At 72.5% G+C, this 111425-nt stretch carries 102 protein-coding genes, 6 pseudogenes and 1 riboswitch (1 of these 109 running past the window's edge); of the genes and pseudogenes, 62 read left to right on the plus strand and 46 right to left on the minus strand.

Annotation, left to right across the window (positions count from 1 at the left end):
* Nucleotides 1–429: 429 nt before the first annotated feature.
* The 4 genes and pseudogenes from ACIPXC_RS22345 to ACIPXC_RS22360 all read left to right on the plus strand — a co-directional run.
* A pseudogene (locus ACIPXC_RS22345) lies at nt 430–706 on the plus strand (hypothetical protein); the annotation flags it as partial.
* The gene (locus ACIPXC_RS22350) at nt 703–1179 is read left to right on the plus strand and encodes a GNAT family N-acetyltransferase (RefSeq protein WP_401620939.1); all 477 of its coding nucleotides are present in this window, start codon (nt 703–705) and stop codon (nt 1177–1179) included. The pseudogene ACIPXC_RS22345 and the gene ACIPXC_RS22350, both read left to right, overlap by 4 nt.
* Before the next feature lie 375 nt (nt 1180–1554).
* Nucleotides 1555–2229 (plus strand): pentapeptide repeat-containing protein, encoded by a 675-nt coding sequence (locus ACIPXC_RS22355; protein WP_401620942.1) that lies wholly within the window; start codon nt 1555–1557, stop codon nt 2227–2229.
* Between the two features lie 139 nt (nt 2230–2368).
* Nucleotides 2369–3358, plus strand: a pseudogene (locus tag ACIPXC_RS22360) (glycosyl hydrolase); the annotation flags it as partial.
* A gap of 63 nt (nt 3359–3421) precedes the next feature.
* Here ACIPXC_RS22360 and ACIPXC_RS22365 read toward each other — a convergent pair.
* Genes ACIPXC_RS22365 through ACIPXC_RS22375 form a run of 3 tightly spaced genes read right to left on the minus strand, consistent with a single transcriptional unit; the run spans nt 3422 to nt 5764 of the window.
* Nucleotides 3422–3925 (minus strand): hypothetical protein, encoded by a 504-nt coding sequence (locus ACIPXC_RS22365; RefSeq protein ID WP_401620945.1) that lies wholly within the window; start codon nt 3923–3925, stop codon nt 3422–3424.
* A 55-nt stretch (nt 3926–3980) separates the two neighbouring features.
* Nucleotides 3981–4604, minus strand: coding sequence for a response regulator (locus ACIPXC_RS22370; protein WP_401620947.1), 624 nt, complete (start codon nt 4602–4604; stop codon nt 3981–3983).
* On the minus strand, nt 4601–5764 hold the full coding sequence (locus ACIPXC_RS22375) for a sensor histidine kinase (protein WP_401620950.1): 1164 nt from the start codon (nt 5762–5764) through the stop codon (nt 4601–4603). Before ACIPXC_RS22375 ends, ACIPXC_RS22370 begins: the two co-directional genes overlap by 4 nt.
* A gap of 383 nt (nt 5765–6147) precedes the next feature.
* On the opposite strand from ACIPXC_RS22375, the gene ACIPXC_RS22380 reads away from it, so the two are divergent.
* Together ACIPXC_RS22380 and ACIPXC_RS22385 are read left to right on the plus strand one after the other, a co-directional pair.
* Nucleotides 6148–6708 (plus strand): heme-binding protein, encoded by a 561-nt coding sequence (locus tag ACIPXC_RS22380; protein WP_401620952.1) that lies wholly within the window; start codon nt 6148–6150, stop codon nt 6706–6708.
* A gap of 32 nt (nt 6709–6740) precedes the next feature.
* Complete coding sequence (locus tag ACIPXC_RS22385; RefSeq protein WP_401620955.1) at nt 6741–8153, plus strand: M1 family metallopeptidase; 1413 nt, start codon at nt 6741–6743, stop codon at nt 8151–8153.
* Between the two features lie 23 nt (nt 8154–8176).
* Here the strand turns inward: ACIPXC_RS22385 and ACIPXC_RS22390 are convergent, their stop codons facing one another.
* Both ACIPXC_RS22390 and ACIPXC_RS22395 read right to left on the minus strand, forming a co-directional pair.
* A complete protein-coding gene (locus ACIPXC_RS22390; protein WP_401620958.1) occupies nt 8177–8701 on the minus strand; it encodes a GNAT family N-acetyltransferase in 525 nt (174 codons plus the stop codon).
* A 94-nt stretch (nt 8702–8795) separates the two neighbouring features.
* Nucleotides 8796–9371 (minus strand): TerD family protein, encoded by a 576-nt coding sequence (locus tag ACIPXC_RS22395; protein ID WP_401620960.1) that lies wholly within the window; start codon nt 9369–9371, stop codon nt 8796–8798.
* A gap of 157 nt (nt 9372–9528) precedes the next feature.
* Here ACIPXC_RS22395 and arfB point away from each other — a divergent pair, with 157 nt between their 5' ends.
* Nucleotides 9529–9954, plus strand: coding sequence for an alternative ribosome rescue aminoacyl-tRNA hydrolase ArfB (arfB, locus tag ACIPXC_RS22400; protein WP_045323070.1), 426 nt, complete (start codon nt 9529–9531; stop codon nt 9952–9954).
* Between the two features lie 236 nt (nt 9955–10190).
* Here the strand turns inward: arfB and ACIPXC_RS22405 are convergent, their stop codons facing one another.
* Nucleotides 10191–10757 (minus strand): flavin reductase family protein, encoded by a 567-nt coding sequence (locus ACIPXC_RS22405; protein ID WP_401620964.1) that lies wholly within the window; start codon nt 10755–10757, stop codon nt 10191–10193.
* Nucleotides 10758–11058: 301 nt separating this feature from the next.
* Here ACIPXC_RS22405 and cdgB point away from each other — a divergent pair, with 301 nt between their 5' ends.
* Nucleotides 11059–12789, plus strand: a complete 1731-nt coding sequence (gene cdgB, locus ACIPXC_RS22410) for a diguanylate cyclase CdgB (RefSeq protein WP_401620967.1) — start codon at nt 11059–11061, stop codon at nt 12787–12789.
* A 68-nt stretch (nt 12790–12857) separates the two neighbouring features.
* Nucleotides 12858–13892: a CBM35 domain-containing protein gene (locus ACIPXC_RS22415; protein ID WP_401620970.1), complete on the plus strand. Its 1035-nt coding sequence runs from the start codon at nt 12858–12860 to the stop codon at nt 13890–13892.
* Between the two features lie 198 nt (nt 13893–14090).
* On the opposite strand, the gene ACIPXC_RS22420 is transcribed toward ACIPXC_RS22415, so the two are convergent.
* The 3 genes from ACIPXC_RS22420 to ACIPXC_RS22430 all read right to left on the minus strand — a co-directional run bounded on the left by ACIPXC_RS22420 (nt 14091) and on the right by ACIPXC_RS22430 (nt 17230).
* The gene (locus tag ACIPXC_RS22420; protein WP_401620973.1) at nt 14091–15011 is read right to left on the minus strand and encodes a 1-phosphofructokinase family hexose kinase; all 921 of its coding nucleotides are present in this window, start codon (nt 15009–15011) and stop codon (nt 14091–14093) included.
* Between the two features lie 123 nt (nt 15012–15134).
* A complete protein-coding gene (nagA, locus tag ACIPXC_RS22425) occupies nt 15135–16298 on the minus strand; it encodes an N-acetylglucosamine-6-phosphate deacetylase (protein ID WP_401620975.1) in 1164 nt (387 codons plus the stop codon).
* Complete coding sequence (locus ACIPXC_RS22430; protein ID WP_401621173.1) at nt 16298–17230, minus strand: ROK family protein; 933 nt, start codon at nt 17228–17230, stop codon at nt 16298–16300. The genes nagA and ACIPXC_RS22430 overlap by 1 nt, the downstream gene beginning before the upstream one ends.
* A 176-nt stretch (nt 17231–17406) precedes the next feature.
* Between ACIPXC_RS22430 and ACIPXC_RS22435 the strand changes: the two genes are divergently transcribed.
* From ACIPXC_RS22435 to otsB, 3 genes are all read left to right on the plus strand, one after another.
* A complete protein-coding gene (locus ACIPXC_RS22435) occupies nt 17407–18705 on the plus strand; it encodes an extracellular solute-binding protein (RefSeq protein WP_401620978.1) in 1299 nt (432 codons plus the stop codon).
* Nucleotides 18706–18802: 97 nt separating this feature from the next.
* Nucleotides 18803–19039, plus strand: coding sequence for a DUF3263 domain-containing protein (locus ACIPXC_RS22440; RefSeq protein ID WP_030031449.1), 237 nt, complete (start codon nt 18803–18805; stop codon nt 19037–19039).
* Between the two features lie 39 nt (nt 19040–19078).
* The gene (gene otsB, locus ACIPXC_RS22445; protein WP_401620981.1) at nt 19079–19945 is read left to right on the plus strand and encodes a trehalose-phosphatase; all 867 of its coding nucleotides are present in this window, start codon (nt 19079–19081) and stop codon (nt 19943–19945) included.
* A 118-nt stretch (nt 19946–20063) separates the two neighbouring features.
* Here the strand turns inward: otsB and ACIPXC_RS22450 are convergent, their stop codons facing one another.
* Together ACIPXC_RS22450 and ACIPXC_RS22455 are read right to left on the minus strand one after the other, a co-directional pair.
* A complete protein-coding gene (locus ACIPXC_RS22450) occupies nt 20064–21422 on the minus strand; it encodes a trehalose-6-phosphate synthase (protein ID WP_401620984.1) in 1359 nt (452 codons plus the stop codon).
* Between the two features lie 46 nt (nt 21423–21468).
* The gene (locus ACIPXC_RS22455; RefSeq protein WP_401621175.1) at nt 21469–22446 is read right to left on the minus strand and encodes a glucosyl-3-phosphoglycerate synthase; all 978 of its coding nucleotides are present in this window, start codon (nt 22444–22446) and stop codon (nt 21469–21471) included.
* A gap of 185 nt (nt 22447–22631) precedes the next feature.
* Nucleotides 22632–22789, plus strand: a riboswitch (SAM riboswitch).
* Here ACIPXC_RS22455 and thrC point away from each other — a divergent pair.
* The 4 genes from thrC to groL all read left to right on the plus strand — a co-directional run bounded on the left by thrC (nt 22783) and on the right by groL (nt 27044).
* On the plus strand, nt 22783–24081 hold the full coding sequence (thrC, locus tag ACIPXC_RS22460) for a threonine synthase (protein WP_183067933.1): 1299 nt from the start codon (nt 22783–22785) through the stop codon (nt 24079–24081). (Overlaps the previous riboswitch by 7 nt.)
* A gap of 36 nt (nt 24082–24117) precedes the next feature.
* Nucleotides 24118–24396, plus strand: coding sequence for a MoaD/ThiS family protein (locus tag ACIPXC_RS22465; RefSeq protein ID WP_030854668.1), 279 nt, complete (start codon nt 24118–24120; stop codon nt 24394–24396).
* Nucleotides 24397–24780: 384 nt separating this feature from the next.
* Nucleotides 24781–24987 (plus strand): cold-shock protein, encoded by a 207-nt coding sequence (locus ACIPXC_RS22470; protein WP_030009783.1) that lies wholly within the window; start codon nt 24781–24783, stop codon nt 24985–24987.
* Between the two features lie 437 nt (nt 24988–25424).
* Nucleotides 25425–27044 carry a chaperonin GroEL gene (gene groL / locus ACIPXC_RS22475; RefSeq protein WP_046778676.1) on the plus strand — a complete coding sequence of 540 codons (1620 nt, stop codon included), beginning with the start codon at nt 25425–25427 and terminating at the stop codon, nt 27042–27044.
* A gap of 98 nt (nt 27045–27142) precedes the next feature.
* On the opposite strand, the gene ACIPXC_RS22480 is transcribed toward groL, so the two are convergent.
* The gene (locus ACIPXC_RS22480; protein ID WP_401621178.1) at nt 27143–27715 is read right to left on the minus strand and encodes a Uma2 family endonuclease; all 573 of its coding nucleotides are present in this window, start codon (nt 27713–27715) and stop codon (nt 27143–27145) included.
* A 159-nt stretch (nt 27716–27874) separates the two neighbouring features.
* On the opposite strand from ACIPXC_RS22480, the gene ACIPXC_RS22485 reads away from it, so the two are divergent.
* From ACIPXC_RS22485 to ACIPXC_RS22495, 3 genes are read left to right on the plus strand one after another with little or no spacing between them, the layout of a single operon-like run.
* Complete coding sequence (locus tag ACIPXC_RS22485) at nt 27875–28267, plus strand: hypothetical protein (RefSeq protein ID WP_401620989.1); 393 nt, start codon at nt 27875–27877, stop codon at nt 28265–28267.
* Nucleotide 28268: 1 nt separating this feature from the next.
* Entirely contained in the window at nt 28269–28829 is a 561-nt protein-coding gene (locus ACIPXC_RS22490; RefSeq protein ID WP_401620991.1) for a hypothetical protein, read from the plus strand.
* 37 nt (nt 28830–28866) lie between these two features.
* A complete protein-coding gene (locus ACIPXC_RS22495; RefSeq protein ID WP_401620994.1) occupies nt 28867–29484 on the plus strand; it encodes a phosphoribosylanthranilate isomerase in 618 nt (205 codons plus the stop codon).
* Nucleotides 29485–29650: 166 nt separating this feature from the next.
* Here ACIPXC_RS22495 and ACIPXC_RS22500 read toward each other — a convergent pair whose 3' ends face one another.
* Both ACIPXC_RS22500 and ACIPXC_RS22505 read right to left on the minus strand, forming a co-directional pair.
* Nucleotides 29651–31351: a serine/threonine-protein kinase gene (locus tag ACIPXC_RS22500; protein WP_401620997.1), complete on the minus strand. Its 1701-nt coding sequence runs from the start codon at nt 31349–31351 to the stop codon at nt 29651–29653.
* A 135-nt stretch (nt 31352–31486) separates the two neighbouring features.
* Nucleotides 31487–31864, minus strand: coding sequence for a protease inhibitor I9 family protein (locus ACIPXC_RS22505; protein ID WP_401620999.1), 378 nt, complete (start codon nt 31862–31864; stop codon nt 31487–31489).
* Nucleotides 31865–32242: 378 nt separating this feature from the next.
* Between ACIPXC_RS22505 and ACIPXC_RS22510 the strand changes: the two genes are divergently transcribed.
* Entirely contained in the window at nt 32243–33427 is a 1185-nt protein-coding gene (locus ACIPXC_RS22510; protein ID WP_401621002.1) for a S8 family peptidase, read from the plus strand.
* A gap of 223 nt (nt 33428–33650) precedes the next feature.
* Here ACIPXC_RS22510 and ACIPXC_RS22515 read toward each other — a convergent pair whose 3' ends face one another.
* Entirely contained in the window at nt 33651–33905 is a 255-nt protein-coding gene (locus tag ACIPXC_RS22515; protein ID WP_401621181.1) for a DUF397 domain-containing protein, read from the minus strand.
* Nucleotides 33889–34673: pseudogene (locus tag ACIPXC_RS22520) on the minus strand (Scr1 family TA system antitoxin-like transcriptional regulator). The gene ACIPXC_RS22515 and the pseudogene ACIPXC_RS22520 overlap by 17 nt, the downstream one beginning before the upstream one ends.
* Nucleotides 34674–34757: 84 nt before the next feature.
* Between ACIPXC_RS22520 and ACIPXC_RS22525 the strand changes: the two are divergent.
* The 5 genes from ACIPXC_RS22525 to ACIPXC_RS22545 all read left to right on the plus strand — a co-directional run bounded on the left by ACIPXC_RS22525 (nt 34758) and on the right by ACIPXC_RS22545 (nt 37664).
* Nucleotides 34758–35246 carry a recombinase family protein gene (locus tag ACIPXC_RS22525; protein ID WP_401621005.1) on the plus strand — a complete coding sequence of 163 codons (489 nt, stop codon included), beginning with the start codon at nt 34758–34760 and terminating at the stop codon, nt 35244–35246.
* A 71-nt stretch (nt 35247–35317) separates the two neighbouring features.
* Nucleotides 35318–36739, plus strand: coding sequence for an IS607 family element RNA-guided endonuclease TnpB (gene tnpB / locus ACIPXC_RS22530; RefSeq protein WP_401621008.1), 1422 nt, complete (start codon nt 35318–35320; stop codon nt 36737–36739).
* A 202-nt stretch (nt 36740–36941) separates the two neighbouring features.
* On the plus strand, nt 36942–37160 hold the full coding sequence (locus ACIPXC_RS22535; RefSeq protein ID WP_401621011.1) for a hypothetical protein: 219 nt from the start codon (nt 36942–36944) through the stop codon (nt 37158–37160).
* A complete protein-coding gene (locus tag ACIPXC_RS22540; protein ID WP_401621013.1) occupies nt 37157–37450 on the plus strand; it encodes a hypothetical protein in 294 nt (97 codons plus the stop codon). Before ACIPXC_RS22535 ends, ACIPXC_RS22540 begins: the two co-directional genes overlap by 4 nt.
* Entirely contained in the window at nt 37437–37664 is a 228-nt protein-coding gene (locus tag ACIPXC_RS22545; RefSeq protein ID WP_401621016.1) for a type II toxin-antitoxin system VapB family antitoxin, read from the plus strand. The genes ACIPXC_RS22540 and ACIPXC_RS22545 overlap by 14 nt, the downstream gene beginning before the upstream one ends.
* 294 nt (nt 37665–37958) lie before the next feature.
* On the opposite strand, the gene ACIPXC_RS22550 is transcribed toward ACIPXC_RS22545, so the two are convergent.
* The 3 genes from ACIPXC_RS22550 to murQ are packed head-to-tail and all read right to left on the minus strand — an operon-like array spanning nt 37959 to nt 41541.
* Nucleotides 37959–38942 (minus strand): GNAT family N-acetyltransferase, encoded by a 984-nt coding sequence (locus tag ACIPXC_RS22550; protein WP_401621020.1) that lies wholly within the window; start codon nt 38940–38942, stop codon nt 37959–37961.
* A gap of 37 nt (nt 38943–38979) precedes the next feature.
* Nucleotides 38980–40581, minus strand: coding sequence for a PTS transporter subunit EIIC (locus ACIPXC_RS22555; RefSeq protein WP_401621023.1), 1602 nt, complete (start codon nt 40579–40581; stop codon nt 38980–38982).
* 30 nt (nt 40582–40611) lie between these two features.
* The gene (gene murQ, locus ACIPXC_RS22560) at nt 40612–41541 is read right to left on the minus strand and encodes an N-acetylmuramic acid 6-phosphate etherase (protein WP_401621026.1); all 930 of its coding nucleotides are present in this window, start codon (nt 41539–41541) and stop codon (nt 40612–40614) included.
* Nucleotides 41542–42543: 1002 nt separating this feature from the next.
* Here murQ and ACIPXC_RS22565 point away from each other — a divergent pair.
* Both ACIPXC_RS22565 and ACIPXC_RS22570 read left to right on the plus strand, forming a co-directional pair.
* Complete coding sequence (locus tag ACIPXC_RS22565) at nt 42544–42918, plus strand: hypothetical protein (RefSeq protein WP_386527986.1); 375 nt, start codon at nt 42544–42546, stop codon at nt 42916–42918.
* A 7-nt stretch (nt 42919–42925) separates the two neighbouring features.
* Nucleotides 42926–43195, plus strand: coding sequence for a DUF4031 domain-containing protein (locus tag ACIPXC_RS22570; RefSeq protein WP_030961872.1), 270 nt, complete (start codon nt 42926–42928; stop codon nt 43193–43195).
* Nucleotides 43196–43222: 27 nt separating this feature from the next.
* Here the strand turns inward: ACIPXC_RS22570 and ACIPXC_RS22575 are convergent, their stop codons facing one another.
* Nucleotides 43223–43966 carry a hypothetical protein gene (locus ACIPXC_RS22575; RefSeq protein ID WP_401621031.1) on the minus strand — a complete coding sequence of 248 codons (744 nt, stop codon included), beginning with the start codon at nt 43964–43966 and terminating at the stop codon, nt 43223–43225.
* A gap of 60 nt (nt 43967–44026) precedes the next feature.
* A complete protein-coding gene (locus tag ACIPXC_RS22580) occupies nt 44027–45298 on the minus strand; it encodes a serine hydrolase domain-containing protein (RefSeq protein WP_401621034.1) in 1272 nt (423 codons plus the stop codon).
* A 364-nt stretch (nt 45299–45662) separates the two neighbouring features.
* On the opposite strand from ACIPXC_RS22580, the gene ACIPXC_RS22585 reads away from it, so the two are divergent.
* On the plus strand, nt 45663–46556 hold the full coding sequence (locus tag ACIPXC_RS22585) for a helix-turn-helix domain-containing protein (protein ID WP_401621037.1): 894 nt from the start codon (nt 45663–45665) through the stop codon (nt 46554–46556).
* Between the two features lie 127 nt (nt 46557–46683).
* On the opposite strand, the gene ACIPXC_RS22590 is transcribed toward ACIPXC_RS22585, so the two are convergent.
* The gene (locus ACIPXC_RS22590) at nt 46684–47358 is read right to left on the minus strand and encodes a hypothetical protein (RefSeq protein WP_401621040.1); all 675 of its coding nucleotides are present in this window, start codon (nt 47356–47358) and stop codon (nt 46684–46686) included.
* Nucleotides 47359–47513: 155 nt separating this feature from the next.
* Between ACIPXC_RS22590 and ACIPXC_RS22595 the strand changes: the two genes are divergently transcribed.
* Nucleotides 47514–48200, plus strand: a complete 687-nt coding sequence (locus tag ACIPXC_RS22595) for a copper homeostasis protein CutC (RefSeq protein ID WP_401621042.1) — start codon at nt 47514–47516, stop codon at nt 48198–48200.
* Between the two features lie 328 nt (nt 48201–48528).
* On the opposite strand, the gene ACIPXC_RS22600 is transcribed toward ACIPXC_RS22595, so the two are convergent.
* Complete coding sequence (locus ACIPXC_RS22600) at nt 48529–50502, minus strand: HelD family protein (RefSeq protein WP_401621184.1); 1974 nt, start codon at nt 50500–50502, stop codon at nt 48529–48531.
* Nucleotides 50503–50931: 429 nt separating this feature from the next.
* Here ACIPXC_RS22600 and ACIPXC_RS22605 point away from each other — a divergent pair, with 429 nt between their 5' ends.
* On the plus strand, nt 50932–51117 hold the full coding sequence (locus ACIPXC_RS22605) for a hypothetical protein (protein ID WP_030961862.1): 186 nt from the start codon (nt 50932–50934) through the stop codon (nt 51115–51117).
* 164 nt (nt 51118–51281) lie between these two features.
* Here the strand turns inward: ACIPXC_RS22605 and ACIPXC_RS22610 are convergent, their stop codons facing one another.
* Nucleotides 51282–52511 (minus strand): serine hydrolase domain-containing protein, encoded by a 1230-nt coding sequence (locus ACIPXC_RS22610; RefSeq protein WP_401621045.1) that lies wholly within the window; start codon nt 52509–52511, stop codon nt 51282–51284.
* A 233-nt stretch (nt 52512–52744) separates the two neighbouring features.
* Between ACIPXC_RS22610 and ACIPXC_RS22615 the strand changes: the two genes are divergently transcribed.
* Entirely contained in the window at nt 52745–53521 is a 777-nt protein-coding gene (locus tag ACIPXC_RS22615; RefSeq protein WP_401621048.1) for a glycosyltransferase 87 family protein, read from the plus strand.
* Here the strand turns inward: ACIPXC_RS22615 and ACIPXC_RS22620 are convergent.
* Nucleotides 53487–55130, minus strand: coding sequence for a DNA repair helicase XPB (locus ACIPXC_RS22620; protein ID WP_183067899.1), 1644 nt, complete (start codon nt 55128–55130; stop codon nt 53487–53489). The two genes, ACIPXC_RS22615 and ACIPXC_RS22620, sit on opposite strands and share 35 nt — an antisense overlap.
* Before the next feature lie 162 nt (nt 55131–55292).
* Here ACIPXC_RS22620 and ACIPXC_RS22625 point away from each other — a divergent pair, with 162 nt between their 5' ends.
* Together ACIPXC_RS22625 and ACIPXC_RS22630 are read left to right on the plus strand one after the other, a co-directional pair.
* Complete coding sequence (locus tag ACIPXC_RS22625; protein ID WP_401621052.1) at nt 55293–55451, plus strand: hypothetical protein; 159 nt, start codon at nt 55293–55295, stop codon at nt 55449–55451.
* A gap of 135 nt (nt 55452–55586) precedes the next feature.
* Nucleotides 55587–56129: a DoxX family protein gene (locus tag ACIPXC_RS22630; protein ID WP_401621055.1), complete on the plus strand. Its 543-nt coding sequence runs from the start codon at nt 55587–55589 to the stop codon at nt 56127–56129.
* A 32-nt stretch (nt 56130–56161) separates the two neighbouring features.
* Here ACIPXC_RS22630 and ACIPXC_RS22635 read toward each other — a convergent pair whose 3' ends face one another.
* Both ACIPXC_RS22635 and ACIPXC_RS22640 read right to left on the minus strand, forming a co-directional pair.
* Nucleotides 56162–56761 carry a DUF4291 domain-containing protein gene (locus ACIPXC_RS22635; protein ID WP_401621058.1) on the minus strand — a complete coding sequence of 200 codons (600 nt, stop codon included), beginning with the start codon at nt 56759–56761 and terminating at the stop codon, nt 56162–56164.
* A 561-nt stretch (nt 56762–57322) separates the two neighbouring features.
* Nucleotides 57323–59758, minus strand: coding sequence for a helicase-associated domain-containing protein (locus tag ACIPXC_RS22640; protein WP_401621060.1), 2436 nt, complete (start codon nt 59756–59758; stop codon nt 57323–57325).
* A gap of 132 nt (nt 59759–59890) precedes the next feature.
* Here ACIPXC_RS22640 and ACIPXC_RS22645 point away from each other — a divergent pair, with 132 nt between their 5' ends.
* Together ACIPXC_RS22645 and ACIPXC_RS22650 are read left to right on the plus strand one after the other, a co-directional pair.
* Nucleotides 59891–60937, plus strand: a complete 1047-nt coding sequence (locus ACIPXC_RS22645) for a hypothetical protein (RefSeq protein WP_401621063.1) — start codon at nt 59891–59893, stop codon at nt 60935–60937.
* A gap of 301 nt (nt 60938–61238) precedes the next feature.
* Complete coding sequence (locus ACIPXC_RS22650; protein ID WP_401621066.1) at nt 61239–61901, plus strand: HAD family hydrolase; 663 nt, start codon at nt 61239–61241, stop codon at nt 61899–61901.
* Nucleotides 61902–61992: 91 nt separating this feature from the next.
* On the opposite strand, the gene ACIPXC_RS22655 is transcribed toward ACIPXC_RS22650, so the two are convergent.
* Complete coding sequence (locus ACIPXC_RS22655; RefSeq protein WP_386523223.1) at nt 61993–62247, minus strand: hypothetical protein; 255 nt, start codon at nt 62245–62247, stop codon at nt 61993–61995.
* Nucleotides 62248–62424: 177 nt separating this feature from the next.
* On the opposite strand from ACIPXC_RS22655, the gene ACIPXC_RS22660 reads away from it, so the two are divergent.
* The gene (locus tag ACIPXC_RS22660; protein WP_030961842.1) at nt 62425–62808 is read left to right on the plus strand and encodes a cold-shock protein; all 384 of its coding nucleotides are present in this window, start codon (nt 62425–62427) and stop codon (nt 62806–62808) included.
* Nucleotides 62809–62879: 71 nt separating this feature from the next.
* Here the strand turns inward: ACIPXC_RS22660 and ACIPXC_RS22665 are convergent, their stop codons facing one another.
* The 4 genes from ACIPXC_RS22665 to ACIPXC_RS22680 form a co-directional block, all read right to left on the minus strand.
* Nucleotides 62880–63743 (minus strand): 1,4-dihydroxy-6-naphthoate synthase, encoded by an 864-nt coding sequence (locus tag ACIPXC_RS22665; protein ID WP_401621070.1) that lies wholly within the window; start codon nt 63741–63743, stop codon nt 62880–62882.
* Entirely contained in the window at nt 63718–64488 is a 771-nt protein-coding gene (locus ACIPXC_RS22670; protein ID WP_401621072.1) for a futalosine hydrolase, read from the minus strand. Before ACIPXC_RS22670 ends, ACIPXC_RS22665 begins: the two co-directional genes overlap by 26 nt.
* Before the next feature lie 13 nt (nt 64489–64501).
* Nucleotides 64502–64990 (minus strand): hypothetical protein, encoded by a 489-nt coding sequence (locus ACIPXC_RS22675; RefSeq protein ID WP_030961838.1) that lies wholly within the window; start codon nt 64988–64990, stop codon nt 64502–64504.
* 647 nt (nt 64991–65637) lie between these two features.
* Entirely contained in the window at nt 65638–67014 is a 1377-nt protein-coding gene (locus tag ACIPXC_RS22680; protein ID WP_401621075.1) for an MFS transporter, read from the minus strand.
* Nucleotides 67015–67342: 328 nt separating this feature from the next.
* Between ACIPXC_RS22680 and ACIPXC_RS22685 the strand changes: the two genes are divergently transcribed.
* Complete coding sequence (locus ACIPXC_RS22685; protein ID WP_401621078.1) at nt 67343–68266, plus strand: DUF3027 domain-containing protein; 924 nt, start codon at nt 67343–67345, stop codon at nt 68264–68266.
* A gap of 591 nt (nt 68267–68857) precedes the next feature.
* Here ACIPXC_RS22685 and ACIPXC_RS22690 read toward each other — a convergent pair.
* Complete coding sequence (locus ACIPXC_RS22690; protein WP_401621081.1) at nt 68858–69877, minus strand: WD40 repeat domain-containing protein; 1020 nt, start codon at nt 69875–69877, stop codon at nt 68858–68860.
* 76 nt (nt 69878–69953) lie between these two features.
* Between ACIPXC_RS22690 and ACIPXC_RS22695 the strand changes: the two genes are divergently transcribed.
* Both ACIPXC_RS22695 and ACIPXC_RS22700 read left to right on the plus strand, forming a co-directional pair.
* A complete protein-coding gene (locus ACIPXC_RS22695) occupies nt 69954–70646 on the plus strand; it encodes a GDSL-type esterase/lipase family protein (RefSeq protein ID WP_401621084.1) in 693 nt (230 codons plus the stop codon).
* A 59-nt stretch (nt 70647–70705) separates the two neighbouring features.
* Nucleotides 70706–70858: pseudogene (locus tag ACIPXC_RS22700) on the plus strand (aldo/keto reductase); the annotation flags it as partial.
* Nucleotides 70859–70934: 76 nt separating this feature from the next.
* Here the strand turns inward: ACIPXC_RS22700 and ACIPXC_RS22705 are convergent.
* The gene (locus ACIPXC_RS22705; protein WP_401621087.1) at nt 70935–71924 is read right to left on the minus strand and encodes an aldo/keto reductase; all 990 of its coding nucleotides are present in this window, start codon (nt 71922–71924) and stop codon (nt 70935–70937) included.
* A gap of 183 nt (nt 71925–72107) precedes the next feature.
* Here ACIPXC_RS22705 and ACIPXC_RS22710 point away from each other — a divergent pair, with 183 nt between their 5' ends.
* The 6 genes and pseudogenes from ACIPXC_RS22710 to ACIPXC_RS22735 form a co-directional block, all read left to right on the plus strand.
* Nucleotides 72108–72299: a hypothetical protein gene (locus ACIPXC_RS22710; RefSeq protein ID WP_401621089.1), complete on the plus strand. Its 192-nt coding sequence runs from the start codon at nt 72108–72110 to the stop codon at nt 72297–72299.
* A complete protein-coding gene (locus ACIPXC_RS22715) occupies nt 72283–72807 on the plus strand; it encodes a DUF6879 family protein (protein WP_401621092.1) in 525 nt (174 codons plus the stop codon). The genes ACIPXC_RS22710 and ACIPXC_RS22715 overlap by 17 nt, the downstream gene beginning before the upstream one ends.
* The gene (locus ACIPXC_RS22720; protein WP_401621095.1) at nt 72804–73634 is read left to right on the plus strand and encodes a helix-turn-helix domain-containing protein; all 831 of its coding nucleotides are present in this window, start codon (nt 72804–72806) and stop codon (nt 73632–73634) included. The genes ACIPXC_RS22715 and ACIPXC_RS22720 overlap by 4 nt, the downstream gene beginning before the upstream one ends.
* A 263-nt stretch (nt 73635–73897) precedes the next feature.
* A complete protein-coding gene (locus ACIPXC_RS22725; protein WP_401621098.1) occupies nt 73898–74119 on the plus strand; it encodes a hypothetical protein in 222 nt (73 codons plus the stop codon).
* Nucleotides 74120–74232: 113 nt separating this feature from the next.
* On the plus strand, nt 74233–74694 hold the full coding sequence (locus ACIPXC_RS22730; protein WP_401621187.1) for a DUF2199 domain-containing protein: 462 nt from the start codon (nt 74233–74235) through the stop codon (nt 74692–74694).
* Nucleotides 74695–75118: 424 nt separating this feature from the next.
* A pseudogene (locus tag ACIPXC_RS22735) lies at nt 75119–75676 on the plus strand (aldo/keto reductase); the annotation flags it as partial.
* A gap of 200 nt (nt 75677–75876) precedes the next feature.
* Here ACIPXC_RS22735 and ACIPXC_RS22740 read toward each other — a convergent pair.
* A complete protein-coding gene (locus ACIPXC_RS22740; protein WP_157879769.1) occupies nt 75877–76020 on the minus strand; it encodes a hypothetical protein in 144 nt (47 codons plus the stop codon).
* 296 nt (nt 76021–76316) lie between these two features.
* On the minus strand, nt 76317–76583 hold the full coding sequence (locus tag ACIPXC_RS22745; RefSeq protein ID WP_401621101.1) for a hypothetical protein: 267 nt from the start codon (nt 76581–76583) through the stop codon (nt 76317–76319).
* A 176-nt stretch (nt 76584–76759) separates the two neighbouring features.
* Between ACIPXC_RS22745 and ACIPXC_RS22750 the strand changes: the two genes are divergently transcribed.
* The 4 genes from ACIPXC_RS22750 to ACIPXC_RS22765 all read left to right on the plus strand — a co-directional run bounded on the left by ACIPXC_RS22750 (nt 76760) and on the right by ACIPXC_RS22765 (nt 81544).
* Nucleotides 76760–77752 carry a helix-turn-helix domain-containing protein gene (locus ACIPXC_RS22750; protein WP_401621104.1) on the plus strand — a complete coding sequence of 331 codons (993 nt, stop codon included), beginning with the start codon at nt 76760–76762 and terminating at the stop codon, nt 77750–77752.
* 352 nt (nt 77753–78104) lie between these two features.
* Nucleotides 78105–78278, plus strand: a complete 174-nt coding sequence (locus ACIPXC_RS22755) for a hypothetical protein (RefSeq protein WP_401621106.1) — start codon at nt 78105–78107, stop codon at nt 78276–78278.
* A gap of 206 nt (nt 78279–78484) precedes the next feature.
* A complete protein-coding gene (locus ACIPXC_RS22760; RefSeq protein WP_401621108.1) occupies nt 78485–79918 on the plus strand; it encodes an FG-GAP-like repeat-containing protein in 1434 nt (477 codons plus the stop codon).
* Nucleotides 79919–80005: 87 nt separating this feature from the next.
* Nucleotides 80006–81544 (plus strand): peptidoglycan DD-metalloendopeptidase family protein, encoded by a 1539-nt coding sequence (locus ACIPXC_RS22765; RefSeq protein WP_401621111.1) that lies wholly within the window; start codon nt 80006–80008, stop codon nt 81542–81544.
* Nucleotides 81545–81622: 78 nt separating this feature from the next.
* On the opposite strand, the gene thpR is transcribed toward ACIPXC_RS22765, so the two are convergent.
* The 3 genes from thpR to ACIPXC_RS22780 form a co-directional block, all read right to left on the minus strand.
* On the minus strand, nt 81623–82249 hold the full coding sequence (thpR, locus tag ACIPXC_RS22770) for an RNA 2',3'-cyclic phosphodiesterase (protein WP_401621114.1): 627 nt from the start codon (nt 82247–82249) through the stop codon (nt 81623–81625).
* 134 nt (nt 82250–82383) lie between these two features.
* Complete coding sequence (locus tag ACIPXC_RS22775) at nt 82384–83742, minus strand: MFS transporter (protein ID WP_401621116.1); 1359 nt, start codon at nt 83740–83742, stop codon at nt 82384–82386.
* A gap of 26 nt (nt 83743–83768) precedes the next feature.
* Nucleotides 83769–84206 (minus strand): MarR family winged helix-turn-helix transcriptional regulator, encoded by a 438-nt coding sequence (locus ACIPXC_RS22780; protein ID WP_030662370.1) that lies wholly within the window; start codon nt 84204–84206, stop codon nt 83769–83771.
* A gap of 130 nt (nt 84207–84336) precedes the next feature.
* Here ACIPXC_RS22780 and ACIPXC_RS22785 point away from each other — a divergent pair, with 130 nt between their 5' ends.
* Nucleotides 84337–84519, plus strand: a complete 183-nt coding sequence (locus ACIPXC_RS22785) for a ribbon-helix-helix protein, CopG family (RefSeq protein WP_183067875.1) — start codon at nt 84337–84339, stop codon at nt 84517–84519.
* Nucleotides 84520–84537: 18 nt separating this feature from the next.
* On the opposite strand, the gene ACIPXC_RS22790 is transcribed toward ACIPXC_RS22785, so the two are convergent.
* Entirely contained in the window at nt 84538–85998 is a 1461-nt protein-coding gene (locus tag ACIPXC_RS22790) for an NCS2 family permease (RefSeq protein ID WP_401621119.1), read from the minus strand.
* Nucleotides 85999–86137: 139 nt separating this feature from the next.
* Between ACIPXC_RS22790 and ACIPXC_RS22795 the strand changes: the two genes are divergently transcribed.
* Together ACIPXC_RS22795 and ACIPXC_RS22800 are read left to right on the plus strand one after the other, a co-directional pair.
* The gene (locus ACIPXC_RS22795) at nt 86138–86419 is read left to right on the plus strand and encodes a DUF2530 domain-containing protein (RefSeq protein ID WP_401621122.1); all 282 of its coding nucleotides are present in this window, start codon (nt 86138–86140) and stop codon (nt 86417–86419) included.
* A gap of 530 nt (nt 86420–86949) precedes the next feature.
* Nucleotides 86950–89412 (plus strand): HAD-IC family P-type ATPase, encoded by a 2463-nt coding sequence (locus ACIPXC_RS22800; protein WP_401621125.1) that lies wholly within the window; start codon nt 86950–86952, stop codon nt 89410–89412.
* A gap of 20 nt (nt 89413–89432) precedes the next feature.
* On the opposite strand, the gene ACIPXC_RS22805 is transcribed toward ACIPXC_RS22800, so the two are convergent.
* Nucleotides 89433–89846: a nuclear transport factor 2 family protein gene (locus ACIPXC_RS22805; RefSeq protein WP_401621190.1), complete on the minus strand. Its 414-nt coding sequence runs from the start codon at nt 89844–89846 to the stop codon at nt 89433–89435.
* A 125-nt stretch (nt 89847–89971) separates the two neighbouring features.
* On the opposite strand from ACIPXC_RS22805, the gene ACIPXC_RS22810 reads away from it, so the two are divergent.
* Both ACIPXC_RS22810 and ACIPXC_RS22815 read left to right on the plus strand, forming a co-directional pair.
* Nucleotides 89972–90541: a PadR family transcriptional regulator gene (locus ACIPXC_RS22810; protein WP_401621128.1), complete on the plus strand. Its 570-nt coding sequence runs from the start codon at nt 89972–89974 to the stop codon at nt 90539–90541.
* On the plus strand, nt 90528–91322 hold the full coding sequence (locus ACIPXC_RS22815) for an SGNH/GDSL hydrolase family protein (protein ID WP_401621131.1): 795 nt from the start codon (nt 90528–90530) through the stop codon (nt 91320–91322). The genes ACIPXC_RS22810 and ACIPXC_RS22815 overlap by 14 nt, the downstream gene beginning before the upstream one ends.
* A 208-nt stretch (nt 91323–91530) precedes the next feature.
* Here ACIPXC_RS22815 and ACIPXC_RS22820 read toward each other — a convergent pair whose 3' ends face one another.
* The 4 genes from ACIPXC_RS22820 to serC all read right to left on the minus strand — a co-directional run bounded on the left by ACIPXC_RS22820 (nt 91531) and on the right by serC (nt 99111).
* Nucleotides 91531–94173, minus strand: coding sequence for a KGGVGR-motif variant AAA ATPase (locus ACIPXC_RS22820; protein ID WP_401621133.1), 2643 nt, complete (start codon nt 94171–94173; stop codon nt 91531–91533).
* Nucleotides 94170–94583, minus strand: coding sequence for a hypothetical protein (locus ACIPXC_RS22825; RefSeq protein WP_401621136.1), 414 nt, complete (start codon nt 94581–94583; stop codon nt 94170–94172). Before ACIPXC_RS22825 ends, ACIPXC_RS22820 begins: the two co-directional genes overlap by 4 nt.
* An 81-nt stretch (nt 94584–94664) precedes the next feature.
* The gene (locus ACIPXC_RS22830) at nt 94665–97793 is read right to left on the minus strand and encodes a sacsin N-terminal ATP-binding-like domain-containing protein (RefSeq protein WP_401621139.1); all 3129 of its coding nucleotides are present in this window, start codon (nt 97791–97793) and stop codon (nt 94665–94667) included.
* Between the two features lie 199 nt (nt 97794–97992).
* Nucleotides 97993–99111: a phosphoserine transaminase gene (gene serC / locus ACIPXC_RS22835; RefSeq protein WP_401621142.1), complete on the minus strand. Its 1119-nt coding sequence runs from the start codon at nt 99109–99111 to the stop codon at nt 97993–97995.
* Nucleotides 99112–99217: 106 nt separating this feature from the next.
* Between serC and ACIPXC_RS22840 the strand changes: the two genes are divergently transcribed.
* The 5 genes from ACIPXC_RS22840 (at nt 99218) to ACIPXC_RS22860 (ending at nt 105288) form a co-directional block, all read left to right on the plus strand.
* Nucleotides 99218–102100 carry an FAD-binding and (Fe-S)-binding domain-containing protein gene (locus ACIPXC_RS22840; RefSeq protein ID WP_401621145.1) on the plus strand — a complete coding sequence of 961 codons (2883 nt, stop codon included), beginning with the start codon at nt 99218–99220 and terminating at the stop codon, nt 102098–102100.
* Between the two features lie 114 nt (nt 102101–102214).
* Nucleotides 102215–103150 (plus strand): EamA family transporter, encoded by a 936-nt coding sequence (locus ACIPXC_RS22845; RefSeq protein WP_401621148.1) that lies wholly within the window; start codon nt 102215–102217, stop codon nt 103148–103150.
* Entirely contained in the window at nt 103150–103506 is a 357-nt protein-coding gene (locus ACIPXC_RS22850) for a DUF1801 domain-containing protein (RefSeq protein ID WP_401621150.1), read from the plus strand. Before ACIPXC_RS22845 ends, ACIPXC_RS22850 begins: the two co-directional genes overlap by 1 nt.
* 152 nt (nt 103507–103658) lie before the next feature.
* A complete protein-coding gene (locus tag ACIPXC_RS22855) occupies nt 103659–104192 on the plus strand; it encodes an NUDIX hydrolase (protein WP_401621153.1) in 534 nt (177 codons plus the stop codon).
* Between the two features lie 652 nt (nt 104193–104844).
* Complete coding sequence (locus tag ACIPXC_RS22860; protein WP_401621156.1) at nt 104845–105288, plus strand: GNAT family N-acetyltransferase; 444 nt, start codon at nt 104845–104847, stop codon at nt 105286–105288.
* 754 nt (nt 105289–106042) lie between these two features.
* Here ACIPXC_RS22860 and ACIPXC_RS22865 read toward each other — a convergent pair.
* The gene (locus ACIPXC_RS22865) at nt 106043–107674 is read right to left on the minus strand and encodes a CocE/NonD family hydrolase (protein WP_401621159.1); all 1632 of its coding nucleotides are present in this window, start codon (nt 107672–107674) and stop codon (nt 106043–106045) included.
* A 331-nt stretch (nt 107675–108005) separates the two neighbouring features.
* Between ACIPXC_RS22865 and ACIPXC_RS22870 the strand changes: the two are divergent.
* The 3 genes and pseudogenes from ACIPXC_RS22870 to ACIPXC_RS22880 form a co-directional block, all read left to right on the plus strand.
* Nucleotides 108006–108839 (plus strand): annotated as a pseudogene (locus ACIPXC_RS22870) (TIGR03084 family metal-binding protein); the annotation flags it as partial.
* 155 nt (nt 108840–108994) lie between these two features.
* A complete protein-coding gene (locus ACIPXC_RS22875; protein ID WP_401621161.1) occupies nt 108995–110779 on the plus strand; it encodes an acyclic terpene utilization AtuA family protein in 1785 nt (594 codons plus the stop codon).
* Nucleotides 110776–111425, plus strand: the start of a protein-coding gene (locus ACIPXC_RS22880; RefSeq protein WP_401621164.1) for an acyl-CoA carboxylase subunit beta. It continues 949 nt past the right edge of the window; 650 of the gene's 1599 nt are visible here — the first part of the coding sequence; it begins with the start codon at nt 110776–110778; its stop codon lies beyond the right edge, outside the window. The genes ACIPXC_RS22875 and ACIPXC_RS22880 overlap by 4 nt, the downstream gene beginning before the upstream one ends.

Below are 111425 nucleotides of genomic sequence, written 5' to 3' on the forward strand. Positions count from 1 at the left end.
GAGGCGCGACCTGGGCCGCCTGGCCGTGATGTGCAGTCCGCGCCGAGCCGAGGAGACCCTCCTGCGGGGCACCGCCCCACACCCACACACCCCCGCCCCGCGACACCACCGCTCAGGACACCGCCGAGTCCTGCGCAGCAACCCCGCAGGGGCGCCGCCGAGCAACGGCACACCTCCGCCCCGCGACACCGCTGCTCAGGGCATCGCCGAGTCCTGCGCAGCAACCCCGCAGGGGCGCCGCCGAGCAGCCGCACACCTCCGCCCCGCGACACCGCTGCTCAGGGCATCGCCGAGTCCTGCGCAGCAACCCCGCAGGGGCGCCGCCGAGCAACGGCACACCCCTGCCCCGCGACACCGCCGAGCAACCCCGCAGGGGCGTCGGCACCGGGTTCGGGCGAAGCCGGAGCTGGACCGCCGAGCAACCCCGCTGACGGCGGTACCCGCACCGGCCGGGTTGCGGGGGAGCCCGGGGACCGGTTGTGGCACTGGGACCTGCACTACGGGAACGTCCTGGCCGGCGACCCGGGGTTCGATCTGCTGACGGAGGCCGCCGGGCTGGACCGGGAGCGGGCGCGGGGCATGGACGCTGGGCCGGGTGCTGCAGAACTGCCTGTGGGACGTGGAGGACGGCGAAGAGCGGCTGGACGAGGAGCAGTTGGCGGTGGCGGATGTGCTGCTGGGGGTGCCCTCTAGGCTGCGGGGATGATCCGTAGGGCTGAAGTCACCGATGTTCCTGTCGTCTGCGAGATGATCCGCGAGCTCGCCGAGTACGAGAGGGTGCCGCACGAGGCGCGCGCCACCGAGGAGCAGTTGCGGGAGGCGCTGTTCGGGGAGCGGCCGGCGGTGTTCGCGCACGTCGCGGAGACGGAGGACGGGGAGGTCGTCGGATTCGCGGTGTGGTTCCTCTCCTTCTCGACGTGGCGCGGGGTGCACGGGATCCACCTGGAGGACCTGTACGTACGTCCGGGCGTGCGCGGTGGTGGTCATGGCAAGGCGCTGTTGCGGGAGTTGGCGCGTACGTGCGTCGAGCGCGGCTACGAGCGGCTGGAGTGGTCGGTCCTCGACTGGAATTCGCCTGCCATCGACTTCTACCGATCGGTCGGGGCCGTGTCGATGGACGAGTGGACCGTGAACCGTCTGACGGACGACGCGCTCCGTAAGCTGGCCGGGGCGGGGTAGTCGCCGGACGCCCGTCCGCGATCTTCAGGCAGGCGCCGAACGGTGTCCGGTCCGGGCGGCCCCGTGCCGCGTGGGTCTCGTACGGGATGGCGTGGCCCCACGTGGCGTCCCGGACCTGGCACGCGCGGGCCGCGTCGGGCATCCGTCGTCGCCGGAGTCGCCGTGCCCTTGCCGTTCCCCTCCTACCGGCGGACAGGTCCCGAGCAAAACGGAGCGAGGGCGGGCTCCCTGCCCGGCGTCCTGAACCGGTACGCGCCGACGAACGCCTGCTACGAGGCCCTGGGCGCCCGGCCGTGGGGGAGTGGTCGGCGTCGGTCAGGTCGGGGTCAAGGGCCGGACCGGGCTGGTGCCGGTGCTGTCGGCCACGATGGGGGCATGGTGCGAAACGGGCGGCAGCAGTCGGTGAAGGCGGCGCGCAGGCCGGAGCTCAGGCTCCCGGACCTGGCGCCCTGGGAAGGGCGGGAGCTGGAGGCGGACGGGGATTACGACGGGTTGGAGTTCGCGGACCTGGACCTGGCGGGGCAGGAGGGGGCCGGGGCCCGGTTCATGGACTGCGCGGTGCGGCGCTGCGCGCTGGACGAGGCCGGGCTGGCGAAGGCGCGGATCCTGGATTCGGTGCTGGAGGGGGTCCGTGGGGTGGGGACCGACCTGTCGGGGGCGTCACTGCGGGACGTGGAGCTGGTGGACGCCCGCCTGGGCGGGGTGCAGCTGCACGGGGCGGGGCTGGAGCGGGTGGTGGTCCGGGGCGGCAAGATCGATTACCTGAACCTGCGGAAGGCGCGGCTGCGGGACGTGGTCTTCGAGGGGTGCGTGCTGGTGGAGCCGGACTTCGGGGGTGCGGTGCTGGAGCGGGTGGAGTTCCGGGACTGCGCGCTGCGCGGGGTGGACTTCTCGGGGGTGCGGATGGCGGATGTGGACCTGCGGGAGGCCGCCTTGCTGGAGATCGCGCGGGGGGTGGATGCGCTGGCCGGGGCGGTGATCAGTCCGGCGCAGCTGTTCGATCTCGCTCCGGCGCTGGCCCTTCAGCTGGGGGTGCGGGTGGTTCCGTAGGGGGCCGGTGCGGCGCCGTTGCCTCCCGGGGCCGGAGTGTGTGCGGCGTGTGGCGAATGGCCGAGTCCGGGGGTGGTCGGGCGGGCGGGTGCTTAACGTGCTGGCAGACACACCGGTGCACGAGGCCTGTGGAGGTGTCATGTCCCATCGGGGTCGCCGGCTGTGGGGCGCCTGTGCCGGTGCGGTCGCCGTCGCCCTGCTCGTCATGGGGGGTGTTCTCGACACACGGCCGCCGCGGGCGGGGGCCGGGGGCGGTGCGGGGAGCGAGGCCGCGGGGACGGCCGTGGGTGCCTATCTCCACTACGGCTCGCCCGGCGTCGAGCGGATGGCCGAGCTCTCGCGCTGGCTCGGAGGTACCGAGTTGCGCGCCGGGCACACCTATCTGCCCGGCGACACGTGGGCGAACATCGAGGGTGCGCCGGATTCCCTGCGCAGCTGGGCGCGCTGGCGGCGGGAGCGGGCCGATCGGCTGTTCGTCCTGAACGTGCCCATGCAGGAGCGCAACGAGGCCGGTGTGCCCGACGGCCGGGTCGCCGAGTTGATCCGCGCCGGGGCCAGGGGTGCGAACGACGAGCATTTCCGGCGGCTGGCCGGGCGGCTGGTCGACCTCGGGGTGCCGGACACGGTGATCGTGCTGGGGTGGGAGATGAACGGCTTCAACTACACCCACCGCTGCCGTCCCGACCCGGAGAACTGGAGGGCGTACTGGCGGCGCATCGTGGCGGCCATGCGTTCGGTGGAGGGGCAGCGGTTCCGGTTCGACTACGCCCCGAACCGCGGGGGTGACGCGATCGCCTGGACGAGCTGCTATCCCGGTGACGACGTGGTGGACGTCGTCGGCATGGACTCCTACGACCAGGAGCCCGGCCGTACCTTCGACGAGCAGGTCCGCCAGCCCTACGGGCTCCAGCAGCAGGTGGATTTCGCGAAGGCGCACGGCAAGCGGATCTCGTACCCCGAATGGGGGCTGTTCCGGCACGGGGACAATCCGGCGTACGTACGGGGGATGCTGGCCTGGTTCGCCGAGCACCGGCCGCTGTACCACAGCATCACGGACTACTGTCCGCACGGTGTGTGGCAGTGCGCGCAGAACCCGCGCTCCTCGGCGGTGTTCCGGGAGTTCCTGTCGGGCGGACGGCGGACGGCGGACGGCGGGCACCGGACGGCGCTGACCGGCGCCGACCGGTCGCGGTTACGCCGGGACGCGCGGGAAGCGGGCCTGGAGGGTCCAGACGGCCGGGTTGTCGGCGAGGCCGTCGTGCATGTCGATCAGGTCGGCGAGCAGGTCGTGCAGGAAGTCGCGGGCCTCGCGGCGCAGCAGCCGGTGGCTGAAGGTCAGCGGAGCCTCCTCGGCGGGCATCCAGTCGGCCTCGACGTCGACCCAGCCGAAGCGGCGCTCGAAGAGCATGCGGTCCGTGGACTCGGTGAAGTCGAGTTCGGCGTACTGCCGGTTGGCGGAGCGGCTGCCGCGCGGGTCCTGGTCGAGCTGTTCGACGATGTCGCACAGCGCCCAGGCGAAGTCCAGTACGGGCACCCATCCCCAGGCTGTGGACACTTCCCGGTCCGAGGCGGTGTCGGCGAGGTACACGTCCCCGCAGAACAGGTCGTGCCGCAGGGTGTGGACGTCCGCCGAGCGGTAGTCGGTCTGCGGGGGGTCGGGGAAGCGCCGGGAGAGGGAGTAGCCGATGTCGAGCACGTACCCGATGGTGTCACGGGTCCCGCCGGCTCCCCACCCCCGGCGTCGGGACAGGTCAGGAGGGGAGGAGGCGCTGCTCCTTCGCGACGGAGACGGCGCCCGCGCGGGTGTCGACGCCGAGCTTGTCGTAGATACGCCCCAGGTGGGTCTTGACGGTGGCCTCGCTGATGAACAGGGCACGGGCGATGTCACGGTTGCCGAGGCCGCGGGCCAGCTGGCCGAGGATGTCCAGCTCGCGGTCGGTGAGGGTGGGGCGGGCGCCGCGCATGTGGGCCATGACGCGGCTGGCGACGGGTGCCGAGAGGGTGGTGCGGCCCTGGGCGGCCGAGTGGATCGCGGCGAACAGCTCCTCGGGGCGTTCCGCCTTCAGGAGGTAGCCGGTGGCGCCGGCGCCGATCGCCCGGGTGATGTCCGCGTCCGTGTCGTAGGTGGTGAGGACCAGGACGTGCGGGGGCCGGGGGAGCGCGGTGATGCGGCGGGTGGCCTCGACGCCGTCGATGCCCTCGCCGAGCTGGAGGTCCATGAGGACCACGTCGGGGTGCAGTTTGGCGGCCAGGGCGACGGCCTCCTCGCCGCTGCCCGCCTCGCCGAGGACCTCGATGTCGGGTTCGCTGCCGAGGAGGGCGAGGAGTCCGGCGCGGACCACCACGTGGTCGTCGCAGAGCAGGATCGTCGTCATGGAGCGGGCTCCAGGGGGATGGCCGCGGAGAGGACGGTGCCCTCGCCCGGCGTGGATTCGATGGTCAGGGTGCCGCCCAGCTGGTGGACGCGGGCCCGTATCGCCGGGAGGCCGTGGCCGCGCCCGTCGACGTCGGCGCGGGGTTCGGTGAAGCCGTGGCCGTCGTCGGCGACGTCGAGCACCACCTGGTCCCCGAGGAAGCTCAGGGTGAGGGCGGCCGTGCGGGCGCCGGAGTGCTCCCGGACGTTGGCGAGGGCGCCCTGGGCTATGCGCAGCAGGGCGGACTGGACGCGGTCCGCGAGGGGGGTGGGGGCGCCTTCGAGGTGGAAGCGGACCTCGATGCCGGGCCCGGCGTCGAGGGCGCGCAGCGCGTCGGCGAGGCCGGCGCCGTCGGCGAGCTCGGACGGGGCCAGGTCGTGGACCAGCCGCCGGGCTTCGGCGAGGCCGTGTGCGGCGATGTCGGTGGCGGTACGGACGTGGGCGCGGGCGGTGGCCGGGTCGGTGTCCCAGGTGCGGTCGGCGGCCTGGAGGAGCATCTGCTGGCTGGACAGGTTCTGGGCGAGGGTGTCGTGGATCTCCATGGACAGCCGCTGGCGTTCGGCGAGGGTGCCTTCGCGGCGTTCGGTGGCGGCCAGTTCCCGGCGGGTCCGGATCAGGTCGTCGATCAGGGCCCGCTGGGCCCGGGCCTGGCGTTCCATGTGGACGAAGACGGCGGTGGCGAGGGCGGCGACGGCGGGCGGGGCCAGCAGCAGGTTGGGGTCGAAGGACGGGGACAGCTGCATCTGGGCGGTTACGACGAAGGCGGTGAGGAGGGCCACCAGGACGATCGCGGCGCGTGGCGGGAGGGTGCGCAGGGACGTGAAGAAGAGCGGTACGGCGCACCAGGCGAAGCTCGGCGCGAGGACGACGAGGACCACCCAGGTGGTGACGACCAGGCCGAGCCAGAGGAGGCGGCGGCGGGTGGGGGCGGCGCCGAGCACGGGGCCGAGCACGTAGAGCAGGGCCAGGGTGACGCTGAGGGCGATGACCCACGGGGTGCGGGGTTCGCCGGGGTGGCGGAGCAGGAAGCGGGCCACGGAGGCGCCGAGGAGCAGGAAGAAGGCGGTGTGGGCGACCGTCGCGAGGGTTCGTGTGTCGTCGCGCGGCGGTGCGGGGGTCACGGGGTGCTCCTCGGTCGGGGCGTGCGTCCATTGTCGGCCGCCTTTGCCTGCGGCGCGGTTGCCGGGTGCGGCGCCGCCCGGGGGCGCTGCACCCGGGCCCCGCGCCTCAATCGCCGGCGAGGCTGGATTTGCCCGGCCTGGGCCGTAGCGAGGGCGGCGCTGCGGGCATCCGCACAGGCCGATCGTTCCCGCGCCGGTGGCCAAGCGCATCGGCCGATCGGCTGACCCCGGGGTCAGCCGGTGCGGTGGGCGGGGCGAGCCGGTACGGGGACGGGGTGGAGGGGGACCGGGGCACAGGCTTGGAGCAGTGAAGGAGCCGGTCCGCCCGGCCCGGACCGAACGATCCGAAGCCGTCACCGCGGCACCCGTTCTCAGGAGCAGAGATGAAGACCCGCACCCGCGTTCTCACCGGTACCGTCCTGGCCGTCGCCCTGGGCGCCGGAACCTTCGGTGCCGTGAGCGCCAGCGCGAGCCCCGCCGGCACCGCCGCCCAGGCCGTCGCCGTTTCGGGGAAGAAGGACGGCCCGAGCGACAAGAACCTCACCACGACGACCCACCTGACCGTCGACGCCGCCACCCGCGCCGCCCAGGCCGCGCTCCGGGCAGCGGCGGCGGAGAACCAGAAGGTGTCCGTCGCGGTGGTGGACCGCAACGGCAACACCATCGTGACCCTGCGCGGCGACGGCGCGGGCCCGCAGTCCTACGAGTCGGCCGAGCGCAAGGCCTTCACCGCCGTGTCCTGGAACGCGCCGACCTCGGTGCTCGTGGGCCGGCTGGCCCAGGCCCCGAACCTGAAGGACATCCCCGGCACCCTCTTCCTCGGTGGCGGCACCCCGGTCCAGGTGAACGGTGCTCCCGTCGCAGGTATCGGCGTGGCGGGCGCCCCGAGCGGTGACCTGGACGAGAAGTTCGCCAAGGCCGGCGTGGACGCGCTGGGCAAGTAGGACGGGCCCTTTGCCCGCTTAGGATCGGGTGTGTGGAACACCGCGCACTTCCCCGCCTCGCCGCTCCCGCCGTAGCCGCCCTGCTCGCCGTCACCACGGCGTGCACGGGAGGCACGGTGCAGGGGCGGCCGGGTGCGTCGGGGCTGCGCGACCCGTACTTCCCGAAGGCCGGCAACGGCGGCTACCAGGTCGAGCACTACGCGCTGGAGCTGGACTACGACCCGGCCGACGGGGTGCTGCACGGCAGGGCGGTCATCACCGCGCGCGCCGAACAGGGGCTCAGTTCCTTCAACCTCGACCTGAGCGGCCTGCACGTCGAGGGCGTGGACGTCGACGGCGAGGGGGCCCGGTTCAACCGGACCGGCAACGAGCTGACCGTGCGCCCGGCCGACGACGTGAAGAAGGGCCGGGTCTTCCGTACGGAGGTCGTCTACCGCGGCAGGCCGAAGGCCCTCACGGACGCGGACGGCTCCCGGGAGGGCTGGATCACCGGTGAGGCCGGTGCGGTCGGCGTCGGCGAGCCGGTCGGGTCGATGACCTGGTTCCCCGGCAACCACCACCCGAGCGACAAGGCCGCGTACGACATCACGATCAGGGTCCCGCGCGGCTACGAGGCGGTGTCCAACGGGGAGTTGCGCTCGCGTACCGAAGGTGCCGACGGGCGGACGGAGTTCGCGTGGCACAACCCGGAGCCGATGGCCAGCTACCTGGCGACCGCCGTGGTGGGCCCGTACAAGGTGACGACCGGGCGGACGCCTTCGGGGGTGGCCGTCTACAACGCGGTGTCGCCCGAGGAGGCGGCCGCGAGCGAGCGGACGCTGGCGCGGCTGCCGGAGATGGTGGAGTGGGGCATCGGCCGGTTCGGCCCCTACCCGTTCGGTACGGCGGGTGCGGTCGTGCTGCCCTCCGGGACGCTCGCCTACGCGCTGGAGACGCAGACCAAGCCGGTGTATCCGGGTGCGCCCGGGGACGAGTCGCTGGTGCTGCACGAGCTGGCCCACCAGTGGTTCGGCAATTCGGTGTCGCCGAAGAGCTGGAAGGACATGTGGCTCAACGAGGGCTTCGCGACCTACGCCGAGTGGCTGTGGGACGAGGACCACGGCGGGCCGACGGCGCAGGAGCACTTCGACGCGCTGCTGGCCGGTGACACGGACGTCGACGAGGCCGCCGACTCCGGGTGGGAGGCCTTCCCGCCGGCCGATCCGCCCGGGCCGGAGGACATCTCCGCGAGCCCGGTGTACCAGCGCGGCGCGATGGTCCTGCAGCGGATCCGGCAGGAGGTCGGCGACGAGAGGTTCTTCGCCCTGCTGCGCGGCTGGGCGGCCGACCACCGGCACGGGAACGCGAGTACGGCCGACTTCACCGCCTACGCGCGGGAGCGGACGGGCCACGACCTGAAGAAGGTCTGGGACGTCTGGCTGTACGGGACGGCCCGCCCGAAGTAGGCCCCGTGGCGGCCCGGGCCCTGCTACGCGGGGCCGAGTGGTTTGCGCAGCACTGTGCAGTCGCGGCCCATGCCGAGGTCCTTGGCGCGGCGCATCTCGGAGTACCCCTGGGACCGCCAGAAGGCCAGGCCCTCGGGGTTGTTGTCCAGTACGGCGATCTGCACCCCGGTGCGTCCGGCGGCGCGGAAGCGGTCCTCGACCAGGGTGGCCACGGCGCGGCCGTGTCCCTCGCGGTGTGCGGTGGCGTCGATGAGCAGCAGGCCGATCCAGGGGTCGTCGTCGCCGGGGGCCGCGGCCGGGTTGTGGGCGAGGGTGGCGGCGAGGCCGACGAGGCGGCCGGCGCTGCGGGCGAGGAGGATCTCCGCGCCGTCGTGGGCGAGTTCGTCGGCGAGGGCGACCGCGACCTGTTCGACCGTGATGCGGTTCGGGTCGGGGAAGTCGCCGCTGAGTTCGAAGAAGGCGTGGTTGGTCGAGTAGAGGGCGGCGATCTCGGTCAGGACCGGCCCGGGGAGGGCGCCGTCCACGGGGACCAGCGGTTGGAGGATCACCTGCGGAACGGTAGCGAAGCCCCCTCCCCGGACGGCCGGGAGGGGGCTTCGCCCGCTTCGGGGTCCGTCAGCGGCAGCTGCGGACCCGGCGGTCTCAGACGTTGACGCCGAAGTCCTGGGCGATGCCGGTGAGGCCGGAGGCGTAGCCCTGGCCGACCGCGCGGAACTTCCACTCCGTGCCGTTGCGGTAGAGCTCGCCGAAGACCATGGCGGTCTCGGTCGCCGCGTCCTCGGAGAGGTCGTAGCGGGCGATCTCGGCGCCGCCGGCCTGGTTCACGACGCGGATGTAGGCGTTGCGGACCTGGCCGAAGTTCTGGCTGCGGCTCTCGGCGTCGTAGATGGAGACCGGGAAGACGATCTTGTCCACGTCGGCGGGCAGGCCGGCGAGGTTGACGTTGATGGCCTCGTCGTCGCCCGCGCCCTCGCCGGTGCGGTTGTCACCGGTGTGGACGATGGTCTGGTCCGGGGTGGACTTGTTGTTGAAGAAGACGAAGTGGCCGTCGGAGACGACCTTGCCCGTGGCGTTGACCGCGATGGCCGAGGCGTCGAGGTCGAAGTCGACACCGGTCGTCGTACGGACGTCCCAGCCGAGACCGACCGTGACGGCAGCGAGGCCAGGGGCCTCCTTCGTGAGCGAGACGTTGCCGCCCTTGGACAGGCTGACAGCCATGGGAATGTCCCTTTCCTCATCCGACATGCACGTACAGGCGGTCAAAGTACCGCTGTCCTCTCTAACGCGACGAGAGGCCGGTCGGGTTCCCGGTGTGAATTCCGGGTGACGGCAAATGCGGGTGACGCGGGCCGGGCGGGCGCGGATCATAGGGGGCATGCCTGGTCCCTATGTCATCCGCGGTTCGGTCGTGCTCCCCGAGGGGGAGCTGTCCTGGCGTTTCTCGCGGTCCTCCGGGCCCGGCGGGCAGCACGTGAACACCTCGGACTCGCGCGTGGAGCTGCTGTTCGACCTGGCGGCGACCAAGGCGCTGCCCGAGGTCTGGAAGGAGCGGGCGCTGGAGCGGCTCGCGGGCCGGCTGGTGGGCGGGGTGGTGACCGTACGGGCCTCCGAGCACCGCTCGCAGCTGCGCAACCGGGAGATGGCGCTGGTCCGGCTGGCCTCGCTGCTGGCCGAGGCGACGGCGCCGCCGCCCAGGCAGCGCCGGCCGACGAAGATCCCGCGGGGGATCAACGAGCGGCGGCTGCGTGAGAAGAAGGCGCGGGCCGAGACCAAGCGGGGCCGGACCGGCCGCGACTGGTAGCCGAGCCGAGCCGGCCCGAGCCGGCCCGAGCCGAGTCGAGTCGAGCCGGCCCGGGCCGACGTGAGCCGACCAGACGCGCGCCGGCCCGCCCCCGAGCCGACCTGACGCGAGTTGAGCCGCCCCGACCCGACCCGACCCGACGCGAGCCGAGCCGGGCCGGCCGAGTCGAGCCGGCCGGGCCGAGCCGACGCGAGCCTGGCCTGGCCGGGGCTCCCGGGGCCGGGATCCGGACCGGATCAGCTCAGGTGGCGGTAGCGTCCGCGGAAGTACGTCAGCGGCGAGGAGTCCGGGGACGGCAGGGAGGCTGTCAGGACCCGGCCGATCACCAGGGTGTGGTCGCCGGCCTCGACGCGGTTCTCCGTACGGCATTCCAGGGTGGCGAGGGCGCCGCTCAGCAGCGGCGCGCCGGAGGCCTCGCCGCGTACGTGGGGGAGGTCGGCGAAGAGCAGCCGGTCGCTGATGCGGCCCTTCATGGCGAAGCGGCCGGCGATCTGGAGCTGGTGGTCGGCGAGGACGGACACCGCCCACAGCGGCTGCTGCGCCAGCAGGTCGTCCATGCGGGAGCCCTCGCGCAGGCTCACCAGCACCAGGGGCGGGTCGAGGGACACCGACAGGAAGGCGGTCGCCGTCATGCCGACGTCCTCGCCGCGCGGCCCGTCGGCCGCCAGTGGGGGCTCGTGCGCGGTGATCAGGCACACGCCCGCGGCCAGCCGGGACATCGCGGCGCGGAACTCGTCATTGCTCACCCCCTCAGCATGGGGGCTCGCGTCGGGCGGGGCGGGTACGGGGGTCGTCTTCAGCACGCTGAAACGCTAATCTCGCCCTCCCGTACGGCACATCGGGCCCTGGTCCGAGTCGCGCCCCCGCCCCTCGGCCTAGGCCCGGGCGTATCGTTTGCTCACGAGAATGAGGGGGAGCGCTCCCAGTCCGAACCGTCCCAGCACGCACCGTTATTCATCTCATGTGACTTGAGTCACAGAGGGCAAGATTTGTTGACCCTGTGTACCTGCCGCACAGCTCACTGTGATTCAGTGGACGGGACACCGCAACGAAACGCCGATGACAAACCTGGAGTTGCTGTCGAGGTCTCGGGGAGAGCGAGCAATGGAGACCGAGTCGGAGCCGTACGTCCGTCTTGCGACCCTGCGGCAGCTGCACCGGGTGGTGGCCGATCTCAACACGGCCCGCAGCCTGGCGGACACTCTGCAGACCGTCGTGGACGGCATCGTCGTGGGCCTCGGCTATGAGCTCGCCTGTGTCAACCTCGTTCGCCCCGACGGGGATCTCGTCGTCGCCGCCTTCGCCGGCGACCCCGCCGCCGAGGCCCTGATCACCGGTCGCGTCGGCTCCCGCGCCTCCTGGGAACGCCGTCTGACGATGGGTGAGTGCTGGGACGGGCTCCGCTTCATCCCGCACACCGAGGGCTGGGTCCTCCTGGAGGACGACGTCCCCCAGTGGCACACCGACGGCCCCGATCCGCGCTTCGAGGACGAGTGGCATCCCGAGGACCGGCTCTACGCCCCCATGTATGCGTCCGGCGGGGAACTTCTGGGTGTCATTTCGGTGGACAGACCGCGCAACGGCCGCCGGCCCGGCGCCTGGGGCCGCGAAGCGCTCCAGATGTACGCCTTCCAGGCGGCGATTGCGATCAGCAATGCGAGGCTCCGCGCGAACATGCAGCGCGCCCTGGTCCGGCTGGAACGCGAGCAGCAGGCGCTCCGCGCCAGTGAAGAGTCGTTCCGTCAGGCCTTCGAGTACGCGCCCAGCGGCATGGCCATCGCCGAGATGGGCGGCGACCAGCACGGCCGGCTGCTGCGCACCAACGACGCGCTGTGCCGGCTCCTCGGCCGCCCCGCCTCCGTGCTGCGCCGCTACTCCTTCTCCGACCTGGTCCACCCCGAGGACATCGGCACCCTGCTGCGCACGTCCGCCGAGGGCGGCCGGGCCGAGCTGCGCCTGGGCCGCCGGGACGGCACGTACGTATGGGTCTCGCTGCGCAACTCCGTCGTGGCCGACGCCGCCGACGGGCCCCGCTTCCTGCTCACGCACGTCGAGGACATCGAGGAGCGCAAGCGCCACGAGCTCCAGCTCGCGCACCGGGCCAGCCACGACTCGCTGACCGGCCTGCCCAACAGCGCCGAGCTGCGGGCCCGGCTCGGGGCGCGGCTGTGCCGCAGGCCGCAGTCCGCACGGGCCACCGCGATCGAGGCCCTGGACGCGGCCTACGAGGGGCGCGAGGCGCACGGCGGGCACGACGGCCACGAGGTGCGGGCGGAGGTGGGCGGCGGGGGAGAGCACGGCTTCCAGCCCGACGGCCCCGACCGGTACCCGGGGGGTGACCCCTTCGACTTCCCCGGGGCGCCGACCGCCCCGACGGACGGACCGTACGACCACCACGTGCACACGGTGGCGCCCGCGACCGACGTCGACGACGGCACGAAGGGGCTCGCGGTGCTCTTCTGCGACCTCGACGGCTTCAAGTCGATCAACGACCGGTTCGGGCACCACACGGGCGACGCGGTCCTGATCGAGGTCGCCCGACGGCTGACGACGGGTGTCAGGGACGGCGACACCGTCGCCCGGCTGGGTGGTGACGAATTCGTCGTGCTGGCGGACGGGCTCGGTGCCGCGGACGCCGCGGACCTCGCCGTCCGGCTGCGCAACGCGATCATCCCGCCGATCCGCGTGGACGGCCGCGCGGTGCGCGTCGGCGCCAGTTTCGGCATCGGCTGGGCCAGCTGCGGCATGTCGGCCGACGAGGTGCTGCGCTCGGCCGACCAGCGGATGTACATCGAGAAGAGGTCCCGCTCCAAGGCGCACCGCAGGGCCGGCTGAGGCGGTCCGCCGCCCGTGGGTGCACCTGTTCGGGGTAGGCTCCCGGGGGTCGAAAGGAGTGACCTGCGATGACGACGCCCGCGAACAACGGCCCGCACGGTGGGGCGAACAAGCCCGAGGACGATGATCCGTTCGGCTACCTCTACGAGGACGGCCAGGCGGCCGGGGCCACCCCGCCCACCTCGGGCGGCGGGTACGGCTACCCCGGCGCGTCGGCGGGCGGTCACCACGGTTCCCAGCCCGGCGTCCCCCGCACCTCGCACCACCAGGTGCGGACGGTCGGCGAGCGCAGGAACGGCGGCCAGCGCGGTCCCGTCCCCCAGCAGCACCCCGGCTACCAGGCCCAGTACCAGGCGCCCGAGGCGCTGCAGGCGGGCGGCTACGGCGTTCCGCAGCAGCCCCACTCCCCGCAGCACCAGACCCAGACGATCGGGCAGCCGGGCGGGCACGGCGGCCACGGCGGCGGCTCCTCCAGCCGTCGCGGCCTGCTGATCGCGGCCGTCGCGGTGGTCGGCGCGGTCGTCATCGGCATCGGCGCGGCCCTCGCGTTCGGCGACAAGGACAAGCCCGAGGACAAGGGCAGCGACACGGCGAGCGGCGGCCAGCAGTCGGCGGCCCCGCAGGACCCCGGCAGCAGCCCCACCCCGAGCGCCAAGCCCTCGCAGGCCCAGCTGCCGAAGGGTGAGGCGGCCGGTGCGGGCATGGTGCTGACCGGCGGTGCGAAGCTGGACAGCGTGGTGCCCGGTGCGAAGAGTTCGGGCGGTCAGTACGTCGGCGGCTTCAACCAGACCGGTGCGGCGCTCACCTGGACGGTGGAGGTTCCGGAGGCGGGCGACTACACGCTGTTCGTCAACTACGGCGTCCCCGGCAAGGACGGCAAGGCGACCCTCACGGTCAACGGGCAGACCCCGACCCAGGGGCTGAACCTGGCCAACTTCGCCAAGGCGGCCGACGGCGCCTGGGACAAGGGCTGGACGCGCACCTACGCGTGGATCACCCTCAAGAAGGGCTCGAACGCGATGAAGATCTCGTGCGAGCCCGGCAACCAGTGCGACGTGATCTTCGATCAGCTGGAGCTGGCCTCGGGCCACACCAGGCGCTGACCGCGACCCGCTGAACGCATTCTGGCCCTGCCGCACGTGCGGCAGGGCCAGAATGCGTTCAGGGCAGGTGGTCGTCAGCCGCAGTGGACCCAGCCGGTGGTCTCGCTGTGCGTACCCGGCAAGCCGGTGGAGCCGTTCCAGTAGCAGGATGTTGTGTGCGTGACACTTTGACGGACGTTCGGCCCGTGCCGGGATGCGTCAGTTGTCGCCGGTGACGCGCACGGTCTGCCGCAGTTCCTCGTAGACGGCGGGGTCGAACTCTCCCGCCACGGGGGCCAGGACCGTGGCCGCCGAGAGGGCGACCGCGCGGGTGAGGCGCTCCGGCCAGTCCAGGCCCTCCGCCAGGGCGGACAGCAGGCCGGCGACGACGGAGTCGCCGGCTCCGGTGGGGTTGCCGGACAGCGGGCGCGGCGGGGCCGCCTGCCAGGTGCCCTCGGCGGTGGCGGCCAGCAGGCCGGCCGGGCCGAGCGAGGTGACCACCGCGTGCGCGCCGCGGCGGCGGGCGTCGCGGCTCGCGGGCAGCGGGTCGCGGGAGCCGGTCAGCTCGGCCAGTTCGGCGGCGTTCGGCTTGATGATCTCGGGGCGGGCCGCGACTCCCCGGCGCAGGGCCTCGCCGCTGGTGTCCAGCAGGACGGGGACCCCGGCCGCGCGGGCCGCCCGTACGAGCACGGCGTACGCGCCCACGGGCACGCCCGGCGGGAGGCTGCCGCACAGGGCCACCGCCCGCGCTCCGGCGACCAGCTCCTCGTAGTGCGCGAGGAACCGCGACCACTCCGCGGGCGTGATGAGCGGCCCCGGCTCGTTGAACTGCGTGGTGTCGCCGGAGGCTTCGTCGACGACGGCCAGGGTGCGGCGCGAGGGGCCCTCGCAGGGGAGCAGGGCGTCCACCACTGCGGGGCACGTCGCCAGCTGCCGGCGCACGACGGAGCCGACCGGGCCGCCGGCGAAGCCCGTCGCCGTCACCTTGTGCCCGAGCGCGGTCAGCACGCGGGCGACGTTGAGTCCCTTGCCGCCGGGGCGTTCGGTGACGGCGGTGACCCGGTGCGAGGCGTGCGGAAGCAGCCGCGGCACGCGGTAGGTGACGTCGAGTGCGGTGTTGAGCGTCACGGTCAGGATCATGGGCACCCCCGGGTCTGTTGCTGCCGGGATCATGCCAAAAGCGAGGCGGTCGGCCCAGTCCTACGGGCCGAGCGCCTCGGCTGCGCCAGCCGCATGGCCGTCAGAGCGCCCTCGGACGGCCGGTCAGAGCCGCCCTCGGACGGCCGGGCTGACGATCCATTCGCCGCGCCGCATGACGCCCTTGAGGTCGAAGGCGGCGTCCAGGACGACGAGGTCCGCGTACTTGCCGGGTTCCAGCGAGCCGACCTCGTCGTACAGGCCGAGCAGCTTGGCCGGGTTGGCGGAGATCGCCTGGACCACGGACTCCACCGGCAGCTTGTCGAGGGTCACCGAGCGTTTGAAGGCGGTGTCCAGGGTGAGCGTGGAGCCGGCGATGGAGCCGCCTTCGACGAGGCGCGCCACACCGCCCTTGACCTCGACCTCCAGCGGTCCGAGGTGGTAGGTCCCGTCGCCGAAACCGGCCGCGTCCATGGCGTCGGTGATCAGCGCCACACGGTGCGCGCCCGCGTGGTGGAAGGCCAGTTCGAGGGCCGCGGGGTGCAGGTGCGTGCCGTCGTTGATGAGCTCGACCGTGATCCGCTCGTCCTCCAGGAGGGCGGCGATCGGGCCGGGTTCGCGGTGCGCGAGGGCGGGCATCGCGTTGAAGAGGTGGGTGGCGACGGTCGCGCCCGCGTCGATCGCGGCGCGCGTCTGCTCGTAACTGGCGTCGGTGTGCCCGATCGCGGCGATCACCCCGTGTTCGGCCAGCAGCCGTACGGAGTCCAGGCCGCCGGGGAGTTCGGTGGCCAGGGTGACCATGCGGGCGGCGCCGTGGGCCGCGTCGACCAGCTTGCGGACCTCGGCCGGGTCGGGGTCGCGGAGCAGGTCCTCCTTGTGGGCGCCCTTGCGGCAGGGGCTGATGAACGGCCCCTCGAAGTGGATGCCGGCGATCTCGCCCGCCTGCGTCAGCTCGGCCAGCAGCCCGGCCCGCCGGGCGAGTTCGTCGAGGTCCCCGGTGACGGTGGAGGCGACCAGGGTGGTGGTGCCGTGCGCGCGGTGGGTGCGCACGCCCTGGAGCACGTCCTCGGCGGTGCCGGAGGTGAACGAGGCGCCGCCGCCGCCGTGGTTGTGCATGTCGACGAAGCCGGGGACGATCCAGTGCCCGGTCAGGTCGACGGTCTCCGCGCCCTCGCGGGCGCTCCCGGCGATGCGGTCGCCCTCGACGATGACCCGGCCGCCCGCCACGGTTCCGGTGGGCAGCACCACCCTGGCGCCGGAGAGAACAGTGCCGTGTGCGCTTCCGGACATCAGGCCGGTACCTCCGTGGCGAGTAGGTCCCAGGCGAGCAGCCCTGCGCCCAGGCAGCCGGCGGTGTCCCCGAGGGCCGCCGGCACGATGTGGGGGAGCCGCTGGAACGTCACGCGCTCCTCCACGGCCTTCCGTAGTGGTGTGAACAAGGTTTCTCCGGCCTCGGCGAGCCCGCCACCGATGATCAGCGTGCGCGGGTCCAGCAGGGTGATCGCGGTGACCAGCCCGTCGGCGAGGGCTCCGACGGCGGCCAGCCAGACCTCGCGGGCGCGCACGTCACCGGATTCCACGGCCTTGGCGCAGTCGGCGGCGTCGGCCTCCGGGTCGCCGGAGGCCGACGCCCAGGCGCGGCTGACGGCGGCGGCGGAGGCGAGGGTCTCCAGGCAGCCACGCTGGCCGCAGCCGCAGTCGGGGCCGCCGGGGCGCACCACGATGTGTCCGATCTCGCCCGCGTACCCGTGTGCGCCCGCCTCGATGCGGCCGGCGATGCCGATGGCGCCGGCGATGCCGGTGCCGAGCGGGACGAAGAGGAAGCGGTCGGCGCCCCGGCCGGCGCCGATGCGTCCTTCGGCGAGTCCGCCCGTGCGCACGTCGTGGCCGAGGGCCACGGGGACGCCGCCGAGGCGCCCGCTGAGGAGCGCGCGCAGCGGTACGTCGCGCCAGCCGAGGTTCGCCGCGTAGACGGCGGTGCCGTGCTCGGCGTCGACGATGCCCGGGACGGCGACCCCGGCGGCCGAGGCGGGCCGTCCGAAGTGTTCCCTGCCGGTGTCGAGGAGCTCGGCGGCGAAGTCCTGGATCGTCTCGACGACGGCGTCCGGGCCCCGCTCGCGGCCGGTGGCGCGGCGCGCTTCGTGCAGCAGGGTGCCGTCCTCGGCGATGAGGGCGGCCTTCATCCCGGTGCCGCCCACATCGAGGGCGATGACGTGTTTCACGGGTTTCACAGAGACAGTCTCGCGTGCTCGGGGGCGAAAGGTCTAGTCCAATGAGGGGGATTGTTGAGTGACCATACAAATCGGGCGCCCTGGTGGGGAGCCGGATGTGGACGAGCCGCCAAAGTGGTGTAGACCTTACGTGGATCGTACGTACAACAAGGGGTGGATCGATACCTGTGAAGGGCCGTTACCAGAGCCTGGCCGTGTCCGGTGCCGCGCTGTGCCTGACCGCGGTGACGCTGACGGGCTGCGGAGCCGTCGGTGGACTCACCGGAGACAACGAGGTGACCCTGCGGGTCGTGGCGGCCGACTACGGGGACAATCCGCAGAACTCCTCGGCGGCCTACTGGAAGGGCCTCGCCGACGGCTTCGAGAAGGACCACCCCGGCATCAAGGTCGAGGTCAGCGTCTACTCGTGGTCCGAGGTCGACGCCAAGGTCGCCGGGATGGTCAAGGCCGGCAAGGCCCCCGACATCGCCCAGATCGGCGCGTACGCCGACTACGCGGCCGCCGGAAAGCTGTACTCCACGGCCGAACTGCTCTCGGTGAAGACCGAGGCCGACTTCCTCGCCCCCCTCGCCGACGCCGGCAAGGTCAAGCAGACCCAGTACGGCATGCCCTTCGTCTCCAGCACCCGGCTGCTCTTCTACAACGAGAAGCTGCTGGCGGACGCGGGCGTGATCGCCAAGGACGCCAAGGGGTGGCAGCCCAAGAGCTGGGCGGACCTGGAAGCCGCGGCGAAGAAGCTCAAGGGCGCGGGCGTGCCCACCCCCTTCGCGCTGCCGCTGGGCCGCGAGGAGGCGCAGGCCGAGACGATGATGTGGATGCTCGCGGGCGGCGGTGGCTACACCGACAACGAGGAGGGCTACGCCATCGACTCCGCCGACAACATCAAGTCGCTGGAGTTCCTGCGCGACAAGATGGTCGGCCAGGGGCTCACCGGGCCGGTCGAGCCGGGCAAGCTGGACCGCCAGGCCGCCTTCGAGGCCTTCGCCAAGGGCGAGGTCGGCATGCTCAACGGGCACCCGACGCTGATGAAGCAGGCCGAGGCCAAGGGCGTGAAGTACGGCATGGTGCCGCTGCCCACGTCCGACGGCTCCCCGCAGCCGGCGATGGGCGTCGCGGACTGGGTCATGGCCTTCAAGAACGGCCACCGCGCCGAGTCCGGCAAGTTCCTCGACTACCTCTACCAGCCGAACAACGTGACGGCCTTCACCGAGAAGTACGACCTGCTGCCCGCCACCACCAGCGGTTACCAGGCCAAGCAGGGCACCACCAGCGGTTCGGCCGTCCAGCTGAAGCCCTTCCTGGCGGCGCTGCCCGGCTCGCGGCTCTACCCCGCCGGCAAGAAGTCCTGGGCCGGCGTCAGCGAGGACATCAAGCAGAACATCGGCAAGGCCGTCCAGCCCGGCGGGCAGCCCGCCAAGGTACTGGAGGAGATCGCCACGGCGGCGCGCGCGGCGGACAAGAGCTGACAGCGGCGGACGCGGGCCGACAGCGGCGGACACGGGCCGACGCGGCCCGGCACGGGCGACGCCGCCGTCTGTCGGACGGCGGCGTTAATCTGGCGGTATGACGGACGAGGGGCAGCTGACGGCCACGGAGGCCGCGGTGCTCGCGTACGAGGGACGCACCTGGCCCGGGCCCGGAGCCAAGGAACGGGCCATACGGGAAGGACTGGGGATGACCCCCGTCCGCTACTACCAGCTGCTCAACGCCCTCATGGACGACCCGCGCGCGCTGGCCCACGCCCCCGGCACCGTCAACCGGCTGCGAAGGATCCGCGAAGCCCAGCGGGCCCGGCGATAGCCGTAGCCGTCGCCCCGCCGGGCCGTTAGGGTCGTGCGTATGGGGAGCCATCCGCACGACCTGCCGATGCCCGTCACCGCAGCCGGACGCGAGGGACTCGACGCCCTGCTCCGCGCACCCCGCCGGTCCGTGGTCGCCCTGGACTTCGACGGCACCCTCGCCGACATCGTCCCGGACCCGGACCAGGCCCGGGCACATCCCGAAGCCGTTCCCGCGCTCTCGGCCCTCGCCCCCGAGGTGGACTCGGTGGCCGTCGTCACCGGACGGCCGGCGGGTGTCGCCGTCCGCTACGGCGGTTTCGCCGGGGTCCCGGGACTGGAACACCTCGTCGTCCTCGGCCACTACGGAGCCGAACGCTGGGACGCCGTGACCGGCATGGTCCACGCCCCCGCCGAGCACCCCGGGGTGGCGGCCGTACGGGCCGAGCTGCCCGGGTTCCTGGACTCGATCGGGGCCTGGCACGGCACCTGGATCGAGGAGAAGGGCCGCGCGCTCGCCGTCCACACCCGGCGGGCCGAGGACCCGGCGGCGGCCTTCGCGGCGCTGCGGGAACCCCTGACGGACCTGGCCGCCCGGCACGGGCTGATGGTCGAGCCGGGGCGGGCCGTGCTGGAGCTGCGGCCCCCGGGCATGGACAAGGGCGTGGCCCTGACGGAATTCCTGGCGGAGCGGGACGCGGAGACGGTGCTCTACGCCGGGGACGACCTGGGCGACCTCGCCGCGTACTCGGCCGTCGAGAAGCGCAGGGCCGACGGGCAGCCGGGGCTGCTGGTGTGCAGCGGCTCGGCGGAGGTCCCCGAACTCGCCGCCCGAGCCGACCTGGTCCTCCCCGGACCGGGCGCGGTCGCCGCCTTCCTGGCCGCGCTGGCCCGGGCCCTTGGAAACGCCGGCCCCTCCGGCGTTTGAGGAGCGGGGTCCGGGGCGGAGCCCCGCAGCGGCGCCGTTGCCGGGGGCGCTGCCCGTGGACCCCCGCGCCTCACCTGCCGGCGGGGCTGAAAGAACGGGGCGGAGCCCCGGCAGGGGATCAGGCCAGAGCGGCGAGCTGGGCCTCGAACCAGGCCGCCGGCGGGAGGGCCGTGGCAGCCGCCGCCAGGCGCTTGGTGCGGTCCGCACGCTCGGCGTCCGGCATGGACAGCGCCGCGTGCAACGCCTCCGCCGTCGCCGACACGTCGTACGGATTCACCGTCAGCGCGTCCCGGCGGAGCTCCTCGTACGCCCCCGCCCCCGTGGACAGCACCACCGCGCAGCCCGCCTCCGACACCACCGGGATCTCCTTGGCCACCAGGTTCATCCCGTCCCGCACCGGGTTGATCAGCGCCACGTCCGCCATCCGGTAGACCGCCAGCGACCGCGTGAAGTCGTCCTTCACCGACACCAGCACCGGCTGCCAGTCCTCCGTGCCGAACTCCGCGTTGATCTGCGCGGCCAGCTCCGAGACGGCCGCCGTGTAGTCCCGGTACACCTTCAGGTCCTGCCGCGAGGGGTACGCCGAGGCCAGGTGCACCACGTGGCCGCGCCACTCGGGGCGGACCGTCAGCAGCTCCCGGTAGGCCAGCAGGCCCCGCAGGATGTTCTTCGACAGCTCCGTCCGGTCCACCCGGGCGATCGTCCTGCGGCCCGCGACCTCCGCCCGCAGCTGCGCCAGCTTCTCGTCCACCTCCGGCCGCCGCGCCAGCGCCCGCAGTTCGTCCGCGTCCACGCCCAGCGGATACACGGCCACGCGCCGTTCGTCGTCCGGGTGCGCGGCGCCCAGGAAGGCGTCTGCCCAGGCCCGGGTGTGGAAGCCCACCACGTCCGCCCCGAGCATTCCCCGCACCAACTGCTCCCGGACGTCGGCCGGGAGCATGTCCAGGAACTCCCGCGACGCCCACGGCGTGTGCGTGAAGTGCGCGATCCGCAGGTCCGGCCGCAGCTCCCGCAACTGCCCCGGGACCAGGGCCAGATGGTAGTCCTGCACCAGCACGCGGGCCCCCTCCGCGGCCTCCTCGGCCAGGGCGCGGGCAAAGGCCTCGTTGTACGCGGCATAACTGCCCCACCGGCGCCGGAACTCCGCGTCGAAGACCGGCTCCCGCGGCACGTCGTACAGGTGGTGGTGGGTGAACCACAGCACCGAGTTCGCGATGCCGTTGTACGCGGCGTCGTACATCGTGGGATCGATGTCCAACATCCGGACACCCGGCTCGGAGACGTCCCGGCGGACCGCCTCCCGGTCCGCGTCCGACAGCGCCGCGCAGACCCACAGCGCCCCCGGCTGCTCCGCGAGCGCCGCCGAGAGTCCGGAGACGAGACCGCCCCCGCCGCGCCGGGCGCTGAGCGTTCCCTCGTCGGAGAGGGCGTAGGAGAGCGGGCCGCGGTTCGCCGCGACGAGTACCTGAGAAGCCATGCGCGGAACCTAGCCCGGGCCGCGCTCGCTCAAACGTATGGACACCTCACGCGACGTGGCGCCGGCCGTACTCCTTCACGCCCAGCATCGGCGGCCGCTCCTCGGTGTCCACCGGGTACGTGCGCGGCACGAAGCCCTCCGGGCCCCGCTCGAACTGCGTCAGCTCCGGCCGTACGAGGTGCCCGCGCGAGAGCCGTACCTGGGCCGTGCGGTAGATCGCCGCGGCCATCCGGCCCAGTGCCTGTCCGTCCTGATGGCGGTGGATCCGCACGCCCACGTCGACCTGGGCCAGCGCGTCCAGTCCGACCGTGTGCAGCGCGTCGACCAGCAGGCCCAGCTCGACGCCGTAGCCGACGGGGAACGGCAGCCGCTCCAGCAGGGAGCGTCGTACGGCGTACTCGCCGCCCAGCGGCTGGACGAAGCCGGCCAGCTGCGGCCAGTGCAGGTTCAGCAGCGGGCGGGCGACCAGCTCGGTGACCCGTCCGCCCTGGCCGGGGGTCTTGCCGGAGGCGAGTCCGTCGAATTCCGTGCCCAGGGGGCGGTCGTACATCGCCTTGACGAACTGCACGCCGGGGTCGGTGAGCAGCGGCCCCACGATCCCGGAGACGAAGGAGGCCGAGAAGTCCCGCAGGTCCGCGTCGACGAAGCAGACGATGTCGCCGGTGGTGGCCAGCAGCGAGCGCCACAGCACCTCGCCCTTGCCGGGCAGTGCCGGGATCCTCGGCAGGATCTCGTCGCGGTGCACCACGCGGGCGCCGGCCTTCGCGGCGACCTCGGCGGTCCGGTCGGCCGAGCCCGAGTCGATCACGACCAGCTCGTCCACGAGAGGGACCGGCCGTCCCTCGATCAGCTCACGCCGGACGACCTCGACGATCGCGCCGACCGTCGCCTCCTCGTCCAGCGCGGGCAGCACCACGCTGACCGTGGTCCCGGCCGCCCGTTTGAGGTCGAGCAGCTGGTCGAGCGGTCGGTCGGCGGCGGACCAGGAGCGGTCGGCCAGCCAGCGCTCCACCTCTTCCAGCACCCTCTGCACTCCCTGCTCGTCGGCGATATGGCCGTCTTTGTGATCCATCTCGCGGTTCGGACGGCTGTCTCAACCGCCCGTCCCTTCGGTTACAGTCTTGAACAACGCGAAGGACCACCGCATGCCGGGGTCCCCCGCGTACAAACGCACCGGCGCGCCACAGAGCGCGTGTGCCGGTGCCATACCGCTCATCCAGAGGGGCAGAGGGACACGGCCCGTTGAAGCCCCGGCAACCCTCCAGTCGGTTCTCGCGATCGCGCAGCAGCGCTCGTCGACGAGGTCCCCGGCTAGGGAAGGTGCCAATTCCGTCTCATGGCGAAATGCGCCATGGGGAAGATGAGGAGAAAGGGCCTCGCCATCATGGCTGCACAGACTGTCGCCACCTCTGTCGATCTCGGACCTGCCACGGGCCTTTCCTGTCGCGAGTGCGGTACCCGCTTCGAGCTCGGTCCCATCTTCGCGTGCGCTGAGTGCTTCGGACCTCTGGAAGTCGCCTACGAGCTGCCGACCGGCGACCCCGAGGCCCTGCGCGCCGCGATCGAGGCCGGTCCGAACAACATCTGGCGCTACGCGCCGCTGCTGCCCGTCCCCGCCGACGTGGCCGCCAAGCCGAGCCTGAACCCCGGCTTCACCAAGCTCGTCGACGCCGCCAACCTGGCCAAGGAGCTGGGCGTCACCGGCAAGCTGTACGTCAAGGACGACTCGGGCAACCCGACGCACTCCTTCAAGGACCGCGTCGTGGCCATCGCCGTCGAGGCCGCCCGCGCCTTCGGCTTCACCACCCTGTCCTGCTCCTCCACCGGCAACCTGGCCGGCGCCGTCGGCGCCGCGGCCGCCCGGGCCGGCTTCCGCTCCTGCGTGTTCATCCCGCACGACCTGGAGCAGGGCAAGGTGGTCATGGCCGGTGTGTACGGCGGTGACCTGGTCGGCATCGAGGGCAACTACGACGACGTCAACCGCTTCTGCTCCGAGCTCATCGGGGACCCGCTGGGCGAGGGCTGGGGCTTCGTCAACGTCAACCTCCGCCCGTACTACGGCGAGGGCTCCAAGACGCTGGCCTACGAGATCTGCGAGCAGCTCGGCTGGCAGCTGCCCGACCAGATCGTCATCCCGATCGCGTCCGGCTCCCAGCTCACGAAGATCGACAAGGGCCTGCAGGAGCTGATCAGGCTCGGCCTCGTCGAGGACAAGCCGTACAAGATCTTCGGCGCCCAGGCCGAGGGCTGCTCCCCGGTGTCGACCGCCTTCAAGGCCGGTCACGACGTGGTCCGCCCGCAGAAGCCGAACACCATCGCCAAGTCCCTCGCGATCGGCAACCCGGCGGACGGCCCGTACGTCCTGGACATCGCGCGCCGCACCGGCGGCTTCGTCGAGGACGTGACCGACGAGCAGGTCGTCGAGGCGATCAAGATCCTCGCGCAGACCGAGGGCATCTTCGCCGAGACCGCGGGCGGCGTGACCGTCGGCGTGACGAAGAAGCTCATCGAGAACGGGCAGCTCGACCCGGCGCTGACCACCGTCGTCCTCAACACCGGTGACGGCCTCAAGACCCTGGAGGCGGTGGCCGCGGACAGCGGGCAGACCGCCACCATCCGCCCCAGCCTGGACGCGTTCCGCGCCGCCGGCCTGGCCTGACCACCCTCCACGCAACTCCGGAAAGGCAGTAGCGCCATGAGCGTCAACGTCCGCATCCCCACCATCCTGCGCACCTACACCGGCGGTCAGGCCGAGGTCCCGGCCGAGGGCGCGACCCTCGCCGAGGTCATCGAGTCCCTGGAGAAGAACCACCCGGGCATCGCCGCGCGCGTCCTGGACGACCAGGGCAAGCTCCGCCGCTTCGTGAACGTCTACGTCAACGACGACGACGTGCGCTTCGAGGGCGGACTCGCGGCGGTCACGCCGGACGGCGCCGGTGTCTCGATCATTCCGGCCGTCGCGGGCGGCTGCTGACCCACCCGGTAAACGAAATTACCCCCTCCGCTAAAAGCGGAGGGGGTAATTCTGCTTGATTGGGCACGGTACAGTTGGGGAAGTCCCCTCCGCTGGACTTGCCCGCCGCATATGAGCGGGTCGCGTGAGGGTCGACATCGGGCCAATGTGCGGGTGCGGTATGGGGCTTTGGCGAGATATGTCTGGCCCGACTTGCCCTGGAATATTCCAAATTTTCACTCTATTTCAATGTTTCTCGGTGTCCAGATTTCTCGTCGGATTGACCTGTTGCAGACAGCACTCGCGCAGATACATTCAGCCTCGGTCGAAGCGTTCCGACGCAAGTTCTGACCCGGTAACGCGAAGTGCGTTCCCGCGCAAGGGCCAGTAATAGGGGAGTTAGGCATGGCTCAGGGCACCGTCAAGTGGTTCAACGCGGAGAAGGGCTACGGCTTCATCGCGGTCGACGGTGGTGCGGATGTGTTCGTCCACTACAGCGCCATCCAGATGGACGGGTACCGCACCCTTGAAGAGGGTCAGCGGGTCGAGTTCGAGATCTCGCAGGGCCAGAAGGGTCCGCAGGCGGACATGGTCAAGCTCGCGCTCGGCTAGTCCCGGAGCATCGACCACCGACGCTCGGTCTTCCGTCGAAGACCCGGAAGACCCACGAGGGGCCCACATCCCGGACACGGGATGTGGGCCCCTCGCGTGTGCGGCGCGCGCGCCCGCGTTCCTTGCCGGAGCCGCTTGCGCCCACCCGTCACCCGACCGCCACCCCTCACCGGGGCTTCTTCGAAGCCGCTTGCGCCCACCCGTCACCCGACCGCCACCCCTCACCGGGGCTTCTTCGAAGCCGCTTGCACTCTCGGGGGTCGAGTGCTAATCATTGGCGTTAGCACTCTACGAGTGAGAGTGCTACTGAACGAGGACCGGGTCGGTGAGGCCCGCAGGGTCCGGTGGGAAGGAACCGCCGGGCACGCAGGCCGTCCGTCGCGGGCGCGGGCGCGGTCCTGGGAGCAATCCACCGCTGTCCGGGAGGACCACTTCAGATGGCCAAGATCATTGCGTTCGACGAGGAGGCCCGCCGCGGCCTCGAGCGCGGGATGAACCAGCTCGCCGACGCCGTCAAGGTCACCCTTGGCCCCAAGGGTCGCAACGTCGTCCTTGAGAAGAAGTGGGGCGCCCCCACGATCACCAACGATGGTGTCTCCATCGCCAAGGAGATCGAGCTCGAGGACCCGTACGAGAAGATCGGCGCCGAGCTGGTCAAGGAAGTCGCCAAGAAGACGGACGACGTCGCCGGCGACGGTACGACCACCGCCACCGTCCTGGCTCAGGCGCTCGTCCGCGAGGGCCTGCGCAACGTGGCCGCCGGTGCCAACCCGATGGCCCTCAAGCGTGGTATCGAGAAGGCCGTCGAGGCCGTCTCCGCCGCCCTGCTCGCCCAGGCCAAGGATGTCGAGACCAAGGAGCAGATCGCTTCCACGGCCTCCATCTCCGCCGCCGACACCCAGATCGGCGAGCTCATCGCCGAGGCCATGGACAAGGTCGGCAAGGAAGGCGTCATCACCGTCGAGGAGTCCCAGACCTTCGGTCTGGAGCTGGAGCTCACCGAGGGTATGCGCTTCGACAAGGGCTACATCTCGGCGTACTTCGCCACCGACATGGAGCGCATGGAGTCGTCCCTCGACGACCCGTACATCCTGATCGTCAACTCCAAGATCGGCTCGGTCAAGGACCTGCTGCCGCTCCTGGAGAAGGTCATGCAGTCCGGCAAGCCGCTGCTGATCATCGCCGAGGACGTCGAGGGCGAGGCCCTGTCGACCCTGGTCGTCAACAAGATCCGCGGCACCTTCAAGTCCGTCGCCGTCAAGGCCCCGGGCTTCGGCGACCGCCGCAAGGCCATGCTCGGTGACATCGCCATCCTCACCGGTGGCACGGTCATCTCCGAGGAGGTCGGCCTCAAGCTGGAGAACGCCGGTCTCGACCTGCTCGGCCGCGCCCGCAAGGTCGTCATCACCAAGGACGAGACCACCATCGTCGACGGTGCCGGTGACAGCGACCAGGTCGCCGGTCGCGTGAACCAGATCCGCGCCGAGATCGAGAACTCCGACTCGGACTACGACCGCGAGAAGCTCCAGGAGCGCCTCGCGAAGCTGGCCGGCGGCGTGGCCGTCATCAAGGCCGGTGCCGCGACCGAGGTCGAGCTCAAGGAGCGCAAGCACCGCATCGAGGACGCCGTCCGCAACGCGAAGGCGGCCGTCGAGGAGGGCATCGTCGCCGGTGGTGGCGTGGCCCTGCTGCAGGCCTCCGCGGTCTTCGAGAAGCTGGAGCTCGACGGTGACGAGGCGACCGGCGCCAACGCCGTGAAGCTCGCGCTGGAGGCCCCGCTGAAGCAGATCGCCGTCAACGGTGGTCTCGAGGGTGGCGTCGTCGTCGAGAAGGTGCGCAACCTCCCGATCGGCCACGGCCTGAACGCCGCGTCCGGCGAGTACGTCGACATGATCGCCGAGGGCATCATCGACCCGGCGAAGGTCACGCGCTCCGCGCTGCAGAACGCCGCGTCGATCGCCGCGCTGTTCCTGACCACCGAGGCCGTCATCGCCGACAAGCCGGAGAAGGCCGCGGCCGCTCCGGGCGGCATGCCGGGCGGTGACATGGACTTCTGATCGGCCCCTGGCTGATCGGCTGTTCTCGAACGAGGGCGGCACCCCGACGGGGGTGCCGCCCTCGGGCGTTCCCGGGACCGGAAGCGCAACGAAAACGGTCAGAACGCGGTGTCGAGCGCGAAGTCGAACGGCGCGGGGATCCGCAGGACCTCACCGAAGGACACCGTCGTGCGGGCGCGGTAGCCGTGGGGCGACGGGTCGTGGAAGCAGGTGATCTCCGCGTCCTGCATGTCGACGACCAGGTAGACCGGGACGAGGCGTCCGTAGACGTCGAGCTTCTCGTTCCAGTCGGCGTCCCGGGTGGAGACGGACGTGAACTCCGCGACCAGGGACAGTGCCGTTGCGTCCGCGTGACGGCCGTCCTCCTCGAAGGCGGACCCGTCCGCGACGAAGAGGTCGGGGCAGAAGGCGCGCTCCGCCTCCGCGAACCGGAAAAGGAAGGGCGCGACGTCCGCGTAGTGGCCCTTGGGCCCTCGGGCCTGCAGCTGTTCCCGCAGCGCACGCATGGGGTGGTAGTAGCGGAGCCTGGAAAACGGTGACACGACGATCTTCCCCCGGATGAGCTCGGCCTTGAAGCCGTCTGGCGTGTCCATCTCCGCGACCGTGCGCAGGAGGTCCTCGAAGGTCGGTGGCGCCGACAAGGCATCTATGGGTGTGGCCCGCTCGATCATGATCGTCACCGTATTCCTCCGGATGGCGTGCAGCGCTGAGCCCGTGCCGTTCAAGGCTAGTGTCGCGGTGCGGGCCCCACCCGGTCCCGGGAGCGGTCCCCTCGATCGGGTGGTGAAAACCGCTGGCCGGGGTGGGTGGGGGCGTGTGACCGTACGGCCATGGGGAACTCCGTCGCTTGTCCCGTGCTGCGCACCGCCGATCCCGCCGAGGCGTACGAGAAGGCGCGACATCTCTGCGCGCTGCCGGCCACGCGCTACGCGCAGGTGTACGTGGGGGCCGAGCTGCGGACGGTCGCGGCCGTGGGCGCGGGGCCGGCCTCGGTGCGGTGGGAGGGGTGCCGGCCCGACGAGCCCGAGCCGGGCTCGTACTCCTCGCCCGCATACGACGGTGTGCAGCTCGTCCTCAACAGCGACCGCTGCGACTGGTCCGAGCAGGTCGCCGGGGTCCACACGCTCCACGTGCACGCGACCAAGCACGGCGACCCCGGCCGGGCCGAGCGGCTCGCCGCCGCGATCGGCGGGGCCGTGCCGGGCGCGCCGGAGCAGGGCTGACGTGGGGAGTTCGCGGGCGTACCCCGTCTACCGGACGGACGACCTCGACGAGGCGTACCGGCGGGCCCGGGTGCTCTGCGCGCGGATGCGGCCGCTCGAACCGGAGATGTGGCTGTGCGCGCAGGCGACCACCGTCACGGAGGCCCGGTCGCTGGGGGCGCTCATGCCGACGGGCCTGTTCGAGCCGTCGTACGACTGGGAGGCGGACGTCTGGTACCTGGGGGCCGCCCTGCCCGGCGGCGACCGGGAGCTGGCCGCCGTGCTGCCGCTGACCGTGGACTCGTACGCGGCTCCGGGCCCGGTCGAGGGGGCGCTCCTGCGGGCGGTGGGCGTGGGTGCGGCCACGTTGCTCTGGTACGGGGCCTGGCCCTGGGTCCCCGAGATACCGTCCCACTCGTCCGACCCGACCGACCAGCGCGTGGAGCTGGACGTCAACGGGGGGCACCCCGACGGCCGGCACACGGTGTACGTGCACTTCCGGTCCGCCGACGAGGCCGGTGCGGCGCATCTCGCCGCGGCCATCGGCGGGGCGGTGCTGGGGCCCGTACAGGTCGGCCGCTGACGCCCGGAGCGCGGGCGCGGCCGCATAGGCTGGGCGCATGGCTGACCTCTTCGTCAAGATCTGCGGGCTCAGGACCGCGCCGGACGTCGACGCCGCGGTGGCGGCCGGGGCCGATGCCGTCGGGTTCGTGTTCGCGCCCGGCAGCCCCCGCACGGTCGACGCGGCCACCGCGCGCGAGCTGGCCGCGCGGGTACAAGACACGGTGCTGACCGTCGGGGTGTTCCGCGGGCAGTCCGTCGAGGAGGTGCGCCGGTTCGCCGAGGAGAGCGGGGTGCGGGGCGTGCAGCTGCACGGCGAGGAGGGCCCCGAGGACTTCGCGGCGCTGCGCGCCGAGGGCCGCACCCTGCTGCGGGCCACCGCCGGGCGCGTGCGGCGCTGCGGTGAGTACGGCGAGGACCTGCTGCTGCTCGACGCTCCCGACCCGGGCTCCGGCAAGCCGTGGAACTGGGGGGCGGCGGACTTCACCGCGCCCGAGGGACGGTGGCTGCTGGCCGGCGGGCTGAACCCGGGCAATGTGCGAGAGGCGCTCGCGGCCACTGCGGCGTGGGGCGTGGATGTGTCCAGCGGTGTGGAGCGCGAGCGCGGGGTGAAGTCGCCGGAGCTGATCCGCGCCTTCGTCGAGGCGGCCCGCGGCCAGGGGGTGTCCTCGTGGTGACCCCCCTGGACACGGACGCGCCGCACGGGGCGGCGTGACGCCTGCGCGTCAGGAGGCCACGCGCCAGGACGCCGTGGTCAGGAGGCCGCGCGCCAGGACGCCGCGCGTCAGGGGGCCGTGCGTCAGGGGGTCGTGCGTCAGGACGCCGTGGTCAGGACGCCGTGCGTCAGGAGGCCGCGCGCCAGATCGTCATGTCGGCCATGAGCCAGCTGGGGTCCTTCGACAGGCCCGGCGCCGACTTGATCCCGATGACGAACAGCGCGATGTCCCCGGACGGGTGCTGCACGCAGACCTCGCTGCCGGCCGCCAGGACGTGCAGCGTCAGACTGTTCTGACGGGCGTACCTCAGCTCTTCGCGGCACGTTTCGAGGTTCCCGGTGCCCGCCTTCCGCGGCATCGAGAACACGCTCGCGTCACTCTCCATCTTGCAGCCGCTGGCCATCCCGCACTTCATACGGATGTCGCCCGTCCGGTCACCGTCCTCGTGCTGGACGGGTTCCTCGAAGCTGATGGAGTTCTCTTCGTTCAGCTTCAGCCCGGGATAGGGCAGGGGCTTGGGCGGCTGGGACGCACTCGGCGTCGGGGTGGGGGTCGGGGCGGAGCCGGGCGCCGCGGGGGCCGGGGCGGACGCCTTGGCCGCCGCCGCCTCGCGTTCGGCCGCCCGGTCCGTGACGTCCATCAGCTTCCAGCCCAGTCCGCCCAGCGTGAGCGCGCCCGTCACCGCCGCCACGGTGGCGACCCGCGCGGTCCGCCGCCGCCTGTTGCGCGCCGCCGTCGCCGACGCGGTCGACGTGGCCGGAGCGGCGGCTCCCGCCGGGACGGATGTCGCGTGCGCACCGCCCCGCGCAGCGGCGTCCCCCGCGGAGTCCCCCGACGCCGTGCCCGGGGAGTCCTCCGGGAAGTCCCCTGCGGCGTCCTCCGACGCCGTGCCCCGGGAGGCGGACTGCGGCCGTGGCCGCGGCTTTCCGACCGGCGCCGGTATCTCCTCGTCCAGGCCGGCGACCTCCCGCCAGACGGCCGGTCCGGCGCCCGCGGCGGCCTCCTCGCCCAGATACGCGCGGCACCACGCCAGGATCTCCGCCGGGGTGGCGCGTTCCTCCGGGGCGGTGGCCAGGCACAGCGCGAACAGCGGGCGCAGCGGCTCCGGCAGCAGGGTCAGGTCGGGCTTGGAGTGCACGATCCGGAACAGCACGGTCATGGAGGGGCCGTCCCCGTACAGCGGCTTGCCCAGGGCCGCGAACGCCGCCGTCTGGCCCAGCGCGAAGACGTCGGTGGCCGGCGTGGTCTCGCCGGCCAGCCCCTGCTCGGGTGCCATGTACTGGGGTGTGCCGATGGTGTGGCCCGTGGCGGTTGCCGTCAGGCCGGAGGCCTGGGAGATGCCGAAGTCGATGACCCGGGGCCCGTCGGCGGCGAGCAGTACGTTCGACGGCTTCAGGTCCCGGTGCACGATGCCCGCACCGTGTACGGCCACGAGGGCCTCGGCCACGCCCGCCATCAGCCAGACCACCGCGGCCTCCGGCAGCGGCCCGCGCCGGGCGATGGCCTCCGACAGCGAGGGGCCGGGCACGTACACGGTGGCCAGCCATGGCGGTGTCGCCTCCGCGTCGGCGTCGATCAGCTCGGCCGTGTACGCCCCGCGGACCCGCCGCGCGGCCTCCACCTCGCGGCGGAAGCGCCGCCGGAAGGTCGGGTCGTCGGCCAGGTCGGGATGCACCACCTTGATGGCGACGGGCCGGCCGCCCTGGGTGTGCGACAGGTAGACCCGGCCCATGCCTCCTGACCCGAGCCGGGCGGCGAGGCGGTAGCCGCCCACGGTCCGCGGGTCGTCGGCCCGCAGCGGCTGGAACACTTCGGTCGCGCTGTTCATCGGTCTCCCCCCGACCCCCGCCCTGATCAACCGATGAGTTGATCCACACAACCCTAAGCGCCGGGTGGGGACGGGAAGCGTGCCGGGGAGCGGGGTGCCCGGGAGCAGGGTCCTGGGCGCCGGCCGGTGTTCCGGTCAGCCGACGGTGTCGAACGAGGACACGCCGCCGTCCTCCTGGACGGACTCCACACCGGGAAGGACGCGCAGGGCCATGACCTGGCCGGGGGCCAGCCGGGCGGAGAAGCCGTGCAGGGCGGTCCGGAAGACGTAGTCCGGGGAGGCCCCGACCATCCGGGCGACCGCCCTCGGATCGACGTCCTCGTGCACGGTGACGATGTACCGGGCTTCGTCGCCCGCGGCCGTACGGGCCACGCGCACGGGAGCGGTGACGGGGGCGGTCACGGGGGCGGCGAGGGCGGCCGAGGCCGCGGGCAGGGCGGTGACGGCGGCCAGCGCGGCGGCGGCCGCGACCAGGGGCGGGGTTCGGCCCGCCCGGCTCAGGAGGATGCGCATGGGGGGAGGGCACCACCCGCCGCGCGGCGGGTCAAAGACGTCCCGGGGTGTGGCGGGGGCACGGGCGGCGCACCCGCCGTGCGCCCCCTGGAGTGGTGGCGGCCCATACGGGTGATCCTGCAGCGGCGGCCGTCGGACGTACGGCCGCGCGAGGCAGGCCCGGCGGCAGAGGCGGTTAACCCTTTCTGCAGCCCGTCGCGACGCCGAGCCGACGGTTCCGCGGGCCGATCGGCCGGCCGGGGGGCAGCGGTTCAAGCCGCGCCGAGCAGCCGCCCGATGCAAGGAGGGGCCGCTCCCGCGGAGGCGTTCGACGTCGCCGGCGCGGCCCACCCGTACCTCTCCTCCTCCCCTCCACCCCCCGCAAGGGAGCCCCTTTTCATGCGCATGCTCGCCCGCCTCGCCACCGCAGCCCTCCTCGCCGTCACCCCGGTGGCGGCCGGTACGGCCACCGCCGCCGCCGGCCCGGAGCCGACCCCGGCGCCGCTGATCACCTCCACGAACGCCATCGCAGGCAGCTACATCGTCACGCTCGCCAAGTCCGTCGATCCCGCGAAGGTCGCGGAGTCCGTCGGCGTGAGGGCGAAGTTCACCTACGAGACGGCGATGAACGGCTTCGCCGCGCCCCTCACCGAAAAGCAGCTGAAGACGGTCCGGCACACCCGCGGGGTGGTGTCCGTGGCCCAGGACGGGCAGGTGACCGGCCCTCCGGCGCCGCCGAGCGGGATCACGACCAAGGCGCCGTCGAACTCCTGGGGGCTGGACCGGATCGACCAGAGATTCCTGCCGCTGGACAACGAGTTCAGCCCCAACACCAACGGACAGGGCGTGGTCGCGTTCATCCTCGACAGCGGGATCGACTACCGCCACCCCGAGTTCGGCGGCCGGGCGCTCTTCGGCTTCGACGCCATCGGGGACGGCCGCAACGGCCAGGACTGCCACGGCCACGGCACGCACGTGGCGGGCACGGTCGGCGGCACGAACGTCGGTGTGGCGCACAAGGTGACCCTCGTCAGCGTCCGTGTCCTCGGCTGCGACAACCGGGGCTCCTGGTCGGGGATCATCGCGGGCCTGGACTGGGTGGCCGCGAACGCCCGGCAGCCCGCCGTCCTGAACGCCTCGCTGGGCGGGGACCGCTTCGATCCGGTCAACAACGCCACCGCCGCGCTGTTCGACCGGGGTGTGCTGCCGGTCGTCGCAGCCGGCAACGACAACCGGGACGCCCGCTTCGTCTCGCCCGCCTCCACGCCCAACGCGGTGACCGTCGGCGCGACCAACCGCTTCGACCAGGAGACGGACTTCTCCAACTGGGGCGAGCTCCTCGACCTCTACGCCCCCGGCCAGGACATCATCTCCGCGAGGATCGGCGGCGGCACGGTGTCGCTGAACGGCACCTCCATGGCCGCCCCGCACGTCACCGGCGTGGCCGCCCTCTACAAGGCCGCGCACCCCACCGCCCGCCCGGTCGAGGTCGCGAACTTCCTGAAGAACGAGGCCACCGAGGACGTCATCCAGAACCTCAGCGACAACGGCCCCGACAAGCTGCTGTTCACCAACGGCCTCTGATCCGGGACCCGATGCCCCGCCCCCTGTCGGCGCGGCCGGTCGGCTCGCCGCCAGGGGGATCACGGACGACCGCACATCCCGGCTCGCGCAGGCCGCCGCCGCCCCTGCGGGACGTCCCGCAGGGGCCGCGGCTCGAGATCCAACCCGACGGGTGTCGAGGGCTATACGTTCGTGAACCTGGACCCGTCGGGTGAACTGCCGTCGTACGTGGCCCTGAAGCGGGTCAGAGACTGGTGAGGAACGCCTTCCAGGCGGGCCCGCGGAAGGTGAGGTGCGGGCCGTCCGGGACCTTCGAGTCCCGGACGGGGACGAGGCCGAGGTGAGCGTCGCAGACCTCGACGCAGTTGCCGCCGTCACCGCCGCTGTGGGTGGACTTCCGCCAGGTGGCCATCTCCAGGCAGTCGCCGCCACTTCCGCCGCTGTGGCTCGACTTGTGCCAGGTGGCCGCCGACAGGTCGTATTCAGGAATGCTCGTAATCCTTCGCCGCGGACTCGATCATGGTCAGTGATTCCCGAGGTGAGAGCGCACTGGCCGTGAGCAGATCGTAGTTCAGCACGTGGCGGGCGACCGTGGCCGGATCGTCGAACAGCCGCCCGGTTCCGTTGCCTTCGGCATAGGAAAGCTGCGGGGCGTCGTCGAACGACATCAGCTTGAGCAGCCCCATCATCCCCGCATGCGCGCCAGCGCTGAACGGAATCACCTGGACGATGATCCGGTGGGATCGGACCAGGGCGATGATGTGCCGCAGAGCGTCGGCCATCACCTCCCGACTGCCGACTTCGCGGCGCATGACCGCCTCGTCAAACACGCACCACAACAGTGGTGTAGTTGGATCAACGAGGAGCGAGGCGCGAGCCAGACGGCCTTCGACCAGCTCGTCGATCACCTGCTCCGTTGCGGTCGGCTGGTAGGCGCGACATACCGCGCGTGCGTAGGCCTCGGTCTGGAGCAGGCCGGGGATGAGCTGCGGCGCGTAGTCGCGGATCGTCTTTGCCATGGCTTCGGCTCAGCCGCCTCGGCGAAGTGGTCCGGGTATTTGGACTTGGCCGCTGCGGTGCAGTTGCGGGCGAAGAAGCCGTTCGTGTCGAGGATTTCGTCTATTTGGCGGGCGAATTCGAGGTGCATCCGGCGGGTGCCCGATTCGAGCTGGCCGATGAACGAGCCGCTCACGAAGAGCGGTTCGCCGAGCTCGGCCTGGCTCATGCCCGCACGCTCGCGCGCGACGCGCAGTTCGGCGCCGAGCAGGGCGCGGGGTGAGGAGGCGGGGTGAACAACAGTCGCATTTTTTATCAGTAGTTATCTGTCTTCATCAGCTTTTATCCTGATGGCGTGAAGCTTTCCGGGTGGGCGGCGCGCAACGGTGTGCATTACCAGACCGCGTGGGCCTGGGCGAAGGAGGGCCGTATGCCGGTCCCTGTCGTGCAGACGCCGTCCGGTATGTGGCTGGTCGAAGAGTCCGCTCCCGAGACCGGCGGGCGGACGGTGGTGTACTGCCGTGTTTCGTCCGGCGACCAGAAGGCGGATCTTGACCGGCAGGTCTCCCGTGTCGTGCGGGGGGCCAACGGGCTGGGGCTCGCCGTTGCCGAGGTTGTGACCGAGGTCGGGTCGGGGCTGGACGGGAAGCGGCGGAAGCTGCACCGTGTTCTGTCGGACCCTGCCGTTGCCGATCCGCAGGAGACGACCAGTGACCTGGTCGGGGACATCACCGAAGTCCTCACCTTGATGTGTGCCGGACTGTATGGGCAGCGAGCGGCGGAGAACCGGGCCGCACGGGCTGTCGCCGAGGCCACCGCCCCGGCGGCGGAGACGACCGGGTGAGCGGGGCGGAGCCTGCCGGGAGCGGGAGGAAGAAGCGCCGGGGGTTCGAGGCGCGGCCCGGCTTTCACGTCGTGGGCCACAGACTCGCCCTCGACCCGGGCGCGTCCGCCCTGCAGGCTCTGGCCTCGCATTGCGGGGCGGCGCGGGTCGCCTACAACTGGGCGGTGCGGCATGTGCTGGCGAGTTGGTCGCAGCGCGCAGCGGAGGAGACCTACGGCGTCCCCGAGGCAGAGCGCGTTCCGTGGCGGTCGTGGTCGTTGCCGTCGTTGCGGAAGGCGTTCAACGAGGCCAAACACACGGACCCGTTCCTGCGGGAGTGGTGGGCGGAGAACTCGAAGGAGGCCTACAGCACCGGCCTCGCGAACGCTGCTGCCGCGTTCGACAACTACGCCAAGTCCAGGCGCGGCGAGCGTAAGGGCGCCCGGATGGGCAGGCCCCGTTTCAAGTCGAAGCGGAAGGCTCGCCCGGCGTGCAGGTTCACCACCGGCACCATCCGCCTCGATGACCGGCGGCATATCGTCCTGCCCCGCCTCGGCCGGATCCGCCTCCACGAGGACGTCCAGCCCCTCGTGGACGCGATCGCCGAGGGCGGGACGCGGATTGTGTCGGTGACGGTGCGGTTCGAGCGGGGCCGCTGGTTCGCGGTCCTGCAGACCGAGGAACGTCAAACCATCGCCCCTGCCAGCCGGCCTGGCACGGCGGTTGGGATCGACCTCGGCGTGAAGACTCTCCTCGTCATGGCGGACTCGTCCGGCGAGGTCCGCGAGGTCGCGAACCCCCAGCACTACGACCGGGCACTCACGCAGCTCCGGAAGGCCTCCCGGACCGTCTCCCGCCGACGCGGCCCGGACCGGCGCACCGGACAGGCCCCGTCCCGTCGCTGGGAGAAGGCCAACGCGGTCCGTAACCGCGTGCACCACCGGGTGGCGAACCTGCGGGAGAACCATCTCCACCAGGCCACCGCGCGTATCCCCGCCGAGTACGGCACCGTCGTGGTCGAGGACCTCAACGTGAAAGGCATGGTCCGCAACCGGCGTCTGTCCCGCCGTATCTCCGACGCGGCGTTCGGGGAACTGCGGCGCCAGCTCACCTACAAGACCCGGCGCCACGGTGGACGTCTGATCGTCGCCGACCGCTGGATGCCCTCCTCGAAGACCTGCTCCCGCTGCGGTGTGGTGAAAGCCAAGCTGCCCCTCGGCGTGCGTGTCTTCGAGTGCGACGCCTGCGGACTCGTCCTGGACCGGGACGCGAACGCAGGCCACAACCTGGCCGCCCTCGCGGCGGCCAACGGTAAAACGGGTACCGGAGTGGCCGGAGACCCGGGCCCCGCCCTGGTGGTGGTGCCGAAGCCTCGTGGAGCCAAGCAGAAGACCCGCACCGCCCGAACCCGCAAGGGGACGGACACGCGGGCAGCTGGCGCAACACCCCACCAGGGGACGGAAACGAGAGATCGTCGACAGGACACCAGGCGCGAGCAACTCTCGCTCTGGTGACACCGCCACGAACCTTCCGGACGGAAACGCCCGGAATACTGAGAGTCGCCGAGACTCGAAGCAACGGTCGAGGTTCTTGCCTGCCGTGGCAACTCCATGGCCAACAGGTGAGGTTGTTCACGGTGCTGCCTTGAAGGGCTAGCCACCCGGTCACCACGCTGTGTGTAGAAGTCGACCACTCAGAGTAGAAAGGTGACATGTCATGGTGCTCACGCCCGCGGAACGGATCCAGGCGGCCGAGGAGGCCGTACGGGAGCTGAAAGAGGCGCTCGACGGGGTGGGCGTCATCTTCCCCTCCCTGGGCGTGGAACGGGTCTCGGCGGCCGGTACGTACGGCCTGCCGCTGGTCGACCTGGGCCGCTGCAACCTGGACACCGCGCTCCGGCTGGCCGCCGTACTCCACGAGCGGGCCCATCCATGAGCGAGTGCGACCGGGAGCGGGCCCGCTGCGAGGCCGCCCTGGAGGGCTTCTTCGCGGTGGCGCAGAGCTGGGAGTTCGAGCTGGCCTGGAAGCTGTGCTGGCTGGAGAAGGGCCTCGCCGACGCCGGGTGGAAGGGCGGACCGCCGGACCCTCCGCCGAGGGACGAGCGCGGGCTGCCGATGTCGGAGCCCTTCGCCGACGGCTCCGGCAACCGGGGCGCACCACACTCGGTGGACGATGCGGCCGGCCTTTTGTGGACGCCCGGCGGAGTGGCCGATGCCGGAGCGTGAACAGCGGACTCGCCCGCTCGGGATGGACCTGGAGGAAGCACTCCTCGCTGAAGCGGCGGAGACCAAGGGCACGACTGCGAAGCGAGCGACGATCAACGGAGCGTTGGCTGAATTCGTGGCTGCTGCCCGGCGGCGGCGCTTCGTGGCACTGATGGATGAGGGCGTCTTCGACGACCTGCGCGACCCGGACGTGATGCGGGGTGCGTGGCGGTGACCAAGTACCTGGTCGACAGGGGGGTGCGTGGGCCAGGATGCATCTGCCGACAGTCCGGGACCGGCTGATACCGCCTCTTGAGCGGGGCCGTACGCCGAGGCTTCGACCGGCTGCCCCTCACTGACGAGGTCGGCGAACGTGCCTGAGGTGCCGAAGCATCCTCGCTCGCCGAGCTGCTGATCGCTGTGACCGCCGAGCGGCATGGGGCGGTGGTTCTCCTCCGACGCCGACTACGACGGCATCGCCAAGGTCACGGGGCCGGAGTGGGGCCGGGTGGGGCTGGGGCGAGGGGCGCTATGGGGTGGTGTCCGTGCGGAGGCGGGCGTGGAGGTGCTCGTCGTGCCAGCCGTCCGCGTGCAGGAGGGCGCCGCGCATGGTGCCCTCCAGGGGGAAACCGGCCTTCGTCGCGATGGCGCAGGAGGCCGGGTTGGCCACGGAGTGGGTGATGCGCACGCGGTGCAGGCCGAGGTCGTCGAAGGCCCAGCGGGCCAGGCGGTCGGTGGCCCTCACCATGACGCCGGTGCCGCGTCCGGCGGGGAGCAGCCAGTAGAGGATCTCGCCGCTGCCGCCCACCAGGTCGATGTCGGCGATGCCGATCAGGCCGACGGCCCGGCCGCCGTCGGGGGCGACCGCCCACGTTCCGGCCTTCTCCGCCTGCCAGCGCTCGTGCCAGCGGGCGATCCGCGCCTCGGCCCCGGCCAGGTCCAGCCGGCTGGGGCGGTTCCAGTGCCGGATGTCCGGGTCCAGGTGGGCGGCGACGAGCGCCGGGGCGTCGTCCGCGCTCCAGGGACGCAGCAGCATCCCGCCGGGGAGGGGGAGTTCCGGCTGGTTGAGGGCGCGCATCCGGCCGGCCGGGACCACCGGGGGTATGGAGTCGATCATGGTCCGATCATGCCCGCGGCCTCGCGGAAGCGCAGCAGGAGGTACTGGGCGTTGGGGGAGTCCGAGGCGAAGGGCTGGCGGCCCAGGGCCTTCCGGGGCCGCCGGGCCCCGGAGCCAGGCCTCGTCGCAGCCGTAGCAGAAGGCTGCTTCGAAGAGGGGCGGGGCGGCCGGGTCGGCGCCGTACGCGCGGACGCCCCAGCCGGGAGCGAAGCCGCAGAGTGTCTGCCGGGCGGTGGGGAACTTCCCGATCAGGGCCAGGGCCCGGGCTGCTTCGGCGCCCTCCCACCGGGCCGTGACGTCGCCGGTCATCGGTTCGCCCCACCGTTCGGGGCCGGCGGAGATGCGGACGACGTCGAGCCGGGCGGTGGCGCCGACGGCGCCGGCGGGAAGCTTCATGCGGACAGCCTTCCCCAGGGCCCGCCCCGCCGCGGTCCTAGGTCAGCGCCGGTGCCTTCGCCGGATCGGCCGGATCGGCCGGGCCTGCGGGGTCCGGGGCGGCCGGGTCCGGGCCGGTGTTGAGGTCGGCCAGCATGCGGCCCGTGAAGCCGAAGAAGTAGGTGGCGGCGAAGCCGACGAGGTAGCCGGTCAGCAGGCCGCCCGCGTAGATTGCGACGGTGGTTCCGAGGCCGGAAGTGCCGTCCAGCAGCGGGAAGAGGGCCCAGCCGGACGGGCCGATGGCCGTCGAGCCGAAGGCGATGCCCAGCTGGTTGAAGAGGCCGACGAACGCGCCGCCGGCCGCGCCGCCGACGCAGGCCGTGACGAAGGGGCGGCCGAGCGGCAGGGAGACGCCGTAGATCAGGGGTTCGCCGATGCCCAGGAAGCCCGCGGGGAGCGCCGACCTGATGGTGGCGCGCACCGAGCCGTTGCGTGGGAGGCGGCAGTGGACGGCGATGGCCGCGCCGACCTGGCCCGCGCCCGCCATGGCGAGGATCGGCAGCAGGACGGTGTGACCGGACTGTTCGATGAGGGTGGTGTGGATCGGGATCAGGGCCTGGTGCAGGCCGAGCATCACCAGCGGGAGGAAGAGCCCTCCCAGGACCAGGCCCGCGAACGCGCCGCCGGTGGACAGCAGTCCGTCGGCGAAGGTGCCGATGGCGGCGGAGGCCTCACCGGCGAGGAACATCAGGCCGAAGAGGGTGACCAGGCCCGAGATCAGGATCGTGAGGGTGGGGGTGACCAGGACGTCCAGGGCCTCGGGGACCAGGCGCCGGCAGCGCTTCTCCACGTACACGGCGAGCAGGGCGGCGGCGAGCGCGCCCAGGACACCGCCCTGGCCGGGCCTGAGCTCCGTACCGAGCACGGTGATCTTCGCGACGCCCGGGAAGACGATGATCGCGGCGACCGCGCCGCCCAGGATCGGGGTGCCGCCGAACTCCTTGGCGGTGTTGTGGCCGACGAACACCGCGATCAGCGACATGAAGCCGGACGCGATCGCGGCGAGCGCCGGGACCACGGAGGGCAGCAGACCCAGGTTCATGAGCAGGCCGCCCAGGCCCGCGATGATCCCGCAGCCGATGAGGGCCGGGATCAGCGGCACGAAGATGTTCGCGATCCGGCGCAGCATCAGTTTGAAGGGGGTGGCGTTGCGTGCCTTCCGGGCTTCCTTCAGGGCCGCGCCCTGGGCGGCGAGTTCGTCGGCGGTGACGGGGTGGGTGTTGCCGGGGTGGGTGGCGCCGGGGTGGGTGGCGCCGGGGTGGGTGGCGCCGGGGGGCGCGGCGGAGCGGCCCTCCTCGACCAGCGCCTCGAACTCCGGGGTGATGCGGGCGACCGCGCCCGGGCCGAGCACGATCTGGTAGGTCTCGTCCTCCACCACGCCCAGGACCGCGGGGAGGGCTCTGAGGGCCTCGTCCTGGACGAGTGCGCGGTCGCGCAGCGAGATGCGCAGGCGGGTCATGCAGTGCGCGACGGCGGTGATGTTGTCGGGGCCGCCGACCAGGGGGAGGATCGCGGCGGCTGCGGCGCGGTTCTTGTCGGCGGGCTCGGTGGGCTTGGTGGGCTTGGTGGGCTTGGTCGGCTTGGTTGGCTCAGTGGACATCGTGGTGGTCGCCTTGCCGTAGGGGGTGGGTCAGCGGGTCCGGGCCCGGGCGAGGGCCGCGCGGAGGTGGCCGTGGGAGGCGGCGAGGAGTTCGGCGGCGGCCGGACCGTCGACCTCGCCGAGGACGACGAGGACGGCGTTCTTGACCTCGCCGCCGGTGGCGGTGAGCGCGGCCTCGATCTCCTCGTCGGGGGCGCCGGTCGCCAGGGCCACGATGCGGCGGGCGCGGGCGCGGAGCTTCTCGTTGGAGGAGCGCATGTCGACCATGAGGTTCCCGTAGGTCTTGCCCAGGCGGATCATGGTGATGGTCGAGATGAGGTTGAGGACGAGCTTCTGGGCGGTGCCGGCTTTGAGGCGGGTGGAGCCGGTGAGGAGTTCGGGGCCGACGACGACCTCGATGCCGTGGTCGGCGGCGGCGGCGAGGGCGGAGCCTGCGTTGCAGGACAGTCCGACGGTGAGCGCGCCGCGGTCGCGGGCGGCGGTGACGGCACCGATCGCGTAGGGGGTGCGGCCGGACGCGGAGATGCCGATGACGGTGTCGTCCGGCCCGATCCGCAGTGCGGCCAGGTCGTCGGCGGCCAGTTGCGGGGAGTCCTCGGCGCCCTCGACGGCCTTGACCATGGCGGAGGGGCCGCCGGCGATCAGGCCGACGACGTCGGCCGGGTCGGTGTTGAAGGTGGGCGGGCATTCGCTGGCGTCCAGGACGCCCATCCGGCCGGCCGTGCCGGCGCCGGCGTAGACGAGGCGGCCCCCGCGGGCCATCCGCTCGGCGATCGAGTCGATGGCGGCGGCGATCCGTGGGAGCTGGGCCGCGACGGCGGCCGGGACGGTGGCGTCCTCGGCGTTCATGGTGCGGGCGATGTCGAGGGTGGACAGCCGGTCGATCTCGGCGAGTTCGGGGCGGAAGGCCTCGGTGGTCAGCGTCTCCAACTGGGCGCGGAGTTCGGCGTACGCGGTCATGGGCGGGAGCCTCCGGCGGTTCGGCGGTGGGTGCGGGCCTGCTGCGGTCGGCGTGCGGTGCGGTGCGCAGGGGCGCGGCGGGTGCCGCGTGCCGCGGCAGGTGCCGGTACGGGGCCGTCGCGGCGGCCGCCCCCTGCCCGGGGGCGGATCCGGGCGCTGTGCCGAGGAAGTGCGGCAGGGTCTCCCGGCCCGGCCCGGCCCCTGGTCGTACGTCGGCGGGGTGGCTGCCGTGCCCGGGCCGGTGGTCGTGCGTCGGCGGGGTGGCTGCCGTGCCCGGGCCGGTGGTCGTGCGTCGGCGGGGTGGCTGCCGTGCCCGGGCCGGTGGTCGTACGTCGGCCGGGTGGCTGCCGTGCCTCGGCTGGTGGTCGTGCGTCGGCCGGGTGGCTGCCGTACGTGCGCCGGGCGAGGTTCGTGGTGCGGGGGCGGGCGGCGGGCCGGGGCGTGGCAGCTTGTGGGCGGGGCTGCGGTCTACGGCGCCGGAGGCACGGGTGTCCTTGGGTGTGGACCGGTACGAGGCGGGTTCGGTCGGCGGAGCGGGCGCTCGGCCGGCCGGTCCGCAGTGGCTCCCGGGCGGTGTCCCGGCCGACGGCGGTCGCGGTGGCGGTGGTGGCTGCGGCTGCGGCGGTGATCGGGGCCGCGGTGCCGGTGTGCGTGGCGTCGGATCCCAGCCGGGCGGGGTGTGCGGCGGGGCACGCGGTGCGGTGGGGGGCTCGGCGGTGTTCGCCGGTTCCGGTGCGCTTCGCGCGGGCCGACAGAGCGAGCCGGCCGCAGTCGGCCGGGTCGGCGGCCTCGGGGCGGGCGCCGGTGGCGCGGGCCGGCCGGCGGAGTTCCGGCGGGCGGGCGGCGGGCCGGCGCCCGCACCGCGGCGGGCCCGCGGGGGTCGCTTTCGGCTTCGTGCGCACCTCTGAAAGCTATTTTCGGGCGGGGTGGTGGTCAATCCGCCATTGGGCCCACGACGGGCGGGCCTTCTTCACATGCACTCCGGAGGTCCACAATGGCCCCATGGACCGTACGACCCCCCTGGAACAGGCGCTGCACGTCGCCCGCGCACTCGTGCTCGCCGATCTCGCCGCCGGCAAGGTCGCCGATGCCGATGTCGTCTCCCTCGTCGAGGACTCGGTCACGCACCGCCGGTGGTGGGTGGAGCAGTGGCCGGAGGGGGTCGACTACCTCCCGGGGCTCGTCGCCCAGGACGTGCAGGACTCGCTGCTGGAGAAGTACGGACGCTGGCCGCTGTGCCCGGTCTGCACCCACGGCGAACCGCACGCGCTGGACGTGGAGCCTGAGCTCGGACCCGACCCGCACTGGGTGTGCTCGGAGGCGGGCGTGAGAGTGGCCGCGGTCGGCGGCCTCGGGCCCGTCCTCGGCCCAGGGTGACCCGCCGGTGACCGTCTACATCGACCCGCCGACCTGGCCGGGCCACGGCCGCATGTGGTCCCACCTGGTCAGCGACGTCTCGTACGAGGAGCTGCACGCCTTCGCGGCGTCCATCGGCTGTCCGCCACGGGCCTTCGAGCGGGACCACTACGACGTGCCCTCGCACCGCTACGCCGACGCCGTCGGCGCGGGTGCGGTGGAGATCGGCAGCAAGGAGCTGGTGCGCCGGCTCACGGCGGCGGGCCTGCGCCGTCCCAAGGGCCGCCCGGCGGCCTGAACCAGCGGGACGTCAGCGGTCGGGCCGTCAGGACGCGCCGACCGTGATGCGCCGGGCCGGGTCGGTGGTGTCGTGGACCGCGTAGCGTGCGCTGATGGTCGCGGTCGTGACCGAGGTGCCGCAGAAGAAGGAGCCCGTCACCTTCACGGGGATCGGGGCCCGGTCCAGGACCAGTGCGGGGGTGTCCCGGTCGTCCCAGGTGCCGTCGGCGGTGGCGGGTGTGGTGGGGGCGGCGACGGCCGCGCAGGCCAGCAGTCCGCCGGTGCGCAGGACGAAACCGCCGGTGGGGACGGACAGCCGGGCCGTGGTGGGGGACCCGTGCTGGAACAGCACCTGCCAGGGGCCCGCCTGCTCGTTGGTCTCGACGGAGATCCGCAGGCCGGGTGCGTCGCTCGTGCAGTCCTCGAAGACCGGCGGGCTGATACGGACGCTCGCCGGGCCGGTGGGGTCGGTGGGGTCGGTGGGGTCGGTGGGGCCGGGGGTGTCGGTGGGGTCGGTGGGGTCGGTGGGGCCGGGGGTGTCGGGGATGGTGTTGCGGCCCTCGGCGCCGGGGAGCGTGGCGGACGTCGCGCAGGTCACGACGATCGGGCCGGCCTCGAACACGACGGCCCCCTCGGCCACGGCGGCGAACCGGTGTCCGGCCGGGGACAGCACGGTGCCGTCGGCCGTCGGCGCGGCCTGCGCCGCGGCCGGGAGGAGCGCCGAGGCTCCGAGGGTCAGGCAGGCGGCGGAGAGCGCGGTGCGCGGTAAGCGGAGCCTCTTGATGATCATGCTCCGAGCCTAGGAAGTCGCAGGTGGGCCCACCAGGGCCGAACGGCCGGGCGAACGGCCCTACGACTTCGGCGGCGCGGACGGCGCGGACGGCGCGGGCGGCGCGGGCGGTGTGGGCGGCGCGGACGGCGCGGACGGTTCCGGGACCGCCTGGGGCTGGGCCGCCTCCGGGAGCTCCCAGACGTGCTCCGGGGTCGCGATCTCGGTGACCGCGTTGGCGACGAGGCTGCTCAGGCTGCCGAACTCCCCGTCGGCGTCGGAGTTCACCACGATCACCAGGGTGGCCCGGTCCTGCGGGAGGCGGACGGCGATGGTCTCGTAGCCGGGCAGTTCGCCGTTGTGCCCGATCCAGCCGGCTATCTCGGCGATGCCGAGCCCGTAGCCCAGCTCGGGGTGCCCGGTGGGCAGCATGCGCAGCCGCTGGGCCTGGGTGCCCGGTTCCAGCAGCGGGTCGCCGTCCGGAAGCCGCCCGCTGACCAGGGTCGGGACCCAGGAGTGCAGGTCGTCGATGGTGGAGATCATCGCGCCGGCCGCCCAGCCCCAGGAGGGGTTCCACTGGGAGGCGTCGACGGTCGCACCGTCCGGGGTGAAGTTCGTGTAGCCGTGCACGAACGGACTGGTGATCTCCGCGCCGGTCGGCAGCGAGGTCGAGTCCAGGTCGGCCGGTTCGAAGACCTCCTGCTCCAGATAGGTGTGCAGGGGCTGACCGCTGACCTTCTCGACGAGCAGGCCGAGCAGAACGGTATTGGTGTTGGAGTACTCCCAGCGCGCGCCCGGCGGGAAGTCGGCGGGGTGCCGGAAGGCGATGTCCAGCAGTTGCTGCGGGGTCCAGGCACGGTACGGGTCGGCCTTGAAGGCGGCCTGCCAGCGCGGGTCCTCGGTGTAGTTGTAGAGGCCGCTGCGCATCTCGGCGAGCTGCCGGACGGTGATCTTCTCGCCGCCGGGTACCCCGTCGAGGTACGTCGAGATCGGCGCGTCGAGCCGTACCTTCCCGTCGTCGACGAGCTGGAGGACGCCGGTGATGGTGAAGGTCTTGGTGACGCTGCCGATGCGGGTGTGCATGTCGGTCTTGATGGGGGTGCCGGTGGTCTTGTCGGAGGTGCCGAAGGCGCGCACGTAGGGCTCGTCGCCGTCGATCCACAGGCCGACGCCCACACCGGGGATGCCCGCCTCGCGCATGGCCGCGGTGATCGCGTCGTCGAGTTTCTCGGCGATCACGTCGTCGACGCCGACCCGGCCCGGCGGGGCGGCGGCGGGGGCCTGGCCCGCGCACAGCGCGGTCAGCAGCAGGGAGGCGGCGGCCAGGACTGTGGGCGTGCGGTACCGGCCCATGCAGGATCACCTCTGACGGACGTCCCCGAGCGGTATCCGGATCCCCGAGCCGACCTTCCCATCGTAGGAAGGCGGGTCCGGGGCGGCGACCGGGACCGGAGCCCGCGCGGCGGGACGCCGGTGGCGGGGACGGTCCCATACTCAAGACACGAGAGGGAAAGGACCCCACCAAGCCCCACCCCTCCCGCCCCGTGGCGCACACTCACTCGCTTGAGTGAAAAAGGTCAACTTGGCTGGCTTCGGGGCAGGTTGCCTGATCTACGCTCAGCGCGACAGAGCACATCACCGCTGACATGCGTCGGCCCCCGCCGGGAGCGCAATCCCAGTGCGGGGGCCTGACCACCGAGGAAGAAAGCCCTTCCCGATGGATACACAGAACACTAGCGCGCGCCCGCCCGCGCAGCCCCGTAACGGCGAAAAAAACCACCCTTCCCGGGGCACCCGCGCGTACAACCGCTCCGGCGGCGTCATCCACGACAACTCCCACCACACCAGCCGCTTCACGGTGATCGGCAACCACCTCGCCCAGCACGCCGAGCTGTCGTTGCTGGCCATCGGCCTGGCCGTCCACATCCAGTCCCTGCCCGGTGGAGCGCTTATCGACATCAGGACCCTCGCGGCCCGGTTCCCCGAGGGAAAGACGCGGATCGCGGCGGCCCTGCGCGAGCTGGAGACCCACGGCTATCTGCGCCGCACCTGCGAACGCACCAGCAGCGGCCGCGTCGTCACGCGCACAGTCTCCTGCAACCAGCCGGGCCGGTCCGGCGCCACGACCGGGCCGGAGCCGAAACCGAAGGCCGGGCGCCCGGCCCGCCGGGAGGGCGAGCCGCCGCGCCGCGCCCTCCCCGCCGTGCCGAGGCCCGCGTACCCGGCCCCCGACCTCCTCCGGTCCGCCGTCGAGGTCCTCGCCGGCCTCCGCCGCGGGGATCCCCGCCTGCTGCTCTCCGCCACCGACGTCGATCACCTCGCCCCCGGCGTCGCGGCCTGGCTGGAGCGCGAGCTGCCGCCGAGCGCCGTGCACCACGCCCTGACGGCCGACCTGCCGACGGAGCCGCTGCACCGTCCGGCCGCGCTCCTGGCGCACCGCCTCGCCGCCCAGCTCCCGCCCGTGCCGCCGTTCAGAGCCCCCGCGGCGAGGGACGCCGTCAGACATCCGCTGCAGAACTGCGACGTCTGCGACCACGCCTTCCGCGGGGCCGAACCCGGCCGCTGCCGTGACTGCGCAACCGCACCGCCCGGGGTTCACCCCTCCGGGTGAACCGCCGCCGCATTGTCCCGTTCCGCGATTTCCCTCCCTGCCAGGAGCGCTCGACCGCCGAACGGGTCGCGGACCGCTCCTTCCGCACGTCGCCCCGTGGGAACGCGGTCGAGCTCCCCCACGTGGGTCAGTCGGGTGTATCCCCGGAGGTCAGGGCGGCCAGTTCGGCGGCGAGGTTCGCGCGCGCCGGGGCCTCCCAGTGCGCCGTGCCGTGGGGCGTGCGGAAGAGCCGGGGCAGGTCGAGGAGCTGGCGCAGTACGGCGGCGCGCCCGGTGCGGAAGGCGTCGTCGGGGACGAAGCCGTACTCGTCGCGGACGGCGGCGGCGTAGGCGGCGTACTCCTGCGGGGTGCCGGCCAGGACGGCCAGGTCGGCGTCGCACAGCACCTCGCCGTCGGTGTCGCCGGGGGCGGGGTCGTGGGTGACGGTGAGGCGGACCAGACGGGCCACCTCGGCGGTGCGCGCGGCGTCGATGCCGAGCTCGGGGAGGGCGCGCTCGGCGAGGGCGGCGCTGCGCTCCTCGTTCTCGGAGCGGTCGGGGCGGTAGACGGCGTCGTGGAACCAGGCGGCCAGCCGGACGGCGGCGGGGTCGGCGGCGTGCGGCGCGAGCACGTCGATCCGGGCGAGTACGTCGGCCAGGTGCGCGGTGGTGTGGTAGCGGCGCTGGGGCTCCGCCCAGGCGGTGAGGAGGCGGTCGGCGTAGGGGGCGGGATCGCGGTCGGCGGGGGTGCCGGCGGCGGTGACGGCCTCGTGCCAGCGGGCGCGGAGATCCGTGGTGTCGGTGCGCGGGGTGCCTATGTCCATGGGCACATTGTGGGGGTGGCGTGATTGTGCTGGTGGAGCACGGCCGGAGGCCCGTACCCTGGATATTGGACTAGACCTGTTGTGGGGGCTTTGGCCTTGTGCGAGCTCCCCCGACCCCTCGCTCTCCCGAGCGTTCTTCCGAAGGATGGGATCGAATGAGCAACCGTGCGCTCCTGGAGGTGATCGCCCTCGACGTGGAGGACGCGGTCGCGGCCCAGGCAGGTGGGGCGGACCGCCTGGAGCTGGTCACCGACATGGCCGCCGACGGCCTCACCCCGGCGCGCGAGACGTTCGCGGCGATCCGCGCGGCCGTCGACATCCCGCTGCGTGTGATGATCCGCAAGGCGGACGGTTTCGCCGCGGGGGACGTCGCCCTCCTGGCCGCGACGGCCCGGGAGCTGCGGGCGGAGGGGGCGCGGGAGTTCGTCCTGGGCTTCCTGAACGCGGACGGCAGCCCCGACCTGGCCGCGGTCGAGGCGGTCCTCGCGGAGCTGGCGGGCTGCGCGTGGACCTTCCACCGGGCGATCGACCGCGCGGCGGACCGGGACCAGCTGCGCAAGGCGCTGGCCGACCTGCCCGGCCTGGACACCTACCTGACGGCGGGGTCGGCGGCGGGGGTCGAGGAAGGACTGCCGGTGCTCCTCGCGGAGGCGGCGCGTGGTGGTGAGCCGGGGTACGGGGCGCGGATCCTCGTGGGCGGCGGGCTGACGCTCGCGCACGTGCCGCTGCTGCGGGCGGGCGGGGTCGACGCGTTCCACATCGGCGGCGCGGCGCGCCCCGACGGGTGGGGGCGGCCGGTCTCGGCCGCCGCCGTCGCCGAGTGGCGGGCCCTGCTGGACTGACTGGCCCGGCCCCGCCGGGGTTCGGGGCGCGGGACCCGGCCCGCGGCCGGGGCCTTGCGCGGCGGGTGGACCGGCGGGTGGACCGGCGGCAGAGCAGGCCCCGGCGGGGTTCGGGCGCGGGGTCCGGGGTGGAGCCCCAGGGGTCCGGCCGGAAGCCGGCCCGCGGCCGGGGCTTTGCGCGGCGGGTGGACCGGCGGGTGGACCGACGGCGGGAGCGGCGGCAGAGCCGGCCCCGCCGGGGTTCGGGCGCGGGATCCGGGGTGGAGCCCCAGAGGTTCGGCCGGAAGCCGGCCCGCGGCCGGGCCCGGGGCCGGGGCCGACGGAGCCGTCAGGTCAGGGCCTGGGGCAGGGGCGCCGAGTGGAGGGCCGTCAGGCCCGAGACGGCTCGGGTGAGGCAGACGTACAGGCGGCGCAGGCCGGTCCGCTCGTCCGGTTCGCCGTCGACGATCGCCGCGGGCTCGTCGAGGACCACGTAGTCGTACTCCAGGCCCTTCGCCAGCGAGGCCGGGACGAGGGTCAGGCGGGACTGCGCGGTCGTCTCCTCGCCGGGGGACAGGTACGGCAGGCCCGCCGCCAGCAGGGCCTCGGCCAGGGCGGGGACGCGGGCGTCCGCGGCGATCAGGCCGATCGAGCCCTCGTGGGTCAGGGACTCGCGGCAGGACCGGATCACCGCCGCCGTCAGGTCGTCCGTCTCGGTCACCCGCAAAGACCCCGGGGTCTCGCGGACGGAGGAGACCGGGGCCAGCCCCGGGGAGATCGCCGGCAGCAGGCGGGACGCGTAGGCGATGACCTCGCGCGGCACGCGGAAGCCGGCCGTCAGCTCCTCCAGCGCCGCCTGCGGCTTGCCGAGGTGGGTCAGGGCCTCGTCCCAGCTGCGCGTGGCCCACGGGGTGGTGCCCTGCGCGAGGTCGCCCAGGACCGTCGCCGAGCCGGTCGTGCAGCGCCGTCCCACCGCCCGGTACTGCATGGGGGAGAGGTCCTGCGCCTCGTCGAGGACGACGTGGCCGAGCGAGTGGGTGCGTTCCACCAGGTCGGAGGCCTCGTCGATGAGGACGAGGTCCGCCGCCGACCACTTCGCCGACTTCACGCTCCGGAACGGCTTCGGCCACAGCAGGAGCTTCTGCTCGTCCGCCGTCAGGACGTCCTGCGCGTGCTCGGCGAGGAAGTCCGGGTCGGAGAGCAGCCGCAGGACCAGCTTCGCCGGTTCGACGGGCGGCCAGATCTCCTTGACCACGGCCTTCACGGCCGCGTTGCGGGCCACCGCGTCCTGGACGCGGTCGTCCGGGGCCTCGCCCGCCTGTTCCATGCGGACCAGGACGGCGTGCGCGATGCGCCGGGGCAGGGCCTCGCGGGCGGCGCCGTAGCGGATGTCGCGGTTCTGCAGTTCCTCGACCATCTCCTCCAGCTCGTACGCCGGCACGCGCCAGCGGCGCGAGCCGCGGACCACCATCAGCGGTTCCGTGGGGCGGCCGACGTGGGAGCGGACCGCGCGGCGGAGCACCTCCGCCATGCGGGCGTCGCCCTTGACGACGGCGGTCTCGGCGGGGTCGGTGCCGCGTACCTCCAGGCCCTCGCGGGCCACCAGGTCGTCGACGGTGGCCTGCTTCACCTCCAGCTCGCCGAGGGCCGGGAGGACCTGCTCGATGTAGTGCAGGAAGGAGCGGTTCGGCCCGATGACGAGGGTGCCGGTGCGGGCGAGGCGCTCACGGTGCGCGTACAGCAGGTACGCCACCCGGTGCAGGCCGACGGCCGTCTTCCCGGTGCCGGGGCCTCCCTGGACGCAGACCGAGCCGGACAGGCCGGAACGCACGATCTCGTCCTGCTCCGGCTGGATCGTGGCCACGATGTCCCGCATGGGGCCGACGCGCGGGCGCTCGATCTCCTGCTGGAGCAGCTTGCTGACGGCGGCTGCCTCGGCCGGGTCGGACAGGTGCTCGTCCTCGTACGCGGTGAGCTCGCCGCCGGTGTAGCCGAAGCGGCGGCGCAGGGCGATGTCCTGCGGGTCCTTCTTGGAGGCCCGGTAGAACGGCTGTGAGACGGGCGCGCGCCAGTCGATGACCATCGGGTCGCCGTCGGCGTCGTGGACGTGGCGGCGGCCGATGTAGAACTGCTCGCCCTCCGCGCCCTCGGCGAGCTCGGCGCCGGGGGAGTGCAGGTAGTCGAGGCGCCCGAAGAACAGGGGTGTGTGGGCGAGGTCGGCGAGGGCCTTGATGCGGTCGTCGATCTGGGCCTGCAGGACGATCGCGTTGACCCAGTTCGCGGTGACGTCGCGGATGTCGAGGGCCTCGACGTCCTCGCGCATGGCGCGCAGGGCGGAGCGCGAGGCGGTGAGGTGGGCCCGTTCGCGGCCCAGCGGGTCGGCGGGCAGCAGGTCGTCGGGGGTGGTCTCGGGGGTGGTCTCGGGGGCGTGCGCGGGCACGGGACTGCCTCCAGCTGCTGGAACGGAACAGATGCCCCCGGTTTCCGGCCGGCGGGCGGCTCTCCCCGGGTGAGGCGGTGGGAGGCGGCAAGAGCGGAGATTCTAGCCAGCGGGGCGCGCCCGCGCGAACGAAATTCACGGGGCTGGAAATCCGCCGCGGCCGGGACCTCCGTACGGGTGTCGTACCCGGGAGTGTCAGACCTTGGGGAGGGTCACCAGGGGGCGGCATGCGACGGAAGGAGGAGGCCGGGGGCCCGGGGATTGGGCCCGTAGGGCGATGTGGATCCGGTGGCGGCGGCGCACCATGGATTCATGAGCACCGCAACCTTCACTCCGATTCAGGGCGGCCGCCCGAGCGGCGCCACCGCCATCTCCGAGCACACGCCCCGCCACCGCCTCGGCAGCATGCTGCACGCCGCGAAGGTGTTCGCGGCGGCTGCCGTGAGCGTCGTCGTGCTGGGTGAGTACGCGGAGGACGCGGGCGTCATACGCCGCTGAGGCGGCCTGCGGCCTGCGGCCTGCGGCCTGCGGCCCGGGACCCCGCGGCCCCGTGCCCCGGCCCGAGCCCCGCGCCACCGGGACCCGAGCCCCGCGCCACCGGGACCCGAGCCCCGGGACCCCGCGCCACCGGGACCCCGCATTCCCGCGCCCCCGCGCCGGTGTCAGGCGTCGATCGCCTGGTAGACCGTGGTCCAGAAGTCGTGGATGAGCTGCGCCGGAGCCGCGGTCGTCAGCCCGACCTGTGTGAGCAGGACCCCCGTGAGGTCGTTCTCCGGGTCGGCGTACGCCGAGGTGCCGGTTCCGCCGTCCCAGCCGAACTGGCCGACGGGCGCGTAGTCGCCCCGGTAGGTGCGCACCGCCATCCCGAAGCCCCAGCCGCCCTGCTGTCCCTGGCCGAAGGACACATGGACGGCGCCCCGTGCCAGGGCCGACCGGGCGGCCTCCTGCTCGGGGGTGAGCCGGTTGGTGGTCATCAGCTCGACGGCGGGCCGGGACAGGATCCGCTCGCCTCCGTGCGTGCCCCGCTCCAGCAGCATCCGGAAGTAGGCGTGGTAGTCGTCCACGGTGGAGACCAGACCGCCGCCGCCCGCCTGGAACGCCACGGGCGCGCTGTACTGCCCGCCCTTCGCCTCGTCCCAGACGGTGAACTCCCCGGTCTGCGGGTTCGGGGCGTAGCTGGGCGGCAGCCGGTCGATCTTCTCGGCGGGCACGTGGAAGGCGGTGTCCTTCATCCCGAGCGGGTCGAGGACGCGTTCGCGCAGGAACGTCTCGAAGGGCCGGCCGGTGACCCGGGAGACGAGGACGCCGAGTACGTCGTGGCTGAGGTGGTACTGCCAGTGCTCGCCGGGCCGACGCATCAGCGGCAGCGTGCCGAGGCGGCGCATCCACTCGTCCTGCTCGGGCAGCGGTGCCGCGCCCTGGCTGAAGACACCCCCCTCGAAGATCGCGTTCATGATCGGGGAGCCCAGCGCCGTCAGGTCGATGCCGAGGCCGAAGGTGGAGGTCAGCAGGTCCCGCACGGTGATCGGGCGCGGGGCCGGCTCGGTGTCGTCGATCGGGCCGTCGATCCGCTTGAGGACCTGGCGGTCGGCGAGCTCGGGCAGCCACTGGTCCACCGGGTCGTCCAGTCGCAGCGCGCAGTCGTCGAGCAGGGCCATCGACGCCGCCATGGTCACCGGCTTCGAGGTGGACGCCATCCGGAAGATCGTGTCCCGGCTCATCGGTGCGCCACCGTCGTGGCGCATCGTCCCGATCGCCTCGACGTGCGTGTGACCGCCCCGGCCGACGAGGGCCACCACTCCGGGGATCCTCCCGGAGTCGACGTGCCGCGTCAGCACGTCGCGCACCTTGCGCAGCCCCGCTCCGGAGAAGCCGCCGTTGCTCCCACCCATGATGATTCTCCCCGTGGTCTGTGTTTCGAGAACTCCTGAACGACTTCGAAGCTACATTGCGTTTACGGATTGGTCAACAAACAATCGAGAGTGAACGTGGTCGTCTATGAGGCCAGTTTCACGCTCCTTTGCAATGACTTTGAAGCTGAATGCAATGTGCAACCTCGGCCTGTCGTTGCAATGAACTGGAGTGAACGCAGAGCCGCGCCGACTGATCCACTAGGGTCACGCGCGTGACCTTGAGCCCCACCCCCAGCCGCTCGCCGTCCTCCCTCGCCGGTGTGCTGGTGACGGGCTCGCTCCTCGTGCTGGGCGTGCTCTGCATCGCCCTGCGCGTCCCCGTGGCCGATGACCTCGTCGAGGGCTTCTCCGCCGCCGAGTGGCAGCCGCCCACCGGGTATCCACCGTTCGCGGCGATCCTGTTCACCCCGGCCGCCTGGCTGCCGGCCGGGTTACTGAAGGCGGTGCTCGTCCTCGGCAACGCCGGACTGCTCGCCCTGCTGATCGCGCTGTCCTGCCGGCTCGCGGGACTGCCGGCCAGGACCGCTCCCGTCCTGGCCGCCACCATCGCCGGGCTGTGGCTGGAGCCGCTGTTCCAGGCCCCCCTCTCCGGACAGATCAACCTCGCCCTCGCCTGCCTGGTCCTGTGGGACCTGGCCCGCCCCGGAGCCGCCCTCGGCAAGGGCTTCGCGCTGGGCATCGCCGCCGGGATCACCCTGACCCCGGCGGTCCTCGTCCCCTACCTGCTGGCCACCCGCCGGGTGCGGGCCGGGCTGACGGCACTGGCCGCCCTGACCGGGACCGCCCTGCTCGGCCGCCTGGTCCTGCCCGAGGAATCCGCCGCCTTCTGGTCCCGGCACCTCGCGGCCACCGGCCGCGCCCTCGTGCTGGACGGGCCGGGCCTGTGGGTCTGGGGCGTCCCCCTGCTCGCCGTGGCCGCGGCCCGCATCCGGGCGGCGGCCCACGGCCGGTCGGTCAGTCGTTCGCCAGCAGCTCGTCCGCGTCCATGATCCGGTAGGCGTACCCCTGCTCGGCGAGGAACCGCTGGCGGTGCGCCGCGAAGTCCTGGTCGATCGTGTCGCGCGCGACGACCGAGTAGAACCGCGCCTCGTGACCGTCCGCCTTGGGGCGCAGGACACGGCCCAGACGCTGCGCCTCCTCCTGTCGCGAGCCGAAGGTGCCCGACACCTGGATGGCCACCGTCGCCTCCGGCAGGTCGATGGAGAAGTTGGCGACCTTCGACACGACCAGCACGTTGATCTCGCCCTCGCGGAACGCGTCGAAGAGCTTCTCGCGCTGCGCGTTGGAGGTCTCGCCCTTGATGACGGGCGCGTCCAGGTGCTCGCCGAGCTCGTCGAGCTGGTCGATGTACTGCCCGATGACGAGGGTCTGCTCGCCCCGGTGCTTGCGCACCAGCGCCTCGGTGACCTTCCGCTTCGTCGCCGTCGTCGCGCAGAAGCGGTACTTCTCCTCGGTCTCGGCGGTCGCGTACGCCAGCCGCTCGGACTCCGTCAGGTTGACCCGGACCTCCACGCAGTCGGCCGGCGCGATGTAGCCCTGCGCCTCGATCTCCTTCCACGGCGCGTCGAACCGCTTCGGCCCGATCAGCGAGAAGACGTCCGACTCCCGCCCGTCCTCGCGCACCAGCGTCGCCGTCAGGCCGAGCCGGCGCCGCGCCTGCAGGTCGGCGGTGAACTTGAAGACCGGCGCGGGCAGCAGGTGCACCTCGTCGTAGACGATCAGGCCCCAGTCCCGGGAGTCGAAGAGCTCCAGGTGCGGGTAGACACCCTTCCGCTTGGTCGTCAGGACCTGGTACGTGGCGATCGTGACCGGCCGGATCTCCTTGCGGGTGCCGGAGTACTCGCCGATCTCGTCCTCCGTCAGCGACGTCCGCCTGACCAGCTCGTGCTTCCACTGGCGGGCCGAGACGGTGTTCGTGACCAGGATCAGCGTCGTCGCCTTCGCCTTCGCCATCGCGCCCGCGCCGACCAGCGTCTTCCCGGCGCCGCAGGGCAGCACGACCACACCGGAGCCGCCGTGCCAGAAGCCCTCGACGGCCTGCTGCTGGTACGGGCGCAGCGCCCAGCCGTCCTCGGCCAGGTCGATCGGGTGCGCCTCGCCGTCGACGTAGCCGGCGAGGTCCTCGGCGGGCCAGCCGAGCTTGAGCAGCGTCTGCTTGATCTGGCCGCGCTCGGAGGGGTGCACGGCCACGGTGTCGGGGTCGAGCCGGGCCCCGACCAGCGGGGTGATCTTCTTCGACCGCAGGATCTCCTCCAGCACCGGACGGTCGGTGCTGGTCAGCACCAGTCCGTGTACGGGGTGCTTGGAGAGGGTGAGGCGGCCGTAGCGGGCCATGGTCTCGGCGACGTCGACGAGCAGCGCGTGCGGCACCGGGTAGCGGGAGTACTCCACGAGCGCGTCGACGACCTGCTCGGCGTCGTGCCCGGCGGCACGGGCGTTCCACAGCCCGAGCGGAGTGATCCGGTAGGTGTGGATGTGCTCGGGCGCCCGTTCCAGCTCGGCGAACGGAGCGATGGCGCGACGCGCGGCTCCGGCGAGCTCGTGGTCGACCTCAAGCAGGAGGGTCTTGTCGCTCTGTACGATTAGCGGACCATTCACGCGCAGCGCCCCGTTTCACTCAGGTCAAACCTCCAGTGTGCCGTACGGGGCCGGGGCTGGGAACACGGCGCCGGGCGGGTCGGCCGCCTTCGCGTACAGAGTGCTGGAACCGGCCGACGGCCGACGGGCGACGGCCACGACGACGTCATCGGGTGCCTCTCCGTGCATCCCGCGCGCGAGGCACCCGACCGGATCCGGGTGTCCTCATGGGTGCGGGCCGACCGCGCACACCCGGACGCCCCGCTGCGCGACGCCGTACCGACCTGGCTGCACGCCGCGTGGCCCGTCGGCGGGACGCGGAGCGACTACGCGCCCAGGTGAACGGCGCCGGGGGCCGAACGGGTCGACGACGCCACCCCACGACGTTGCGGTCCGATGATAGGGAAAGCGCCGTCATAGGGTGGCCGTCGCTCAGGCGACCAGGGGGGACCGGACGCTCCCGACGAACGGACGCTCATGACGTACACACGGTTCGACCGCTCGCTCCTCGCCGACGCCTCGCCCCCCGCCACCACCGTCACCCACGACGTCGGCCTGCTCGTGCTCCGGCTGGTCGTCGGCCTCACGATGGCCGGCCACGGCACGATGAAGCTCTTCGGCTGGTTCGGCGGCCCGGGCCTCACCGCGACCGGCAAGGGCTTCTCCATGGCCGGCTATCCCGCCGGAGACGCCATGGCCGTCATCGCCGGCCTCTCCGAGACCCTCGGCGGCCTCGGTCTCGCAATCGGCCTGCTCACCCCGCTCGCCGGCGCGGCACTGACCGGCGTCTTCATCAACATCCTCGACGTCCGCGGCTTCGGCGCCTACTTCCCGCCCAAGGGCATCGAACTCGAAGTGGTGCTGTTCGCCGCGGTCATCGCCCTCACGCTCACCGGGCCCGGCCGCTACGCCGTCGACCACTACCTTCCGGTACTGCGCGCGTCACGGCCCCGGTACTCCCTGCTCGCACTGCTGGTCGGTGCCGTCGTCGGCTTCGTCGTCCTGCTCATCCGGGACTGACGGCACGGCACGGCAGGGCAGGGCGGGCGCGGTCAGGCGCCCAGGTGCTCCAGCGGCCCCGACGGGTAGGGCGTCTCCACCGGCAGCAGGGCGCGGGCCGCGTCCTCGGCGCCCTCCGCGCCCGACCGGAGCAGGCCGTGGATCTCCCGGACCAGCGGGGTCACGTCGCGGATGGAGACCGTCCACTCGTCGGCGTACGCCCGCGACGCGGGACCCGACAGGCCCAACTGGAGCGAGCGGTACGGCAGCGGGCCCAGGCGCAGGCTGCGCTCCGGGTCCCACTGCACGCGGGCGGGCGCCCGGCGCAGCGCCTCCTGCCAGGCGGCCCGGTCCGTGTGCACGCCCGCCTCGTAGTGCGACAGGCAGGCGTCGCGCAGCGCCCGGTCGAAGCCCTCGCGGGTGATCTCGACCGCCAGCACCGTCTCCTGGTCGGCCTTGGTGGCCCAGCCGCAGCGGTACATCATCCACAGGAACGACGGCTTGATCCACGTCATCCGCTCCCGCTTCCAGGCGGGCGGGAAGCGGTTGTCGCGGGCCGCCGGGACCCCGAGGCGGGGGGCGTAGGCCTGGTAGACGGTGATCGTGGTGTCGGTGTGGGCGGCGCGGATCTGACGGTGCGGTACGGCTTGCATGGGGCCAGGGTGTACGGCGGCGGGGTCGGGCCGCCAGCCGTTTTCCCTGCGGGGCCGCACCGTTGCGAGGGCTCCGCCCCCGGCCCCGCGCCTCAAGCGCCGGCGGGACTGAAAGATCGGGGCGCTGCCCTGGCCCCCGCGCCTCAAGTGTCGGCGGGGCTGAAAGATCGGGGGCGCTGCCCCCGGATCCCCGCGCCTCAAACGCTGGCGAGGCTGAAGGACCGGGCTCCGCCCCGGCCCCCGCGCCTCAAGTGTCGGCGGGGCTGAGGGATCGGGGCGCTGCCCTCGGATCCCCGCGCCTCAAGCGCCGGCGGGGCTGAGGGATCGGGGCGCTGCCCCCCGGCCCCCCGCGCCTCAAGCGCTGGCGGGGCTGAGACCGGGGCTCCGCCGGACCCCCGCGCATCGAATGCCGGCGAGGCTGAAGGACCGGGGCTCCGCTCCCGGAACGCCAAGCCTCGAACTTCCCGGCCCACCGCTGGGAGGTGCCCCCGGGCGGGGCCGGATGGTGCGGCGGGGCCGGGCGGTGCGGCCGGGGCGGGCGGTGCGTCGGGTGCCGTGAGGCTAGAGGTGTTCGTCGGCCAGTTCGGCCACGCCCGTGACGCGGTGGAGGGCGTACGTGCGGACCTCGTCCGCCGTGTGGTCGTAGCCGGTGACGAAGCCGCCCTCGACCCGTACCGGTGCGATGACGCGTTGGCTCGCCGCGCCGTCCGCGTTCACGTAGCCGATCCACACCGCCGACCCGGTCAGTGCCGCCGCCTGCACCGTCGCCAGCGTCTCCGCCGCACTCGTGCGCGGGAGTTCGCCCGGCACCCCGGCTGCCGGCCCCGGCTCCTTACGGACCGCGGTCGCCGCCAGGTCGCCCGCACGGATCGCCCGTACGGCCGCCCCCAGCAGCGTCGCGTCCGGCACCGGCGGCCCGTCCGGCACCGGCACGGGAGCCGAACGGGGCGGCGTGCGGTGGGCGTCGGCCCGCGCCACCAGCACGTCGCCGCTACCCGACTCCGCGGCCGGCGCGTACCCCATCGCCCGCAGCCCCTCCAGCAGCGCGGTCGGTTCGGCCCGCGCCGCCAGCACCGTCGGCGCCAGCCTGCGCAGCCCCAGCCCCGCCGAGCGCTTGTCCGCGAGGATCTCGCCGAGCATCGCGTCGTCGTCGCAGCGCACGTACGAGGAGGCCGCGCCGACCCGCAGGTGCCCGTGCCGACGGGCCACGTCGTCGATCAGGTACGCCAGCGGCTGCGGCACCGGCGTACGGCTGTGCTCCTTGAGGAAGGCGTGCAGGTCGGCGGCGGCGCGGCCGGCGTCCAGCGCCCGCCGCACCGAGCCCGGCGTGAACCGGTACACCGTCGCCCCGCCCTTGGACTCCACGTCCGCGAGCACCGCCAGGGTGTCCCCGAGCGGGCGGCGCAGCGGTCCCGGCGCCACCGCCGTCAGGTCGGCCTGGAGCAGTACGTGGTCCACCGGCTCCGGCAGCAGCGGCGCCAGCAGCGGCGCCGGGTCCCGGTGCTCCAGCAGGGCCCGGCCCGGCCCCGACAGGGCGCCGCGGCCGGTCACACCGAGGACCTCCGCCTCGGTGAGCGCCCAGTTCGCCAGACGCGCCCGAAGGTCGCTCGCCGTGCGCACGGGACGCTCCCACGCCAGCCGCTCCAGCACCGCCTCCGGATCGGCCGAGCCGCCCTCCGGCAGGTCCGCCAGGAGTTCCAGGACGCGCCGGCGCACCTCGGGCGCGGCGGACCGGTCCAGTTCGGGGCCGAGCGCCGACAGCGTGCGCCCCTTCGCGTCCTGCTCGCCCACCAGACCGGCCGTGCGGGTCGCCGGCAGCCACGCGGCCGCCAGCACCGACCACCGCTCGGCGGGCGGCAGTTCGCGCCAGTCGTCGAAGGCCGGCGTGGGTGCGTACCGCTCGTCCGCCTCCCCGTCGCCGGCCAGCAGCCCGGCCGCGTAGGCCAGTTCGATCCAGAACGCCGCCGACGCCTCGGTGGTGTCCAGGCCGGACGCGACCCGCTTCAGGTCCCGTACGGACAGCCCGCCCGCCCGCAGCACCGGCGGACCGGCGTGCTCCCAGGACTTCACCAGCTCCTCGACGGTGGCCAGCGCGGCCAGCGCCTGCCCGGCGGCGTTCGCGTCCACAAGCTGTGGACGGTGCTCGCGGTGCGCCGTCACCGGCGGGGCCACCGGCGCCGTGTCCTTGTGTGCGAGCCCGCCGCGCAGGTGCAGCGCCACCTCCCGGGGCAGGACCACGGTCCGCGCCGTCGCGGGCAGCAGCAGCCCCCGGTCGCGCAGCCAGCGCACCGGCGGCGCCGGGTTCGGGGTCACCTCCCCGTACGGCGGCCCCCACACCAGCCGCCCCAGCACCTGGTGCGCCTCGGCCGGGGCCTCGTCCAGCAGCGCCGACATCCGTTCCGGGTCGGTGAACAGCGCCGTCAGCGCCGTGACCGCGGAGACCGGGTCGTGTGTGGCGGGCAGCCCGGCCGCCGCCACGATCTCCTGCACCCGGGTCGGCGACATCCCGGCGGTGGCCTCGGCGACGGTCGGCCCCAGCCCCGTCGGCGAGGGCCGCTGCGCGGACGGCGCGAGGAACTCGCGGGCGGTGCGCACCAGCCGCAGCCGGTCCTCGTCCCCCCACACCAGCGCCTGGTCGCGCAGCACGCCCAGGGCCCGGGGCAGCGCGGTGCGGGCCCGCTCGTCCTCGCCGCCGGTCAGCAGCCCCTCCAGCACCGGGTACGGGCACGGGTCCGGGGCCACGGCCAGCGCCTCGGCCGTCTGCAGCGCGAACCGGTCCAGGCGCTCCAGCGCCCGCACCACCGAGGCCCGGGTCCCGGCGCGTGTGGCGAGCTGGGTGACATCGCCCGGCACCGGGTTCAGCAGGTCCGGACGGGAGTGCAGCAGCGTGCAGAGCGCGGCGTCGTCACGGGCGCGCAGCGCCTCGGCGAGGGAGCGCGGGGGAGCCGCCCCGGTCCCGCTCTCCGGAGCTCCCGCAGCAGTGCTTGGCTCGGGCACAGTCGCCTCCCGGTCGCGTCGGCCGGTCGTATCGGCCGGTCCCCATCCGGCCAACGGTATCCGCTGCGCCCGGGGCGGCTCCACGGGCGCACGCGCTACCTTCGGGGGAGGCGGTACGGGAGGAGCCTGGGCGTGGGGATCGAAAGCGACCACCTGGTCTACGAATATCTGAGCGCCGTCGGGGACTTGGCGCAACGCCGGCACCTCTCCTCCGGCGACCGCATGAGGCTCGTGGCCGGCCTGCGGGACGAGATCGACCGTCGGCGCGCCAAGTACGACCCGGAGACCCCGGCGGCCGTACGCCGCATCCTGGAGCGCATCGGCACGCCCGAGGAGGTCCTGGACACCCTCGGCGCCCGGCAGGGCGCGGCCCCCGCCGCCGGCCCCGTCGAGCCGGCCCCGTCGGTGCCCGCCCAGCGGATCCCCCGGCCCGCGGGCCGCCTGCGGCTGCCCGGGGTCCCCACGCCGCGGCCGGCGCCGGAGCGGGAGCCCGAGCCGGAGAACGTACCGCCGCACCTGGCCGGGCTGGACGAGCTCGGCCCGTCCGGCGGTGCCGAGCCCGACTGGTGGCGGATGACCCCCGCGACCCACGGGGGCGGCCCGCAGGTCGAGGGCTTCGCGGGCGGCATCGAGTTCCCGGACCTGTTCAAGGAGGGCCCGGAGGCGGACGCAGAGGAGGACGCGGAGGAGGAGAAGGCGGCCGGGCCGGCCGGGCCACCGGACTCGCGCGCCCGGAGCCTCGTACGGTTCCTGATCGAGCGGCGGCGCGCGAAGGCGCAGGCGAAGGCCGAGGCCGCGAAGGCGGGAGCCGGCGCGGAACCGGAGGCGGCCGCCGCCCCGGCCCGGCCGCGCCCCAACGCCTTCCTGCTGCTGGCCGCCGCCGTCCTCGTCGTCGGTGTCGTCAGCGGCCACTGGCTGCTGCTCGTCATCGGCTGGCTCCTGCCGTACGCCTCTCGGGTGCTGCGCCCGGCCGAACGCAAGTGGGCCGTCTTCGGGCCGCCCGGCGTGGTCCTCGCGGGCGCCGCGGTGTGGCTGTGGGGCCGCACCAACGGCACGTGGGGCGAGACCCTGGCCGACGACCAGGTCGGCGGCGCGGTCCAGGGGATGTGGCCCTGGCTGCTGCGCGGCGCCGCCCTGGCCTCCGTGCTGTACCTGGTGTGGCGGGCCCGCCGGCGCTGAAGCGCCCGGGGGCACGCCACCGCTCAGCCGCCGGGGACGCGCCGCTGCTCGGGCCGGCGGCGGGTCGGCCCGCCGGTGGGCCGGCAGGTCCCGCAGCCGTCGGCGCCGCTCGGCGAGGAGGGCGCGGGTCAGCACGGTCAGCATGGTCAGCACGGTCCTGGCGTACGCCTGCGGGTGGTCACACATCGTGTCCGTCACCCCTGCCCTGCGCGCCGCCGCGCCGAAAGGTCGACCACGAGTTCCGGGAAGGTTCCGGGGCGGTTCGCCACACCGTCCACCGCCGTCCGCCCGCCTCGGCACAATGGGCCCCATGAACCTCACCGTCGGCTTCGACCTCGACATGACCCTCATCGACTCCCGCCCGGGCATCCGGGCCGCCTACCGGGCGCTGTCGGCCGAGACGGGTACGTACATCGATGCCGACGCCGCGGTGACGCGCCTGGGGCCCCCGCTGGAGGAGGAGCTCGCGCGCTGGTTCCCGGAGGCCGAGATCCCGGCCATGGCGGACCGTTACCGGGCGATCTACCCCGACCACGCCATCGAGCCGACGCCCGCGATGCCCGGCGCCCGCGAGGCCGTGGCCGCCGTGCAGGCGATGGGCGGCCGCGCGATCGTCGTCACCGCCAAGCACGAGCCCAATGCCCGCCTGCACCTGGCGCACCTCGGCATCGAGCCGGACGCCGTCATCGGCTGGCTGTGGGCGGAGGCCAAGGCGGGTGCGCTGCGCGAGCACGGCGCGCAGGTCTACGTCGGCGACCACATCGGTGACGTACGCGGCGCCCGTACCGCCGGCGCGCTGTCCGTCGCGGTCCCCACCGGGCCCTGCCCCGAGCCGGAACTGCGCGGGGCGGGCGCGGACGTGGTCCTGCCGGACCTCACCGCACTGCCCGAGTGGCTCGCCCAGTACGTCACCGCACAGCCCGGCTCGGCGCAGTCCAGCTCGGCGCGGCCCGGGCCCGCGTAGCCCGGGCCCGCGTAGCCCGGCCCCGGCCCGGCGCAGCCCGTCGCCGCGGGGGCCCAGGCCTGGCCCGGGCCCCTGGGAGACTAGGCCGAGACTAGGCCCCCTGGGAGGCGCGGGCCGCCCTGCGCTGGGCCGCCGCCGAGCGCAGCACACCCGCGGCGGAGATCGCGAAGCCGACGCCCATCAGCATGCACACGGCCCACGCGTACGACGGGAACGGGTCGATGTCGAGGAACAGCGGAGCCATCGTGGCCAGCGTGGCCACCGCCCCGGCGATGAAGACGATGCCGCCGGCCTTGACCAGTCCGTCGCCGGGCCGCGCTTCGTCGGAGTGAGGAGTAACAGTCACCTCACCAGGGTAGTTCCCTGGCCGAAGCAGCCGACCGTGAAGGACCGGGGAACGTCTTGTCACCCGGCCCCCGACCATTAGCCTTGAGGTGGCGGGTCACACATGGCCCGCTGCGCTGTTGTCCGGAGCCGTTCGCGGCCCTTCGGACCCCGACGAGCACAAGGACAGAGGACGGACGTGCCTACCGGCAAGGTCAAGTGGTTCAACAGTGAGAAGGGCTTCGGCTTTCTCTCCCGCGACGACGGCGGCGACGTCTTCGTCCACTCGTCGGTACTCCCTGCCGGGGTCGATGCCCTCAAGCCCGGTCAGCGAGTCGAGTTCGGCGTCGTCGCCGGACAGCGCGGTGACCAGGCACTTTCGGTGACCGTCCTGGACCCGGCACCGTCCGTCGCGGCCGCCCAGCGCCGCAAGCCCGACGAGCTCGCCTCGATCGTGCAGGACCTCACCACCCTGCTGGAGAACATCACCCCGATGCTGGAGCGCGGTCGCTACCCCGACAAGACACACGGCACGAAGATCGCCGGACTGCTGCGCGCGGTGGCCGACCAGCTCGACGTCTGACCCGCGTACGCACACCCGCGCCCCGCCCCTCCTACGAGTGGCGGGGCGCGGCCGTGCACGGCCCGCGGCCGCTACGGGAAGGTGAGCGCGTCCGGCGCGATGGCCGGTACCAGCCCCTCGGCCGCAGCCCGCGTCAGCAGCCCGCGCACCGCCGCATAGCCGGAGTCGCCCAGGTCCGCCGTGAACTCGTTGACGTACAGCCCGATGTGCTGGTCGGCGACGGCCGGGTCCAGCTCCTGGGCGTGCGCGCGGACGTACGGGCGGGAGGCCTGCGGGTCGTCCCAGGCCATCCGGACCGAGGTGCGCGCCGACTCGGCCAGCTCGCGCAGCCGCTCCGCACCCAGCGAGCGCTTCGCGATGATCGCCCCGAGCGGGATCGGCAGGCCCGTCGTGGACTCCCAGTGCTCGCCCATGTCGGCCAGGCAGTGCAGCCCGTAGTCCTGATAGGTGAACCGGGCCTCGTGGATGACCAGTCCGGCGTCCACCCGGCCGTCGCGGACCGCCGGCATGATCTCGTGGAACGGCAGCACGACCACCTTGCCGACGCCCTCCGGCAGCACGTCCGCCGCCCACAGCCGGAACAGCAGGTAGGCGGTGGACCGTTCGCTCGGTACCGCGACCGTCCTGCCCGCCAGGTCCAGGCCCGGCTCCGCCGTCAGCACCAGCGGGCCGCAACCGCGCCCCAGGGCCCCGCCGCACGGCAGCAGCGCGTACTCCTGCAGGACCCACGGCAGCACCGCGTACGACACCTTCAGCACGTCCAGCTCGCCGCGTTCGGCCATTCCGTTGGTGATGTCGATGTCCGCGAAGGTGACGTCCAGGGCGGGCGCCCCGGGCACCCGGCCGTGGGCCCACGCGTCGAAGACGAAGGTGTCGTTCGGGCAGGGCGAGTAGGCGATCCTCAGCGGGTCACCGTTGCCCACGGTGTTGCTCATGGCGTTCTCCCCAGTTCGCGAGTACGGGCCCCAGCACCCGGAAGCCCTCGGCAAGCGCCGTCAGCGCGTCCCCGATCCGCCAGGCGGCACGGTCGCGCGGGCCCACGGCGTTGGACACGGCACGGATCTCCAGTACGGGCAGTCCGTACGCGGCGGCGGCCTCCGCGACCCCGAAGCCCTCCATGGCCTCGGCCCCGGCCATCGGGTGCCGGGCCAGGAGCGCGGCCGCCCCGTCGGCGGTACCGGTCACGGTGGAGACGGTCAGTACGGGCGCCAGCAGCGCCCCGGTCGCCTCCGCGGCCCGGGCGGCCAGCTCGTCGGGCGGTAGGTGCACACTGCGCCCGAAGCCCAGCGAGGCCACGTCGACGAACCCGTCGGGGGTCTGCGCCCCCAGGTCGGCCGCGACGATCGCGTCCGCGACCACGAGGGAGCCGACCGGGGCGGCGGGCACGAACCCGCCGCCGATGCCCGCGCTGACGACCAGCCCGTACGAGGTTTCGGCGAGGGCCAGCGCGGTGGCGGTGCCGGCGGCGGCCGCCGCCGGACCGACGCCGCCGACGAGCACGTCGAAGGCGATGCCCGGAAGGTCCCGGCGGGTGATGAGGTATCCCTCCCCGGACTTCGTCCGGGGACGCCCCAGGGGGAGTGTGCGCGGCTCAGGACCGGGACTGTCCGGATGAGGGGTCAGACCGGCGAGGACGGAGTCCGACTCCGCCCCCACCGCCGTCACGACGAGCGCGCGCACCGGTGTCGTCCGGTTACTTGAGCTTGAGGTTGAAGGACCAGACGGCGAGCGGCTTGCCGTCCTCGCCGATCTGCAGGATGGCCAGCTTCTTCGAGGTGGGGGCCTCGCCCTGGCCGCCCGTCGCGAAGACGTCGGCGTGCGGGAAGCTGCGGTACGTGCTCGACGAGGGCTCGGTGATCGGCTGGCCGTCGAGTACCGCCGACCAGCGCTTGCCGTCCTCGACGATCTCCGGCTCGACGCCGAGGCGCAGCGTGTCGCCGCGGCCGTACTCGATGGTCTTGGGGTTCTTCAGGTTCGTGAGGCAGTCCTGGACCTCGTCCATGGAGAGCTCCTTGCCGTCGTTGTGGCAAGAGGCCTCGGCGGACACCGACGAGCTGCCGACCGTCACGGTCGCGAGCGGGGTCGGCTTGTCGCAGGCGGAGAGGAGGAGGAGGCCGGCGGACACGGCTCCGAGGGCCGCGACGCTGCGGCGGGCCCTACCCGAGAAAAGCGGTGCGGTCATGAGCCGAAGGCTATCGGGCCCCTGGGCCGCGCCGCTGCATGGGGTACCGCCGACCTGCGGCGTGGCTCCCGCCGGGGGTGCGGATCGGGCGGGCGCGGCGTGGTCCGGCTCCCGCCGGGGGTGGCTTTTCGCGTTCGGGCGCGGCGCGGTTCGGCTCCCGCGGGGGGTGGCTTTTCGCGTTCGGGCGCGGCGCGGTTCGGCTCCCGCGGGGGTGGCCGTGCGTTGTCGGGGTGCGGCGCCGTTGCGGGGGCGCTGCCCCCGAGCCCCCGCGCCTCAATCGCCGGCGGGGCTGGAGTGTGCGGGGGCGCCGCGTCCCGGGCCCGGCGGTGCGAGTGTCGGCGGGGCTGGGCGGTGGGGGCTGCGCGCTGGGCCCCCGCGCCTCAAGTGTCGGTGGGGCTGGAGTGTGCGGGGGCGCCGCGTCCCGGGCCCGGCGGTGCGAGTGTCTGCGGGGCTGGGCGGTGGGGGCTGCGCGCTGGGCCCTCGCGCCTCAAGCGTCGGTGGGGCTGGAGTGTGGGGGGCGTTGCACCCCGGGCCCCCGCAGCGCGACGTCGGCGGGGCTGGACGGTGGGGGCGCCGCGCTCGGGCTCCGTGCCTCAGAGGCCGGTGGGGACGGAACGCTGGACGGGAAGGGACGGGAGGGGCCGGGGTCAGGCGACCCTGGGGCGGGACGGGTGCTGGTGGGGCTGGTGGCGGGGGGCCGACAGGGCGCCGCGGACGGCCACCACCGCACCCATTGCGACGATCGCCGCCGCCACCGCCATGCCCAGGACGCCGTTCAGCGGCAGCACGATCCCGATCGCCCCGCCCAGCACCCACGCCACCTGCAGCAGCGTCTCCGAACGGGCGAACGCGGACGTCCGTACCGCCTCCGGCACGTCCCGCTGGATCATCGCGTCCAGCGACAGCTTCGCCAGCGCCTGGCAGAAGCCCGCCGTCGCGGCCAGCACGGCCACGAACAGCCCGCTGTACAAGACCGCCGCCAGCACCGCCACCCCGAGCGTCACGCACAGCACCGCCGCCACGATCGCCTCCGGCGCCCGCGCCCGCAGCCACGCCCCCACCGCCGTACCGCACGCGTTGCCCACGCCCGCCGACACGCCCACGATGCCCAGCGACACCGCCGCGCTCTGCCCCGCCAGCGGATGCTCCCGCAGCAGGAACGCCAGGAAGAAGATCAGGAACCCGGACAGGGCGCGCATCGACGCGTTCGCCAGCAGCCCGCACAGCACGCTGCGGCTCACCGTCCGCAGCCCCGGCCGCTTCGAGTGCGCCTCGTGCGTCGACAGCCGGGCCCGCCGCTCACCCTTCGCGTCGTCCACCTTGTGCGGCAGCGTGAACGCGGCGAAGGTCCCGCCCAGGAAGATGACGCACGCCCCGTACAGCGGCCACTGCGGCCCGATCGAGTTCAGCCCGACGGCCACCGGCGCCGCCACGCCCGTCGCCAGCAGACCGGCCAGCGTGACCCGGGAGTTCGCCTTGACGAGTGAGAATCTCGGCGGGAGGAGCCGGGGCACCACCGCACTGCGCACCACCCCGTACGACTTGGACGCCACCAGCACGCCCAGCGCCTCCGGATACAGCTGCAGACCCCCCGTGGCCACCACGGCCGACATCAGCAGCGCCAGGACCGCCCGCGCCAGCATCGCCGCCGCCATCGAGGCCCGCCGCCCGTGCGGCAGCCGGTCCAGCAGCGGACCGATCACCGGGGCCAGCACCGTGAACGGCGCCATCGTGATCGCCAGGTACAGCGCCACCCGGCCCCGCGCCTCGTCCGTCGGCACGGAGAAGAACACCGTCGACGCCAGCGCCACCGTGATCATCATGTCGCCCGCGCCGTTGATCGCGTGCAGCTCGATCAGCTTGCCGAGACCCGACTCACCGGCCCCGTGCGCGTGCGTGGCCCGCCGGATCCCCTTGGCCGGACCGGTGATCGGACGGTGCAGCGCACGCCCGACGGCCCGGCCGGCCCGCCTGGCCGGTCCCGAGCCGTCGTCGGACGACCGTACGGGTGCCACACTCGACATAGTGCCCCACCCGGCCCCCGCAGGGCGCCTCCCGGCGCGTCGCGGAACCGGCGGCTTGTCCGCGAATCGGACCTTGCATGTGTGCCCAGGGCTTAAGAGGAGGTAGCGTGCGTAGCGCGCCACCGGCGGTTGCTCCTGGCCGCGCGCCTCTTCGTGATCCCGCAGAATGGATCGCAGTGAGGTGCGCCCGGAGTCCGATCGGGTGCGGACGTCGACGCGGCCCTCTGGTCCGCTCCGCCCGCTCCTCGTGCGGACAGCACCACCGGGTCGTTGTGGACGACAGTACGGACGGCGCACACGTGAGACGGCGTAGGAGAGAACGAGACCAGTGAGTGCTGCGACGACGCGAAGCCGTACCCCGCGTACCCCCGACCGCCTGTGCGTCGAGGCGGTGGAACTCGCCCGCGCGGCCGCCGAGGAGGCAGCCTTCCCCGGCGTGGTGGGCGCCCACGTCTCCGCCGTGGCGGAGGGCGACCGTGTCGTCACCCACTTCTTCGAGTCCAAGGAACCGGGATACCGCGGCTGGCGATGGGCCGTCACCGTCGCCCGCGCCTCCCGCGCCAAGAACGTCACCCTCGACGAAACGGTGCTGCTCCCCGGCGAAGACGCCCTGCGGGCCCCCGAGTGGGTGCCGTGGAGCGAGCGGCTGCGCCCCGGAGACATGGGCCCGGGCGACCTGCTGCCCACCGAGGCCGACGACCTGCGGCTGGAGCCGGGCTGGTCGGGCGAGGACGCCCCGCCGCCGAACTCCGTGGTCTCCACCGAGATGGCCGAACTGGTCGAGGCCGAGGACGCCGACGTCACCGACCGCGTGACGGTCCCCGCCCGCGGCTCCATCACGTCGGTCGCCGAGGAACTCGGCATGCGCCGGGCGCGGGTGCTCTCCCGGTACGGGCTGCACACCGCGGCCGACCGCTGGGACGAGTCCTTCGGTGCGAAGACCCCGATGGCGCAGGCCGCCCCCGCGTCCTGCGTGTCCTGTGGCTTCCTCGTCGCCGTCGGCGGCTCGCTCGGCCAGGCCTTCGGCGTCTGCGCGAACGAGTTCAGCCCGGCCGACGGCCGTCTGGTGTCGCTGTCCTACGGCTGCGGCGGCCACTCCGAGGCCGCGGTCATGCCGGCGCCGCTGCGGCCGGCCCCGCCGGTCCTCGACTCGATGGCCGCGGACGAGTTCGTCCTGCGCCCGGCCGCCGACACGGGCTCCGTGCCGGCCCCGGACGCCCAGGCCGCGGACCTGGACCTCGGCCACTCATAACCGGCCCGCCCCGGCGTCCGGCAGCCCCGGCGCCCGGCCGCCCCGGCAGCCCCGGCGCCCGGCCGCCCCGGCAACCTCGGCAGCTCCGCCGCCCCGGCAACCTCGGCAACCTCGGCAGCTCCGCCGCCCCGGCAACCTCGGCCGCTCCGGCGTCCGGCAACCTCGGCCGCCCTGCCGCCCGGCAACCCTGGCGTTCGGCGGCCTCGCCGCCCGGCCGCTCCGGCAACCCGGCCGCCCCGGCGTCCGGCAACCTCGGCCGCCCCGCTGCCCGGCAGCCCTGCCACCCGGCAACCCTGGCGTTCGGCCGTCCTGGCGTTCGGCGGCCCCGGCGCCTCGGCCGTCCTGGCGTCCGGCAGCCCTGGCGTTCGGCCGTCCTGGCGTTCGGCCGCTCCGGCAACCCGGCCGCCCCGGCGTCCGGCCACCTCGGCCGCCCCGGCAACCTCGGCCGCTCCGGCGTCCGGCAACCCTGGCGTTCGGCCGTCCTGGCGTTCGGCGGCCCCGGCGCCTCGGCCGCCCGGCAGCCCCGCCGCTCCGGCCGCCCGGCCGCCCCGGCATCCGTACGGGCTCCTGCGCGCCGCGCGCCGCGCGCCGTCAGTTCCGTGCGCGGCGCCGGAAGAGGCGCTTCGCACCGAAGACCAGCGCCAGGCCGCCCGCCAGGACCAGCGCGCCCTTGCCGAAGCTGCCCGTCGGCTCCGGCGCGGTCGCCGCCTCCGGCGGGGACCCCGGCTGCGGCGAGGCCGAACCACCGGGCGTGGCGGACGTGGCCACCGGGACCGCGACGACCCGGCTGCTCGTGCCCTCCGAGCCGAACATGAGCGCCCCGCCGTCCGCCGAGTACGTCACCGACTCCGCCTGCCCCTGCCACGGGGCGTCGACCCGCTCGCCCTCGCCCTGCGGACGGCCGTCCTTCCACGGGTACGTCCGGGCGGTGAAGTAGCCGCGCAGGGCCAGCTGGTTCCCGTCCGGTGAGAACGCCCCGTCCGTCACCCACGGGACGTCGGCGACCCGCCGGAACACGTTGGCCCCGCCCGTCGACAGCTCCGCGGGGCCTTCGTACAGGCCGCCCCTGCTCTGGTCCTTGCTCGCGATGTAGACCCGGCCCGTCACCGGATGGACCATCAGGGACTCGGCGTCGCGCGGCCCGTCCTCGTACCGCACCGTGAACCGCGTTGCCCTGACGGTGACATCACCCAGTTGCCGCGGCTCCTGGAAGCGGTAGATCCACACGTGGTCCCAGGTGCCGCCACGGTTGTCGCCGATGTCCCCCACGTAGAGTTGCCCGTCCGGGCCCAGCGAGATCGCCTCGACGTCGCGCGGCCCGCCGATGCCCGTCAGCGTCACCCGGGCCACCGTGTTGCCGGTGGCCGAGTCCACCGCGTAGACGTACGGGCCGTCCTCGCTGTCGTTGTGCGTCCAGTAGACCCCCGGATGGATGCGGCTGGCCGCCAGCCCGCTCGACTCCGTGATCCTCGGATCGGAGATGGTGAACGAGGACGCCCCGGGGGGCTGCGCGGCGGACGCCGTCCCGGGCGGCACGGCGACGACGACGGCGGCGGTGAGGGCGGTGGCGGCGGCGCGCGCGAGGGCGGCGGACGGCGGGGACAGGCGCATCCTCCCAGCCTGCCAGGAGCTGCCGCGTGTCCGGCGTCACAGGGGCTTCTGTCGCGTGATCCGCGATGATGACCGGATGCGTTTCATGTTCGTCGGCGACTCCATGACCATCGGACGCGCCGGCGACTACACCTGGCGCTATCGGATGTGGCAGCACCTCGACTCGACCTTCGGCGGCCCCTACCGGATCGTCGGCCCGCGCCGCGAGGTCTACGACACCGCCGCCGACGCGCCCGTCAGCCACGACTACGCCGACCCGGGCTTCCCGGAGCACGCCCGCCGCCACCTGGCCGGCTGGGGCGAGGGCTGGCAGCACATGGCCCCCGTCATGGGCGAGACCGTGGCCGCGCACCGCCCCGACGTGCTGCTGGTCTCCCTGGGGCTGATCGACCTCGGCTTCTACACCGACGCCGAGCAGACCGCCGACAACGTCCGCCGCTTCATAGCGGGGGCCCGCGCCGCCCGCCCCGGCGTCCGCATGGTGCTGCTGCCGGTCATCCCGAACAGCCGGGCCGAGGAGGACGCCCCCTTCGCGGCGGAGGTGGCCCGCTTCAACGAGCTCCTGGCGAAGGCCGTGGCCGACCTCACCACGGACGCCTCGCCGATCCTGCTGGCCGCCCGCCCGGCCTCGTACGACATCCGCCACGACACCTACGACGGTACCCACCCCAACGCCTCCGGCGAGCACCGGCTGGCGGGGGAGTTCGCGGCGGTCCTCCACCAGGCCTGGGGCATCGGCGCCCCCTACCGCCCGGCCCAGGACATGTAACACGCCCTGCACCGGAGGGTCCTGCTTCGAGTGCACTCCAAGCAGTTGGCTAATGCCCCATGAAGTACACACAGCTCGGACGTACCGGCCTCAAGGTCAGCCGACTTGTACTCGGCACCATGAACTTCGGACCCCAGACCACGGAGCCCGAAAGCCACGCGATCATGGATTCGGCCCTCGACGCGGGCATCAACTTCCTCGACACCGCCAACCAGGCAGTTTGACGCCACGCGCGTGCGCAGGGCCGTCGCCCCCAGCGGCAGGGGCGACGGCCTATGTACTACTGGATCACCAGGCGAAGGCCTCCGGGGACGGCCCCGGCCCGGGGAAGATCTCGTCCAGTCCGGCCAGCACCTCCTCGCTCAGCTCCAGCTCCAGCGCGCGCAGCGCACTGTCGAGCTGCTCGGCGGTGCGCGGGCCGACGATGGGGCCCGTCACTCCCGGCCGGGTGAGCAGCCAGGCCAGGGCCGTCTCGCCCGGCTCCAGGCCGTGCTTGTCCAGCAGGTCCTCGTACGCCTGCACCTGCGCCCGTACCGAACTGTTGGCCAGCGCGTCCGCGGACCGCCCGGAGGCGCGCCGGCCGCCGACGGCCTCCTTCTTGATGACCCCGCCCAGCAGGCCCCCGTGCAGCGGCGACCACGGGATGACCCCGAGGCCGTAGTCCTGGGCCGCCGGGATGACCTCCATCTCGGCGCGCCGCTCGGCGAGGTTGTAGAGGCACTGCTCGCTGACCAGGCCGACCATGCCGCGCCGGGCGGCCGTCTCGTTGGCCTGGGCGATCTTGTAGCCGGGGAAGTTGGAGGAGCCCGTGTAGAGGATCTTGCCCTGCTGGATGAGCACGTCGACGGCCTGCCAGATCTCCTCGAAGGGAGTCCGGCGGTCGATGTGGTGGAACTGGTAGACGTCGATGTGGTCGGTCTGGAGCCGCTTGAGGCTGGCTTCGACGGCCCGCCGGATGTTCAGTGCCGACAGCCGGTCCTCGTTGGGCCAGGTCTCGCTCTCGCGGGACATGGAGCCGTAGACCTTGGTCGCGAGGACCGTCTTCTCCCGGCGGCCGCCGCCCTGGGCGAACCAGGTGCCGATGATCTCCTCGGTGCGGCCCTTGTTCTCACCCCACCCGTACACATTGGCCGTGTCTACGAAATTCAGACCCGCGTCGAGGGCGGCATCCAGAATGCCGTGGCTGGTCGGTTCGTCTGTCTGCGGACCGAAGTTCATCGTGCCGAGTACAAGTCGGCTGACCTTGAGTCCGGTGCGTCCGAGCTGCGTGTACTTCATGGGACCCAAGCCAACTGCTTCGAGTCCACTCCAGGCAAGAGCAGCCCACGCAGCCCTCGATTTATGCGTCAACGCGCATATCCCAACTTTCCCGTTCTGGAAACTGCCAGCCCTTGCACCGACCCAGCGATGGTCGAGAGCATGAGATCTGACCACAGATGGGCACAGCGAGGGGGGCACGGCGTGGAGGTCAGGAAGCTTCTAACGAGCTGTGAGAACGGGGACTGCCCAACGCTGTACGCGACGGACAGGGGGACACTCCTTGTCCAGGGTGAGACGCCGACTGACCACGGGTTGGCAGTCCCCGCGCACGAGACGTTGGTCGAGATCCCCCTGGAACTCATCCGGAAGGCCATCCGTGATCAGCTCATCTAGCAACCTGACGGAGCGGTTCAAGACCTTCGAGCGAGAAGCGTTCCGGCTGGAGATCCTGGACGACTACAACGTGCCGTCGAGTGCAGAGAACCTGCGCTCGTTCCTCGCGGGTGAGGCGCAGCCGGAGGACTACAACGAGGGGTGGGTCGAGACCGTCCGATCCGCCACGCAGGCCGGCAAGCGGATGTATCGGGTGCACATCGTCTCCCGACCGCTGACGGACTACCTCCGCTACGAGCTCGGCTGGGGGTACATGAAGAACATGACGGGCGGTGAGGAGTTCTTCATCTTGGACATCACCGAGAAGCCGAACCCCCTGGAAGGGGTGCCGGACTTCTGGCTGTTCGACGAGACTTCCCCGGTCGTCATGAACTACGACGACACGGGTGCGTTCCTCGGGCCGGATTTCCTTGATGCCGGGCGTGCGGCGGACTTCGTCCGCTACCGGGATACGGCTCTCGCTCACGCCGAGCCGTTCTCCGAATGGTGGGCGAAGTACGGCGGGTGAACAGAACCGAACTGGGATCGGCGCTGCGGGCGCTCCGGCAGGCGTCCGGGAAGGAAGCCAAGGCCGTCGCACGCAGCGCCGTCATGTCCACCGCCAAGCTGTCGAAGATCGAGAACGGTCACGTGGCGCCCAGCGTGGTGGACGTGGAGCGCATCCTTACGGCCTTGGATGTGTCTGAGCAGGTCAAGGCCGAGTACATGGCTGTGGCGCGTGCTCAGGCCACGGAGGCGACTGCCTGGCGGCTGTTCCGGCGTATGGGCTTCCACCGGAAGCAGGAGGAGATCCGGGCTCTGGAAGCCTCGATGAAGCTCCTGCGGCTGTTCCAGCCGTCCCTGGTCCCTGGGCTGTTGCAGACACCCGAATATGTACGCGCCGTGTTGCAAGGCAAGGGGCTGAGCGAGGACCAGCTTGCCCGCACCATCGGAGCTCGGATCGAGCGTCAACGGGTGCTGTACGACACCGGCAAACAGCTCCGCTTCGTCATCACGGAACCCGTGCTGCGCTGGCGTCTTCTCCCGCCCGCCATGATGGCCGGACAACTGGACCGCATCGCCTCCGTCTCGCGCCTGCCCAATGTGGACGTCCGAGTCGTCCCCCTGGACCGTCCGCAGACCGACGTCCCGGGGCACTCCTTCGTCATTCGGGACGACCGCATGGTGACGGTCGAGACCACGCACGCCGAGGTGATCGTGACCGATCCCAGGGATGTCGCCCTGTACGTCGACAAGTACGAGCGCTTCGCCTCAGTGGCCACCGTCGGCGACGCAATGCGAGCGATGCTCGCTGACATCCGGGACGGATTCTTGCGTGAACGGGAAACGGGCTAGATCCCGCTGATCAGCGGCTGGACCATCGTCTCCACCGATTGAGCGAGCGGGGAGGCGGAAGGCGTGAGCAGAGCGAAGACGACGATGTCGGGGCCGATGTACCTGTCGTTGCCGAACGTGCCGCCGAAACCGGCGGACGGGTGTGGCGTGTGTAGGGCCCTGGTCGCGCAGCGGCAGAAGGCTCGGGATCTGGGCGATCTGTCGGCGGTGACCGATACGGACGTGGAGCTCCGCAACCACCCGCACCGGGCTCGGAGGTCGTGATGGGGCGCTCGGTCCTGCGGTACGTGGAACACCGCATCACTCGACACCTGGGGACGGACGTGACCTTCGAGGCCGAGTGCCTGCGCTGCGACTGGCAGGCACCGGCCTCGGACGATGGAGCAGAGGTGGACATCGAGTGCATGAGCCACACGGGCCGAACGGGGCACCAGGGTTTCCGCCGCTGGTGCACGTCCTTCGCGTGGGTCGAGCGCACGGGATAGCCCATGGTCTCATCGTGGAGGCCGTGCTTCGCGGCGAAGCTAGGCTCCCGCGCATGACGAACGATCTCGGTTACACCTGCTCATGCTGCGGCGAATACCACGCGGAGCTTCCGATGGGCTACAGCACCACAGCTCCCGACGTCTGGGACGAGAGTTTCGAGGGCCGGCCCGACAGCCTGCTCTCCTCGGACCAGTGCGTTATCAACGCTGAGCACTACTTCGTCAGGGGTCTGATCGAGATACCGGTCATCGGCGGCGATGAGGTGTTCTCATGGGGGGTCTGGGTTTCGCTTAGTCGGGACAACTTCTCCCGGGTCGCCGACATGTGGAACACGCCGGGACGTGAAGCGGAGAAGCCGTACTTCGGCTGGCTCACCACCGAGCTTCCGATCTACTCGCCCAGCACAATCAACCTGAAGGCGAACGCTCACACCCGCCCGGTCGGCCAGCGCCCCTACATCGAGCTCGAACCCACCAACCACCCGCTCGCAGTCGAGCAGCGCACGGGCATCACTCTCGACCGCGTACGTCAGATTGCCGAAGCCGTGCTTCATGGCAACGGCGAGAACGGCTGACCGACAAAGCTGTTCAGGTCGTCGGCGAAGGGGTGGGGTATGGCCTCCTGAGCCTGACAAGGCAGACCGCCACGTCTTGGCCGCCGAGATCCTGCCACGGTTCCAAGGGCCGTCAGGCGATGGCGAAGGCATTTCCGGTACACGTGAGGCGTGTGTGCGCTACACGCGGGAGCGATGCCTATCGGTCTTGGTGGATGCGGCACGGGACCGGGGCGCCCTTCCTCTTCTGGAAGAGGTGAGGAGGGATGACGAGGCAAGCGGCCCCGGAGCGCGGTGACACGACGTCCAGCCGCTTCGCTCGGATGACGGCATTGGTCGCGCTCTAGTCCGACAGGGGCTGCTTCTCCTTGCCCAGCAGAGAGGCCAACTTCCCCGGGCCGAAGCTCGCGTGGCCCTGGCAGTCGGCCCATCCGAGAGCAGCGAAGTGGACGCGGTCATCCAGCAGGGCAAGGTCCTCTACGCAGGGTCGTCGAACTTCCCCGGCTACAAGATCGCCCAGGCCAACGAGACGGCCGCCCGGCGCGGCATGGTCGGCCTGGTCAGCGAGCAGTGCCTCTACAACCTCGCCGAGCGGCGCGCCGAGATGGAGGTCATCCCGGCGGCCCAGGACTACGGCCTCGGGGTCATCCCGTGGTCGCCGCTGCACGGCGGGCTGCTGGGCGGGGTCATCAAGAAGGAGGCCGTCGGCGGCCGACGGGCCTCCGGGCGGTCGGCGGACGCCCTCGCGAACAGCACCGTGCGCGCGCAGGTGCAGGCGTACGAGGACCTGCTGGACAAGCACGGCCTGGAGCCGGGCGAGGTCGGGCTGGCCTGGCTGCTGACGCGTCCCGGGGTCACCGGGCCCATCGTCGGGCCGCGTACGCCGGAGCAGCTCGCCTCGGCGCTGCGCGCCGTTGAGCTGGAGCTGGGCGAGGACGTGCTGGCCGGGCTGGAGGAGATCTTCCCCGGTCCGGGGCCGTCGCCGGAGGCCTTCGCCTGGTAGGCGCCGCCTTGCGGCCGCCGTAGGGCCTACTGGCCGGTGGCGGCCGCCACGGCGACGACGAGGAACATCAGCACGAGCACGCCGGCCATCACACGGTTTCTGGTCTTGGGATCCACCCGTCGAGCGTAACGCGGCAGCCCCCGCATCATGGACGCAGGGGCTGTGCCGTGGTGGGTGCGCTGCCGGCCGTGGCCGGACGGTCACTGCCAGCTCATGTCACCGTTCTGGGCGGCGACCGGGGGCTTCGCGGCGGAGACCGGGGCCGCGGAGGCGACGGCCGGGGCGCCGAGGACGAGGGCGAGGGCGACGACCGCGGCGGCCTTGACGATGCGGGTGGTGTTCATGATGTCCGGTGTCCCTTCGGAGGTGCCGTGAGGCGGCGTGTCGGTGGCTTCCCGGTCGGTCCCGCGCCCCGCGGTGGCGTTGTCCCTTTCCGGTGAGACATAGCTAAGCCGCAGCTCAGCGGGGGGTGAAGGGATATCGGCTGGCCCAAACCGTCCGTGGACGGATGAGGACACGGACGAGGGCGCTGACGAGGGCGCTGACGAGGGCACGGACGAGGGCACGGACGAGGGCACGGATGAGGGCGGGGGCCGACCCGGGGGCCCGGCCCGAACCGGCCCCGGACAGCCCGGCGGAGTCAGCCGCTCCGCTGCTCCAGCAGGGCCGGCGGCATCAGCGGGACGCCGACGTCCAGCAGGTGCGCGGGGGGCAGCACCCGCGCGCCGAGCAGGCGGCGGCAGACGGACTCGGCGTGCCGCTCCGCCTCCTCCAGGGAGGCCGAGAGCAGGTAGAAGCCGAGGGTGAAGTGCTCCGCGGACTGCGGGTGCACGGCCAGGTGCTCCACCCGGTCCCGCGGGCGCAGCCCGGCCCGGGCGGCCTCGCGCAGGTCATGGGGCACTACCACCGGAGGGACCGTCCGCAGACGGGCATGGACGAGGTACATGCCTCCACGGTCGCCCCGCCGGACCCGTGCGAAACACCGATCCGGCTGGCCGTTTGTGGCCGTGGACACATCTGGCCAGGCGACGCTTCTTTGAGATGATCTTCTTGTTGAAGTGCCAACGGGGTGGGGGGAACCACATGTTGACCGAACTGGGCCTCGATGCGAGCGCCGAGGCCGTCTACCGCGCCATGCTCATGGAACCCGGGTCGGGCGTCGCCGCGCTCGCCGGTGCCGTGGGGATCGATGAGGGCGACGTACGCGAGGCCCTGGACCTGCTGAGCGAGCTGGCCCTGGTCCAGCCGTCGGCCGACGACAGCGGGCGGCTGCGCGCCGTCTCCCCGGACATCGGGATGGAGATCCTGATGGCCCGGGGGCAGGCGGAACTCGCCGCGCAGCAGCAGCGGCTGGAGGCCTCCCGGGCCGCCGCGGCCCGGCTGATCTCGGAGTACTCGGAGCTGCGGCCGGCCGCCCGGCATCCGGGTGTGGAGCAGCTCATCGGCCTCGACGCGGTCCGTGACCGGCTGGTCGCGCTGACCCGGGAGACGAAGGAGGAGCTCCTGGCGTTCTCGCCGGACGCCACGCTGAGCGAGACGGCCCTGGCCGCGTCCCGCCCCCTGAACAGGACGCTGCTCGAACGCGGCGTCCGCATGCGCACCCTCTACCTGGACAGCGTGCGCAACAGCCGCCCCTCCGTCGAGCACGCCAACTGGCTCACGGAGCTCGGCGGCCAGGTCCGTACGGTGGCGTCGCTGCCGACGCGGATGCTCATCGTGGACCGCAGGACGGCGCTGATCCCGGTGAGCGACGACTCCTCGGCGGGCGCGGTCGTCCTGACCGGGCACGGCATGCTGGTCGCCCTCTGCGCGCTCTTCGAGTCGACGTGGGCGGCGGCGCAGCCGCTGGCGGAGGTGGCGGTCCTCGGGCCGGACGGCCTGACCGCACAACAGGCCGCCGCGGTGCGGCTGTTGGCCGAGGGGCACACGGACGACGCGATAGCCAAGCGGCTGGGTGTCTCCTCGCGCACGGCCCGGCGCATCGCCAACGAGCTGATGGAGCGGCTCGGCGCCCGCAGCCGCTTCGAGGCCGGGGTCAGGGCCGTCCAGGAGGGCTGGCTGCCCACGCGCGCCTAGGCTCGTTCACGGCCGTCACGGCCGTCACGGCCGTCACGGTGTACCGGAGCCGCCCGGCGGGACCACGAGCGTGGTCCCGCCGGGCGGCTTCCGTGTGTACGGGGTGGAGAGGGCGGACGGAGGGGCCGGATCAGGCCACCGTGGACAGGTCCGGCCATGGCCCGTTCGGGCCAGTCGATCTCTCTTCCGTCCGGCCCGGGCAGCGGCGAATCTATTGCTTGTCAGCGGGGCAGCCCCCCGGGGACAAGCACCGAAGGCCCTGAAAGCCCTTCAACGGACGCCACCGCGGGACGTCCTGGGGCGATGGGTTCAAGCCATCAGATCATTTCGTTTAGGAAGGACGAAGCACCCCATGCGTACTGGAATCCTCAGGGCCACCGCGGTCGTCGCCCTCACCCTCGGCATCACCTCCGTCGCACCGATGGCCTCCGCCCACGCCCCGGCCCACCCGGTCCCGACGACCGGACCGGCCGGCCCGGCGGGCACCCCGCTCACCCCGCTCACCGCGGTGACCGGCCCCCGCTAGGCACGCCGCGCCCGCACCACTCGCACCACTCGCAGGATCCCCAGGACCGCTGTACCTGCAGGACAGCTGTCCGTCCGGCACACCTCGCACCGCGTACACCGCACCGCGTACACCGCATCTCGCGCTTCGCACCTCGCACGACCGCCGGTCGAGCCCTCACTCCCGGCCCTCCAGACCTCCTGACCCACCAGAACCGGAGCACAGCCATGTCCCGACACCTGCCCAGAACCCGCCACGCAGCCGTCGCCGCACTGATCGCCGGCGCCGTCGCCGCCGGCACCGTGGTCGCCGTCGACTCCGCCGCGGTCGCCGCACCGGCTGCCGCCACCGCCGCATCCGCCGCGAACCCCGACTACGGCAGCCCCGGCCAGGGCGAGGAGGGAGGGGTCGACGGGGAGTTCCGGGCGAGCACCTTCGCCGCGGCGGCCACCACGCAGATCACCCGCAGCTCGGTCATCGCCCGGGCCAAGAGCTGGGTCGGCATCGGCCTGGACTACAACAGCGGCGACCGTCACGGCGGATACCGCACGGACTGCTCGGGTTACGTCTCGATGGCCTGGGACCTGGACTTCCAGCCGGCCACCGACACGTTCGCCGCCCGCGGCGTGACCGAGTCGATCACCAAGTCCGAACTGAAGCCGGGCGATGCCCTCCTGGACGACGACCCGGGCTCCTCCGGCCACGTCGTCCTCTTCGAGAAGTGGGCCAACTCCGACCGTACGCAGTACTGGGGCTTCGACTTCACGCCCAGCGGTGTCCACCACCGCGTCTACGACTACCCGTACTACCCGGGCTACGGCCCCTATGCACCCGTCCGCTACAAGAAGATCGTCGACGACGTGACCACCCCGCCGGCGCCCAAGCCCGGCATGACCGACCTCGTCGCGGCCGACATCAACGGCGACGCCGTGGACGACGTGGTCGGTGTCGAGGCCTCGACCGGCAAGCTGTGGCTCTACAAGGGCGCCTCCAACGGCACCATCGCCTCCGGCGGCAACCGCGTCCTGATCGGCTCGGGCGGCTGGAACGGCATGTCCAACCTGGCCGCCGGCGACTACAACGGCGACCGCAAGGACGACATCGTCGCGGTGGAGGAGGCCAGCGGCAAGCTGTACCTCTACCCGGGCACCGGCAGCGGTCTCTCCTCCCGCAAGGAGATCGGCTCCGGCGGCTGGAACGGCATGTCCGAGCTGATGGGCGGTGACTTCAACGGCGACGGCAAGGCCGACGTCGCCGCCGTCGAGAAGTCGACGGGCAGGCTGTGGCTCTACAAGGGCAACGGCACCGGATCGATCGGCGGCGGCAGCAGCCGCGTACTGATCGGGTCCGGCGGCTGGAACGGCATGCACGACCTGGTCGGCATGGACGTCGACAGCGACGGCAGGACCGACGTCGTCGGGGCGGAGACCTCGACGGGCAAGCTCTTCCTCTACAAGAGCAACGGCACCGGCCTGGTCGCCCGCACGGAGATCGGCTCGGGCGGCTGGAACGGCATGAACGACCTCATCGGCGGCGACTTCACCTCGAACGCGAACGACGACCTCGTCGGCGTCGAGAAGGCCACCGGAAAGCTCTACCTCTACCCGGGCACCGGCACGGGTCTGGGGGCGCGCAAGGAGATCGGCTCCGGCGGCTGGTAGCCACCGCGCATCTCCCCGCTCTCCTTTCGCAACACCCCTTCCCCGAAACTCCTTTGGGCACTCTCGTGCCGGTTTGGAAGCATTCCCATGTCTGTTGAGACCACCACCACCTCCACCATCTCCGCCCCCATCGCCTCGCCCCTCTCCCGCCTGATGTCGCGCCGGGTCCGCATCGCCACCGGCCTCGTATGCGCCACTGTCGCCGCGGTCGCCCTCTCCGCCGGCGGCGCGAACGCCGACGGCGGTCCGGCGGACCCGCACGGTGACATGACCGAGCTGACGGCGGCCGACCTCGGCCTGCCCGAAAGCGCGCCGATGATGGCCATGGCGGCCACCTCGGGCGACGACCGCCCGGACTTCCAGATGCCGTTCAAGTGCGGCGAGACCTGGCAGGGCGCCTCCCGCGCCCACCACAGCCCCACCGCCAACGCGATCGACTGGACGCAGGGCGGCTCGACCGTCAACTCCCCGGTCGTGGCGAGCGCCGACGGCGTCGTGTCCAAGGTGAAGGACCTGGGCGGTTCCAGCTACGGCAAGTACGTGGTCATCAACCACGGTGGCGGCTGGTCCACCGTCTACGCCCACCTCAACGGCTTCAACACCTCCACCGGTGCCACGGTCAAGGCCGGACAGCAGATCGGCATCGTCGGCAGCACCGGCAACTCCTCCGGCGCCCACCTGCACTACGAGCAGCGCCACGACCTGGTCGACCGGCCCACTGTCTTCAACGGCAGCGCCTTCGTCGGCACCGGAACCTGGTCCAAGTCGCTGACCAGCAAGAACTGCGGGACCAAGGCGCCGGAGCCGAAGCCCGAGGGCCCCGGTGACGGGGGTACCGGCTCCACCGGCATGGTCGACCTGGCCTCGGCCGACCTCAACGGCGACAACGTGGTCGACGTCGTCGCGGTGGAGGCGTCCACCGGCAAGCTGTGGCTCTACAAGGGTGCCTCCAATGGCACCATCGCCTCCGGCGGCAACCGCGTCCTGATCGGTTCGGGCGGCTGGAACGGCATGTCCAACCTGACCGGCGGCGACTTCACCGGTGACGGCAAGGACGACATCGCCGCGGTGGAGGAGTCCACCGGCAAGCTGTGGCTGTACAAGGGCGCCGACAACTCGACGATCGGCTCCGGCAGCAGCCGCGTCCTGATCGGTTCGGGCGGCTGGAACGGCATGTCCAACCTGACCGCCCTCAACCTCAACGGCGACAAGATCGCCGACCTGGCGGCCGTCGAGAAGTCCACCGGCAAGCTGTACCTCTACCCGGGCAACGGCACCGGCCTGAACACCCGCAAGGAGATCGGCTCCGGCGGCTGGAACGGCATGTCGAACCTGACCGGCATGGACCTCAACAACAGCGGCCGCCAGGACCTGGTCGCGGTGGAGAAGTCCACGGGCAAGCTGTTCATGTACCCCGGTGACAAGGGCTACCTGAGCCCGCGCGTCCTGATCGGTTCGGGCGGCTGGAACGGCATGTCCGACCTGATCGGCGGCGACCTGCTGAACTCGCAGCAGTCGGACGACCTGATCGCGGTCCAGAACTCCACCGGCAAGCTCTACCTCTACCCGGGCACCGGCTCGGGCACCCTGGGCGCGCGCAAGGAGATCGGTGTCGGCGGCTGGTAAGCAGCGGCTGAGCAGCGCCTGGTGAACACCTGAAGCCGAAGACACGTGAGGCGGCCCGTCCCTGCAGGACGGGCCGCCTCACGGCGTTCGCAGCGGCCAGGCGCGTACGGTCTCGTAGCGGGGCTGTTCACCCGGCACCCCGCTCACGGGCAGGTGGCTGCGGACCAGGCTGAGCGTGTCCACCTGCCAGGCCGTGCCCTCGAAGCCGGCGAGGGCGTCCAGGTACGGGCGCAGGGGCGTGGCGGTAGCGGTACGCCCGTCGCCGTGCGCGTGCCCGTGCCCGTGGCCGTGCGCATGCCCGTGGCCGTGGGCAGGGGCGTGGTTGCGGGCCAGGGTGAGGTGCGGGGTGTACCGGCGGTGCTGCTCCATCGGGATCCCGGCCCGCCGCGCGGCGGCGTCGGCCCGGTCGGCGAGCAGGCGCATGGCGTCGAGATCCCCGGCGGCGCCGGTCCACAGGGCGCGGTCGCCGAAGTGCCCGCAGCCGTGCAGCCGCAGGGTGAAGGGCGCCGTACGGTGGGCGGCCCGCTCCAGGCGGGCGTACAGCTCGGGGAGCGGGCCGTCGCCGACCTCGCCCATGAAGGCGAGCGTGAAGTGCCAGCCGGCCTGCGCGGTCCAGGTGAGCCGGTCGTCGCGGAGCGGCCGTACGGCTTCGAGCAGCTCGGCGACGGCCTCCTCGGGCGGCAGCACGGCGGCGAACAGTCTCATGCGGTGAGCGTATGCCCTGGGCGCCGTCGGCTGCGGGGGTTCCGCCCGTGGTGCCGGTCCGGCCCCGGCGGGGATCGGGGCCGAGCGCCGTGGGGCGCCGGGCCGGACCCCCGCCGGAGGCGGCCGACGCCTCCTCAGGCCACCGTCACCAGTTCGCGGCGGTGCGGGACGGCCGGAACGAAGGTCACCCCGTGGCGGCCGACCCGCAGCCGGAGGTTGCCGACACGGGCCAGGACGACGCCGACGGCCACGGACGCGGCCAGGGAGATCAGGGCGCCCGAGGCCATGCCGACGCGCGCTCCGTAGGTGTCCGTGATCCAGCCGAGCAGCGGGGCGCCCAGCGGGGTGCCACCGGTGAAGACCATCATGAACAGGGCCATGACCCGGCCGCGCATCTCGGGGTCGGTGGCCATCTGCACGCTGGAGTTGGCGGTGACGTTGACCGTCAGGCCGAAGACGCCGATGGGCACGAGCAGCGCGGCGAACAGCCAGAAGCCGGGGGCGAAGGCCGTCACGAGCAACAGTACGGAGAACAGTACGGCCGCGGCCACCAGCAGCCGCAGGCGGGAGTGTCCGCGCCGGGCCGCGAGCAGGGCGCCCGCCAGGGAGCCGGCCGCGATCAGGGTGTTGAAGAGTCCGTAGGTGCCCGCGTCGCCGTGGAAGACGTCGCTCACGAATGCCGACAGCCAGATCGGGAAGTTGAACCCGAAGGTGCCGATGAAGCCGACGAGGACGATCGGCCAGACCAGCTCGGGCCGGCCGGCGACGTAGCGCAGTCCTTCGCGCAGCTGCCCCTTGGCGCGGGGCCGCGGCTCGACGGGGTGCAGTTCCTTCGTGCGCATCATCAGCAGGCCGGCGATGGGCGCGGCGAAGGACAGGCCGTTGAGCAGGAAGGCCCAGCCGGAGCCGACGGCGGTGATCAGCACGCCCGCGATCGCCGGACCGACCAGCCGCGCGGACTGGAAGTTGGCCGAGTTGAGGCTGACGGCGTTGGCGACCTGGTCCTTGCCGACCATCTCGGGGACGAACGTCTGCCGGGCCGGGTTGTCCACGACGGTGATCAGACCGAGGAGGAGGGCCGCGAGGTAGACGTGCCAGACCTGGACGTGTCCGGCCAGGGTGAGGGCGGCGAGTGCGATGCCGGTCAGGCCCATCGCGCTCTGGGTGGCGAGGAGCAGGGGCCGCTTGGGCAGCCGGTCGGCGAGTACGCCACCGTAGAGGCCGAACACCAGCATCGGCAGGAACTGCAGGGCGATGGTGATGCCGACGGCGGAGGCGGAGCCGGTCAGTGAGAGGACCAGCCAGTCCTGGGCGATGCGCTGCATCCAGGTGCCGGTGTTCGAGACGACCTGCCCGGTCGCGAAGAGCCGGTAGTTCCGGATCCTCAGCGAGCTGAACATCGAGTTCCTGCTCGCGGGTGCCGCGGGTCGCGCGGCGGTAGTGGTGGTGGATATGTGGCCGGGTGCGGAGTCTGCTCCGTTTCCCGTACTCAAAAGCGTTCGCCTCCTGGCGTCGTTCCCTACAGGTGCGCGAGCTTCTCCAGGACGGGTGCCGCCGCGCGCAGCTTGGCCCATTCGTCCTCGGTCAGCTCTGCCGCGAGCCCGGCCAGGAAGGCGTTGCGCTTGCGGCGGCTCTCTTCGAGCATCGCCTCGGCCTCCTCCGTCTGGCGGACCACCTTCTGGCGGCGGTCGTCGGGGTGCGGTTCCAGCGTGACCAGTCCCTTGGCTTCCAGCAACGCGACGATGCGCGTCATGGACGGCGGCTGGACGTGCTCCCGCCGGGCCAGCTCGCCGGGTGTGGCCTGGCCGCAGCGGGCGAGGGTGCCGAGGACCGACATCTCGGTCGGGCTCAGCGACTCGTCGACGCGCTGGTGCTTCAGGCGCCGCCCCAGCCGCATGACGGCGGAGCGGAGGTCGTTCACGGCGGCAGCGTCGTCGCCATGGGAGAGGTCAGGCATGTACTTAGAATAACTCATTACTCTCGCTAAAGAACACCGGATTTCTCCGGCCCTGTGGGGGTCACTCGTACGGGTGAGTCGGCGGCCGAAAGTGACCCGCGTGCGCCCCCTCTGCCCCGACTCTTTCGGCATGGGGACACATGTGCTGAGCATGCGCATAGACGGGGAGCTCCTCGAGAGGCTCCGGATCCATGCCGCCAAACGCGGAATGAGCGTCCAGGACTACGTGGTCCGGACGCTCATTCGCGACGACTTCGACGAGCGCTTCAAGGCGGCCGTCGACGAGACGGAGAAGTTCTACGGGCTGACGTGAGCCCGCCCGTGGAGTCGGCTAGCCGAGGCCGAGGGTGGGCATCGCGTAGTAGAAGACGAACACCGCCGACACGACGTACATGGCGGTCGGGACCTCGCGGCCCCGGCCGGTCGCCAGGCGCAGCACGCTGAAGGCGATGAAGCCGATGCCGATGCCGTTGGTGATCGAGTAGGTGAAGGGCATCATCACCATGGCCAGGAAGGCCGGGACGGCGATGGTGAAGTCGCTCCAGTCGATGTCCCTGACCGATCCCGCCAGGATCAGGAAGCCCACCGCGACCAGCGCGGGCGTGGCGGCCTGCGACGGCACCATGGTGGCCAGCGGGGTGAGGAACAGCGCCACGGCGAAGAGGCCGCCTGTCACGACGTTCGCCAGACCCGTACGGGCGCCCTCGCCGACACCTGCCGTGGACTCCACGAAGCAGGTGGTCGCCGAGGAGGAGGTCGCGCCGCCCGAGGCGACGGCGAGGCCGTCGACGAACAGGACCCGGTTGATGCCGGGGAACTCGCCGGTCTTCTTGTCGATCAGCTTGGCCTCGTCGCCGACGCCCAGGATCGTGCCCATGGCGTCGAAGAAGCAGGACAGCAGCACCGTGAAGACGAACAGGATGCCGGTCAGCAGTCCGACCTTGCCGAAGCCGCCGAACAGGCTGACCTCGCCGACGAGCCCGAAGTCCGGCGAGGCGACCGGGTTGCCGGGCCAGGCCGGGACGGTCAGCCCCCAGCCGGAGTCGGGCAGGTCGGCGACGAGCTGGACGACGACCGCGACCAGGGTCATGGCCACGATGGAGATCAGGATCGCGCCCGGGACCTTGCGGATCAGCAGGGCGAGGGTGAGCAGCGTGCCGATCGCGAAGATCAGGACGGGCCAGCCGAGCAGGTGACCGTCACTGCCGAGCTGGAGCGGGACCGTGGTGTGCGCGGCGTCCGGAATGCGGGAGACGAAGCCGGAGTCGACCAGGCCGATCAGCATGATGAACAGGCCGATGCCGATGGCGATGCCCTTGCGCAGGCCCAGGGGGACGGCGTTCATGACGCGCTCGCGCAGCCCGGTGGCGACCAGCAGCATCACCACGAAACCGGCCAGGACCACCATGCCCATCGCGTCGGGCCAGCTCATCCGCGGGGCGAGCTGCAGCGCCACGACGGTGTTCACGCCGAGGCCGGCGGCGAGTGCGATGGGGACGTTGCCGATGACGCCCATGAGGAGCGTGGTGAAGGCGGCCGTCAGGACGGTGGCCGTCACGAGCTGGCCGCTGTCGAGCTGGTGCCCGTACATGTCCTTCGCGCTGCCCAGGATGATCGGGTTCAGCACGATGATGTACGCCATGGCGAAGAAGGTAGCGAAACCGCCGCGGACCTCGCGGGCGACGGTCGAACCGCGCTCGGAGATCTTGAAGAAGCGGTCCAGTCCGCCGGAGGGTTCCCGGCGGGCGGGCTTCGGAGCGGCGGGTGCGGGGGCGGGGGCCGGGGTGCTCATACGGTCCTCATTGGTGGTTCATACGAAGAAAATGGGCCGCGCCCAAACCGTTTCAGTATGAACACATCAGGGAATGGCCGTCCATCTCCGCGCGTAGACCGTGCGGGGGGTCGTTCCGGCGCCCGCTTAAACTTGCGACATGGCGAAATGGATTGCGAAGCACGAGGCGCCCGAGCCCCTGGAGGGCCCCGTCGTCGCGACGGTCACGGGTGGCACCATCCTGTGGTTCGCCCTCTTCGTGGTCCAGCTGCCCTTCTACGGGTGGTTCGCCGACCGCGGCCAGCTGTGGTGGGTCTGGACCTGCGCGGCCGGCGGCTTCCTCGGCCTGATCGGCATCTGGTACGTCCGAGGCCGCGACGCAGCCCTCAAGCGCCACGCCGCCGCCACAGCCGAAGCGCAGGCTCCGCAGGACACCCCGTAGGTTCCGAGGCCGCTCCGTCGGGCTTGCCCGAGGGGTGGGGGCACTCCGGGACGTCCCCGCAGGCCGAGCGAACCCACCGCTGCCCGGCGGGCCGGTCCCGCCAAGGGTTCGCGAGCCGAGGAGACGTCCCGGAGGGGCCCCGCCCCGCCCCGCCCCGAAGTCCGCCGCTCCTCGCCGCCCGCTCCTCGCTCCCCGCTCCCCGCTCCCTGCTCCCTGCACCTCGCTCCTCGCTCCTCGCTCCTCGCTCCGCGGCCGAGCCGCCCGAAGCCGTGCCTCCGCGGTGCCGCCCCCTCGCGCCCGAAGCCGTGCCTCCGCGGGGCCGCCCCAGCGCGGCCGAGCCGCGCCCGCGCCGGGGCGCCCCGCACGGGCCCGGCCCGGCCCCAGCCCGGCCGGACCGGGGCCGCGCCCCGCAACCGGCTCCCCGCGGGGCGCGACGGGCTCCTACCAGCGGACGATTCGGGTCATCCCGAAGTCGCTTCTTCGGGCTTCCCGGCGGGTGAAGCCATCCGACCCCGCTTACCGTCGAAGGCATGACGGAGCGGGCGAGGATCGACCACGACGGGCGGGAGCCGAGCGGCGGACCCGGCACGGCCATCGACGCCGGGGCGGAGCTGGACCCCGTACACCCCGTGCGGCCACCGGCGCCCCGCTTCAAGCCCGGCGGTCTGACCACCGCCGAGGTCGCCGAACGCGTGGCCCGCGGCGACGTCAACGACGTCCCGGTGCGCTCCTCGCGTTCCACCGCCGACATCGTCCGCGGCAACGTCTTCACCCGCTTCAACGCGATCATCGGCGTCCTCTGGGTGATCATGCTCGTCGTCGCGCCGATCCAGGACAGCCTCTTCGGCTTCGTGATCATCGCGAACACCGGTATCGGCATCATCCAGGAACTGCGCGCGAAGAAGACCCTCGACGGCCTCGCCGTCATCGGCGAGGCCAAACCCAGCGTCCGCCGCGACGGCCGGACCGCCGAGATCTCCACCTCCGAGATCGTCCTCGGCGACGTCATCGAACTCGGCCCCGGCGACAAGGTCGTCGTCGACGGGTCCGTGGGCGAGGCCGACGGCCTGGAGATCGACGAGTCCCTGCTCACCGGTGAGGCCGACCCCGTCCTGAAGAAGCCCGGCGACCAGGTCATGTCCGGTTCCTTCGTGGTCGCCGGCGGCGGCGCGTTCACCGCCACCAAGGTCGGCCGCGAGGCCTACGCCGCCCAGTTGGCCGAAGAGGCCTCCCGCTTCACGCTCGTCCACTCCGAGCTGCGCTCCGGCATCTCCACCATCCTCAAGTACGTCACGTGGATGATGATCCCGACCTCCATCGGCCTGATCATCAGCCAACTCGTCGTCAAGGAGAGCAACCTCAACGACGCCATCGCCCGGACCGTCGGCGGAATCGTGCCGATGATCCCCGAGGGGCTCGTCCTCCTCACCTCCGTGGCCTTCGCGATCGGCGTCATCCGCCTCGGCCGCAAGCAGTGCCTCGTACAGGAACTGCCCGCCATCGAGGGCCTCGCCCGCGTCGACGTGGTCTGCCTCGACAAGACCGGCACCCTCACCGAGGGCGGCATGGACGTCACCGAGCTGCGGCCGCTCGGCGGCACCGACCCCGCGTACGTCAAGAAGGTGCTCGGCGCCCTCGGCGAGTCCGACCCGCGCCCCAACGCCAGCCTCCAGGCGATCATCGACGCCTACCCCGACAGCGCCGAGTGGCGGTGCACGGAGTCCCTGCCCTTCTCCTCCGCCCGCAAGTACAGCGGCGCCAGCTTCAGCGAGGGCGACGGCGAGAACAACACCTGGCTGCTCGGCGCCCCCGACGTCCTGCTGCCCGCCGGGGATCCCGCCCTCGACGAGATCAACGACCTCAACGAACAGGGCCTGCGCGTCCTGCTGCTCGCCCGTTCCACCCGCGAACTGGACGACGAGGCCGTCGCCACCGGTGTCAGGCCCACCGCCCTGGTCGTCCTGGAACAGCGGCTGCGCCCCGACGCCGCCGACACGCTGCGCTACTTCGAGGACCAGAACGTCAGGGCGAAGGTCATCTCCGGCGACAACGCGATCTCCGTCGGTGCGGTCGCCGGCAAGCTGGGCCTGCCCGGCGCCGAGAACACCGTCGACGCCCGCGGGCTGCCCACCGAGCGGGCCGAGATGGCCGAGGTCCTCGACGGCAACTCCGTCTTCGGACGCGTGACCCCGCAGCAGAAGCGGGACATGGTCGGCGCCCTCCAGTCCAGGGGGCACACCGTCGCCATGACCGGCGACGGCGTCAACGACGTGCTCGCCCTCAAGGACGCCGACATCGGCGTCTCGATGGGCTCCGGCTCGGAGGCCACCCGCGCGGTCGCGCAGATCGTCCTCCTCAACAACAGCTTCTCCACCCTTCCGTCGGTGGTCGCCGAGGGCCGCCGGGTCATCGGGAACATCACGCGCGTGGCCACCCTCTTCCTCACCAAGACGGTCTACTCCGTCCTGCTGGCCATCCTGGTGGTCTGCTCGCAGGTCGAGTACCCCTTCCTGCCGCGCCACCTGACGCTGCTCTCCACCCTCACCATCGGCATCCCGGCCTTCTTCCTGGCGCTGGCCCCGAACAAGGAACGCGCGAGGCCGCACTTCGTGAGACGGGTGATGCGGTACGCGATCCCCGGCGGTGTGATCGCGGCGACGGCCACCTTCGTCACGTACCTGATCGCCCGGCACCACTACACGGGCGCGGAAGCCCTGCCCGCGGAGACCAGCGCGGCGACGCTCACGCTGTTCCTCACCTCGATGTGGGTCCTCGTGATCATCGCCCGCCCGTACACGTGGTGGCGCGTGGCCCTGGTGGGCGCGATGGGCGGCGCCTTCCTGATCGTCCTGATCGTGCCGTGGCTCCAGGACTTCTTCCAGCTCAAGCTGGTGGGAACCACGATGCCGTGGACCGCGGTGGCGGTCGCGGCGGCCGCCGCGACCCTCATCGAGTTCACCTTCCGCTGGGTGGACCGCAGGTTCCCGGCCTGACCGGTACGGTACGACGGGGCTCAGGCCAGGCCGTCCGCCTGCAGGCCCGACAGGACGGCCCGGCCCAGGGTGTGGACCGCGGACTGGGGGCGGACCATCACCGTGAACTCCTTGATCCGGCCCGCCCCGTCGAAGTGCAGCATGTCGATGCCGTGGATCTCCTTGCCGTCCACCGTGGCCCGGAACGGCAGGACCGCCGCCGGGGCCTCGGCGCCGTCCGCGCTCGTCTCGGTCGCGCCCTCGAAGTGGCCGACGTAGCGCAGGTCCTCGAAGACGCGCAGCAGGACCCCGAAGAGCCCCAGCACCATCGGCCTGCCCTCGAACGGGCGGAACTTCACCGGGCTGTACAGCCTGATGTCCTCGGTGAACAGGTCCTCCAGCGCGGCGAGATCACGCTTCTCCACGGCGGCGCGGAAGCGTTCGGCGGTCTCCATGACGGACTCCACGGCTCCTCCTGAGGGGGATGCAGATACACAGCTACTGATACTCAAGGAATTGACTAGTCAGTTTCGTGAGTATCATGCGGGGGAGTACGAGGAAAAGGGAAGGGGCAGCCGCGATGGCCCTGCGACATGCCGTACTGGCGGCGCTGCTGGACGGCGAGTTCAGCGGCTACGAACTGGCGAAGTCCTTCGACATCGGCGTCGCGAACTTCTGGCACGCCTCCCCCCAGCAGCTCTACACCGAGCTCGCCAAACTGGAGAAGGAAGGCCTGGTCGAGGGCCGGCAGGTGGTCCAGGAGACCCGGCCCAACAAACGCCTCTTCCGGGTCACCGACACCGGCCGGGCCGAGCTGGAGGACTTCGCGGCCGCCGCGTCCAAGCCCTCGGTCATCCGCGACGACCTCCTCGTCAAGGTCCAGAACGCCGACCGGATCGGCACCGGGCCCGTGATCGCACAGCTCGAAGAACGGGCGTCCGCGGCCGACGCCAAGCTCGAACTCCTCGGCAAGGTCCTGCGCAGGATGCGCGGCGACCTGGACGAGGAGGAGTTCCTGCTGCACGGCGAACGCATCGGCGGGTACCTGACCTGCCTGCGCGGCATCGCCTTCGAGCAGGGCCACCGCGACTGGTGCCGCCGCAGCGCGGCGATCCTGCGAGAGAGGCGGAGCACCCGTGCCGAGCAGTGAGTACCGGCGCTACGTCGCCCTCGGCGATAGCCAGACCGAAGGCCTCGGCGACGGCGACGACACCGTGGGCCTGCGCGGCTTCGCCGACCGGTTCGCCGGTCACCTGGAGGCGGCCCGCCCCGGCCTGCAGTACGCCAACCTCGCCGTCCGGGGACGGCTCGCCGGCCAGGTCCGCGCCGGACAGCTGGCGGCCGCCCTCGCCCTGCGCCCCGACATCGCCACCGTCGTCGCCGGGGTCAACGACGTGCTGCGGCCCCGGTTCGACGCGGCGGAGGTCGCGAGCCACGTCGAGGCGATGTTCGCCGCGCTCACGGCGGCCGGGGCGCACGTCGCCACCGTGACCTTCCCCGACCTCGGCCGGGTCGTGCCCCTCGCCCGGCCCCTCGCCCCGCGCCTGGCCGAGCTCAACGACCGCATCCGCGACGCCGCCGCCCGGCACGGCGTCACCGTCGCCGAAACCGCCCTGCCGGAAGCCGTCGCCGACCCGCGGATGTGGACCACGGACCGGCTGCACGCGAGCGCCGCCGGCCACGAACGCATCGCCGCCGCCCTCGCCCACGCCGTCGGCCTCCCCGGCAGCGACGACACCTGGACGCACCCGCTGCCACCGCGGACCGCCCCCACCCCGGGGGCGGCCGTCGCGGCCGAACTGCGCTGGGCAGCCGCCTTCCTCGGCCCCTGGCTGGGCCGCCGCCTGCGCGGCCGCTCCTCCGGCGACGGCCGCACCGCCAAACGCCCCGACCTGCTCCCGTTCGCGGCCGAGGATGCCGCGGGCCGCTGACCCGACGCGCCACGCCCCCCGTCTCGACGAGCCCCGACCTGATTCGCCGGGACCGGCCGCCCTGGCTGTGGCCGACTGCTAGCTAGCTGTGGGCACGACCGTGCCGTGCAACGCGGTGGCGATCGCCGCCGCCTCGACCCTGATCGAGGTCACTTTCAGACCGGGTCGACCACTTCCCGGCCTGAGGAAGGCAGCACGCGGGCGTGGGTCACAGCTGGCCCTTCCGGGTCATGCTGAGCGCCTTGCGGTATACCTCTGGCACGCGATAGCGCTCGGTCTTGTCCCGGGGGCCGGACACCGCTTCCAGCAGCCCGACGTCGCGGGCGAGCCGCACGAGATCAGGCGAGGCGTCTTCGAGCTGCTCGGCTGGAAACGGGGTGGACCCGATGCGTCGCAACTGAGCTAGCAGCGGGTCGAGTTCAGGGAACTCATCGCGCTGGAGCGCGTCCAATGCCGATGAACTGACCTCGTCCAAGGACTCCACCAAGGCGCGAGGACGGATGATGGAACGGGAGTAGCGATTGCCAGCTTCGAAGCCACGTTCCAGGCTAACGGCCACTGTCATCATCTGCGCCAGCGCCCGCGGAGCGTGATCGCCGTTGGCGTCGGCGAGCCGGGACCAAACCCAGTTGTCGGTGTAAGCGGTGCGACCACCCGAGACCCGTTCACTCGCCAGGATCACCCAAGCGTTGCGGACGAACTCCTCTGGCCAGTATTCGACGGGAGTGTCCTCGAGGCGGAATCCCGGCTTGTTCAGACGTGCTGTCACCAGCTGCTTGAACTCCGTTGACCGCCACGCCTGCTTGATGGCGATCCGGAGATAGTCCGTTTTGTTGGACCAGCTCAGGCGGGCTGAGCGGGCGCTGAGGTGAGATTTGTTTGGCACGCTCACTTCGCGCCAAATATCCTCTCGGAGAAGGACCTTGAATTTTAGGCGCCTCAGCTGAGGGCCAAGTGCGCCCACCACGGTGAGCAGGCCAGCGACACCCTCATTTCGGCGCCTACGGCTTCTCTCGGTGTTTCCGAACCCCGTGTCCAACGCGTCGAACAGCAAGACGTGTTCCGCTGTCAGGCTGCTGTCGATGTCTTGGAGCCATTCACCGACGAGCAGAGGAGCCTGCGATACGGAGAGTAGCGCACGTACGTCATTGAGTAGGTCCGTCTTCAGATATTCGCTGCCTCCTGCCGCATGTCCGATGGGTGCCTCTGCCCAGGTCGGCTGGGGAGCTCCTGGAAGGCTCTGGTGGATGGCCAGTCCGATGAGCACCGGCCATGCCTGCCGCCACTCCAGCCCCTTGGTCCGCAATTCGTCTTCGAGCAGCTCGTACACATCAGCGTCGGGAGTCCAGCTCCGGTGCGTGTCCAAACCCGGGGGGCTCGTGACAACGACGGCTGTCGGAGTCTCTGCCAGCTTGCGGAACACCGCGGTCTTGCCGGTTCCCTTGCGCCCGATGACAACGACGGTGTCCAGGTCGAGCGCACGGTCTACATCCGAGGTGCTCAGGAACGTGTCGTGAAGCTCGTTCCACTCTTGGTTCTCAGCGGTCTCCCCAGCGAACTGGAGCGAGGCTAGGACTTGCTCCTTGCTCGGCTCCGCGTACTTCTCCTCTTCACGCTCTCCAAGAGCGTCACGCGGTTCCACGAGGCCAGTGATCCAGTCGGCTACGACGGCGAAGTCATCGGCACCCTGCACTCGCATCACGGAATCCGAGGCCGCCAGGGTCTCCTGGTAGCCGACCACCTGGACGACTTCCTCCAGGGCCCCGAAAGCCGAGCCGCCGGAAGTGTTGCGGGCCACGGACAGCCATTCCCTGATCCAGTCCTGAGCACGTTCGGCGTAGAGCTCTCGGACTTCGGGGGTGGCTGGAACAGGCGAGACGACGAAGCGAACCTCGGGCGTGAGCTGACTTTCCTCAGTGGACCGGCGGGAAGTGGCAGCGAGCAGTGCTCGCGTCAGTGCTCGCGTACCCGTCCGGGCCTGGGGGTGTGGATAGAAGGCGATGACGTTAATGTCGGATACATCGAACAAGAGCGGCGCGGCAAGGGGGCTGATCCCGGTCCGTGAATCGATCAGTACAACGTCGGGACGCTCGGCGAGCTTGGAAACCGCCTCCACGAGGAGCCTCAGAGGATTGACTTCGTCCTGCCCGTACCAGGCAGTCGGGTCGAGGTGGGAGAGTAGCCGGGCGTATTCCGGACCGGGGCAGCCAGCCGGAAGCAGGAACAGCCCAACCTCTTCCGTGACGCGCAGCACATGTTCGTCCAGTGCGCCGATTTCGCCGGTCATCTCGGCCTTTGCCAGCAGAGGAACGACTCCGATTCCCTCAGTGACGCTGTCTTCCACGTCGAACAGCGAGGCCAGGCCAGGAGCCTCAAGATCCATGTCGATGCAGAGCACGGTAAGGCCCTGGCCGGCGATGATGCGCGCGGCGTGTGCCAGGGCGGTCGACCGGCCGACGCCACCACGCAGAGAATAGAACGTCGAAACGACCGGCGAGGGGAGCGTCCCGTAATCCTCGGAAGGGAAGCGCACCGTGATTTCGTCAGCCCGTCCGTTCGCCAGAGCTTCGGGCCACAGGGGCAACTGGTCTGCTGCAGGAGCAGCGTCCAACTCCTCAAGTTCGATGAACGTTGCCTCTTCGGGCGTGAGCAGGTCGTACCGGACGATGTCTGCGTCCGGTAGGACGGCCTCGATCCGCTCCCTTCGGGCACGCGGTGTCAGTCCGGCGAATGCCGCCGAGATCGCCATGACCCGGATCCCGGAGAAGGGGTCTGCGTTCACCCGGACCTGGCCGCCCAGGGAGCTTTGGAGGGCCTCCTCGATGCGGGCGATGTCGTCAGGTTGTGTCACGGCGTTTTCCTCCTCTGCCCTTTCGTGCGACGGCGCAGTTGTTTCGCGCACCAGCTCACGAACCGATTGGCGGCTTTGATCTCGTCCTCGATGCGTACATCCTCCGGCAGGACCGGCTGATAGCGCAGTCCGACGTCGCGGTCTGCGAGAAAGCGCCGTACCTCGGGTGGCAGAACATTGGGGCTGAAGCCCGCGTGCATCAGGATGGCCAGAACGTTATGGCCGTCTCGACCTCTCGGGACCGTACGCCCTTGCGCCACGCACAGAGCCTTGGCAAAGCACTCAGCTGTGAAGCCCAGGTAGTAGAGGCAAGCGACCTGCCGCTCGGCCAGATGCAACTGCACCGCGTCCGAGCGGCGTTCCAAGGCCACGTCCTCCCAGTCCTGTGGTGTGCGCGGATCCTCGTACAAGCCGTCTCCCCCCATACCGAACCGTACGAGGCCACTTTAGGCTCGGGGATCGGGGTCCTCTGGGTGAGATTCGGAATTGCTTCAGTCGAACCAGCGGTCCCGGGCCAGTTCCGTCGTACGGGACGGGTCCTCCAGGAGGGCCGCCACCTCGAAGCGGCGCGGCCACTGGCCCGCCGACCAGGCCAGGCCCGCCGCCACGCCCTCCAGGGTGGACGCGTGGAGGGTGCCGTCGGGCGTGCGCCGCCAGTCCAGCTCCGTGCCGCCCGCGACCAGTTCCTCGTGCTCGAAGTACGTCGTCGGCGTCGCCGGGCCCAGCAGGATCCGTACCGACTCCGGCACCTCGTGCTCCTCGCCCGGCGTCGTCACCTCCGCCGGCACCGTCTCCGACAGGCGGCGTACCTGGAGCAGCTCCGCGAGGTCCGCCGCACGCACCGGGGACACCGGCAGCAGGGGCAGCCCCGCCGTCAGCGGCAACAGGTCCGGGGCGTCCGCGATCACCGCGTCCGCCGCGTCCACGACGACCACCTCGCCGTCCACCACCGCCCGCAGCTCGTCCGGCAGGGTCACCTGCTCGGGGTCGAGATCGGCCAGCGCGTTGTACAGGCCGTGCAGCTGCCGGTCGGTCACCTCCCGTTCCGGATCGGCGAGCCGGCCCAGCAGCTCGGCCGCGCCGCCGGGCTCGTCCAGCAGGGCCGGTACGGATGTCCGTACGCCCAGTGCCCGCAGCACCTGCTCGTCCTCGAAACCGGTGGCGTCCGCCGAGGTGTAGAGGCCCTCCAGCAGCGGATCGCCGCCCGCAGCGCGCAGACCCGCCGGACGGCGGCCGTCCAGCACCGGGTGGTCGCGCAGCCACCACGCCGTGTACGGGCGCACCGACTGCGTGGTGCCGTCCGGCAGCAGGATCCGCACCGGCTGGGTCAGCGCGTCCCGCAGCGGCGGCTGCGCCAGCATGGCCAGGGCCTGCGGCCAGCAGTCGTCGTCGACGAGGTCCAGGTCGCGCACGGCGACCAGCTCGGTCGCCACCGGCGGGACGGGCAGGTCGGGCAGCTGGTCCAGGACGTCCTCGCACCACACGTCCACCGCGTCCAGCAGCCCCGCATCGTCCGGTTCGGCGAAGTCGCCCTCGCGCGGTTCCAGTTCGTCGGGGTCCAGGACCACGTCGGTGGCGCGCACCAGCTGGAAGGCGGCCAGTACCCCGCAGGCCGTCAGCGGGGCCTCCCCCCACCGCTCCGCCAGCTCGGCGTCCACGTACGGGACCTCGTCCTCCCGGATGACGGAGGCCAGCGGCGAGCCCGGCAGCAGCAGTTCGCCCGCAGGGGTCGGTTCCCCGTCCTCGTCCGGCAGGGCCAGCGCCCCCAGCCACGGCTCGTCGCCGGGCGCCAGCTCCGCATCGCGGACCAGCCCGAGGACCACCTCGGCCAGTTCGTCGGCGTCCAGGGTGTCGGCGTCCTCGTCCCAGATCTCCCCGGCGTCCAGGGAGGCGGCCACGGCGGCCCGCACCTGCGGGGTGGTCAGGACGGCGCGGGCCGTCGCCGGGAGCGAACCGAGCTTCTCCAACAGCGGGTGCGCCGCCTCCGGGTGGGCCACCTTCAGCCCCAGCCGGGCCAGGTCCGCCGGGGTGTCCGCGTACGGGAGCAGGACGTGCCGCGGCCCGATCGTCGTGCGGCCGTCGGCGAGCGGCACGGGCAGCCCCGACAGCCGGTCGGGGTCCACCCCGGCGAGGCTGTCGTAGAGCCGGTACCACCACTCGGGGGTCCGCTCGATGCCCGCGATCCGCTCGATGGCGTCGCCCAGCGGCAGCCGCCCCACGCCCAGGGTGCGCAGCTCCGTACGGCGCTCCAGGCCCGCCGGCAGCAGGGTCGGCAGGACCTCGGCCAGGACGCGTACGGTGTCCGCGCCCGCACCCTCCACCACCTCGGCCTCGAAGGGGCGCAGGGCGACCCGCTCCTCCGCGTGCTCGGGCGGCGCGGCCGGTGCGAGGAAGGCCGTACGGGGCAGCCGCCGCAGTACGGCGGCGCGCAGGGCACCGTCCAGTTCGCCCTTGCCGAGCGGGCCGGGCACCAGGTCCACGAGCGCGGTGCCCACCGGGTCCCAGGCGCCGAGGAGTTCGGCGTAGGCGTCGGCCGCGCGCTCCACGAGGAAGTCGGTCAGCGGCCCCGGGGCGGGGTGGCGGCGGCTGGTGTCCAGCGGCAGGGTCGCGATGAGCAGCGCCGGGATGCCGAGCGGCTCGTCGGTCGGGGTCGGGGCGTGCACCACGGGCGCCGTGGTCGGGCGCAGCGGCGCGCCGTCGGTGTCGACGGGCACGGCCCACGACACCGCCCAGGCGGGCCGCAGGCGTTCCTCGACGGGCCGGTCGGCGAGCAGCGCCTTCTCGATGGCGCCGCCGTGGCGGACGGTGCGCCAGCGGTTGGTGCGCGTACCGGAACCGGTGGTGTCCTCGACCACGGTGTACGCGCCCTCGTCGCGGCGGTCGAGGGTGCGGGTGCCGGCGGGGGTCTCCACGACGACCTGGCACAGCCCGGGCAGGGTCAGCAGCAGGGCGTCGTCGATGCCCGTGAGCAGCCGCTCGACGAGGTCCTCGGCGGCGGCGTCGCGCAGCGGGAGGACCACGACGGTGTCGTAGCCCTCGGGGGCGGTGCCCTCCGCGGGCAGGGGGAGCCGCAGCAGCGGCACGTGTCCGTCGCGGCGGCGCAGTTCGTCGCCGAGGCCGGGGCTGCCGACGGCGGCCTCGCGGGCCAGTTCGCGGGCCTCGGCGAGGGACCAGCGGACGCCGCCGTGGCGGCCGAGCACCGCGGGTTCGTCGCAGACGGCGAGGACGGCCGCGAAGCCGACGCCGAAGCGGCCGACGCTCTCCGCGGCGGGCTCCCGCTTGGCGGAGGCGCGCAGGGTGCTCAGGGACTCCACGCCCGTCGCGTCCAGCGGTGCGCCCGTGTTGGCGACGGCCAGCAGCGCCGGGCCGCCCTCGCCCGGGTGGAGGGTCAGCCGCAGCCGGCCGGGCACCTTGGCCCGGGCCGCGGCGTCGGCCGCGTTCTGGGCCAGCTCGACGACGAGCCGGTCCCGGTAGCCGCCGAGGGCGAGGTCCTCCTCGGCGTTGGCGTCCTCACGGAACCGGGCCGGGCCGGCACCCCAGGCGTCGAGCACACCGCGCCGCAGCCGGGCCGTGCCGAAGGGGTCCACGCCGCTCTGGGCCGCCGTCACTCGCACGCTCACGCCGCTGCCTCCAAGATTCGCCCCACGGAACTCCTGAAGGTATCGCGTGCCGGGCTGCGCCCCGCCCGTGAGGTCGGCGAACACGACGACGTCGGAGTCCCGGTGGCGGTCCCTCCCGCAGGCCGGGAGGGGCGAGAAGGGCGAAGCCCCCGGTGACGACAGGTCACCGGGGGCCTCGGCACTACCGGACGGGCGACGGTCAGAGCTTCTCGATCACGTAGTCGACGCAGGCCGTCAGCGCCTGCACGTCCGCCGGGTCGATCGCCGGGAACATCGCGATGCGCAGCTGGTTGCGGCCCAGCTTGCGGTACGGCTCGGTGTCCACGATCCCGTTGGCGCGCAGCACCTTCGCGACCGCCGCCGCGTCGATGTCGTCCGAGAAGTCGATCGTGCCGATGACCGCGGAGCGCTTGTCGGCGTCGGCGACGAACGGCGTCGCGTACTTCGACGCCTCCGCCCAGCCGTACAGGTTGCGCGCACTGGCCGCCGTACGGCCGGTGGTGAACTCCAGGCCGCCCTGGCTGTTCATCCACTCCAGCTGCTGGTCCAGCAGGAAGAGCGTGGCCAGCGCGGGGGTGTTGTACGTCTGGTTCTTCAGCGAGTTGTCGATCGCCGTCGGCAGCGAGAAGAACTCCGGGATGTGCCGCCCCGACGCGTGCACGCGCGCCGCGCGCTCCAGGGCCGCCGGGGAGAACGCCGCCAGCCACAGGCCGCCGTCGGAGGCGAAGGACTTCTGGGGCGCGAAGTAGTAGACGTCCGTCTCGGTGATGTCCACCGGCAGACCGCCGGCACCCGAGGTCGCGTCCACCAGAACGAGGGACCCGGCGTCGGCGCCCGCGACGCGCCTGATCGGCGCCGCGACACCCGTCGAGGTCTCGTTGTGCGTGTACGCGTACACGTCCACGCCCTCCTCGGCCACCGGCTCGGGGTGCGTGCCCGGCGCGGAGGAGATCACGGACGGCTCGTCCAGCCACGGCGCGAGCTTCGCGGCCTTGGCGAACTTCGAGGAGAACTCGCCGAAGGTCAGGTGCTGGGACTTCCGCTCGATCAGACCGGCGGTCGCGACGTCCCAGAAGGCGGTGGAGCCGCCGTTGCCCAGGATCACCTCGTAACCCTCGGGGAGCGAGAAGAGGTCCCGGAGGCCCTGGCGCACCGATCCGACCAGGTTCTTGACCGGGGCCTGGCGGTGTGAGGTTCCGAGCAGGGAGGTACCGGTGGCGGCGAGGGCGTCCAGCGCCTCGGTCCGCACCTTGGAGGGGCCCGCGCCGAAGCGTCCGTCGGCGGGCTTGATGTCAGCGGGAATCTGGATCTCAGCCACGAGCGGAGCGTATCGGGTCCCGGTCCGCGCTCCGGACGCGCGTCCACCCGATGAGACGCGGTGCGGCGGTGGCAGGCTGGGCGGCGTGACGTCATCCGGGGAAACGATGCGTGATCTTGAGCGGACATTGCGGGCGGAGCTGCGCGGGGATGTGGATTTCGGCGCCGCGGCACGCGCCCTGGTGACCATGGACGCCTCCAACTACCGCCGCGTCCCCCTCGGCGTCGTCGCCCCGCGCGACGCCGACGACGTCACGGCCGCCCTGCAGGTGTGCGCCGGGGCCGGCGTCCCCGTCGTCCCGCGCGGCGGCGGCACCTCCATCGCCGGGCAGGCCACGGGCACCGGCGTGGTCCTCGACCTCACCCGGCACATGAACGGCCTGCTGTCCGTCGACCCCGCCGCCCGCACCGCCGTGGTCCAGCCGGGCCTGGTCCTCGACCGGCTCCGCGAGGCGGTACGCCCGTACGGACTGACCTTCGGACCCGACCCCTCCACCCACTCCCGCTGCACCCTCGGCGGCATGATCGGCAACAACGCGTGCGGCGCCCACTCCGTGGCCTGGGGAACCACCGCCGACAACGTCACCGAGCTCGCCGTGACCAGGTACGCGGGCGCCGCCCACCGCATCGGCACGGGCTGGGCGGGCGCCCCGGACGGTCTGCGGGAACTGGTCGGCGCACACCTCGGCCTGCTGCGCACCGGCATGCCGCCCGGCTTCTCGCGGCGGATCTCCGGCTACGGCGGCCTCGACGCACTGCTCCCCGAACGCGGGGTGCGGCTCGCGCAGGCCTTCTGCGGCAGCGAAGGCACCCTCGGAGTGGTCACCGAGGCCGTGGTACGCCTCGTGGAACTGCCGGCCGCACCCGCCCTGGCCGTCCTCGGGTACGCCGACGAGAGCGCGGCGGCGGACGCGGCCGCCGGGCTGCTCCCGTACCGGCCGCTGACCGTCGAGGGCATGGCCGAGGACCTGGTCGGCACGGCCGCGGGCGGTGCGGGCGCGGGCGCGGCGGGCGGTGCGGGTGTGGGTGCGGTCGGCGGGGTCGCGGCACGTGCGGTACGTGCGGCACGTGCGGCACTGCCCCGGGGCCGGGCCTGGCTGTTCGTCGAGATGCCGGACGAAGGCGCGGCGCGGGCCGTCGTACGCGGCGCCGACGCGCTGGACGCGCTGGTCGTCACCGACCCGGCGGGACAGCGCGCGCTGTGGCGGATCCGCGAGGACGCCGCGGGCACCGCGACCAGGACCCCCGACGGGCGGATGGCCTGGCCGGGCTGGGAGGACTGCGCGGTCCCGCCGGCCCGGCTGGGCGCGTACCTGCGGGAGTTCCGGGCCCTGCTGGCCGCCCATGGCCTGCGCGGCACCCCGTACGGGCACTTCGGTGAGGGCTGCGTGCACGTACGCATCGACTTCGACCTGGTTTCGGCCGCCGGCGTGGCCCGCTACCGCACCTTCTCGGAGGAACTGGCCGACCTGGTCGTCGCCCACGGCGGATCCCTGTCGGGCGAACACGGAGACGGGCAGGCTCGGGCCGAACTCCTGCCGAAGATGTACGGCGACGACGTCGTCCGGCTCTTCGGGGCGTACAAGGAGGTGTGGGACCCGGCCGGCGGCATGAACCCGGGCATGCTGGTCCGGCCCGCCCGACTGGACGAGAACCTCCGCTTCGCGGTCCTCCCGGCCACCCCGTTCGCCGGCGGGGTCGCACGGTGCGTGGGCGTCGCGAAGTGCCGTACGGGTGCGCCGGACGGGACGGGTGCGCCGGGTGCTCCAGGTGCGCCGGGCGGGACGGGCGGGACGGGCGGGACGGGTGCTTCGGGGGGCTCGGGGGTGATGTGTCCCTCCTACCGGGTCACCGGCGAGGAGCGGCACTCCACGCGCGGCCGGGCGCGGCTGCTGCACGAGATGCTTGCGGGGGAGATCGTCACCGGCGGCTGGCGCTCCCCGGAGGTCGCCGAGGCGCTCGACCTCTGCCTGGGGTGCAAGGGCTGCCTCAGCGACTGCCCGGTCGGCGTGGACATGGCCTCGTACAAATCGGAGTTCCTGCACCGCCACTGGGCCGGCCGGATCCGGCCGCTCGCCCACTACACCCTGGGCGGCCTGCCCGCATGGCTGCGCCTGATCGCCCGCCTGCGGGCGGCGGGCGCCGTCAACGCGGCCGCCCGCCTGTTACCGCTACCGGTCCCGGGCCTGGCCCGGGAACGCGCCCTGCCCGAGCTCGCGAAACGGCCGTTCACCCGGGGTGCGGGGGTGCCCGGACCCGGGGCAGGGTCCGGGTCAGGGTCCGGACCTGCCGTGACCCTCTGGCCCGACACGTTCACCGAGTACCTCGCCCCCGAGGCCGGTCACGCCGCACTGCGCGTACTGCGGGCGGCCGGCCTGGACGTGTCCCTCCCCAGGGGCGGCGGCCGGGTCTGCTGCGGCCTGACCTACCTCTCCACCGGCCGCCTCGACCGGGCCCGCAAGGTCCTGCGCCGGACCCTGGACACCCTCGGCGAGGTGCCCGGCCCCGTCACCGTCCTCGAACCGAGCTGCGCCGCCGCTCTGCGCGCCGACCTGCCCGCCCTGCTCCCCGACGACCCGCGCGCGGCCCGCCTGGCGGCCGCCGTGCGCACCGTCGCGGAGACGCTGGAGGAGTACGCCCCGCACTGGCTGCCGCCCCGCCTCGACCGCGCGGTGGTCGGCCAGACCCACTGCCACCAGCACGCCGTCCTCGGTGACGCGGCGGACCGGCGGCTGCGCGCACGCGCCGGACTGGTGGGGGAGCCCGCCGGAGGCTGCTGCGGTCTCGCCGGGAACTTCGGCTTCGAGCCCGGCCACCACGAGGTGTCGGTGGCCTGCGCCGAAGAACAGTTGCTGCCGTCCCTGCGCGCGGCCCCGGCGGGCGCGCTGGTCCAGGCCGACGGGTACTCCTGCCGGACGCAGATCGCCCAGCTGGGCGGCGTCCGGGCCCGTCACCTCGTGGAACTGCTGGCGGACGGACTGGCGGACTAACGGACGGACCGGCGGCCAGGGCTGGCTGCCGAGGGTGCTCCCGACATGCGGCCGTAGCGAAGATGTAAGGCGGCAGAAGCGGCAACACTCCTTACGGCGGCTTAGGCTGGATCCATGCCCGCACCTACCGCGTCCCCGACGACCGCTCCCGCCGCCGCACGCCCCGCCGACCCCTCCGCCGAGGGGGCCCGGTCCCGCTTCGGCCCGGTCGCACTGGTGATCTCGGCGGGCGTCTCGGTCCAGTTCGGGGCCGCCCTCGCGGTCATGATCATGCCGAGGGCGGGTGCCGCGGGCGTGGTCACCCTGCGCCTCGCGGCCGCCGCGATCGTGCTGCTGCTGCTGTGCCGGCCGAAGGTGCGCGGGTACACGCGCTCCGACTGGGGCACGGTCGCCGCGTTCGGCGTGGCGATGGCCGGTATGAACGGTCTCTTCTACCAGGCCATCGACCGGATCCCGCTCGGTCCGGCGGTCACCCTGGAGGTCCTCGGGCCCCTCGCCCTCTCCGTCGTCGTCTCGCGGCGGCTGGTGAACTTCCTCTGGGCCGGACTCGCCCTCGCCGGTGTGGCCCTGCTGTCCGGGCACGGCGGGGGAGGCCCGGGCTTCGGCTCGCTCGACCCGCTGGGCGCGGCCTACGCGCTCGGCGCGGGCGCGATGTGGGCGGCGTACATCGTGTTCAGCGCGCGCACCGGCCGTCGCTTCCCGCAGGCGGACGGCCTGGCCCTGGCGATGGCGGCCGCCGCCGTCCTCTCCCTGCCGCTGGGCGTCTTCGAAGCGGGCTCGGACCTGCTGGTCCCGAGCACCCTGGCGCTGGGCGTCGGCGTGGCCGTCCTGTCCTCCGTACTGCCCTACACCCTCGAACTCCTCGCCCTGCGGCGGATGCCGGCCCCGACCTTCGCGATCCTGATGAGCCTGGAGCCGGCCATCGCCGCCACCGCGGGCTTCCTCGTCCTGAGCCAGGCGCTGTCGCCGCTGGACGCCGTCGCCATCGCCCTCGTCATCGCGGCCAGCATGGGCGCCGTCCGCTCCCAGATCGGAAAGCAGCCCGCCTGATGGACGTCGCCTCCTACCTCGCCGCCGCCCCCGAAGCCCGCAGGCCGGCCCTCGCCCGCCTGCGCGAGCTGTGCGTGACGGAACTGCCGGGCTTCGAGGAGTCCATCGCGTACGGGATGCCGGTGTACGTGCGGCCGGGCGGGACCGCGGCGGAGATCGCCTGGGCGAACCAGAAGCAGTACATCTCCTTCTACCTGATGCGCACGGACGTCCGGGACGCCTTCGCCGACCGCCTGGCGGCCCAGGACATGGGCAAAGCCTGCCTCCGCTTCCGCAACCCCGCCAAGGTCGACTACGACCTCCTCCGCGACCTCCTCCGCGCCACGTCCCAGGCGGGCCCGGCCCAGGCGGGCTGAGGAGCCTCTTCCCCGGTGGGGATCGGTTGAGCGGGATGCACTCGGCGCGCACCCCGGGCTGTATTCGTCACCATGACGCGATGTTGCTTGAAAGCAGGCGGTGTCAAGCCTGGCTCTGCGATGCTGGAGGCCGATCGAGAGGGGCCGCAGCGATGCAGTGGAAGATCCACGGGGAACGTCCGATCTACGAGAACAAGTGGGTGAACCTCTGGCTCACCGACATCGAGACGCCGGATGGGCACCGCTGGGAACACCACGTCGTCAAGCTCCGGCACCTGGCCGTGGCCGCCGTGCTCAACGACCGCCAAGAGGTCCTGATGATGTGGCGCCACCGCTTCATCACGGACGCGTGGGCCTGGGAGCTGCCCATGGGCCTGGTGGAGGCGGACGAGACGCCCGGCGAGGCTGCCGCCCGTGAAGTCCTTGAAGAGACCGGCTGGCGTCCCGGCCCGATGAAGCCCCTGATCTACGCCGAACCGGCGAACGGCATCACCGACTCCCAGCACCACCTGTTCCGCGCCGACGGGGCCACGTACGAGGGGCCGCCGATTGAGAAGAACGAGTCGGACCGGATCGAGTGGGTCCCGCTGGCGAACATCCGCGGCATGATCGACCGACGCGAGATCGTCAGCAGCGGGTCCCTCGTCGGCCTCCTCTACCTCCTGATGGACGAAGGGGTTCGCTGACCCGGCGGCGGAAGCACCGCCCGTAGACGTGCCTCGAAGGCAACCGCGGCCGGTACCTCGCGATACGGCGCAAGCTGCTCGTAGAACTCGCGAAGGTGCCCGGCAACCCGGGTCGACCAAGGCGGCCTTGGCAACAGACGGCGACGCAAGCAGCTCCAGCTCATCTGCACGCCACAAAACCGGTTCGCCCGGCTCGCGCCACGCCACACCCTGGTACCACTCGGGCATCGCGACCCCTTGAAGCACCGCAGCGGCTTCGGTCCCGTTCCAGCCCTGCGGGCCGATCCGCTTGAATCCCCGCCGCTCGATACGCACCCACGTACCCCGCTCCGTACGGCCCCCCCAAGGAACGTCGCTTGCGTACCAGGGCCTCCCGGTCCACCCGCACGCGCAGGGCCTCCTCCACGCGCTCCAGCACGCCCTCGACCGGCTGACGGCGCAGTTCTACTCGGGCGGCGACAGGCGGGGAAACAGCCATCATGTCCTCCTCGGCGAGCGGATGACCGTAGCAGCAGCAGTCGCTCTGACACGCGTCGTCCCGGACGGGGGTCGGCAGGCCACTCCTCGCTACGCGATCAGGCGTCCGAGGCCTGCCCGGGGCTGGTCTTCGGTGTTCTGAAACGGGCTGTTTCGGTCGCTCTAAGCTCGGCACATGAAGATCATCGTGCGGTCGGCTGCCAGAACGGACCTGTCATCTCTGCTGGCTCTCTACGGCGAGCTGAATCCTGATGACGCACCGCCGCCTCAAGAGAAAGCCGATGCGCTATGGGCGGCCATTTCCAGCCAGCAGGGACGGACCGTGCTGGTGGCGGATGCCGAAGGCGTCGTGGTCGGCACCGCCGACTGCCTGGTCATGCCGAACTTCACCCGTGGCGGCCGGGCCATCCTCTTCGTGGAGAACGTCGTGGTCGCCGAGGCGTCTCAGCGGCGGGGCGTCGGGCGCGAGCTGATGAAGGCCGTCATACAGCTGGGCGCGTCGGCAGGCTGCTACAAGGTGCAGTTGCTGGCAGCCGACGACGAATACGTCCATACCTTCTACCAGTCGTGTGGCTTCCAGGCCCGTGCGGAAGGATTCCGTTGCTACATCGAATGCTGACCCCTGCCCGGGGCAGGAAAGGCATCAGATGACGGCTGAGGCGAACTCCATCCACGTCTGCGTGAGTCCGCGCCTCAGAGGGCCATCACACTGCCCCAATTGCCCCTGTTTGGTCGGGCGGTTGGGGTGCCACGCCGACCGTGTCGGGGGTTGGCATCGGTTGGGCCGATGGATCGCCCTCCCGCCCCTCGAATTCGCCCTCCCAGCCCCGAACAGGCGCCGGACGCGGTCAGGGAGAAGCGCGTAGCGATCCAAGGCGGCTTATGTCCAGCCCAAGAGGCCTGCGGACGCGGTCAGGGAGAAGCGCGTAGCGATCCAAGGCGGCTTATGTCCAGCCCAAGAGGCCTGGGGACGCCGTCAGGCAGAAGCGCGTAGCGATCTGGTGCGCTCCGGGCTCCGCCCGGGCAGCTCCGACACCGCACCCCTGAATCTGAGACCGGCGCGTTCTTTTGGGGTTTTCCGGCTGTCCTTCGTAGTTCCGGGGCGGGACGGGCGGTCAAGGGTGGCCGGAGGCCATCGCGCAGCGACGCGAGGAACGAGCGCCCTTGAGGGGCCGGCGCGACCCGGAAAACCATCGGACGGACGGGAAAACCCCCAGAACGGCTCCGATGCCGGCCGAGTGGATTCCGCTCCCCACACCACCCCACACCCGCCCCGCGGAAACCCCGCAACCGGAGGCGCGTTCCGTGCGTCATCTGTGGAGCGTGTGCCCGCCCGGACGGCCGCGGGGGACCGGCTGGGCGGGCGCACGGCATCAGCCGAGCGGGAGCTCCAGGTACGACGGGGTGGCCTCCGGGGAGGTGAAGGCCAGCGTCGCGCGGGGCAGGTTGGCGTCGGCGTAGAAGGGGTCGCGGGCGTCGACCACGAGCATCAGGCGGTGGCCGCGCGGCACGTCGTACGCCGTGGCCTGGAGCTCGATGTCGGCGCTGATCAGGCTGTCCGGAGGCGAGGACAGGTCGCTGTACGGGGCGTGCGTGACGAGGTGGGCCGTACCGTCGGGGGCCGTGTCGAGGAGGTACGCGACGAAGGTCGAGCCCGGGTTCGCCGCGCGGTAGGTCACACGGAGCCGGGGCGTGCCGCGCAGCCGGACGGTCTCCGCGGCCGGTTCGGCCGTCCAGACGGCGGCGACGGCGCGGTCGATGTCCTCCGTCAGGTAGGTCTTCGGGCGGCCCGCCAGCTCCGCGTACCCGGAGGCGACGACCTGGTCGGCGACGGTCGCCGGGGTGTCCATCCCGCACAGGACGGTCGCCGTCCAGCCGGCCTCGCCGGGCTCCGCCTCCGGGACGAGTTCGCCGTCGTCGGTGAGGTGGAGGCGTTGCCGGTGTTCGGTGGCGGAGGGCCAGGTGGGGCGGGGTTCGAGGGTCTTGCTCCACATGACCTCGGCGATGAACTGTCCCTCGTCGCCGATGCCGTTGTCGACGTCCTTGAGGTGGTGGTCGAACCAGCGGTGGGCGTCCGTCCAGATCCGGTTCGGCAGCCCGAGGACGCCCGCCATCTCGGGGCCGGAGTGGTCGCCGATGGAGAGCGCGAGGCGTTTGGGACCGGTCAGCTCGTTGAACATCCTGAGCGTCTGGTTGGGCGGGAAGAGCGTCTCGTGCCAGGCATGCGAGTAGAAGACCGGCACCTGGCGGCGGTTGAGTTCCTTGATGTGGGTGAGGGGCGAGCGGACCTCGGCCCAGCGCAGGGTGCCCCGGACGTCCCTGCCGGTCAGGACGTTGTCGAAGACGCTCTGCGTCTGCGGGCTCAGCCGGGCCTTCGCGGCCGCCCTGAGCAGGGCCCGCACGGCTGCGACGCGACGGGTGGAGTTCTCGTAGAAGGCCTCCCCGAGGTCCCCCCAGGCGCTGAGCGCGACCACGGCGTCGACGCGGGTGTCGTGCGCGGCGACCAGTTGGCTGATGCCCGCGCCGTACGAGTCCCCGAGGAAGCCGACCTTCGTCACCGGGCCGGTGGTGCGCTCGATCAGGTGGTCCAGGGCGCGGCTGCCGTCGGCGACGTCGAGCGGCCCGGCCACGTCGACCTGGCCCTCGGAGCCGGCGAAGCCGCGGACGGAGTAGGCGAGGACGTTGTAGCCGCGGGCCGCGAACAGGGTGGCCTGCACGGCGTACGCGAGCCAGCCCAGGCCGGTCCAGGGCGAGGGCATGACGATCATCGGGCGCGGCCGGCCCCCGGTGTGCCGCCACAGCGCCGCGTCGAGGAGGTCGCCGTCGGCCCCGGTCACCTTGCCGCGGGTGAAGACGGCGAGGGCGCGCGCCTCGGCGGCCTCGGCGGCGCGGGCGGGCGGCAGGCCGGTGACGTCGCCGCTCTCCAGCGCGGAGACGAAGGCGGTGAGGGCGGTCGCGTCGAGTTCGGGATAGAGGGAGAAGGGAGGTTGGGCGGCTGGAGTCACGTCAGTTCATCCTCTTCGTCGAGTGAGACACGAACGTGGACGGTCGCCCGGGCCCGGAGCGGAGCGTTCAGTATCGACGGGACATCCGGTGACGTATCGCGGGTTTCCGGCGTACGGCCTGAATCGCCCTCCGCGGTTGCCGGCGCGGGCGGGCAGGGAGACCTGCGGCCGGTACGGATGTGGATCAACTGCCCATGAATTGAGGGGCTTTGGTGCGGTGGCGGGAAGGCGTCACCCCGCTCGGCGCCGGTCGAGAAAATCATGCAAGCGTGCTTGATTGTTTTCTCGGGTGCTGCCAGTCTTCCCCTCACGCCGAGAAGGGGAGCGCACCGTGCCCGATCCGTCCGCCGCCGACGACGCCGTCGCCGTCTTCACCGATCTGCGCGAGGAGGGGCGTGAACTCGACGCCCTCGTCGAGGGGTTGTCCGCCCCCGGCTGGGCCCGGCCCACTCCCGCACCCGGCTGGACCGTCGCCCACCAGATCGCCCACCTGCACTGGACCGACCGGGCCTCACTGCTCTCCCTCACCGACCCCACGGCCTTCGGCCGCATGGTCGAGGAGGCGCTGAAAGCCCCCGACTCCTTCGTCGACGACGGCGCGCGCGAAGGCGCGCAGCTCCCGCCCGCCACACTGCTCACCCGCTGGCGGGACACGCGCGACGCCCTCGGGCAGGCCCTCGCCGCGGCCCCGCCCGATACCCGTTTCCCCTGGTACGGGCCGCCGATGAAGGCCGCCTCGATGGCCAGTGCCCGCCTGATGGAGACCTGGGCGCACGGCCAGGACGTCGCCGACGCGGTCGGGGTGCACCGCACCCCGACCGCGCGGCTGCGGCACGTGGCACGGATCGGCGTACGGGCCCGCGACTACGCCTACGCCGTACGCGGACTGCCCGCGCCCGAGGGGGAGTTCCGGGTGGAGCTGACCGCCCCGGACGGCGCGGGGGTGTGGGCGTACGGGCCACCGCAGGCCGCGCAGCGGGTCACCGGCCCGGCTCTGGACTTCTGCCTGCTGGCCACCCGGCGGGCCCACCGAGCCGACCTGGACCTGACCGCGTCCGGCCCCGATGCGGACCGCTGGCTGGACATCGCCCAGGCCTTCGCCGGTCCGGCGGGTGCAGGACGGGAGCCCGGGGCCGGACGGGAGCCCGGGGCAGGGCGCGCACCGGGCGCGGAGCGCGGACCGGGCGCGGGGCGCGGACCGGGCGCGGGGCGCGGACCGGGCGCGGGGCGCGGACCGGGCGCGGGGCGCGGACCGGGCGCGGGGCGCGGGCCGGGCGCCGGGGGCGGACCGGGCGCGGGGGGCGTACCGGGGGCCGGGCGATGAGCCGTCGGCCGCTGCGCATCGGCAACGCGTCCGGCTTCTACGGCGACCGCTTCAGCGCCCTGCACGAGATGCTGACCGGCGGCCCGCTGGACGTGCTGACCGGGGACTACCTGGCCGAGCTGACCATGCTGATCCTGGGCCGGGACCGCCTGAAGAACCCGGACCTCGGCTACGCCAAGACCTTCCTGCGCCAGCTGGAGGAGGGGCTCGGGCTCGCACACGAGCGGGGCGTACGGATCGTCACGAACGCGGGCGGCCTCCACCCGGCCGGACTCGCCGACGCGGTCCGCGCGTTGGCGGCCAAGGTGGGCGTCCCCGTCTCCGTGGCCCACGTCGAGGGAGACGACCTCACCTCCCGCGAGGACGGCGCCCTGACGGCCAACGCCTACCTCGGCGGCGCCGGGATCACCGCCTGCCTGCGGGCCGGCGCGGACGTCGTCATCACCGGCCGGGTCACCGACGCGGCCCTGGTCAGCGGCCCGGCGGCCTGGTGGTTCGACTGGGCGCCGGAGGACCACGACCGGCTGGCGGGCGCGGTGGTCGCGGGCCATGTCCTCGAATGCGGCACCCAGGCGACCGGCGGCAACTACTCCTTCTTCACCGCCCACGACGTGCGCCGCCCCGGCTTCCCGCTGGCCGAGATCTCCGAGGACGGCTCGGCGGTCATCACCAAACACCCCGGCACCGGCGGGGCCGTCACCACCGGCACCGTCACCGCCCAGCTCCTCTACGAGACCCAGGGCGTCCGCTACCTCGGCCCCGACGTGACGGCCCGCCTGGACACGGTCCGGCTCACCGACGACGGCGCTGACCGCGTGCGCATCACGGGAGTCCGTGGCGAGCACCCGCCCGCGACCCTCAAGGTCGGCGTGACCCGCATCGGAGGCTGGCGCAACGAGGTGGTCTTCGTCCTGACCGGCCTGGACATCGAGGCGAAGGCGGGGCTGGTCCGGTCGCAGCTCGCGGAGACCCTGGAGGGCGTCGCCGACGCCGCCTGGACCCTGGCCCGGACCGACCACGCGGACGCCGACACGGAGGAGACGGCGAGCGCCCTGCTGCGCCTGGTGGTCCGCGACCCGTCCCCGGACCGGGTCGGCCGCGCCCTGACCTCCACGGCGATCGAGCTGGCCCTCGGCAGTTACCCGGGCTTCCACGTAGCCGCTCCACCCGGCCCGGCGCAGCCCTACGGCGTGTTCGCCTCCTCCTCCGTCCCGGCGGCCGAGGTCCCGCACACCGCGGTCCTCCCGGACGGCACCCGCGTCCCGATCCCCGCTCCGGCTCCTCCGGCCGCACTTTCAGCCGGGCCGGCGGTCGATGCCCCGCTCCCGGCCCGGCCGGCGGAGCCCGCATTTTCAGCCTCGCCGGCGTTTGAGGCGCGGGGGTCCGGGGACGGAGCCCCCGAGGGGGCCGGGGCGGAGCCCCGGGAGACCGTCCGCGCTCCCCTCGGGGCGTTGGCCGGGGCCCGCAGCGGCGACAAGGGCGGCGACGCCAACGTCGGCGTCTGGGCCCGGTCCGGCCCCGCCTGGGACTGGCTGCGCGCCACCCTGACCGTCGACCGGTTCCAGGCCCTGCTCCCCGAGACCCGAGGCCTCACCGTCCAGCGGCACGAACTGCCGAACCTCCACGCCCTGAACTTCACCGTCACCGGCATCCTCGGCGACGGCGTCGCCTCCGGCCACCGCTTCGACCCCCAGGCCAAGGCCCTCGGCGAATGGCTCCGCGCCCGCCACTTCGACATCCCCGTCCACCTGCTCCCGCCCCCGGAGGGGACCGGCCCATGACCCGTCTGCGCACCACCGTCGACCCCCACGCCCCCGAGCACACGAGGGCCCGTACGGCCGCACTGGAGCGCCTCGACGCCCTCGACGCCGAACACGCAAAGGCCCTGCAGGGCGGCGGGGACAAGTACACGGCCCGGCACAAGCAGCGTGGCAAGCTCCTGGCGCGCGAGCGCGTCGAGCTGCTCCTCGACCCCGACACCCCGTTCCTGGAGCTGTCCCCGCTCGCCGGCTGGGGCAGTGACTACCCCGTCGGCGCCTCCATGGTCACCGGCATCGGCACGGTCGCGGGCGTCGAGTGCCTGGTCACCGCGAACGACCCCACCGTCCGCGGCGGCGCCAGCAACCCCTGGACGCTGAAGAAGGCGCTGCGGGCCAACGAGATCGCCCGGCAGAACCGCCTGCCCGTCATCAGCCTGGTGGAGTCGGGCGGCGCCGACCTGCCCTCCCAGAAGGAGATCTTCATCCCGGGCGGCGCGATCTTCCGCGACCTCACCCGGCTCTCCGCCGAGGGCATCCCGACCGTCGCGGTCGTCTTCGGGAACTCCACCGCCGGAGGCGCGTACATCCCCGGCATGTCCGACCACACCGTCATGATCAAGGACCGTTCCAAGGTGTTCCTCGGCGGCCCGCCCCTGGTCAAGATGGC

This window comes from Streptomyces sp. NPDC090021 (genome assembly GCF_044748225.1).
Taxonomy (GTDB): Bacteria; Actinomycetota; Actinomycetes; order Streptomycetales; family Streptomycetaceae; genus Streptomyces.

Coding starts and splice junctions, on each gene's coding strand:
- ACIPXC_RS22350 (WP_401620939.1), top strand. CDS start 703: ATGATCCGTAGGGCTGAAGTCACCGATGTTCCTGTCGTCTGCGAGATG.
- ACIPXC_RS22355 (WP_401620942.1), top strand. CDS start 1,555: ATGGTGCGAAACGGGCGGCAGCAGTCGGTGAAGGCGGCGCGCAGGCCG.
- ACIPXC_RS22370 (WP_401620947.1), bottom strand. CDS start 4,604: ATGACGACGATCCTGCTCTGCGACGACCACGTGGTGGTCCGCGCCGGA.
- ACIPXC_RS22380 (WP_401620952.1), top strand. CDS start 6,148: ATGAAGACCCGCACCCGCGTTCTCACCGGTACCGTCCTGGCCGTCGCC.
- ACIPXC_RS22395 (WP_401620960.1), bottom strand. CDS start 9,371: ATGGCTGTCAGCCTGTCCAAGGGCGGCAACGTCTCGCTCACGAAGGAG.
- arfB (WP_045323070.1), top strand. CDS start 9,529: ATGCCTGGTCCCTATGTCATCCGCGGTTCGGTCGTGCTCCCCGAGGGG.
- cdgB (WP_401620967.1), top strand. CDS start 11,059: ATGGAGACCGAGTCGGAGCCGTACGTCCGTCTTGCGACCCTGCGGCAG.
- ACIPXC_RS22415 (WP_401620970.1), top strand. CDS start 12,858: ATGACGACGCCCGCGAACAACGGCCCGCACGGTGGGGCGAACAAGCCC.
- ACIPXC_RS22420 (WP_401620973.1), bottom strand. CDS start 15,011: ATGATCCTGACCGTGACGCTCAACACCGCACTCGACGTCACCTACCGC.
- nagA (WP_401620975.1), bottom strand. CDS start 16,298: ATGTCCGGAAGCGCACACGGCACTGTTCTCTCCGGCGCCAGGGTGGTG.
- ACIPXC_RS22440 (WP_030031449.1), top strand. CDS start 18,803: ATGACGGACGAGGGGCAGCTGACGGCCACGGAGGCCGCGGTGCTCGCG.
- otsB (WP_401620981.1), top strand. CDS start 19,079: ATGGGGAGCCATCCGCACGACCTGCCGATGCCCGTCACCGCAGCCGGA.
- ACIPXC_RS22450 (WP_401620984.1), bottom strand. CDS start 21,422: ATGGCTTCTCAGGTACTCGTCGCGGCGAACCGCGGCCCGCTCTCCTAC.
- thrC (WP_183067933.1), top strand. CDS start 22,783: ATGAGGAGAAAGGGCCTCGCCATCATGGCTGCACAGACTGTCGCCACC.
- ACIPXC_RS22465 (WP_030854668.1), top strand. CDS start 24,118: ATGAGCGTCAACGTCCGCATCCCCACCATCCTGCGCACCTACACCGGC.
- ACIPXC_RS22470 (WP_030009783.1), top strand. CDS start 24,781: ATGGCTCAGGGCACCGTCAAGTGGTTCAACGCGGAGAAGGGCTACGGC.
- groL (WP_046778676.1), top strand. CDS start 25,425: ATGGCCAAGATCATTGCGTTCGACGAGGAGGCCCGCCGCGGCCTCGAG.
- ACIPXC_RS22480 (WP_401621178.1), bottom strand. CDS start 27,715: ATGATCGAGCGGGCCACACCCATAGATGCCTTGTCGGCGCCACCGACC.
- ACIPXC_RS22485 (WP_401620989.1), top strand. CDS start 27,875: ATGGGGAACTCCGTCGCTTGTCCCGTGCTGCGCACCGCCGATCCCGCC.
- ACIPXC_RS22495 (WP_401620994.1), top strand. CDS start 28,867: ATGGCTGACCTCTTCGTCAAGATCTGCGGGCTCAGGACCGCGCCGGAC.
- ACIPXC_RS22500 (WP_401620997.1), bottom strand. CDS start 31,351: ATGAACAGCGCGACCGAAGTGTTCCAGCCGCTGCGGGCCGACGACCCG.
- ACIPXC_RS22505 (WP_401620999.1), bottom strand. CDS start 31,864: ATGCGCATCCTCCTGAGCCGGGCGGGCCGAACCCCGCCCCTGGTCGCG.
- ACIPXC_RS22510 (WP_401621002.1), top strand. CDS start 32,243: ATGCGCATGCTCGCCCGCCTCGCCACCGCAGCCCTCCTCGCCGTCACC.
- ACIPXC_RS22535 (WP_401621011.1), top strand. CDS start 36,942: ATGGTGCTCACGCCCGCGGAACGGATCCAGGCGGCCGAGGAGGCCGTA.
- ACIPXC_RS22540 (WP_401621013.1), top strand. CDS start 37,157: ATGAGCGAGTGCGACCGGGAGCGGGCCCGCTGCGAGGCCGCCCTGGAG.
- ACIPXC_RS22545 (WP_401621016.1), top strand. CDS start 37,437: ATGCCGGAGCGTGAACAGCGGACTCGCCCGCTCGGGATGGACCTGGAG.
- ACIPXC_RS22550 (WP_401621020.1), bottom strand. CDS start 38,942: ATGAAGCTTCCCGCCGGCGCCGTCGGCGCCACCGCCCGGCTCGACGTC.
- ACIPXC_RS22555 (WP_401621023.1), bottom strand. CDS start 40,581: ATGTCCACTGAGCCAACCAAGCCGACCAAGCCCACCAAGCCCACCAAG.
- murQ (WP_401621026.1), bottom strand. CDS start 41,541: ATGACCGCGTACGCCGAACTCCGCGCCCAGTTGGAGACGCTGACCACC.
- ACIPXC_RS22565 (WP_386527986.1), top strand. CDS start 42,544: ATGGACCGTACGACCCCCCTGGAACAGGCGCTGCACGTCGCCCGCGCA.
- ACIPXC_RS22575 (WP_401621031.1), bottom strand. CDS start 43,966: ATGATCATCAAGAGGCTCCGCTTACCGCGCACCGCGCTCTCCGCCGCC.
- ACIPXC_RS22580 (WP_401621034.1), bottom strand. CDS start 45,298: ATGGGCCGGTACCGCACGCCCACAGTCCTGGCCGCCGCCTCCCTGCTG.
- ACIPXC_RS22585 (WP_401621037.1), top strand. CDS start 45,663: ATGGATACACAGAACACTAGCGCGCGCCCGCCCGCGCAGCCCCGTAAC.
- ACIPXC_RS22590 (WP_401621040.1), bottom strand. CDS start 47,358: ATGGACATAGGCACCCCGCGCACCGACACCACGGATCTCCGCGCCCGC.
- ACIPXC_RS22595 (WP_401621042.1), top strand. CDS start 47,514: ATGAGCAACCGTGCGCTCCTGGAGGTGATCGCCCTCGACGTGGAGGAC.
- ACIPXC_RS22600 (WP_401621184.1), bottom strand. CDS start 50,502: ATGCGCGAGGACGTCGAGGCCCTCGACATCCGCGACGTCACCGCGAAC.
- ACIPXC_RS22605 (WP_030961862.1), top strand. CDS start 50,932: ATGAGCACCGCAACCTTCACTCCGATTCAGGGCGGCCGCCCGAGCGGC.
- ACIPXC_RS22610 (WP_401621045.1), bottom strand. CDS start 52,511: ATGGGTGGGAGCAACGGCGGCTTCTCCGGAGCGGGGCTGCGCAAGGTG.
- ACIPXC_RS22630 (WP_401621055.1), top strand. CDS start 55,587: ATGACGTACACACGGTTCGACCGCTCGCTCCTCGCCGACGCCTCGCCC.
- ACIPXC_RS22635 (WP_401621058.1), bottom strand. CDS start 56,761: ATGCAAGCCGTACCGCACCGTCAGATCCGCGCCGCCCACACCGACACC.
- ACIPXC_RS22650 (WP_401621066.1), top strand. CDS start 61,239: ATGGGCCCCATGAACCTCACCGTCGGCTTCGACCTCGACATGACCCTC.
- ACIPXC_RS22665 (WP_401621070.1), bottom strand. CDS start 63,743: ATGAGCAACACCGTGGGCAACGGTGACCCGCTGAGGATCGCCTACTCG.
- ACIPXC_RS22675 (WP_030961838.1), bottom strand. CDS start 64,990: ATGACCGCACCGCTTTTCTCGGGTAGGGCCCGCCGCAGCGTCGCGGCC.
- ACIPXC_RS22680 (WP_401621075.1), bottom strand. CDS start 67,014: ATGTCGAGTGTGGCACCCGTACGGTCGTCCGACGACGGCTCGGGACCG.
- ACIPXC_RS22690 (WP_401621081.1), bottom strand. CDS start 69,877: ATGCGCCTGTCCCCGCCGTCCGCCGCCCTCGCGCGCGCCGCCGCCACC.
- ACIPXC_RS22695 (WP_401621084.1), top strand. CDS start 69,954: ATGCGTTTCATGTTCGTCGGCGACTCCATGACCATCGGACGCGCCGGC.
- ACIPXC_RS22705 (WP_401621087.1), bottom strand. CDS start 71,924: ATGAAGTACACGCAGCTCGGACGCACCGGACTCAAGGTCAGCCGACTT.
- ACIPXC_RS22725 (WP_401621098.1), top strand. CDS start 73,898: ATGGGGCGCTCGGTCCTGCGGTACGTGGAACACCGCATCACTCGACAC.
- ACIPXC_RS22730 (WP_401621187.1), top strand. CDS start 74,233: ATGGGCTACAGCACCACAGCTCCCGACGTCTGGGACGAGAGTTTCGAG.
- ACIPXC_RS22740 (WP_157879769.1), bottom strand. CDS start 76,020: ATGAACACCACCCGCATCGTCAAGGCCGCCGCGGTCGTCGCCCTCGCC.
- ACIPXC_RS22750 (WP_401621104.1), top strand. CDS start 76,760: ATGTTGACCGAACTGGGCCTCGATGCGAGCGCCGAGGCCGTCTACCGC.
- ACIPXC_RS22755 (WP_401621106.1), top strand. CDS start 78,105: ATGCGTACTGGAATCCTCAGGGCCACCGCGGTCGTCGCCCTCACCCTC.
- ACIPXC_RS22760 (WP_401621108.1), top strand. CDS start 78,485: ATGTCCCGACACCTGCCCAGAACCCGCCACGCAGCCGTCGCCGCACTG.
- ACIPXC_RS22765 (WP_401621111.1), top strand. CDS start 80,006: ATGTCTGTTGAGACCACCACCACCTCCACCATCTCCGCCCCCATCGCC.
- thpR (WP_401621114.1), bottom strand. CDS start 82,249: ATGAGACTGTTCGCCGCCGTGCTGCCGCCCGAGGAGGCCGTCGCCGAG.
- ACIPXC_RS22780 (WP_030662370.1), bottom strand. CDS start 84,206: ATGCCTGACCTCTCCCATGGCGACGACGCTGCCGCCGTGAACGACCTC.
- ACIPXC_RS22785 (WP_183067875.1), top strand. CDS start 84,337: ATGGGGACACATGTGCTGAGCATGCGCATAGACGGGGAGCTCCTCGAG.
- ACIPXC_RS22790 (WP_401621119.1), bottom strand. CDS start 85,998: ATGAGCACCCCGGCCCCCGCCCCCGCACCCGCCGCTCCGAAGCCCGCC.
- ACIPXC_RS22795 (WP_401621122.1), top strand. CDS start 86,138: ATGGCGAAATGGATTGCGAAGCACGAGGCGCCCGAGCCCCTGGAGGGC.
- ACIPXC_RS22800 (WP_401621125.1), top strand. CDS start 86,950: ATGACGGAGCGGGCGAGGATCGACCACGACGGGCGGGAGCCGAGCGGC.
- ACIPXC_RS22805 (WP_401621190.1), bottom strand. CDS start 89,846: ATGGAGACCGCCGAACGCTTCCGCGCCGCCGTGGAGAAGCGTGATCTC.
- ACIPXC_RS22810 (WP_401621128.1), top strand. CDS start 89,972: ATGGCCCTGCGACATGCCGTACTGGCGGCGCTGCTGGACGGCGAGTTC.
- ACIPXC_RS22840 (WP_401621145.1), top strand. CDS start 99,218: ATGCGTGATCTTGAGCGGACATTGCGGGCGGAGCTGCGCGGGGATGTG.
- ACIPXC_RS22845 (WP_401621148.1), top strand. CDS start 102,215: ATGCCCGCACCTACCGCGTCCCCGACGACCGCTCCCGCCGCCGCACGC.
- ACIPXC_RS22850 (WP_401621150.1), top strand. CDS start 103,150: ATGGACGTCGCCTCCTACCTCGCCGCCGCCCCCGAAGCCCGCAGGCCG.
- ACIPXC_RS22855 (WP_401621153.1), top strand. CDS start 103,659: ATGCAGTGGAAGATCCACGGGGAACGTCCGATCTACGAGAACAAGTGG.
- ACIPXC_RS22860 (WP_401621156.1), top strand. CDS start 104,845: ATGAAGATCATCGTGCGGTCGGCTGCCAGAACGGACCTGTCATCTCTG.
- ACIPXC_RS22875 (WP_401621161.1), top strand. CDS start 108,995: ATGAGCCGTCGGCCGCTGCGCATCGGCAACGCGTCCGGCTTCTACGGC.